The organism is Actinomadura terrae (genome assembly GCF_022751215.1).
In the GTDB taxonomy this organism is placed as follows: domain Bacteria; phylum Actinomycetota; class Actinomycetes; order Streptosporangiales; family Streptosporangiaceae; genus Spirillospora; species Spirillospora terrae.
This window is the reverse complement of the sequence record NZ_JAICDG010000007.1, coordinates 181601-294480: the sequence shown is the minus strand read 5'-3', so window position 1 is coordinate 294480 and position 112880 is coordinate 181601. Positions and strand designations below refer to the sequence as shown.

The 112880-nt window shown below is 75.7% G+C and carries 105 protein-coding genes (2 of these 105 running past the window's edge); 63 read left to right on the top strand and 42 right to left on the bottom strand.

Annotated elements, in window-relative coordinates:
* On the top strand, nt 1–546 hold the 3' portion of the coding sequence (locus K2F47_RS35415; protein WP_242910528.1) for a hemerythrin domain-containing protein. The gene continues 99 nt to the left of window position 1, outside the view; the window shows 546 of its 645 coding nt (coding positions 100–645); its start codon lies off the left edge, out of view; its stop codon occupies nt 544–546.
* Nucleotides 547–554: 8 nt separating this feature from the next.
* Here the strand turns inward: K2F47_RS35415 and erm are convergent, their stop codons facing one another.
* On the bottom strand, nt 555–1352 hold the full coding sequence (gene erm, locus K2F47_RS35410) for an ErmE/ErmH/ErmO/ErmR family 23S rRNA (adenine(2058)-N(6))-methyltransferase (protein ID WP_372490975.1): 798 nt from the start codon (nt 1350–1352) through the stop codon (nt 555–557).
* A 552-nt stretch (nt 1353–1904) separates the two neighbouring features.
* Between erm and K2F47_RS35405 the strand changes: the two genes are divergently transcribed.
* On the top strand, nt 1905–2162 hold the full coding sequence (locus K2F47_RS35405) for a hypothetical protein (RefSeq protein ID WP_242910526.1): 258 nt from the start codon (nt 1905–1907) through the stop codon (nt 2160–2162).
* Between the two features lie 54 nt (nt 2163–2216).
* On the opposite strand, the gene K2F47_RS35400 is transcribed toward K2F47_RS35405, so the two are convergent.
* Both K2F47_RS35400 and K2F47_RS35395 read right to left on the bottom strand, forming a co-directional pair.
* Nucleotides 2217–3674, bottom strand: coding sequence for a benzaldehyde dehydrogenase (locus tag K2F47_RS35400; RefSeq protein WP_242910525.1), 1458 nt, complete (start codon nt 3672–3674; stop codon nt 2217–2219).
* Nucleotides 3675–3753: 79 nt separating this feature from the next.
* On the bottom strand, nt 3754–5163 hold the full coding sequence (locus K2F47_RS35395; RefSeq protein ID WP_242910524.1) for an MFS transporter: 1410 nt from the start codon (nt 5161–5163) through the stop codon (nt 3754–3756).
* Between the two features lie 80 nt (nt 5164–5243).
* On the opposite strand from K2F47_RS35395, the gene K2F47_RS35390 reads away from it, so the two are divergent.
* Complete coding sequence (locus K2F47_RS35390) at nt 5244–5831, top strand: MerR family transcriptional regulator (RefSeq protein WP_242910523.1); 588 nt, start codon at nt 5244–5246, stop codon at nt 5829–5831.
* A gap of 10 nt (nt 5832–5841) precedes the next feature.
* Here K2F47_RS35390 and K2F47_RS35385 read toward each other — a convergent pair whose 3' ends face one another.
* Nucleotides 5842–6690 (bottom strand): NAD(P)H-binding protein, encoded by an 849-nt coding sequence (locus K2F47_RS35385; protein WP_242910522.1) that lies wholly within the window; start codon nt 6688–6690, stop codon nt 5842–5844.
* Between the two features lie 114 nt (nt 6691–6804).
* Between K2F47_RS35385 and K2F47_RS35380 the strand changes: the two genes are divergently transcribed.
* Nucleotides 6805–7782 (top strand): Lrp/AsnC family transcriptional regulator, encoded by a 978-nt coding sequence (locus tag K2F47_RS35380; protein WP_242910521.1) that lies wholly within the window; start codon nt 6805–6807, stop codon nt 7780–7782.
* Here the strand turns inward: K2F47_RS35380 and K2F47_RS35375 are convergent.
* Complete coding sequence (locus tag K2F47_RS35375; protein ID WP_242910520.1) at nt 7768–9012, bottom strand: MFS transporter; 1245 nt, start codon at nt 9010–9012, stop codon at nt 7768–7770. The genes K2F47_RS35380 and K2F47_RS35375 overlap by 15 nt on opposite strands.
* A 122-nt stretch (nt 9013–9134) precedes the next feature.
* Here K2F47_RS35375 and K2F47_RS35370 point away from each other — a divergent pair, with 122 nt between their 5' ends.
* Entirely contained in the window at nt 9135–9503 is a 369-nt protein-coding gene (locus K2F47_RS35370) for an ArsR/SmtB family transcription factor (RefSeq protein ID WP_242910701.1), read from the top strand.
* A gap of 57 nt (nt 9504–9560) precedes the next feature.
* Here the strand turns inward: K2F47_RS35370 and K2F47_RS35365 are convergent, their stop codons facing one another.
* The 3 genes from K2F47_RS35365 to K2F47_RS35355 are packed head-to-tail and all read right to left on the bottom strand — an operon-like array spanning nt 9561 to nt 11780.
* On the bottom strand, nt 9561–11213 hold the full coding sequence (locus tag K2F47_RS35365; RefSeq protein WP_242910519.1) for an MFS transporter: 1653 nt from the start codon (nt 11211–11213) through the stop codon (nt 9561–9563).
* Between the two features lie 40 nt (nt 11214–11253).
* Nucleotides 11254–11598, bottom strand: coding sequence for a VOC family protein (locus K2F47_RS35360; RefSeq protein WP_242910517.1), 345 nt, complete (start codon nt 11596–11598; stop codon nt 11254–11256).
* Nucleotides 11595–11780 (bottom strand): ribbon-helix-helix domain-containing protein, encoded by a 186-nt coding sequence (locus tag K2F47_RS35355; protein WP_242910515.1) that lies wholly within the window; start codon nt 11778–11780, stop codon nt 11595–11597. The genes K2F47_RS35360 and K2F47_RS35355 overlap by 4 nt, the downstream gene beginning before the upstream one ends.
* Before the next feature lie 88 nt (nt 11781–11868).
* Here K2F47_RS35355 and K2F47_RS35350 point away from each other — a divergent pair, with 88 nt between their 5' ends.
* On the top strand, nt 11869–12354 hold the full coding sequence (locus K2F47_RS35350) for a pyridoxamine 5'-phosphate oxidase family protein (protein ID WP_242910514.1): 486 nt from the start codon (nt 11869–11871) through the stop codon (nt 12352–12354).
* Nucleotides 12355–12409: 55 nt separating this feature from the next.
* Here K2F47_RS35350 and K2F47_RS35345 read toward each other — a convergent pair whose 3' ends face one another.
* The gene (locus K2F47_RS35345; RefSeq protein WP_242910513.1) at nt 12410–12886 is read right to left on the bottom strand and encodes a MarR family winged helix-turn-helix transcriptional regulator; all 477 of its coding nucleotides are present in this window, start codon (nt 12884–12886) and stop codon (nt 12410–12412) included.
* A gap of 103 nt (nt 12887–12989) precedes the next feature.
* Here K2F47_RS35345 and K2F47_RS35340 point away from each other — a divergent pair, with 103 nt between their 5' ends.
* Entirely contained in the window at nt 12990–14567 is a 1578-nt protein-coding gene (locus K2F47_RS35340) for an MFS transporter (RefSeq protein ID WP_242910512.1), read from the top strand.
* 48 nt (nt 14568–14615) lie between these two features.
* Here K2F47_RS35340 and K2F47_RS35335 read toward each other — a convergent pair whose 3' ends face one another.
* A complete protein-coding gene (locus K2F47_RS35335) occupies nt 14616–16070 on the bottom strand; it encodes a M1 family metallopeptidase (RefSeq protein WP_242910511.1) in 1455 nt (484 codons plus the stop codon).
* Between the two features lie 181 nt (nt 16071–16251).
* Between K2F47_RS35335 and K2F47_RS35330 the strand changes: the two genes are divergently transcribed.
* The gene (locus K2F47_RS35330; protein WP_242910510.1) at nt 16252–16815 is read left to right on the top strand and encodes a dihydrofolate reductase family protein; all 564 of its coding nucleotides are present in this window, start codon (nt 16252–16254) and stop codon (nt 16813–16815) included.
* On the opposite strand, the gene K2F47_RS35325 is transcribed toward K2F47_RS35330, so the two are convergent.
* Both K2F47_RS35325 and K2F47_RS35320 read right to left on the bottom strand, forming a co-directional pair.
* Nucleotides 16777–18048: an MFS transporter gene (locus tag K2F47_RS35325; protein ID WP_242910509.1), complete on the bottom strand. Its 1272-nt coding sequence runs from the start codon at nt 18046–18048 to the stop codon at nt 16777–16779. The genes K2F47_RS35330 and K2F47_RS35325 overlap by 39 nt on opposite strands.
* 6 nt (nt 18049–18054) lie before the next feature.
* The gene (locus K2F47_RS35320) at nt 18055–18639 is read right to left on the bottom strand and encodes a winged helix-turn-helix domain-containing protein (protein WP_242910508.1); all 585 of its coding nucleotides are present in this window, start codon (nt 18637–18639) and stop codon (nt 18055–18057) included.
* A 342-nt stretch (nt 18640–18981) separates the two neighbouring features.
* Here K2F47_RS35320 and K2F47_RS35315 point away from each other — a divergent pair, with 342 nt between their 5' ends.
* From K2F47_RS35315 to K2F47_RS35295, 5 genes are read left to right on the top strand one after another with little or no spacing between them, the layout of a single operon-like run.
* Nucleotides 18982–20547, top strand: coding sequence for a chitinase (locus K2F47_RS35315; RefSeq protein WP_242910507.1), 1566 nt, complete (start codon nt 18982–18984; stop codon nt 20545–20547).
* Between the two features lie 10 nt (nt 20548–20557).
* Nucleotides 20558–22318 (top strand): chitinase, encoded by a 1761-nt coding sequence (locus tag K2F47_RS35310; RefSeq protein ID WP_242910506.1) that lies wholly within the window; start codon nt 20558–20560, stop codon nt 22316–22318.
* A gap of 49 nt (nt 22319–22367) precedes the next feature.
* The gene (locus tag K2F47_RS35305; RefSeq protein WP_242910505.1) at nt 22368–23246 is read left to right on the top strand and encodes a lytic polysaccharide monooxygenase auxiliary activity family 9 protein; all 879 of its coding nucleotides are present in this window, start codon (nt 22368–22370) and stop codon (nt 23244–23246) included.
* Nucleotides 23247–23256: 10 nt separating this feature from the next.
* Nucleotides 23257–23856 carry a DUF305 domain-containing protein gene (locus K2F47_RS35300; protein WP_242910504.1) on the top strand — a complete coding sequence of 200 codons (600 nt, stop codon included), beginning with the start codon at nt 23257–23259 and terminating at the stop codon, nt 23854–23856.
* Nucleotides 23857–23864: 8 nt separating this feature from the next.
* Nucleotides 23865–26426, top strand: a complete 2562-nt coding sequence (locus K2F47_RS35295; RefSeq protein ID WP_242910503.1) for a glycosyl hydrolase family 18 protein — start codon at nt 23865–23867, stop codon at nt 26424–26426.
* A 149-nt stretch (nt 26427–26575) separates the two neighbouring features.
* Here K2F47_RS35295 and K2F47_RS35290 read toward each other — a convergent pair whose 3' ends face one another.
* The 3 genes from K2F47_RS35290 to K2F47_RS35280 form a co-directional block, all read right to left on the bottom strand.
* The gene (locus K2F47_RS35290) at nt 26576–27493 is read right to left on the bottom strand and encodes a quinone oxidoreductase family protein (protein ID WP_242910502.1); all 918 of its coding nucleotides are present in this window, start codon (nt 27491–27493) and stop codon (nt 26576–26578) included.
* A gap of 98 nt (nt 27494–27591) precedes the next feature.
* Complete coding sequence (locus K2F47_RS35285) at nt 27592–30351, bottom strand: AAA family ATPase (protein ID WP_242910501.1); 2760 nt, start codon at nt 30349–30351, stop codon at nt 27592–27594.
* A 14-nt stretch (nt 30352–30365) separates the two neighbouring features.
* Nucleotides 30366–31088 carry a TetR/AcrR family transcriptional regulator gene (locus K2F47_RS35280; RefSeq protein WP_242910500.1) on the bottom strand — a complete coding sequence of 241 codons (723 nt, stop codon included), beginning with the start codon at nt 31086–31088 and terminating at the stop codon, nt 30366–30368.
* 128 nt (nt 31089–31216) lie between these two features.
* On the opposite strand from K2F47_RS35280, the gene K2F47_RS35275 reads away from it, so the two are divergent.
* Both K2F47_RS35275 and K2F47_RS35270 read left to right on the top strand, forming a co-directional pair.
* Nucleotides 31217–32227, top strand: a complete 1011-nt coding sequence (locus K2F47_RS35275; protein WP_242910499.1) for an ATP-binding cassette domain-containing protein — start codon at nt 31217–31219, stop codon at nt 32225–32227.
* Nucleotides 32224–33060, top strand: coding sequence for an ABC transporter permease (locus K2F47_RS35270; RefSeq protein ID WP_242910498.1), 837 nt, complete (start codon nt 32224–32226; stop codon nt 33058–33060). The genes K2F47_RS35275 and K2F47_RS35270 overlap by 4 nt, the downstream gene beginning before the upstream one ends.
* A 66-nt stretch (nt 33061–33126) precedes the next feature.
* On the opposite strand, the gene rsgA is transcribed toward K2F47_RS35270, so the two are convergent.
* Nucleotides 33127–34230 (bottom strand): ribosome small subunit-dependent GTPase A, encoded by a 1104-nt coding sequence (rsgA, locus tag K2F47_RS35265; protein WP_242910497.1) that lies wholly within the window; start codon nt 34228–34230, stop codon nt 33127–33129.
* 276 nt (nt 34231–34506) lie between these two features.
* Here rsgA and K2F47_RS35260 point away from each other — a divergent pair, with 276 nt between their 5' ends.
* The 8 genes from K2F47_RS35260 to K2F47_RS35225 all read left to right on the top strand — a co-directional run bounded on the left by K2F47_RS35260 (nt 34507) and on the right by K2F47_RS35225 (nt 44915).
* Nucleotides 34507–35532, top strand: a complete 1026-nt coding sequence (locus tag K2F47_RS35260) for a hypothetical protein (RefSeq protein ID WP_242910496.1) — start codon at nt 34507–34509, stop codon at nt 35530–35532.
* A 43-nt stretch (nt 35533–35575) separates the two neighbouring features.
* Nucleotides 35576–36880: a hypothetical protein gene (locus K2F47_RS35255; RefSeq protein WP_242910495.1), complete on the top strand. Its 1305-nt coding sequence runs from the start codon at nt 35576–35578 to the stop codon at nt 36878–36880.
* An 85-nt stretch (nt 36881–36965) separates the two neighbouring features.
* Nucleotides 36966–37688, top strand: a complete 723-nt coding sequence (locus K2F47_RS35250; RefSeq protein ID WP_242910493.1) for a response regulator transcription factor — start codon at nt 36966–36968, stop codon at nt 37686–37688.
* Nucleotides 37685–39157, top strand: coding sequence for a HAMP domain-containing sensor histidine kinase (locus K2F47_RS35245; protein ID WP_242910491.1), 1473 nt, complete (start codon nt 37685–37687; stop codon nt 39155–39157). Before K2F47_RS35250 ends, K2F47_RS35245 begins: the two co-directional genes overlap by 4 nt.
* Before the next feature lie 69 nt (nt 39158–39226).
* Complete coding sequence (locus K2F47_RS35240) at nt 39227–40591, top strand: bifunctional glycosyltransferase family 2/GtrA family protein (protein ID WP_242910490.1); 1365 nt, start codon at nt 39227–39229, stop codon at nt 40589–40591.
* Nucleotides 40588–42627, top strand: a complete 2040-nt coding sequence (locus tag K2F47_RS41105) for a glycosyltransferase family 39 protein (protein WP_272497911.1) — start codon at nt 40588–40590, stop codon at nt 42625–42627. Before K2F47_RS35240 ends, K2F47_RS41105 begins: the two co-directional genes overlap by 4 nt.
* Nucleotides 42624–44576 (top strand): ArnT family glycosyltransferase, encoded by a 1953-nt coding sequence (locus tag K2F47_RS41100; RefSeq protein ID WP_272497910.1) that lies wholly within the window; start codon nt 42624–42626, stop codon nt 44574–44576. The genes K2F47_RS41105 and K2F47_RS41100 overlap by 4 nt, the downstream gene beginning before the upstream one ends.
* Before the next feature lie 39 nt (nt 44577–44615).
* Entirely contained in the window at nt 44616–44915 is a 300-nt protein-coding gene (locus K2F47_RS35225; RefSeq protein WP_242910489.1) for a 4a-hydroxytetrahydrobiopterin dehydratase, read from the top strand.
* 15 nt (nt 44916–44930) lie between these two features.
* Here K2F47_RS35225 and K2F47_RS35220 read toward each other — a convergent pair whose 3' ends face one another.
* Nucleotides 44931–45713, bottom strand: coding sequence for an SDR family NAD(P)-dependent oxidoreductase (locus K2F47_RS35220; RefSeq protein ID WP_242910488.1), 783 nt, complete (start codon nt 45711–45713; stop codon nt 44931–44933).
* 10 nt (nt 45714–45723) lie between these two features.
* Entirely contained in the window at nt 45724–48039 is a 2316-nt protein-coding gene (locus tag K2F47_RS35215) for an ATP-binding cassette domain-containing protein (RefSeq protein WP_242910487.1), read from the bottom strand.
* Between the two features lie 63 nt (nt 48040–48102).
* On the opposite strand from K2F47_RS35215, the gene K2F47_RS35210 reads away from it, so the two are divergent.
* The 8 genes from K2F47_RS35210 (at nt 48103) to K2F47_RS35170 (ending at nt 55274) form a co-directional block, all read left to right on the top strand.
* Complete coding sequence (locus K2F47_RS35210; RefSeq protein WP_242910486.1) at nt 48103–49116, top strand: helix-turn-helix transcriptional regulator; 1014 nt, start codon at nt 48103–48105, stop codon at nt 49114–49116.
* A 67-nt stretch (nt 49117–49183) separates the two neighbouring features.
* Complete coding sequence (locus K2F47_RS35205) at nt 49184–49993, top strand: IclR family transcriptional regulator (protein ID WP_242910485.1); 810 nt, start codon at nt 49184–49186, stop codon at nt 49991–49993.
* A gap of 150 nt (nt 49994–50143) precedes the next feature.
* Nucleotides 50144–51163, top strand: a complete 1020-nt coding sequence (locus tag K2F47_RS35200; protein WP_242910484.1) for an NAD-dependent epimerase/dehydratase family protein — start codon at nt 50144–50146, stop codon at nt 51161–51163.
* A 37-nt stretch (nt 51164–51200) separates the two neighbouring features.
* On the top strand, nt 51201–51869 hold the full coding sequence (locus K2F47_RS35195; protein WP_242910483.1) for a glycosyltransferase family 2 protein: 669 nt from the start codon (nt 51201–51203) through the stop codon (nt 51867–51869).
* Nucleotides 51866–52720: a TIGR04282 family arsenosugar biosynthesis glycosyltransferase gene (locus K2F47_RS41095; protein ID WP_308198521.1), complete on the top strand. Its 855-nt coding sequence runs from the start codon at nt 51866–51868 to the stop codon at nt 52718–52720. Before K2F47_RS35195 ends, K2F47_RS41095 begins: the two co-directional genes overlap by 4 nt.
* Nucleotides 52717–53334: a class I SAM-dependent methyltransferase gene (locus tag K2F47_RS35180; RefSeq protein ID WP_242910482.1), complete on the top strand. Its 618-nt coding sequence runs from the start codon at nt 52717–52719 to the stop codon at nt 53332–53334. The genes K2F47_RS41095 and K2F47_RS35180 overlap by 4 nt, the downstream gene beginning before the upstream one ends.
* On the top strand, nt 53310–54710 hold the full coding sequence (locus K2F47_RS35175) for a hypothetical protein (RefSeq protein WP_242910481.1): 1401 nt from the start codon (nt 53310–53312) through the stop codon (nt 54708–54710). The genes K2F47_RS35180 and K2F47_RS35175 overlap by 25 nt, the downstream gene beginning before the upstream one ends.
* 120 nt (nt 54711–54830) lie before the next feature.
* On the top strand, nt 54831–55274 hold the full coding sequence (locus tag K2F47_RS35170; protein WP_242910480.1) for a DoxX family protein: 444 nt from the start codon (nt 54831–54833) through the stop codon (nt 55272–55274).
* Between the two features lie 55 nt (nt 55275–55329).
* On the opposite strand, the gene K2F47_RS35165 is transcribed toward K2F47_RS35170, so the two are convergent.
* On the bottom strand, nt 55330–56421 hold the full coding sequence (locus tag K2F47_RS35165) for a 3-oxoacyl-ACP synthase III family protein (protein WP_242910479.1): 1092 nt from the start codon (nt 56419–56421) through the stop codon (nt 55330–55332).
* Between the two features lie 156 nt (nt 56422–56577).
* On the opposite strand from K2F47_RS35165, the gene K2F47_RS35160 reads away from it, so the two are divergent.
* From K2F47_RS35160 to K2F47_RS35150, 3 genes are all read left to right on the top strand, one after another.
* Entirely contained in the window at nt 56578–57663 is a 1086-nt protein-coding gene (locus K2F47_RS35160) for an ACP S-malonyltransferase (RefSeq protein WP_242910478.1), read from the top strand.
* On the top strand, nt 57653–59560 hold the full coding sequence (locus tag K2F47_RS41090) for an acyl-CoA dehydrogenase (protein ID WP_272497908.1): 1908 nt from the start codon (nt 57653–57655) through the stop codon (nt 59558–59560). Before K2F47_RS35160 ends, K2F47_RS41090 begins: the two co-directional genes overlap by 11 nt.
* Before the next feature lie 168 nt (nt 59561–59728).
* Nucleotides 59729–60304, top strand: a complete 576-nt coding sequence (locus K2F47_RS35150) for a TerD family protein (RefSeq protein WP_242910477.1) — start codon at nt 59729–59731, stop codon at nt 60302–60304.
* A gap of 107 nt (nt 60305–60411) precedes the next feature.
* On the opposite strand, the gene K2F47_RS35145 is transcribed toward K2F47_RS35150, so the two are convergent.
* Complete coding sequence (locus K2F47_RS35145; RefSeq protein ID WP_242910476.1) at nt 60412–60840, bottom strand: RidA family protein; 429 nt, start codon at nt 60838–60840, stop codon at nt 60412–60414.
* 46 nt (nt 60841–60886) lie between these two features.
* Between K2F47_RS35145 and K2F47_RS35140 the strand changes: the two genes are divergently transcribed.
* The 3 genes from K2F47_RS35140 to K2F47_RS35130 all read left to right on the top strand — a co-directional run bounded on the left by K2F47_RS35140 (nt 60887) and on the right by K2F47_RS35130 (nt 63409).
* Nucleotides 60887–61672, top strand: a complete 786-nt coding sequence (locus tag K2F47_RS35140; RefSeq protein ID WP_242910475.1) for an HAD-IIA family hydrolase — start codon at nt 60887–60889, stop codon at nt 61670–61672.
* Between the two features lie 291 nt (nt 61673–61963).
* Complete coding sequence (locus tag K2F47_RS35135; RefSeq protein ID WP_242910474.1) at nt 61964–62710, top strand: DUF3152 domain-containing protein; 747 nt, start codon at nt 61964–61966, stop codon at nt 62708–62710.
* Nucleotides 62711–62782: 72 nt separating this feature from the next.
* Nucleotides 62783–63409, top strand: coding sequence for an IMPACT family protein (locus K2F47_RS35130; RefSeq protein WP_242910473.1), 627 nt, complete (start codon nt 62783–62785; stop codon nt 63407–63409).
* 11 nt (nt 63410–63420) lie between these two features.
* Here the strand turns inward: K2F47_RS35130 and K2F47_RS35125 are convergent, their stop codons facing one another.
* Both K2F47_RS35125 and K2F47_RS35120 read right to left on the bottom strand, forming a co-directional pair.
* A complete protein-coding gene (locus tag K2F47_RS35125; protein ID WP_242910472.1) occupies nt 63421–64416 on the bottom strand; it encodes a GlxA family transcriptional regulator in 996 nt (331 codons plus the stop codon).
* 12 nt (nt 64417–64428) lie between these two features.
* Nucleotides 64429–65010 carry a cysteine hydrolase family protein gene (locus tag K2F47_RS35120; RefSeq protein WP_242910471.1) on the bottom strand — a complete coding sequence of 194 codons (582 nt, stop codon included), beginning with the start codon at nt 65008–65010 and terminating at the stop codon, nt 64429–64431.
* A 308-nt stretch (nt 65011–65318) separates the two neighbouring features.
* Here K2F47_RS35120 and K2F47_RS35115 point away from each other — a divergent pair, with 308 nt between their 5' ends.
* Both K2F47_RS35115 and K2F47_RS35110 read left to right on the top strand, forming a co-directional pair.
* Complete coding sequence (locus K2F47_RS35115) at nt 65319–66554, top strand: serine hydrolase domain-containing protein (RefSeq protein ID WP_242910470.1); 1236 nt, start codon at nt 65319–65321, stop codon at nt 66552–66554.
* Between the two features lie 136 nt (nt 66555–66690).
* The gene (locus K2F47_RS35110; RefSeq protein WP_272497906.1) at nt 66691–67947 is read left to right on the top strand and encodes a carboxylate-amine ligase; all 1257 of its coding nucleotides are present in this window, start codon (nt 66691–66693) and stop codon (nt 67945–67947) included.
* A gap of 64 nt (nt 67948–68011) precedes the next feature.
* On the opposite strand, the gene K2F47_RS35105 is transcribed toward K2F47_RS35110, so the two are convergent.
* From K2F47_RS35105 to K2F47_RS35080, 6 genes are all read right to left on the bottom strand, one after another.
* The gene (locus K2F47_RS35105; protein ID WP_242910469.1) at nt 68012–68266 is read right to left on the bottom strand and encodes a hypothetical protein; all 255 of its coding nucleotides are present in this window, start codon (nt 68264–68266) and stop codon (nt 68012–68014) included.
* Nucleotides 68267–68392: 126 nt separating this feature from the next.
* Complete coding sequence (locus tag K2F47_RS35100) at nt 68393–69442, bottom strand: NAD-dependent epimerase/dehydratase family protein (protein ID WP_242910468.1); 1050 nt, start codon at nt 69440–69442, stop codon at nt 68393–68395.
* A gap of 186 nt (nt 69443–69628) precedes the next feature.
* Nucleotides 69629–70402: a methylated-DNA--[protein]-cysteine S-methyltransferase gene (locus K2F47_RS35095; protein ID WP_272497905.1), complete on the bottom strand. Its 774-nt coding sequence runs from the start codon at nt 70400–70402 to the stop codon at nt 69629–69631.
* On the bottom strand, nt 70399–71106 hold the full coding sequence (locus K2F47_RS35090; protein WP_242910467.1) for an RNA polymerase sigma factor: 708 nt from the start codon (nt 71104–71106) through the stop codon (nt 70399–70401). Before K2F47_RS35090 ends, K2F47_RS35095 begins: the two co-directional genes overlap by 4 nt.
* A 79-nt stretch (nt 71107–71185) precedes the next feature.
* A complete protein-coding gene (locus K2F47_RS35085; protein ID WP_242910466.1) occupies nt 71186–71851 on the bottom strand; it encodes a response regulator in 666 nt (221 codons plus the stop codon).
* Complete coding sequence (locus K2F47_RS35080; RefSeq protein ID WP_242910465.1) at nt 71848–73356, bottom strand: sensor histidine kinase; 1509 nt, start codon at nt 73354–73356, stop codon at nt 71848–71850. Before K2F47_RS35080 ends, K2F47_RS35085 begins: the two co-directional genes overlap by 4 nt.
* Nucleotides 73357–73487: 131 nt before the next feature.
* On the opposite strand from K2F47_RS35080, the gene K2F47_RS41085 reads away from it, so the two are divergent.
* Together K2F47_RS41085 and K2F47_RS35070 are read left to right on the top strand one after the other, a co-directional pair.
* Nucleotides 73488–75335, top strand: a complete 1848-nt coding sequence (locus K2F47_RS41085) for a sensor histidine kinase (RefSeq protein ID WP_308198520.1) — start codon at nt 73488–73490, stop codon at nt 75333–75335.
* Complete coding sequence (locus K2F47_RS35070; protein WP_242910464.1) at nt 75332–76009, top strand: response regulator; 678 nt, start codon at nt 75332–75334, stop codon at nt 76007–76009. The genes K2F47_RS41085 and K2F47_RS35070 overlap by 4 nt, the downstream gene beginning before the upstream one ends.
* A gap of 73 nt (nt 76010–76082) precedes the next feature.
* On the opposite strand, the gene K2F47_RS35065 is transcribed toward K2F47_RS35070, so the two are convergent.
* The 6 genes from K2F47_RS35065 to K2F47_RS35040 form a co-directional block, all read right to left on the bottom strand.
* Nucleotides 76083–76919 carry an ABC transporter permease gene (locus K2F47_RS35065; RefSeq protein WP_242910463.1) on the bottom strand — a complete coding sequence of 279 codons (837 nt, stop codon included), beginning with the start codon at nt 76917–76919 and terminating at the stop codon, nt 76083–76085.
* Nucleotides 76916–77860, bottom strand: coding sequence for an ABC transporter ATP-binding protein (locus K2F47_RS35060; protein ID WP_242910462.1), 945 nt, complete (start codon nt 77858–77860; stop codon nt 76916–76918). Before K2F47_RS35060 ends, K2F47_RS35065 begins: the two co-directional genes overlap by 4 nt.
* 189 nt (nt 77861–78049) lie before the next feature.
* Nucleotides 78050–78826, bottom strand: coding sequence for a phosphatase PAP2 family protein (locus K2F47_RS35055; RefSeq protein ID WP_242910461.1), 777 nt, complete (start codon nt 78824–78826; stop codon nt 78050–78052).
* A 147-nt stretch (nt 78827–78973) separates the two neighbouring features.
* Nucleotides 78974–79645: a DedA family protein gene (locus K2F47_RS35050; RefSeq protein WP_242910460.1), complete on the bottom strand. Its 672-nt coding sequence runs from the start codon at nt 79643–79645 to the stop codon at nt 78974–78976.
* Nucleotides 79646–80211: 566 nt separating this feature from the next.
* A complete protein-coding gene (locus tag K2F47_RS35045) occupies nt 80212–81279 on the bottom strand; it encodes a tyrosine-type recombinase/integrase (protein ID WP_242910459.1) in 1068 nt (355 codons plus the stop codon).
* Between the two features lie 74 nt (nt 81280–81353).
* Nucleotides 81354–82292 carry an NADP-dependent oxidoreductase gene (locus tag K2F47_RS35040; RefSeq protein WP_242910458.1) on the bottom strand — a complete coding sequence of 313 codons (939 nt, stop codon included), beginning with the start codon at nt 82290–82292 and terminating at the stop codon, nt 81354–81356.
* 138 nt (nt 82293–82430) lie between these two features.
* On the opposite strand from K2F47_RS35040, the gene K2F47_RS35035 reads away from it, so the two are divergent.
* The 5 genes from K2F47_RS35035 (at nt 82431) to K2F47_RS35015 (ending at nt 87227) form a co-directional block, all read left to right on the top strand.
* Nucleotides 82431–82892, top strand: coding sequence for a hypothetical protein (locus K2F47_RS35035; protein WP_242910457.1), 462 nt, complete (start codon nt 82431–82433; stop codon nt 82890–82892).
* Nucleotides 82893–82939: 47 nt separating this feature from the next.
* The gene (locus K2F47_RS35030) at nt 82940–83653 is read left to right on the top strand and encodes a DUF72 domain-containing protein (protein WP_242910456.1); all 714 of its coding nucleotides are present in this window, start codon (nt 82940–82942) and stop codon (nt 83651–83653) included.
* 168 nt (nt 83654–83821) lie between these two features.
* A complete protein-coding gene (locus K2F47_RS35025) occupies nt 83822–84280 on the top strand; it encodes a helix-turn-helix transcriptional regulator (RefSeq protein WP_443611979.1) in 459 nt (152 codons plus the stop codon).
* A 4-nt stretch (nt 84281–84284) separates the two neighbouring features.
* The gene (locus K2F47_RS35020) at nt 84285–84698 is read left to right on the top strand and encodes a VOC family protein (protein WP_242910454.1); all 414 of its coding nucleotides are present in this window, start codon (nt 84285–84287) and stop codon (nt 84696–84698) included.
* Nucleotides 84699–84833: 135 nt separating this feature from the next.
* On the top strand, nt 84834–87227 hold the full coding sequence (locus K2F47_RS35015) for an ATP-binding cassette domain-containing protein (protein ID WP_372490966.1): 2394 nt from the start codon (nt 84834–84836) through the stop codon (nt 87225–87227).
* An 18-nt stretch (nt 87228–87245) separates the two neighbouring features.
* On the opposite strand, the gene K2F47_RS35010 is transcribed toward K2F47_RS35015, so the two are convergent.
* Nucleotides 87246–88568 carry a cytochrome P450 gene (locus K2F47_RS35010; RefSeq protein WP_242910453.1) on the bottom strand — a complete coding sequence of 441 codons (1323 nt, stop codon included), beginning with the start codon at nt 88566–88568 and terminating at the stop codon, nt 87246–87248.
* Nucleotides 88569–88952: 384 nt separating this feature from the next.
* Between K2F47_RS35010 and K2F47_RS35005 the strand changes: the two genes are divergently transcribed.
* Nucleotides 88953–89558 carry a hypothetical protein gene (locus tag K2F47_RS35005; protein ID WP_242910452.1) on the top strand — a complete coding sequence of 202 codons (606 nt, stop codon included), beginning with the start codon at nt 88953–88955 and terminating at the stop codon, nt 89556–89558.
* A gap of 87 nt (nt 89559–89645) precedes the next feature.
* Here K2F47_RS35005 and K2F47_RS35000 read toward each other — a convergent pair whose 3' ends face one another.
* Nucleotides 89646–89924 carry a hypothetical protein gene (locus K2F47_RS35000; RefSeq protein WP_242910451.1) on the bottom strand — a complete coding sequence of 93 codons (279 nt, stop codon included), beginning with the start codon at nt 89922–89924 and terminating at the stop codon, nt 89646–89648.
* Between the two features lie 161 nt (nt 89925–90085).
* Here K2F47_RS35000 and K2F47_RS34995 point away from each other — a divergent pair, with 161 nt between their 5' ends.
* Nucleotides 90086–90952 (top strand): LLM class flavin-dependent oxidoreductase, encoded by an 867-nt coding sequence (locus K2F47_RS34995; protein WP_242910450.1) that lies wholly within the window; start codon nt 90086–90088, stop codon nt 90950–90952.
* Nucleotides 90953–91005: 53 nt separating this feature from the next.
* On the opposite strand, the gene K2F47_RS34990 is transcribed toward K2F47_RS34995, so the two are convergent.
* Entirely contained in the window at nt 91006–92154 is a 1149-nt protein-coding gene (locus K2F47_RS34990; protein ID WP_272497903.1) for an FAD-dependent oxidoreductase, read from the bottom strand.
* A gap of 364 nt (nt 92155–92518) precedes the next feature.
* Here K2F47_RS34990 and K2F47_RS34985 point away from each other — a divergent pair, with 364 nt between their 5' ends.
* From K2F47_RS34985 to cydC, 4 genes are all read left to right on the top strand, one after another.
* Nucleotides 92519–93784: a cytochrome ubiquinol oxidase subunit I gene (locus K2F47_RS34985; protein WP_242910449.1), complete on the top strand. Its 1266-nt coding sequence runs from the start codon at nt 92519–92521 to the stop codon at nt 93782–93784.
* A gap of 91 nt (nt 93785–93875) precedes the next feature.
* Nucleotides 93876–94634 carry a cytochrome d ubiquinol oxidase subunit II gene (locus tag K2F47_RS34980; protein WP_242910448.1) on the top strand — a complete coding sequence of 253 codons (759 nt, stop codon included), beginning with the start codon at nt 93876–93878 and terminating at the stop codon, nt 94632–94634.
* Nucleotides 94631–96373, top strand: coding sequence for a thiol reductant ABC exporter subunit CydD (gene cydD / locus K2F47_RS34975; protein WP_242910447.1), 1743 nt, complete (start codon nt 94631–94633; stop codon nt 96371–96373). The genes K2F47_RS34980 and cydD overlap by 4 nt, the downstream gene beginning before the upstream one ends.
* Before the next feature lie 5 nt (nt 96374–96378).
* Nucleotides 96379–98115: a thiol reductant ABC exporter subunit CydC gene (cydC, locus tag K2F47_RS34970; protein WP_242910446.1), complete on the top strand. Its 1737-nt coding sequence runs from the start codon at nt 96379–96381 to the stop codon at nt 98113–98115.
* Between the two features lie 40 nt (nt 98116–98155).
* Here cydC and pdxR read toward each other — a convergent pair whose 3' ends face one another.
* The gene (gene pdxR, locus K2F47_RS34965) at nt 98156–99865 is read right to left on the bottom strand and encodes a MocR-like pyridoxine biosynthesis transcription factor PdxR (RefSeq protein WP_242910445.1); all 1710 of its coding nucleotides are present in this window, start codon (nt 99863–99865) and stop codon (nt 98156–98158) included.
* Between the two features lie 64 nt (nt 99866–99929).
* Between pdxR and K2F47_RS34960 the strand changes: the two genes are divergently transcribed.
* A complete protein-coding gene (locus K2F47_RS34960) occupies nt 99930–100805 on the top strand; it encodes a methyltransferase domain-containing protein (protein WP_242910444.1) in 876 nt (291 codons plus the stop codon).
* Here K2F47_RS34960 and K2F47_RS34955 read toward each other — a convergent pair.
* From K2F47_RS34955 to K2F47_RS41080, 3 genes are all read right to left on the bottom strand, one after another.
* Complete coding sequence (locus K2F47_RS34955; RefSeq protein ID WP_242910443.1) at nt 100798–102477, bottom strand: DUF885 domain-containing protein; 1680 nt, start codon at nt 102475–102477, stop codon at nt 100798–100800. The two genes, K2F47_RS34960 and K2F47_RS34955, sit on opposite strands and share 8 nt — an antisense overlap.
* A 91-nt stretch (nt 102478–102568) precedes the next feature.
* Complete coding sequence (locus tag K2F47_RS34950) at nt 102569–103252, bottom strand: LysE family translocator (protein ID WP_242910697.1); 684 nt, start codon at nt 103250–103252, stop codon at nt 102569–102571.
* 100 nt (nt 103253–103352) lie between these two features.
* On the bottom strand, nt 103353–104126 hold the full coding sequence (locus tag K2F47_RS41080) for a hypothetical protein (protein ID WP_272497902.1): 774 nt from the start codon (nt 104124–104126) through the stop codon (nt 103353–103355).
* A 241-nt stretch (nt 104127–104367) separates the two neighbouring features.
* On the opposite strand from K2F47_RS41080, the gene K2F47_RS34940 reads away from it, so the two are divergent.
* From K2F47_RS34940 to K2F47_RS34915, 6 genes are all read left to right on the top strand, one after another.
* Nucleotides 104368–105384, top strand: a complete 1017-nt coding sequence (locus K2F47_RS34940) for an AAA family ATPase (RefSeq protein WP_242910442.1) — start codon at nt 104368–104370, stop codon at nt 105382–105384.
* A complete protein-coding gene (locus K2F47_RS34935) occupies nt 105381–106499 on the top strand; it encodes a DUF58 domain-containing protein (protein WP_242910441.1) in 1119 nt (372 codons plus the stop codon). The genes K2F47_RS34940 and K2F47_RS34935 overlap by 4 nt, the downstream gene beginning before the upstream one ends.
* Nucleotides 106496–107443, top strand: a complete 948-nt coding sequence (locus K2F47_RS34930; protein ID WP_242910440.1) for a VWA domain-containing protein — start codon at nt 106496–106498, stop codon at nt 107441–107443. The genes K2F47_RS34935 and K2F47_RS34930 overlap by 4 nt, the downstream gene beginning before the upstream one ends.
* Before the next feature lie 95 nt (nt 107444–107538).
* Complete coding sequence (locus tag K2F47_RS34925; protein WP_242910439.1) at nt 107539–108183, top strand: class I SAM-dependent methyltransferase; 645 nt, start codon at nt 107539–107541, stop codon at nt 108181–108183.
* On the top strand, nt 108180–108737 hold the full coding sequence (locus K2F47_RS34920) for a TrmH family RNA methyltransferase (protein WP_242910438.1): 558 nt from the start codon (nt 108180–108182) through the stop codon (nt 108735–108737). Before K2F47_RS34925 ends, K2F47_RS34920 begins: the two co-directional genes overlap by 4 nt.
* Nucleotides 108738–108873: 136 nt before the next feature.
* Entirely contained in the window at nt 108874–109557 is a 684-nt protein-coding gene (locus tag K2F47_RS34915) for a class I SAM-dependent methyltransferase (RefSeq protein WP_242910437.1), read from the top strand.
* A 23-nt stretch (nt 109558–109580) separates the two neighbouring features.
* Here K2F47_RS34915 and K2F47_RS34910 read toward each other — a convergent pair whose 3' ends face one another.
* Nucleotides 109581–110141 carry a CGNR zinc finger domain-containing protein gene (locus K2F47_RS34910; protein ID WP_242910436.1) on the bottom strand — a complete coding sequence of 187 codons (561 nt, stop codon included), beginning with the start codon at nt 110139–110141 and terminating at the stop codon, nt 109581–109583.
* A gap of 75 nt (nt 110142–110216) precedes the next feature.
* On the opposite strand from K2F47_RS34910, the gene K2F47_RS34905 reads away from it, so the two are divergent.
* The 4 genes from K2F47_RS34905 to K2F47_RS34890 form a co-directional block, all read left to right on the top strand.
* The gene (locus tag K2F47_RS34905; RefSeq protein WP_242910435.1) at nt 110217–110633 is read left to right on the top strand and encodes a carboxymuconolactone decarboxylase family protein; all 417 of its coding nucleotides are present in this window, start codon (nt 110217–110219) and stop codon (nt 110631–110633) included.
* Nucleotides 110630–111580 carry a phosphotriesterase family protein gene (locus K2F47_RS34900; protein ID WP_242910434.1) on the top strand — a complete coding sequence of 317 codons (951 nt, stop codon included), beginning with the start codon at nt 110630–110632 and terminating at the stop codon, nt 111578–111580. Before K2F47_RS34905 ends, K2F47_RS34900 begins: the two co-directional genes overlap by 4 nt.
* Nucleotides 111581–111648: 68 nt before the next feature.
* Entirely contained in the window at nt 111649–112230 is a 582-nt protein-coding gene (locus tag K2F47_RS34895) for a hypothetical protein (RefSeq protein WP_242910433.1), read from the top strand.
* A gap of 112 nt (nt 112231–112342) precedes the next feature.
* Nucleotides 112343–112880: the 5' portion of a DUF4097 family beta strand repeat-containing protein gene (locus tag K2F47_RS34890; protein WP_242910432.1), read on the top strand. Its footprint extends 308 nt past the window's final position; only the first 538 of its 846 coding nucleotides appear in the window; the start codon lies at nt 112343–112345; the stop codon falls past the right edge of the window.

Here is a 112880-nt window from a genome sequence, read left to right as displayed (position 1 = left end):
GTCGTGGCGGCGGGCAAGGCCCGCGCCCCGCACGTCCGCGCGGGCTGGGAGAACCTCAAGGAGCAGCTCCACCTGTACTTCCGGGCGGAGGACGCGCTGCTGTGGCCGCGCGTCGCGCGGGCGGTGCGGGGCAGGCCCGTCGAGCTGGCCGTCCTCACCGACGTGCGGGACGGGCACGCCCGGATCGAGCCGCTCGTGGTCGCGGTCGACGCAGCCCTGGAACAGGACGACCCGTCCGACCGCGCGGACCTGGCGGCGGCGGTCGCGGCGCTGCGGACGGCACTGGACGCCCACCTGCGGCACGAGGAGATGAGCGCGCTGCCGCTGGCGCGCTCGGTGCTCGGCGCTGAGGAGTGGCGGGCGCTGCGCGACGCGCTCCGCCGCGAGTGCGGGACGCGCATGACCCGGGTGATCCCGTGGATCGTGGACGGGATCGCGCCGATCGAGCGGAGCCGCTTCCTGACCGCGCTGCCCCGGGCCGTCCGCGAGGAGAACCGGCTGATGTGGGAGCCGACGTACCGCAAGCGGCGCCTGTGGAGCGTCTGACCCCGGCCTCAGCCATGCAGGACGCCGAACAAGGCGACCCACTGGTCGGGGTGGACGAACGCGACGACCGTGTCGCGGGGGAGCCGGGCGGCGCGGAACGCCGCGTCCAGACGCCGCCTCGGGTGGGCGGCGCGCAGTGAGGCGTGCAGCGTGCCGCCCCTGCCGCCGAACCCGAGGGTGACGCAGCTCCGGTAGCCCTCCATGGCGGAGGCCGGCAGGAGGGGGTGCTCCCGCCGGTCGAGCCGCAGGACCCCCGCGTCCACGCGCGGGACGGGACGGAACCCGCCGCGCGGCACGCGTTCCGCCAGCCGCCAGCGGAACTGCGGCCACGTCTCGACGGTGAGGCGGCTCCAGCGTCCGTAGTCGCCGGTGCGTTTGCGGGCGTACTCCAGCTGCGTGATGAGGGTGGCGGAGGCCAGGCTCGGCGCGTCCAGAGCCCAGCCGACGATCCGGGACGTGGCGGAGTAGGGGATGTTCCCGGCCAGGTGGAACGGCCCTCCGGGCGCCCGCGCCCGGAGGAAGTCGCCCTGCACGCAGGTGACATTGCCGAGGCCGCGGTCGCGGAGCCGCGCCGCCCACACCGGGTCGAGCTCGTAGGCGATGACGCGGTCGGCGCGGGCGGCCAGCGCGGCGGTGACGCGCCCGTCGCCCGCGCCGGCCTCGACGACGAGGCCGCCGGGCCCGTCGCCGACCATGCGCGCGTAGCGGCGGATCAGGTCGCGGTCGGCGAGGAAGTTCTGGGAGAGTTCGCGGCGGGCGCGGTCGCGGGCGGTCCGCCCCTTCGGCGCGCGCCGGTGATGGGAGATGCGTTCGTTCACGGTCGCCGTCCTTGGCGTCCGGCCATGGGCCGGGAGGACGGACGGGCCGCACGGCAGGCGGCGTCAACGCGTCAAGGCGTCAGGCGTCAAGGTGCGCGGGAGTGCCCGGCGGGCCCGTCCGAGATGGTCATGGACTCGGAGGCCCTGGACGGAGTCGGGCGGCGCAGAATGACGGAACGCGCGAGGAAAGCGGCGTTCAGGAGGCGGGGCGTCCCCGCCGGGAGATCAGGCGTCGGCGCGCACGGGGCGGTCCAGGGCGGGACGGCGCACGCGCGGCCGCGTGTACGCGGCGGCATGGGCGGTCCCCTGGGCCGCGATCTTTACGAAACATCCCACGCGGCCACACTAGCGGGACGCGGTCATCTGGCCCAAACGGTTTTTCGGACCGCCCGCCCCGAACCTCCCAGTGGGGCATTCGAGCAGGTCAGGGGCGGCAAAGTCGTTTAAAGGCGCTGTCAAGGGGCTATGACGGTAGGCGTAGGGAGACCGGGACCTCGCCGGGAGCACCGGCACGGGCCCGGGCGGCTGAGGAGGGCCGTCTTGCGGAAAGCGCACGAGATGCAGATGGTCAGGGTCGGGGAGTCGGGCCTGGAGGAGTGGGTGTGCCACGTCTGCGGCCGGCGCCTGATGCTCCGCTGGCCCCCGAACTACGAGAAGGTCGTGATCGAGCCGGGCGACGAGGAGGCCGGTCACGTGGGCGCCCTGGAGACGCCCGCCGTCAACGCCGGGGCCTGCGAGCGCCGGTGGCTCCGCGAGACGGGCAGGGACCACCACACCGGGCACGCCGAGGTGATCTGACCCGCCGGGGTGCGAGGCCGGGCCGCACGGCCCGGGCCCCGCACGCCTTCGGGCCTAGAACGGGTGCGGGGCGATCTCGCCGCGCATCGTCACCCACTGCGACTCGGTGAACGCCTCGATGTTGGCGTCCGGGCCGCCGAACCGGGACCCGTTCCCGGACGCGGCGAGCCCGCCGAACGGCACGACCGGCTCGTCGTTCACGGTCTGGTCGTTGATGTGCACGAGCCCGGTCGGGACGGCGTCAGCGATCTTCATGGCCTGGCCGACGTCGCCGAGGATGCCGAGCGAGAGGCCGTACTCGCTGTCGGCCGCCAGCGCGATCGCGTCGTCGGCCGTCGCGAACGGCACCACGGGTGCGACCGGGCCGAACACCTCCTGCGCGTACGCGGGCATGTCCGGGGTGACCTCCGCGAGCACCGTCGGACGGTAGAACAGCCCCTCGTGGGTGCCGCCCGCCGCGAGCCGCGCGCCCGCCGCGACGGTGCCGCGCACCAGCTCGTCGATGTGCGCGAGCTGCCGCTCGTCGATGATCGGGCCGAGCGCGACCGGCCCGGCCGCCGGGTCGCCGACCGGGAGCTTGTCGGCCTTGTCGGCCAGCGCCGCGACGTACTCCTCCTGCATGCTCTCGTGGACGAGGTGCCGCCCCGTCGTCATGCAGATCTGCCCCTGGTGCAGGAACGAGCCCCACGCGCCCGCCGACACCGCCTTGGACACGTCCGCGCCCGGCAGCACGATCAGCGCGTTGTTGCCGCCCAGCTCCAGGTGGGCGCGCTTGAGCAGCCGCCCGCACACCTCGCCGATCTTGCGTCCGGCGGCGGTGGAGCCGGTGAAGGACACCACCCGCACCTCGGGCGCGGCGACGACCGCCTCGCCCGCCTCCCGGCCGCCGGGCAGCAGGTGCAGCAGGCCCTCGGGCAGCCCCGCCTCCTGGAACACCCGCGCGAGCACCACGCCGCCGCACACCGCCGTGCGCGGGTCGGGCTTCAGCAGCACCGCGTTGCCCAGCGCCAGCGCGGGCGCCACCGACCGCATCGACAGGATCAGCGGGAAGTTGAACGGCGAGATCACGCTCACCACCCCGGCGGGACGGCGCCGCGCGAGGCTCCAGCGCGGCTGCGCCGACGGCAGCACGAGCCCCTGCGGGTGCGAGGCGAGGGCCGCCGACTCGTAGCACAGGTTCGCCGCGAAGTGCACTTCCAGCTCGGCCTTCGGCGGGATCGACCCGGCCTCCCGGACGAGCCAGTCGCGGATCTCCTCGGCGTGGTCCTCGAACAGCCGCCCGGCGCGGCGCAGCACGGCCGCGCGCTCCTCGTAGGAGCGGGCGGCCCAGTCCCGCTGCGCCGCGGCGGCGGACTTCGCGGCGGCGGCGACGTCCGCACCGTCCGCCTGGCCCAGGCTGCCGAGCGTGCCGCCGGTCGCCGGCTCGACGACGTCGTAGACACCGCCCCGGCCGGCGGACCAGCCGCCGTCGAAGATCTTCCCCGTCCACAGGGCGGGATCGAGCAACGTCATCGTTCCTCCTCAGATGCGCACGCGGGGACCACGCAGGTCCCCCTCCCCACCCTGACCATGCCCGACGCGCCGGGAAACATCAGCTTTCCACTGAATGGAACCCCACCGGTGTGATCTTGTGCCGCGCCCGCGCGGTGACCCGCCAGGCCGCCAGGGCCACCAGCGCCGCGCCCAGCGAGATCGCCCCCGCGACCACCGCGACGAGCCGCAGCCCCGCCACGTAGGCCGTGCCGTCCGCTGCGCCGCCGGCCCGGGCCGACAGGATCGCGCCCAGCGCCGCGATGCCCAGCGACGTGCCCGCCTGCCGGGTCGCGTTCACCGTCGCCGCCGCCGCGCCCGACCGCTCGCGGGGCACCGCCGCGAGCGCCGAGGCGTTCAGCGGCGGCAGCACCACGCCGATGCCCGCGCCGACGCCCGCGAGCAGGACCGCCAGCACCGCGTAGGGCGTGTGCTCCCCGAACGCCGCGGCCAGGCCCAGCAGCGCCGCCACCATCAGCGTGAACGCCCCGGCCATCGGGCCGTAGGGGCCGTACCGCGCGGTCAGCCGTCCCGCGGCCGCGCCCAGCAGGCTCATCCCCAGCGCCATCGGCAGCAGCCGCAGCCCCGCCCCGGTCGCCGAGGCGTGCCGGACCTGCTGGAAGTAGGGGGAGAGGTAGAAGAACGTCCCGTAGGCGCCCAGGCCGAGCAGCAGCGCCGCCCCGTTGGACGCGGCGAACCGCGCGTCCCGCAGCAGCCGGATCGGCAGCATCGGCCGCCGCGTCCGCAGCTCCACCGCGACGAACGCCAGCAGCGCGGCCCCGGCGACGCCGAGCGCGACCCGCGGAACCGGCGAACCCCAGCCGTGCTCGCCGCCGTCCACGAGCCCGTAGGTCAGCGCGCCCAGCCACAGCACCCCGAGCAACTGACCGGGCAGGTCCAGCGCCGCGTGCTCCGGATCGCGGCTCTCCTCCAGGCCCGCCGCGCCGAGGACGAGGACCAGCAGGCACAGCGGCACGTCCACCCAGTACACGCTCCGCCATCCCCACGCGTCGACCAGCACGCCGCCCAGCAGCGGCCCGAGCCCCACCGACAGGCTTGCGGTCGTGCTCCACCAGCCGATCATCCGCGCCCGCGCCGCCGCGTCCGGGCACGCCTGCGCGATCAGCGACATCGCCCCCGGAACGAGCACCGCCGACGCCGCGCCCTGGACGACCCGCCCGCCGACCAGCACGTCCGCCGACGGGGCCGTCGCGCACACCACCGCGCCGGCCGCCAGCACGCCCACGGCCGCGAGCCAGGTCCGCCGCCGCCCGTACCGGTCGCCCAGCACGCCGCCCGACAGCAGCAGCGACGACAGCGCCAGCGTGAACGCGTCGACCATCCACCGCACGTCCGCGAGGTCCGCGTCCAGCCCCGCCGCGGTCTCCCGCGCCGCCACCGTGACGACGCTCATGTTCAGCAGCGCCGCGAACGACCCCGTGAAGATCGCCGCCCGTCCGGCCCCCCGCATCCCGTCCCCCTCCGTCCGCCGGTGAACGCGACCTACGATGGGGGCTCCAGTGCGCTTGAGGTCAACCCGGGAGGAAGGCCGTGGAGGAGGAGCTGCTCGGCGTCGGGGAGGTCGCGCGCCGCCTCGGCACGACCGTGTCAGCGATCCGCTACTACGACGAGCGCGGCCTGGTCTCGCCCCGGACGCGCGTCCGGGGGCAGCGCCGGTACCGTCCGGCCGAGGTCCGCCGGCTGGCGTTCGTCCGCATGTGGCAGCAGACCGGCCTGTTCAGCCTGGACGACCTGGACGCCCTCATGAGCCCCGCCGACCGCGCGGACTGGCGCCGCGTCGCCCGCGCCCGCATCGCCGACCTCCGCGAACAGGTGGCCGCCGCCGAGGCCGCCCAGCGCTACATCGAGTGGATGCTGACCTGTAGCCGCCAGGACATCACCGAGTGCCCCGTCTGCCAGGAGGACCTCGACGCCTGGCTCGCGCTCGACCGGCGTCACGAAAAGGCGCCGGAGCCGCGTGACGAAACTCGGCTGTGCGCGGTGTGCCGCGAGCCGCTGCCCCCGCCCGGGCGCGGGCGTCCGCGCCTCTACTGCTCGGGCCGCTGCCGCCAGCGCGCCCACCGCGGCTGCACCTGGCCTTCGCCCCGCGCCTCCGCCCACCCGGAGGAGGAGGCCTGACCAGCGTCCTTCAGCGGAAGGCGTCGCGATGGTCGTTGGCCCACCGCTGGAAGGTGCGCGCCGGCTTCCCGGTGATATCGGCGACGGCCGAGGTGACCAGCGTTGAGGGCGCGCGCAGCTCGACCGCCCTGAGCAGCGCGTCCACCAGGGCCGGCGGGCGTCCGTCGGCCAGCATCCGCTCCCGCGCCCGCTCGACGGGGACCTCCTCGAACCGCAGCTCGCGGCCGATCGCCGCACCGATCGCCCGGACCTGCTCGGGCGGGTCGATCACCCGCGGCCCGGTCAGCCGGTGGGTCGCGCCCCGGTGGGCGTCGCCGGTGAGGACGCGGACGGCGACGGCGGCGATGTCGCGCGGGTCGATCACCGCCGTCGCGGCCATGAGCGGGGCGCGCACCGTCCCGGTGGCGCGGATCTGGTCGGCCCAGCCCAGCGTGTTGCTGGCGATGGTGTCCGCCCGCAGGACGGTGTGGGACGGGCCGGACTCCCCGACCAGCGCCTCCATGGCGGCGTGCAGCCCGAAGATCGGGTCGTCCCGTTCCTCGGGGCGTCCGCCCACGCCGATCGAGGACAGGTAGACCACGTGCCGCGCGTGCCGGGCGATCGCCTCCAGCACCTCGCGCGCGCCCTCGGTGGTCAGCATCGGCCACACCAGGAAGACCGTCTCGACGCCGGTCAGCGCGGCCTCCAGCCCCTGGACGTCCCTCAGGTCGCCGATCGCGACCTCGACGCCGCCGGGGAGGTCGGCGGCGGCCGCCTCGTCCGGGCGCACCAGCGCGCGGACTCCCTGCGCGCCCGCCGCCCTGAGCCGGGCCAGCACATGCCGCCCGACGTTGCCCGGGGCCCCGATCACCAGAATCATCGCCCTACCCCCGTCTCGTCCTGCCGGTCGCTGACGAGGGTGCTGCGGGACGGCGACGCTCGACAACTCGGGCGGCCGACATCGACGGGATTCGACATCCCCTAGGCTGTGGCGGTGAAAACCGACATCGCCGACGCGTTCGACCGGCGGCTCGTCCACGCGCTCCAGCTCGACGCGCGCGCCCCCTTCAGCCGCGTCGCCGACGTGCTGGGGGTGTCGGACCAGACGGTCGCGCGGCGCTACCGGCGGCTGCGCTCGGCCGACCTGCTGCGGGTGGTGGCGGTGCCGCCCGCCAACTTCCACGGCCACGGGCGCTGGATGCTGCGGCTGCGCTGCGCCCCCGGCGCGGCGGGGCTGATCGCCACGGCGCTGGCCCGCAGGGACGACACCGCCTGGGTGCAGCTGGTGTCGGGCGGGACAGAGGTGCAGTGCGTCGTCCGCGCCCGGGGGCCCGGCGAGGGCGAGCACCTGCTCCTGGAACGGCTGCCCCGCACCGGACGGCTGGTGGACGTCGCCGCCTACTCGCTCCTGCACACCTACTACGGTTCCCCCGGCCGCGTCCGGCTGCTCAACGCCCTCACCGAGCAGGAGGCGGAGCGGCTCGGCCCGGGCCCGGAGGCGGTGACCGGCGCCGACCTGGCGGACTGCGACGCCGACGACCTCCGCCTGCTGGGCGCCCTGGCCCGGGACGGCCGCGCGCCGCTCGCCGATCTCGCGGCGGCCACCGGCTGGTCGCAGTCGACCGTCCGGCGGCGGATGGAGGAGCTGCGGGCCGCCGGCGCGCTCCACTTCTACGTCGAGTTCGACACGGCGTACCTGGGCTACCGCGCCGGCGCGCGGCTGTGGGCCTCGACCGCGCCCGCCGAGCTGGAGGCGACGGGCCGGGCCCTGGCCGCCCATCCCGAGATCGTGTTCGCCGCCGCCACCACCGGCCCCACCAACCTGGTCGCGACCATCCTCTGCGCGGACGACCGCGCCATGTACCGCTACCTCACCGGACGCCTCGCCGCGCTGCCCGCCATCACCCGCGTGGAGACGACCTCGATCATCCAGACCCGCAAACGCCTCGGCCGCCCCCTACCGGCGCCCTGAGGCCAGGACGACGAGGGCCCCGGCGACCGCCAGCGCGGCCAGGACGGCGCCGAAGACGGTCGCTCCCCGGGTGAGGCCGACGGCGTCGCTGAGGTAGCCGGCGGAGACGGGCAGCAGCCCGGCGGGCAGGTAGCCGCCCACGTTCAGCGCGGCGTTGGCCTCGGCCAGCCGTGCGGCCGGAACGCCCGAGTTGAGCAGGGACAACCCGCCGAGCTGCCCCATGCCCTGGCCCGCGCCCGCGAGCAGCGCGGCGGCGAGCAGCACCGCCACCGACCCGGTGTGGACGGCGGCGACCAGCGCGGCCATGGCGGCGAGGGTCGCGGTGGCGCCGGCGAGCAGGATCGCGCGGCGGCGCAGCGACCGGACGGCGAACTGCACGGCGGCGGCGGTCAGGAACATCGCGAACGCCATCGCGCCGGCGACGATCCGGCTGGTGGTGCCCAGCAGGCCCGACAGCAGCGAGGGGCCCAGGGACAGCACGAACGACGTCGCGGTGATCCCGGGGGCGAACACGGCGATGCCCAGCACCAGGTGCCGCCGGTTGCCCGCCGGGACGCGCGGCAGGCGGACCCATGACCCGGAACCGGGCGCGGAACCGGGCGCGGACGGCCGGGGCAGGGGCATGCGCAGCACGGTCAGGACGGCGGTGGCCAGCAGGACGGCCTCGACGAGGAAGACGGTGACGGTCGGGCCCGGGACGGTCTCGGACAGGACGCCCGCCAGCAGCGGCCCGAGTCCCGCGCCGAGCACCATCGCGCAGGAGGCCAGCAGGGCGGCGAGGGGCTTGCGGTCGGCCCCACCGGTGACCGTGTCCGTGGCCGTGGCGACGTCGGTGACCGCCGCCATTCCGGCCGAGACCACCGTCCCGACGGCGATCCCGCTGAACAGCCGGGCGACGATCAACGCGGTGACGGAGGGCGCGACGGCGAAGATCGCGCAGGCGGCGAGGGCCAGCCCGAGCGCCGGCAGCAGGACGCGCCTGCGGCCGAGCCGGTCGGAGGCGACGCCGGAGACCAGCAGGGAGCCGAGCAGCCCAACGATGTAGAACGCGAAGATCACCGTCAGCGTGCCCCGGGAGAAGCCGAGGTCGCGCTGCCACAGCACGTACAGCGGGGTCGCGGCGTTGGACAGCACGAACACGGCGGTGACCGGCCAGGCGGCCAGCCAGATCCAGGCGGTGGACCCCCGCTCGCGGGACGCCGGCGCGGGCACGGTCAGGCTCGATGACATGCGTGTTCTCCCAGCACATCGACAGTACGACTTTAGTCGAATTGGTTCGAATGTGTTCGAACTTAGCACGTAGTACGATTGGAGTCGTACAGGAGTCGACGTGGGGGAGGGCCGCCGTGGCCGTGACCGAGGTTCCCGCCGTCCGGGAGCTGCCCGAGCCGGACGGCCTGCCCGAGCCGCTGCCCGAACCCGCCGTGGACGACCTGCGGTTGGAGGCGGTCCTGGGCGTGCTGAGCGATCCGCTGCGGCTGGCGATCGTCCGCAAGCTGCTGCTGGAGCGCGAAAGCTTCGACCACACCTGCGGCTGGTTCGGCCTGGACCGGCCCAAGTCGTCGCTGACCCACCACTTCAAGGCGCTGCGCGAGGCCGGGGTGATCAGGCAGCGGCAGTACGGGCTGGAGCGCCGCAGCCACGTCCGCACCGCCGACCTCGACGCACGCTTCCCCGGCCTGGTGAACCTGGTCGTGGCGTGGACGCCGCCCGACGCCTGATCCCGGGAGCGGGGTCCCGCCCAACACCACCTGAAAACAGACCGTCCGCGCTAACCCTCAACCGCTCGGGCGCGGCTGGGACTGCTGCGGTCGTTCTTTCGGAGATCCCGCCATGGGACGGCCGTCTGCGGCGGCCGGGACCTCGGCAGGGCGGCGCCGCACCAGGGCGCACGACGCGGCGCCGATCACAATGACCGCGATGGGCAGCGCCAGCGTCGGCCGCAGCGCGTGGACGAACCCGTGCTCGAACGTCGCCGCCGCCACCCGCTGGACGTGGTGGACGAGGTCCGGCGGCGTCCCCGGAGGCAGGTCCGGGGTCGCGCCGCCCCGCCCGGCGCCGACCTCCATTCCGCCCTTGGCGGCGTGGTCGAAACCGCTCGCGAACTGCCCGCGGACGCTCGCCGGGAGGGCGGCGGCCCGCGCGGACGCCTCGTCCCGGAGCGAGCCGGCGAGGCGGTTCTGGAGGATCGCGCCCACCGCCGCGCTCCCGGTGATCGTGCCGATCTGCCGGATCGTGTTCAGCACGCCGGATGCGGCCCCGGCCATCCTCGGCTCCACGTTGCGGAGCGCGACCGTGACCATCGGCCCGAACACGCAGCCGATCCCGAGCCCCGCCACGACCAGCGGGGGTTGGAGCGCCTGCCAGCCGCGCCCGACGTCGGCGAGCACCGCCAGCCAGGCCATGCCGGCAGCGAACAGGGCGAGGCCGGACATGAGGATGTACTTGCCGCCGAGCCGGTCCGACGCGCGGCCCGCGAGCGGCGAGGCCAGCGCCGACACCACCATGCCCGGCGCCATCACCAGGCCCGCCTTCCACGCGCTGAACCCGAGGACCGCCTGCAAGTAGATCATCACCGGCAGGAACAGGCCGATCATCCCGACCTGGACGGCCGCCGACACCCCGCTCATGACCGCGAAGTCGCGGTCGCGGAAGAGGACGAAGGGCAGCAGCGGCTCGTCGCCCTGCCGGGTGCGCTGGTGGGCCAGGAACACCGCGAGCAGCAGCGCCGCCCCGGCCAGCAGCGCCCAGATCCCGGCGTTCCAGCCGTACCGCTGCCCTTCGGTCAGCCCGAAGGTCAGGCACAGCAGCGCCGCCGTCGCGAGCAGGACGCCCGGCACGTCCAGCCGGTGCGGGCGGCCGTGCCGGACGTCCGGGATCAGCGTGAGCGCCATCACCAGCACGGCCGCGCCGATGGGGACGTTCACGAAGAAGATCCAGCGCCACCCGGCGGCGCTGACCAGCAGCCCGCCGAGCGTCGGCCCGGCGATCGTGGCCACGCCCGCGACCGCGCCCCACACGCCGAGCGCCGTGCCCCGGCGCTCGGCCGGGAACGTGGCGATGATGATCGTCATCGTCTGCGGCATCAGCGCCGCCGCGCCGAGGCCCTGGACGGCGCGGGCGGCGATGAGCTGGGCCGGGTCCTGCGCCAGGCCGCACAGGACGGACGCGACCGTGAACACCGCCACCCCCGTCACGAACATGGCGCGCGGCCCGCGCAGGTCGCCCAGCCGTCCGGAGGTGATCAGCAGCGCGGCGAGCACGAGGATGTAGACGTTGATCACCCACAGCACCGCGTCGAGTGAGGCGTCCAGCTTGTCGATCATGCTGGGGATCGCGACGTTGACGGCCGTCAGGTCCAGCAGCGTCATGAAGAACCCCAGGCTGAGCGTCACCAGCACCGCCCAGGGATCGCCGCGCCACCTGCTCATGCGTGTCCCTCTCCTTGTTCCCATCCGGATCGGTGGGGCCTCAGCCCTTGCCCGGCGCCTGGAGGCTCCAGAGCCGCCCGTCGGGGTCGCGGACGGTCATCTCCCGCGTCCCGAAATGGGTGTCCTCGAACGCCGTGACCACCTCGACCGCCGGGGCGGGACGGAACGCGTCCGCGTCGGGCACCCGCAGCGCCAGCTGGAGGCGGGGCTCCCGGTCCTCGGGGACCTCGGCGATGAAGACGTAGGGGCCGTCGCCGTTGCGGAGCTGGCCGGAGGCGTGGCCGGTCTCGAACTCCAGCTCGAAGCCCAGCGCCTGGAAGAACCTGGCCGCCTTGCCCCAGTTGTGGGTCTCCAGGAACACGGCCTCGAAGCCCTGGGTGCTCATTTCGTATCTCCTTCTTCCGACGATGTCCGGCTCTGTCCGTGGGGGTCGCCGAGATAGGCGCGCAACGCCTCGGCGACGAGCGCCGACAGGGACAGACCCGACTCGACCGAGTGATGTTTGACCTGCTTGATCAGTCCGATCGGCAGGTACACGTTGAACTGTTTGACATCCTCATCTCCCACGGACTGGATGCTAGCATCCTAGCCAGCACGAATGCTAGCAACCTAGCCCGCCGGGCAAGGCGCCCCGCACCGCGTAGGATCACGAGCAGTGCGAGCAACGAGGGGGCTCACGGTGGAAGGCCTGAACAGCGGACTCGATCGCTTCGCCCAGCTCGTCCCGGGCGACCACGGCCTGTGCGTGGTCTCGACCCTGCGGCCGGACGGGACGATCCAGTCGTCGGTGGTCAACGCGGGAGTCCTCGCGCACCCGGTGACCGGGGCGCGGGTGGTCGGCCTGGTCGCCGTCGGCGGCGCCCGCAAGATCGACAACCTGCGCGCGCGGCCGCGCGCGAACGTGGTGGTACGGGCCGGCTGGCAGTGGGCGTCCGCCGAGGGCCCGGTGGAGCTCGCCGGCCCCGACGACCCGCTGCCCGGCGTGGACGCCGAACGCCTCCGGGTGCTGCTGCGCGAGATCTTCACCGCCGCCGGCGGCACCCACGACGACTGGCCGACCTACGACCGGACGATGGCCGAGGAACGCCGCGTCGCCGTCCTGCTCACCCCCGAACGCGTCGCCGGCACCCCCGCGAGCTAGACCGGTTCGAAGGTCTCGGCGGCCGACGCGGCCGACGCGGCCGCCGAGGAGACGTCTACTGTTTCGGCGGGTCGGCGTCGGGGCCCGCCGAAGGCGACAGCAGGCGGCAGGCGGTGGCGACGCCGTCGAGCCAGTCCCGGGCCGCCGACCGCTGCTCGGAGGTGAAGGCCGCCTCCAGTTCGGCCTCGCGGCGGGCCACGGCCACCCGCGCCTCGGCCAGGCGCTCCCGGCCGGAGTCGGTGATGTGGATCTGGTGCGAGCGCCGGTCGGACGGGTTCGGGTGGCGCTCGACCAGGCCCTGAGCCTCAAGGCCGGCGAGCATCTCGTTGGCGGCCTGCCGGGTGCTCGCCACGTGCCGGGCGATGTCGGCGACGGACATGCCCGGGTGCGCCTGGGTCATCATCAGCGTCGCGTACTGCGCGGTCGAGAGCCCGAAGGCCTTGAGCTCCTCGCCGATCGCCGCCCGCATGTGGAACCAGACCGTGCGGACCGCGAAGGCCAGTGTCCCGGCGTCGTGGCGCTGGAAACCCAAGGTTCGCCCTTTCAAAGATTGACAGGTCAAAGATTGACAGGTTCCTGACGATCGGGCCATCATGCGATCCGTCAGGTTCTTGACTATCGTATCGAAGGATCCCATGACGAGTCCCCCCGAGTTGCCGGCGTCCAGGCAACGGATGATCCTTATCGTGCTGCTGTCGTCCTCGCTGCTGATCTGGCTGGACAACACGATCCTGTCCACCGCCTTCGAGACCCTCGCCGACCCCGGGCGGGGGATCGGCGCCAGCCCCGCCGAGCTCCAGTGGGTCACCGGCTCCTACACGCTGGTGTTCGCCACGCTGATGTTCACCGCCGGCGCGCTCGGCGACCGCTTCGGCCACCGCACCGTACTCGCGACCGGGATCGCGGTCTTCGGCGCCGCCTCGGTGTTGGCCGCCTACGCCGGCGGCGCGGGCGGGCTGATCGCCGCGCGCGCCGCGATGGGCGTGGGCGGCGCGCTGATCATGCCCGCGACCATGGCGATCATGATGTGGACGTTCAGCGGCGCCGCGCGGGCGACCGCGATCGGGCTGTTCTCCTCCTCGGCCGGGGTCGGGATCGCGGCCGGGCCGCTGCTGGCCGGGCTGCTGCTCGAACGGTTCTGGTGGGGCTCGGTCTTCCTGGTCAACGTGCCGGTCACGGTGCTGGCGCTGGTGGGCATCATCGCGCTCGTCCCGAACTTCCGCAGCCCCGAGCGGCGCCCGCTGGACCTGGCCGGGCTGGCGCTGTCGATCAGCGGCCTGGCCTTCCTGGCCTACGGGCTGATCCGCGCGGGGCAGGTGGCGTCCTGGACCCCCGCGGACGTGTGGGCGCCGATCCTCGCGGGCCTGGTCCTGCTGGCCGCCTTCGTGGTCGTCGAGCTGCGGGCCCGCCAGCCCGGGTTCGACCCCCGGCTGCTGGCCAAGCGCGTGTTCGGCGGCGGCAACGCCGCGCTCGGCATGCTCATGTTCGCCATGACCGCCGCCGGCTTCTACGGTGCGTTCTACCTGCAAGGGGCGCGCGGCTTCACGCCGCTGGAGGCGGGCCTCGCGATCTGCCCGGTGGCGGCAGGCCTGATGGTCGGCGCGCCGCTCGCGGTCCGGCTGGTCGGCCGCTACTCGCTGCGGCCGGTCGCCGTGCCCGCGCTGGCCGTATCGGCGCTGGCGATGGGCTCGGCCGCCCTCTTCGGGCTGCACACCCCCCTGGTCTGGATCGAGCTGGTCTACCTGGTCCAGGGGCTCGCGATCGGGATGGTGATCGGCCCGGTGACGACGGAGCTGATGAGCACGCTGCCGTTGGAGCGTGCCGGCGCCGGGTCGGCGGTCACCAACACCGTCCGGCAGACCGGCAGCGTGCTCGGCATCGCGGCCGGCGGCACGATCATGTCGATCGCCTACCGGGGCGCGATCGAACCGTCGCTGCGGGACGTGCCGGGCCCGGCGGGCGAGCAGGCGCGGGTCTCCGCCGAGCAAGCGCGGCACGTCGCGGCCGCGATCGATCGTCCCGACCTGGTGGGCAAGGCCAACGACGCGTTCGTCCACGCCATGCACGTCGGCTCGGGCTGGACGATGCTGATCGCGTTCTCGGGGGTGGTGCTGCTGATGGTCGCGCTGCGTCCCGTCCGCGCGACCGCGGAGCCGGACGCGGCCGACGTCGGGGAGACGGCCGCGCCTGTGACCACGCCCGCCGGGGGGTGAGTCCGCGTCGTCCGGGACCGGCGGCGGACGCCGGTCCCGGACGGCCGGTCACCAGGCCGCGGGCTTGCCCGGGGTGTGGATCCACACGTCGAAGAAGCGGCGCAGGTCCTGCCCGGAGACCTTCTCGGCGAGCGCCTCGAACTCCTCGGTGGTGGCGTCGCCGTACTTGTGGTCGGCGACCCACGTGCGCACCAGCCGCAGGAACAGCTCGTCGCCGATCCGCTCGCGGAGCGCCTGGAGGGCCATCCCGCCGCGGAAGTAGACGGCGCGGTGGAACAGCTGGTCGTGGGTCGGATCGGCCACCACGACGTTCCAGAAGGGGGGCCGGTGGGGCGGGATGGGCGGCGGGTTGTCGTAGTCGCGCCTGAACACGTCGTGGGCGGACGGCCCGCCGTGCCGCTCGGCCCAGTAGCGCTCCGTCCAGAGCGCGAAGCCCTCGTTCAGCCAGACGTCCTTCCAGCGGGCGGCGCTGACGCTGTTGCCGAACCACTGGTGGCTCATCTCGTGCACGACGCCCTTCTCGACGGGCTGCTTCTGGTAGGTGGGCCGGGTCTGGGTCTCCAGCGCGTTGTCGACGTTGAGCGGCGGGACGGCGTTGTTCTCGATGATCGAGCCGGTGGAGGTGAACGGGTAGGCGCCGAAGTAGCCCGCCAGCTCGTCGGTGGCCCGGGTGGTGCGGGCCGGGGTGGCCAGCGAGTCGGGGGCGTCGGCGACCTCCGGGTCGACCGCGTCGAGCTGCGGCACCCCCGTCCGGGTGGTGGTCGTGGACACGTTGAACCGTCCGATCGAGGCCGTCGCCAGGTAGGTCGCCATCGGCCGGTCCTCGCGCCACACGAACGTGTCCTTGCCCCGGGCGCTCCACCGCTTCACCAGGTGCCCGTTGCCGATCACCTGGAGGCCGCCCGGCACGGTCGTCTCGGTCGTGAAGTAGGCCTTGTCGCGCGGACTGTCGTTGGACGGGAACCAGGTGGACGCGGCGTCGGGCTCGCTGACGATCGTGGCGCCGTCCTTGGTGTGCAGGAACCCGTACGCCAGGTCGAACACGCCCGATCTGCCGAGCGTCACGGGGACGCCGTCGTAGCGGACGACCACCGTGAACGTGCGGTGCTCGCGCAGCCCCCGGCGCGGGGTGATCTCCAGCTCGCGCTCGCCGGTGCGCGCGAACGCGGCCTCGGCGCCGTTCACCCGCACCGACCGCACGTTCAGCTTGTACAGGTCGAGGTTGAAGCGCGACAGGTTCTGGGTGGCGACCGCCGTGATCGTGGTCGTGCCGGTCAGATGGTCGGTGTCCGGGTCGTAGCCGGTCTTCAGGTGGTAGCGCTGGACGTCGTAGCCGCCGTTGCCGAGGTCGGGGAAGTAGGGGTCGCCGAGCCCGGGCGCGCCGGGCGTGTAGCGGACGTCGGCGGATGCGGCGGGCGCGAGCGGCCCGAGCGCCACGGCACCGGCCGCCGAGGCCGCGGCGACGGCGAGCGGGAGCCGGTGGGTGAACCTGGGAAACGCCATCGGGTGTCCTTACCGGTCGGGGTGGAACGCACTGCTCAATCAAGATCATTACCGCCCCGGCGGCGATTGTCGATCATGGAGCCGGAAAAGGCGGAGCGCCGAAATGATCCCGTGATCCGCGATGAGTTCCGCGGCGTCCGAGGGTCCAACCGTCAAAGCCCGTGACCGAGGAGGACCTCCGATGCGCGATGTCACCTACTCGATGAACGTCTCCCTGGACGGCTACATCGCCGGGCCGGACGGCGGCTTCGACTGGGGAGCGCCCAGCGCGGAGGTCTTCCGCTCCTGGATCGACGAGATCCGCGGGGTCGGCGTCCACCTGCTGGGGCGGCGCCTGTACGAGACGATGCTGTACTGGGAGACCGCCGAGCAGGAGGAGTCGCTCGACGAGGCACAGCTGGAGTGGGCCGCGCTCTGGAACCCGCTGCCCAAGGTGGTGTTCTCGACCACCCTGTCGGAGGTGCGGGGCAACGCCCGCCTGGCCTCCGGCGGGCCGGCCGAGGAGATCGCGCGGTTGCGGGCCGAGCCGGGGGAGGGCGACATCGCGATCGGCGGCGCCACCCTCGCCGCCGCCGCGGCCGCGGCGGACCTGATCGACGAGTACCGGGTCAGGGTCTACCCGGTACTGGTCGGCGGCGGCGTCCCGTTCTTCCCGCAGGGCGGGCGCCAGGTGGACCTCGAACTCGTCGAGACCCGCACCTTCGGCTCAAGGGTCGTCCACCACCGCTACCGCGTGGTCCGCTGAGCGCGCGAGGTCGGTCGGACTCTCGGCCTCACCGCCGCGCACCACGCCGCACGACGCGGCGAGGTGCCGGTGGGGCCACAGGTGCAGGCCCGCGCCCACCATGCCCGCCGCCATGACGGCCAGGAGGAACCGGTAGTCGACGGCCGAGATGAGCGCGGCGCCGACCACGATGGAGATCGTCTGGGGTCCGCTGGTGAAGGTCTCGGCGGCGGTGGAGACGCGGCCGAGCAGGGACGCGGGGGTCCGTCTCTGCAGGAGGGTGACGAACCCGACCATGCCGACGGCGAAGCCCGCGCCGGCGACCATCCGTCCCGTGAGGACGGTGGGGAGCGCCGTGACCAGGCACAGGGCCGTGCCCGCACCGAAGGCGCACAGGCCGCCCGCGAGCGCCGCCAACTCGCCCGCCCGCCGGACGATCCGCGCGGACGCCATGCCCCCGGCGACCGCGCCGGTACCTTGCGCGCAGGCCAGCACGCCGAGGAACTCGGGCGGCCGGTGCAGTCCCCGCTCGACGATGGCGAAGGACACCGACTCGCCCAGGCCGAGGACGAGCCAGGCGATCGCGGACGCGGTCATCGTGCGCCGCAGGGCCGGGTCGTCCATCAGATGCCGGACCCCGGCCGCCAACTCGCCGCGCCAAGGCGAACCCCCCTGCCGAACCTCGGGTAGCGGCGGACGGATCGCCGCGATGCTCCCGGCGGCGACGAGGAACGTGGCGGCGTCGAGCAACGCGACCGCCGCGCCGCCCAGAACCGCGAACAGGGCCGCGCCGGTCAGTGGGCCCACTACCCGCAGCCCCTCCTTGATCCCTTGCAGCGTCCCGTTGACGGTGACGAGGAGGTCGTCGTCCAGCAGCTCCTTGAGCAGACCGTTGAGAGCGGCGGCGGTGGCGACGAACAACGTCCCGTAGAGGGCGGCGACCACGTAGACGATCCAGACGTCGCCCCGGTCGTCGACGGCCAGGAGGGGGAGCAGGATCACCGCCGACGCCAGGTTGGCGTGGACGAGGAAGCGCCGCTTGCACACCCGGTCGAGCAGCCAGCCGCCCAGGGGGGCCAGCGCGGACGGGCCCGCCAGGCACGGCATCACCAGCGCCGCGGCGCCGGTGGAGCCGGTGAGGGCCTTGACCCACACCGCGAAGGTCAGCAGCATCATCGAATCGCCCGCCATCCCCGTGGTGAGGCCGATGGTCAGCAGGCGCAGCTCGCGGTGCCGCCACAGCGCCCCCGGCATCCCCTCTCACCGCGCGGGGTCGGTGGGGACGGCGGAGGTGAACACCGAGACGCGGCGGCTGCCGGGCGGGCGCTTGGACGGGTCGTCCCGGCGTTCGCGGTGGCGCAGCACGACCTCCCTGAGCGCCGCGTTGATCTCGGCGAGTTCGGCGGCGGTGACCCAGAGCGTGCTCTCGGCGAAGCCCCCCGCGTCCTGCCAGGGGGCCGGGTCGGTGCGCCGCCACGCCTGCCAGGCGCGGATCTGGTCGAACTTCTGCTCCATGAACACGGCGCTGAGGGCGTCGCTCGCGGCGGCCACGGGGCCGGCCTCGTCACTGCCGCCCCACTCCAGCGAACGGCCGGCGGGCCGCCAGGGGCGCTGGCGGCCGTGGCCCTCGCCGGTCTCCTCCGCGAAGCCGTGCCTGCCGAGCTGCCGCAGATGCCAGGAGCAGTTGGCCGGGCTCTCGTCGACGTGGTCGGCCATTTCCGTGGCGGTCGCCGACCCCAGCTCGTAGAGGGCCTGCAAGATTCGCAGTCGGGTCGGATGGGCCAGGACGCGCAGCTCGTGCGGGTCGGTCAGCTTCCTGCGCTCGTTCCCCACGCCGTCGCTCATACCCCGAGGCTAGCCTTCGAAAGGCCCTTTTGAAAGGGTCTTTCGACGGCGTGTGCGCTGGTCCTGATCGGCGCGGGAGGGGGGATTGTGGATCTCTGTGCCCGGTGCGGCCGTGCTTTGTCGATTCGTGCCAAGAATTCGTGGTCGCCCTGGGTGGTTCGGTGTTCAACCTGCGGTGGTTGCCGAAGGGTGCGCGGAGGTTGTGCGCGGGGGCTTGCCGGGCGCGGAGCCGCTGGTTAACGTGCTCTCAAATTTATAGGAAACCTTACTGTTGATTACGCGCCTGACTCGGGGTTCGGGGGAATTCCGTCATGTTTCCCTACCGTGCCGTTGGAGTGAGTCTTGCGTCCGCGCACCGTTCTCAGCATCTTCGCCGCTCTCCTGATCGTCGTCCTCGTCCCGCTCACCGCCCGCGCCGAGGCGCCGAGCGCGACGTTCTCCAAGCCGTCCGACTGGGGGGCGGGCTGGGAGGGCAGGTACACCCTCGCCAACGGGTCCGGATCGGCCGTCGACGGATGGACGGTCGAGTTCGACCTCCCGTCCGGGACGGCCGTCGGGGCCTACTGGGACGCCCTCATGACCAAGGACGGGGCGTCCCACTATGTCTTCCGCAACCGCGAGTACAACGGCGCGATCGCGCCGGGCAAGTCGGTGGTCTTCGGATTCACCGGGACGGGGCCGGGTGCCCCGGAGAACTGCAAGTTCAACGGCCAGCCCTGCACCGGGGGGTCCGGTGAGCCGGGCGGCCTCGGCGCCCCGGGCGCGCCGAGCGTCAGCGGACGGAGCGACACCTCGCTAACGCTGACCTGGGCGGCCGGCAGCGGCAAGCCGACCGGATACCGCGTCTACGAGGGCTCGGACCTGCGCGCCACCGTCACCGGCACGACCGCGACGCTGAGCGGCCTGGAGAAGTGCTCCATGCACAGCTACACCGTCAAGGCCTACGACGAGAAGGGCGAGTCGCCGGCGAGCGCCGCCACCACCGGGACGACGACGGGCTGCGCGACCGCGCCGCTGCCCAAGCACGTCCTGACCGGGTACTGGCACGACTTCGTGAATTCCGCGAGGCCGCTGAAGCTCTCCCAGGTGCCCGACGAGTACGACATCATCGCGGTCGCCTTCGGCGAGGCGACGAGCAACTTCGGAGAGGTCAGCTTCAAGGTCGACCCGGGCCTGGCCAGCAAGGTCGGCGGCTACACCGACGCCCAGTTCAAGGCGGACGTGAAGGCGCTCCAGGCCAAGGGCAAGAAGGTCATCCTGTCGGTCGGCGGTGAGAAGGGCGCGGTCTGGGTCGGCAACTCCAGTGCCGCGACGCTGTTCACGAACTCCGTCTCCCAGCTGATGGCCGAATGGGGCTTCGACGGTGTCGACATCGACCTGGAGAACGGCATCAGCCCGCAGTACATGGGGCAGGCGCTGCGGGCGCTGCGCGCCAAGGCCGGCAACGGCATGATCCTGACGATGGCGCCCCAGACGGTCGACATGCAGTCCACCGGCGCGGCCTACTTCCAGCTCGCGCTGAACGTCAAGGACATCCTCACCGTCGTCAACATGCAGTACTACAACTCCGGCACCATGCTCGGCTGCGACCAGGGCGTCTACAGCCAGGGGACGGTCGACTTCATGACCGCGCTCGCCTGCATCCAGCTCCAGGGAGGGCTGCGCGCCGACCAGGTCGGCCTCGGCCTGCCAGCCGGTCCGGGCGCGGCGGGCGGCGGCGTCGTCCAGCCGGGGCTGGTCAACAACGCGCTGGACTGCCTGGCCAAGGGCACCGGGTGCGGCAAGTTCAAGCCGTCGACCACCTACCCCGACATCCGCGGCGCGATGACCTGGTCCATCAACTGGGACGTCACCAACGGCGGCGGGTTCGCGCGGACCGTCGGTTCGCACCTGAAGACGCTGCCGTAGAGGGGCCGACATGAGGAAGATCTGGGTCCTGGCGGTCATGCTCGCCGGGCTGCTGGTGGCGGCGGGTCCCGCGCACGCCGAGAACGTCCTGTCCAACGCCGGGTTCGAGAGCGGCTCGCTGAGCGGCTGGACGTGCTCGGGCGGCGGCTCGGTGGTGACCACGCCGGTGCGGACGGGCAAGTACGCGCTGGCCGGCGGCGTCAGCGCCGGCGACAACGGCCAGTGCACGCAGACGGTGGGCGTGCAGCCGAGCACCGCCTACACGCTGAGCGCCTGGGTACGCGGCACGTACGTGTACCTGGGCGTGACGGGCGGCGCGTCCACCTGGACGCCGTCGGCCTCGGACTACACGAAGCTGACGCTGACGTTCACCACGGCGGCCGACCAGAAGTCGGCGCAGATCTTCCTGCACGGGTGGTTCGGCGCCGGAACGTACCACGCGGACGACGTGGCGCTGGACGGCCCCGGCAACCCCCAGCCGGGGACGCCGGGCCGTCCGGACACGCCGCGGCTCGGGTCGGTCACCGACGACTCGATCGCCCTGTCGTGGAGCGCCGCGCCCGGCACGGTCACCGGCTACCGCGTCTACGAGGGCTCGGACGTGAAGGCGACCGTCACCGGCACGTCCGCCACGATCGGCGGGCTGGCCAAGTGCACCACGCACGCCCTCACCGTCGCCGCCTACAACGAGGTGGGGGAGTCGCCCAAGTCCGACCCCGTCTCCGGGACCACCGGCGGCTGCGTCGACACCGGCCTGCCCAAGCACGCGCTGATCGGGTACCTGCACGCGAGCTTCGCCAACGGGTCGGGCTACATGAAGATGGCCGACGTCCCGGACGCCTGGGACATCATCAACCTGTCCTTCGGCGAGCCCACGTCGGTGACCTCCGGCGACATCCGCTTCAACCGCTGCCCGGCGAGCGAGTGCCCGAGCGTGGAGAGCGACGCCGAGTTCATCGCGGCGATCCGCGCCAAGCAGGCCAAGGGCAAGAAGGTGCTGATCTCGATCGGCGGCCAGAACGGGCAGGTGCAGCTCACCACGACGGCGGCGCGGGACACCTTCGTCCGGTCGGTGTCGGAGATCATCGACAGGTACGGGCTGGACGGGCTGGACGTCGACTTCGAGGGCCACTCGCTCTACCTGAACTCCGGCGACACCGACTTCCGCAACCCGAAGACCCCCGTGATCGTCAACCTGATCTCGGCGCTGAAGTCGCTGAAGGCCAAGTACGGCGAGAAGTTCGTGCTGACGATGGCGCCGGAGACGTTCTTCGTGCAGGTCGGCCACCAGTTCTACGGCGGATCGGGCGGCGGCGACGGCCGCACCGGCTCCTACCTGCCGGTGATCCACGCGATGCGGGACGCGCTGACCGTGCTGCACGTCCAGGACTACAACTCCGGCCCGGTCATGGGGCTGGACGGCCAGTACCACACGATGGGCGGCGCCGAGTTCCACATCGCGATGACCGACATGGTGAAGGCCGGGTTCACGGTCGCGGGCACCGGCCAGACCTTCCCGGGGCTGCGTCCCGAGCAGATCGGGTTCGGGACGCCCGCCGCCGTCCCCGCGGGCAACGGCCACACCTCGCCCGCGCAGGTGCAGCAGGCGTTCACCTGCCTCGCCAAGGGCCAGGGATGCGGCTCCTACACGCTGCGCGGCGGGCCGTCGCCGGCGCTGCGCGGGCTGATGACCTGGTCGATCAACTGGGACCGCTACTTCAACTGGGAGTTCATGAACGCCCACGAGCCGTTCCTCAACTCACTTCCGTGAGAACTCCGGGCCACGCCGCGGAGTCCCCACCCCAACCGGAAGGAAAGCGATGAGATCCACCCGAGCGAAGGTCGCCATGGCCGCGGCCGCGGTCCCGGCGGCGTCGGCGGTCGCCGTGCTGGCGCCCGCGGCCCCCGCCAGCGCGCACGGCACGATGTCGGACCCGCCGAGCCGCGTGTACGTCTGCAAGAACGAGGGCCCCGAGCACCCGCAGTCGGAGGCGTGCAAGGCGGCCGTCGCGGTCGCCGGCACCCAGGCGTTCTACGACTGGAACGGGGTGTCGATCCTGGACGCCGGCGGGCGGCATCGGGAGCTCATCCCGGACGGGCAGCTGTGCAGCGCCGGGCGCGCCAAGTACCGGGGCCTGGACCTCCAGCGCACCGACTGGCCCGCCAAGCACGTCGCGCCCGGCCCGCTGACGATCACCTACCACGCGACCGCGCCGCACGCGGCCAGCAACTTCGAGTACTACATCACCCGCGACGGCTGGGACCCCTCGCAGCCGCTGCGCTGGGCCGACCTGGTGCACCTCCAGACGTTCACCAAGCAGAACCCGACCACGTTCACGCAGTGGACGCTGAACCTCCCGCAGCGCACCGGCCGGCACCTGATCTACTCGATCTGGCAGCGCGTCTGGGGCAGCAACGAGGCGTTCTACACCTGCTCGGACGTGGACTTCGGCGGCTCCAACGGCCCGACGACGCCGCCCACCACGCCCCCCACCACGCCGCCGACGAACCCGCCGACCGACCCGCCGACGACGCCGCCCACCACCCCGCCCCAGAGCGGCACCTGGGCCGCCGGGACCGCCTACAAGACCGGCGACAAGGTCACCTACAACGGCGTGACCTACGAGTGCGTCCAGCCGCACACGGCGATCGCCGGGTGGGAGCCCGCGACCACCTCCGCCCTCTGGCGGACGGCCTGAGCGCGGCGCCATGAGGTACGGCGCACTGGCTCTGCTCGCCGCCTGCGTCCTGCTGCTGGTCGTCCAGTGCGGGGCCACCGGCGGTTCGTCGTCGACCGCGCCCGCCGCCGAGCGCGGCGGGCCCGGGTTCAACGCCACCGACGTGATGTTCCTGCAAATGATGGTCCCCCATCAGGGGCAGGGCGTGCGGCTGGTGCGGCTGGTGCGCCGCCATCCGGTCCGCCCGGAGGTGGCGACGCTCGCGGCGGCGATCGAGTCGACCCAGCTCACCGAGGTCAAGGACATGGCGGGACGGTTGCGCGGGTGGCGGCGTCCGCCCACCGCGCCGCCGCACTCGCACGCCGCGCACGGCGGCATGCCCGAGACCACGCAGTCCGAGCTGGACGCGCTCGACCGGACGCCCCCCGACCGGTTCGAGCGCGCCTTCCTCAACCTCCTCATCGCCCATCAGGACGACACGGTCCAGATGGCGCGCATGGAGACCGGCGGCGGCCAGGACGCCTGGACCCGCCGACTGGCCGAGAACGCCGACCGCTCCCGGTCCGCCCAGATCACGCGGATGCTGGCGATTCTCGGCTCCCGCTCCCCGCACAACCCATCCCAGAAGTAGGTGTAGGCATGCGCCGATTGATCAGTGCCCTGCTCACCCTCGTCGTGGTCTCAGCGTTGGCCGTCGCGCCGGCGCGGGCGGCCGATCGACTGACGGCGGTGTTCAGCCTCTCGGGCACCACCGGCAAGTACGTTGTGAGCAACCCCGGTTCGTCCTCGATCAGCAACTGGTCGCTGACCTTTGAGCTCCCCTCGGGGGTGAAGGCCAGCAGCCCCCAGAACGCCACCCTCACCCAGAACGGGACGAAGGTGACGCTCACCCCGGCCCACTACATCAACACCATTCGCGGGGGTGGAAGCACCGAGCCTTACAGCCCCACCTTCTCGCTCAGCTCCGCCGCGAACCCGACCTCGTGCACGTTGAACGGAGCGAACTGCGACGGTTCCGGTGAGGGTCCGCAGCCCTCGGCGGGCGTCACCGCGACGTATTCGGTCGAGGGGACGCGCGCCAAGTTCATCGTCGCGAACAACACCTCCGCGACGATCACCAACTGGTCCGTGGTGTTCGACCTGCCCGCGGGCGTCACCGCGAGCAGCGCCGACAACGGCACCATCGCCCAGAGCGGGAAGACCGTCACCCTCAGCCCGGCCTACTTCAACGCCACGATCGGCGCGGGCCGCACGACCGAGCCCTACAGCCCGACGTTCACCGTCAGCCAGTCCGGCGCGCAGCCGACGACCTGCCGCGTGAACGACGTCAACTGCGACGGGACCGGCGACGCCCTGCCGAGCGCGCCCGGCGGCCTGAAGTCGCCGGTGAAGACGACCAAGACGGTCTCGCTGGCCTGGGACGCCGCCAAGCCCGGCAGCCTGCCGGTCACCGCCTACGAGGTGTACAACGGCTCGGCGCTGGCGACGACGGTCGCCGAGACCAACGCCACCGTCACCGGCCTCACCCCGAACACCGAGTACACGTTCACGGTGAAGGCCAGGGACCGCAAGGGCGGCCTGTCGCCCGCCAGCGAGCCGGTCACGGTCAAGACCAACAACCCGGCCGACGACACCAAGGCGCCGTCGGTGCCGAGCGGTCTGCGCAGCACCGGCAAGGACTCCGCCAGCGTCAAGCTCGCGTGGAACGCCTCGACCGACGACCACGGCGTGGCCAACTACGACGTGCTGGTGGACGGGAAGGTCGCCACGACGGTGACCGGGACGTCGGCGACCGTGGCGGGGCTGTCCCCCTCCACCGCCTACAACTTCACCGTCCAGGCGCGCGACATGTACGACAACGTGTCCGAGGCCAGCGCGGCGGTGAAGGTCACCACCGACGACATGGTCTCCAACGGGTACGCCCGCGTCGGCTACTTCGTCCAGTGGGGCATCTACGGCCGCCAGTACTTCGTGAAGAACCTCGACACGACCGGCAACGCCGCCAAGCTGACCCACATCAACTACGCGTTCGCCAACATCGACTCCAAGAACCTGACCTGCCTCCAGGGCGTCACCAAGGGCACCACGTCCGACCCGCAGGACCCGAACCAGGGTGACGGCGCGGGCGACGCCGAGGCCGACTACGGGCGTCCGTTCAGCGCCGCCCAGTCGGTGGACGGCCAGGCCGACTCCGGCTGGGAGAAGCTGCGCGGCAACTACAACCAGCTCAAGAAGCTCAAGGCCAAGTACCCCAAGCTGCGCGTGCTGATCTCGATCGGCGGCTGGACGTACTCCAAGTACTTCTCCGACGTCGCCGCGACCGACGCCAGCCGTAAGAAGTTCGTCTCGTCCTGCATCGACACCTACATCAAGGGCAACCTGCCGGACTACAACGGCGCGGGCGGGCCGGGCACGGCCGCCGGGATCTTCGACGGCATCGACCTCGACTGGGAGTGGCCGGGCGCCGAGGGGCACCCGGGCAACCACATCGGCAAGGACGACAAGGCCAACAACACGCTGCTGATCGCCGAGTTCCGCCGCCAGCTCGACGCGATGACCAAGGAGACCGGCAAGCGCTACGACCTGACCGCGTTCACCCCCGCCGACCCCGCCAAGATCCAGGCCGGCTGGGACCTGCCGGAGGTCGCCAAGAGCCTGGACATCTTCAACGTCCAGGGCTATGACTTCCACGGCTCGGGCAGCGACAACTCGTGGGAGCCGAACCGGACCGGCCACGCGGGCAACCTCTACACCGACACCGACGACCCGTACTCGTTCCACTTCAGCGACGAGGCCGCCATCAAGGCCTACCTCGACGCGGGCGTCAACCCGCGCAAGCTCACGATCGGTCTCGCGTACTACGGCCGCGGCTGGCAGAACGTGACCGACGGCGGCAAGAAGGGCGAGTGGCAGGACGCCAAGGGCGCGGCCCCCGGCCAGTTCGCGGAGGAGGCCGGGACACGCGGCTACAGCAACCTGATCGCCAGCGTGCCCAACTGCCAGATCACCCATGACGAGCAGGCGGTCGCGACGTACTGCTACACCGGCAACAACGGCCAGTGGTGGTCCTTCGACGACGCGTGGTCGATCAGCAAGAAGATGGCGTGGCTGAAGAGCAAGAACCTGCTCGGCGCCATGATCTGGGAGATGTCGGGCGACCCCGGCGTCCTCACCAAGGCGGTGGACGACGGTCTGCGCTGACCGCGCCGCCCCCCACCTGAAGTAACCCCCTGAGCTCAGGGCCGGTGCCGACCTCGCAGTCAGGCGGCACCGGCCCTGACACCATTTCCGGGCCCGTTCTCCCGCCCCGTTCCCCCGGGCCCGTCTTCCGGGCTCGGCCGCTGGGACGCTCAGTCCACGGTCAGGACGATCTTGCCGCGGATGCCGCCCGCCTTGTAGGAGCGGTGCGCGTCGGCGGCGCGCTCCAGCGGGAACGTCTCCCGGACGTGCCACTTCAGGTCGCCCCGCGCGTACAGCTCGGCCATCTCGGCGAGCCGCGCGGCGGTGCGGCGCGCGGGGGACAGCCGGACGCCGAGCGCCGCCGCCCGGTCGTGGTCGTACAGGGTGATGATGCGGGCGCGGTCCTCGACCAGCTCCAGCGTCGCGTCCAGGGCGGCGCCGCCGACGCCGTCCAGCGCGGCGGTGACCTTCCCGTCCGGCGCGAGTTCCCGGACCCGCTCGACGAACCTGTCGCCGTAGTCGACGGGTTCGGCGCCGAGCGACCGGACGTAGTCGTGCTGGGCCTCGCGGGCGGCGCCGATCACGCCGGCGCCCCACAGCCGTCCGAGCTGGACGGCGACGGTGCCGACCGCGCCCGCCGCGCCGTGCACGAGGAGGGTGTCGCCCGGGCCGACGCCCAGCTCCTCCAGCGAGTTGTAGGCGGTCTGCGCCGGGGCGGTGAACCCGCCCGCGACCTCCCACGGCATCTGCGGCGGCTTGCGGGTGACCTGCTCGGCGGGGATCACGAGGTGCTCGCGGTAGGCGCTCGCCAGGGTGAAGCCGAGCACCTCCTCGCCGGGGGCGACCTCCGTCACCCCCTCGCCGACCCGGTCGACGACACCGGCGAACTCGTTGCCGACCGTGCGGGGGTAGGAGGCGTCGGCGCCGACGGGCACCCAGCCCTCGACGACCGCGACGTCGAACGGCTGCACCCCGGCGGCCTTCACCCGGACCCGCACCTGGCCGGGCCCGGGGGACGGCTCGGGCACCTCCGCCACCCGCAGGACCTCCGGCCCGCCCGGCTCATCAAAGACGATCACTCTGCTCATCCGCGCTCCCTGATCGGTCGTGCCAACGGTCCCGACGCTAGGAGGCGGGGGCCCGGGCCCGAATCCGTGGCGTCACCGTAGTCACGACGGCGCGGGGGTCAGGCGAAGCGGTGCAGCTCCGTGCGCGAGGTGACGCCGAGCTTGGGATAGGCCTTGTAGAGGTGGTACTCCACGGTCCGGTGGCTGAGGAACAGCTGCGCGGCGATGTCGCGGTTGCCCGCCCCGGACGCGGCGAGCCGGACGATCTGGAGCTCCTGCGGGGTGAGGCGGGCCAGCGGGTCCCCGCCCGTCTCCGGCCCGCCCGTCGCCCGCCCGCCGGGGGCGGTCTCGCCGGTGGCGCGCAGCTCGGCGCGGGCCCGGTCGGCCCAGGGCGCGGCGCCGAGCCGTTCGAAGGTCGCGAGCGCGGCGCGGAGCGGGGCGCGCGCGTCCGAGCGGCGCCGTTCGCGGCGCAGCCACTCGCCGTGGAGCAGGGCGGTGCGGGCCTGCTCGAAGGGCCGGCCGCCGCGCTCGTGCAGCCGGGTCGCGGCCTCGAACGTCGCGTCGGACGGGTCGAGGAGCGCCCGGCAGCGCAGCGCCACCGCCGACGCCCAGGGCTGGTCGGCGGCGTCCGCCCAGGCGGTGAAGTGCGCGCGGGCGTCCTCGGCGCGCGCGAGGTCGCCGGCCCGCGCGGCGGCCTCGGAGAGGTCGGCCGCCGCGAACACGACGGCGGCGGTGCGGCGGGCGGGCCCGGTCGCGGCGCCGGCCAGGACGCGGAGCGCCTCCTCGTGCCGGCCCAGGCCGAGGTGCAGCAGCCCGAGCGCGCAGGCGCCGGCCGCGTCCGCCTCGGCGACCGCCGCGGCGGCCTCGGCGGCCAGCTCGCGGCACCGCTCCCGGTCGCCCTCGATCGCGGCGATCCGGGCGGCGACGGCGGCGAGCCGTCCCTCGCGGTGCCGCTGGCCGGTCTCGCGGGCGAACCGGCGCGCCTCGTCGAGGGTCGCGGCGGCGTCCCGGTGCAGGCCCGCGTCCGCCTGGGTCTGCGCGAGGGCCTGGAGTGTCGCGGGCAGCGCACCGGCCAGGCCGTGCCGCCGGACGTGCGCGGCCTCGGCGGCGGCCAGCTCGCCCGCCGCCCGGTCGTCGCCGGTCAGCCGCGCCACCGCGAGCACGAGCAGCCGCGCGATGAGGCTGCCGGGCGGGTCGGCGCGCGCGTCCGCCACGACCTGCCGCAGCAGCGGGACCCCGGACCCGGCGTCCCCGGCGTCTCCTGCTGCCGCGCGGCCGAGCCCGACGAGCGCGGCGGCGACCGAGGCGGTGTGGCCGCTCGCCAGCGTGACGCAGGTCCCGACCGCGGCGGCGCCGAGCTCGGCGGCCAGCGCGGCGGCCCGGCGGACCTCGCCGTCCTCGCCCGCCGACCACGCGTTGCCCGCCGCCATCACCAGCAGCGTCAGCGCCAGGTCGGGGTCCTCGGCGGCGACCGGGACGGCGCTGTCGGCCAGGTACCGCGCGGCCCCGGCGGGCGTGCCGCGCTCGACGTCGACGGTGGCGCGGACCATCGCGAGTTCGGCGCGCCGCCGCGCGCCGGGCGGGGGCCCGCCGGCGCGCAGGGCCTGGTCGGTGAGGGCGGCGGCGCGGTCGGTGCGGCCCCCGGTGATCGCCGACTGCGCGGCGCGGACCAGGCGCCGCGTCCGGTCGCCGGCGGCGGGGCTGAGCCGGGCGGCGTGCTCGTAGAGGGACGCGGCGGCGGCGGGCGCGCCGCGTCCCCCGGCGCCGTCGGCGGAGCGTTCCAGCTCGGCGGCGACGTCCTCGTCGGGCTCGGGCGCGGCGGCGGCGCGGTGCAGGGCGCGGCGGGCGCCCTCGGAGGCCCCGGCGAGCGCGCCGTGCACGGCGAGCCGGGTGGTCAGCGGCATGCGCTGGTAGGCGGCGGCGCGGACGAGCGGGTGCCGGAACGCGACGCGGCCGGTGGTGACGCGCAGCAGCCCGGCGCGTTCGGCGGCGTCGAGGTCGGCGGGGCCCGCGCCGAGCGTCCGCGCGGCGCGCAGCACCGTCGCCAGCTCGCCGGTGCCCTCGGCGGCGGCGATCGACAGCACCAGCCGCGCCCGCTCGGGCAGCTCCTCGATCCGGGCGCCGAACGCGGCGCGGACGCGGCCGGTGAGCGGCAGCGCGGGCGGGGGAGCGGCGCGTCCGGCGCGCTCGCCCGCGCTGAGCCCGGCGGGCAGCTCCAGCAGCGCGAGCGGGTTACCCGCCGCCTCCTCGACGACCCGGTCGCGGACGTCGGCGGCCAGGTCGGGGGCGTGGTCGGCGAGGAGCGCGGCGGCGTCCGCGCGGTCCAGGCCCGCCAGGGCGAGCTCGGGCAGGCCCGGTGCCGCGAAGCCGTCGCGGGCGGCGAACACCAGCGCCACGGCCTCGGTGCCGAGGCGGCGGGCGGTGAAGGCCAGCGCGTCCGCGGACGCCGGGTCGAGCCAGTGCGCGTCGTCGACCAGGCACAGCACCGGACGCGCCGCCGCGAGCTCCGCCAGGAGGGTCAGCACCGCGAGCCCGGTCAGGAACCGGTCGGCCCCGTCCGCGCCGCCCGGGTCGGCGAGGCCCAGCGCGGCCCGCAACGCCCGTGCCTGCGCGTCCGGGAGCGCGTCCACCTCTGGCAAGACGGGGCGCAGCAGCATCTGCAACCCGGCGAACGGCAGCGCCGCCTCGGCCTCGACGCCGGTCGCCCGGAGGACGCGCAGGCCGTGCGGGCCGTGCGGGTCGGCCGCCGCCTCGTCCAGCAGCGCGGTCTTGCCGATGCCCGCCTCGCCGCGCAGCACCAGTGCGCCGCCGCGCCCCTCGCGCGCCCCGGCGACCAGCCGGGCGATCGCGGCCCGCTGCTCCCCGCGCCCCCGCAGCATGACGTCCCCCGCGGTCAGGCCCGGCCGGACAGGGCCGCGCCGATGCAGTCCAGGACGCGGTCGAGCCCGTACCGGAAGGCCTCCTCGGAGGTCATGTGCGGGAGCTTCGCGTCGACGACGACGCGGCCGAACATCGGGTAGTCGCCGCTCTCGATCAACGGCAGTACGTACGGGACGTTCTTGATCATCCATTCGTCGTTGGTCACACCGCTGCGCTCGACGTCCCGCTGCTGCTCCAGCTCGCCGCGCACGGTCACCTCGACCCAGCCGTTCAGCATCGTGACCAGCGTGAGGATCTCGTCGACCGGGACGCCGACGTCGAGGGCGCCGAGGCCGAACTCCAGCAGCCGCAGCTGGTTCGGGCCGGGGACGCCGCGCGCCCGGCGCGCCGTGAGCACCCAGGGGTGGCGCAGCAGCATCGCGCGGGCGTTCTGCGCGACGAGGGCCAGGTCGGCGCGCCAGTCGCCGGTGGGGCGCGCGGGGAACTCCTGCTCGCCGAGGACGTGGTCGTACATCAGCTCGACGAGGCCGTCGCGGCTCGGCACGTACCGGTACAGCGACATCGCGCCAGTGCCGAGGTCGGCGGCGATGCGGCGCATGGACGCGGCGTCCAGGCCCTCGGCGTCGGCGATCCGCACGGCGGCCTCGGTGATCTGGGCGCGGCTGTAGGCGGGGCGCGGGCCCCGGCCCTGCCGCTCCGGCGCCAACCAGATGCTGACGTGCTCACCGCCCGACACGGGCACCCCCCTCGCTCCGCCGCGGCCGCACGGCCCGTCCCTCCAGAGAAGTCTAGTTGCGTACATCGTACTCATCCGCGTAGCCTGGGCCGTCCAAGATGCGTACGTCGTACCCAATGGAGGCTCGGATGGCGGACGAACCGATGGTGGTGGCCGAGGCGCTGCGCAAGCGCTTCGGCGCCACCCAGGCACTGGACGGCCTCGACCTCGCCGTCCCCGCCGGCACCGTGTGCGGGGTGCTCGGCCCCAACGGCGCGGGCAAGACAACGGCCGTGCGCATCCTCGCGACGCTCGCCGACGCCGACTCCGGCCGCGCCCGCATCGCCGGGCACGACGTCGCCGCCGAACCCGACCTGGTCCGCGCCCGGATCGGGCTGGCGGGCCAGCACGCCGCCGTCGACGAGAAGCTCACCGGACGCGGCAACCTGCGGATGTTCGGGCGGCTCTACCACCTGTCCCGCCGCGACGCCCGCGCCCGCGCGGACGAGCTGCTGGAGCGGTTCGGGCTGCTGGAGGCGGCCGACCGGCAGGTGGCCGGCTACTCCGGCGGCATGCGGCGCCGCCTCGACCTGATCACCAGCCTGATCCTGCGTCCGGAGGTGCTGTTCCTGGACGAGCCGACCACCGGCCTGGACCCGCGCAGCCGGGGCGAGATCTGGGACGCGGTCCGGGGGCTGGTGGCCGACGGCACCACCGTCCTGCTGACCACCCAGTACCTGGACGAGGCCGACCGCCTCGCCGACGACATCGCGGTCGTCGACCACGGGCGGGTCATCGCCACCGGCACCCCCGACGAGCTGAAGTCCTCGATCGGCGACCGCCTGGACGTCGTGCTGGAGGACCCGGCGGCGGCGCCCGGGGCCGCCGCCGTCCTGCACCGCATGGCGGGCGCCTACCCCGAGCTGGCGGGCGGCCACCTGTCGGTCGCCCTCACCCGCGGGACGGTCCGGCTCGCCGACGCCGTCCGCGAGCTGGACCGCGCGGGCGTCGCCGTCGGGGACGTCGCGCTGCGCCGCCCCACCCTCGACGAGGTGTTCCTGCGCCTCACCGGCCGCCCCGCCGAGAAGGCCGCGGAAGAGGACAAAGAGAACACCGACGAGACCGCCGCCGGCGCGCGGCGGAAGGAGGCCCTCCGATGACCGCTCCCGTCCTTCCCGCACCCGCGCCGTCGTGGTCGGGACGGCTGCGCTGGACGCTCGCCGACGGGCTGACGCTGGTCGGCCGGGAGGTGAGCCGCATCCGCCAGGAGCCCGGCGAGCTCGTCGCCGCGCTGGTCTTCCCCGCGGTCATGGTGGTGCTGTTCGGCTACGTGTTCGGCAGCGCGATCAGCGTCCCCGGCGGGGGCAACTACCGCGAGTACCTGATGCCGGGCCTGTTCGCGATGGTGACCTTCACCACGACCGTCGCGGTCACGCTGCGGGTCGCCACCGACGCCTCCCGCGGCGTGATGGACCGGTTCCGCTCGATGCCGATGGCGCGGTCGGCGGTGCCGTTCGGGCACACCGGCGCGGAGATCCTGAGCGGCGTCCTCGGCCTGGCGATCATGACGGCGGCGGGGGTGCTGGTCGGCTGGCGCGCGCACCGCGGGGTGCTGCCCACGGCCGAGGCGTTCCTGCTGCTGGCGCTGATGCGCTACGCGCTGGCCTGGGCGGGCTGCTACCTCGGGCTCGTGGTCCGCAACGAGCAGACCGCCGACCAGCTGCTCCCGCTGGTGTTCCCGGTCACGATGCTGTCCAACGCGTTCGTGCCGACCGGCGGGATGCCGGCCGTGCTCCAGACGATCGCCGACTGGAACCCGGTCAGCGCCCTCACCGCCGCGTGCCGGCAGCTGTTCGGCAACCCCGGCGCGCCGGCCGGCGACCTGCCGTGGCCGCTCGCGCACCCGGTCGCGGCGTCGGTCCTGTGGTCGGTGGCGCTGCTGGCGGTGTTCATGCCGCTGTCGGTCCGCACCTACCGGCGGCGAGGCCGGTAGGTGCGGACCGAATCTGGAGCGAATCCGAGTCAGCCCCGGATCGGGCTCGGGGTCAGTCCGTCGCGGTCACCGGTCCCTCCCGCGCTCCTTGTACATCTGCCGCTGCGCCTTCATCCTCGTCTTCCACAGGTCGCGCTGCTCGGCGCGGAGGCGGGCGTCGCTGCGCGCGGCGATCCAGGCGTTCTCGCGCATCAGCTTGCGGTAGCTGTCCAGGCGGCGGGAGGGCAGCGTGCCGTCCTCGACGGCGGCCAGGACCGCGCAGCCCGGTTCGCTCTCGTGGGCGCAGTCGCCGAACCGGCAGCCCGCGGCGAGCTCCTCGATCTCGGCGAAGGCCTGCTGGATGCCCTCGGCGGCGTCCCACAGCCCGACGCGCCGCAGGCCGGGGGTGTCGATGAGCACGCCGCCGCCCGGCATCGGCAGCAGGTCGCGGCGGACGGTGGTGTGGCGGCCCTTGCCGTCCCGCTCCCGGACGGCGCCGGTCTCCAGCGCGCCGGTCTCGGGGTCGGCGCCCAGCAGGGCGTTGCCGAGCGTGGACTTGCCCGCGCCGGACGGGCCGAGCAGCACGACCGTGCCGCTCAGCACCGCCGCGACCACGTCCACGCCGTCGCCGGTGGTGGCGCTGCACGCGACGACGTCGACGCCGGGCGCGGCGGCCGCCACCGCGGCCTCCTGCTCGGCGGTGCCGCCGGGCACGGCGTCGGCCTTGGTGAGCACGACGACCGGCCGGGCGCCGCTCTCCCAGGCCAGGGCCAGCAGCCGCTCGACGCGGCCGAGGGCGAGGTGGTCGGTGAGCGACACGGCGATCGCGACGGTGTCGACGTTGGCGGCCAGGACCTGCCCGCGCGCCTCGCGCGACACCGTGGACCGGACGATCGCGGTCCGGCGGGGCAGCAGGTGCGCCAGTTCCGGCTGGTCGCCGGGGCGCAGCGCGGCCCAGTCGCCGGTGCACGGCCCGGCCGCGGGGTCGGCCGAGGCGACCGGCCGCGTCCCGGCGCGCAGCGGCCCGGACTCGGTGACCACGTCGCAGCGGCCGCGGTCGACGGCGACGACGCGCGCGGGCCGGAGCCCGGCGGCGCGGTGCGGGGTGAAATCGGCTTCCAGAGCCTCGTCCCAGCCGTAGGCGGCGAGAGGGGACGGCTCAGCGGTGTGATCGGTGGTGTGGAAGGACAACGGATCGGAACCCTTGCGTGAAGGGGGCCCCGGCGGGAGACGCCGCGACGGTGAGGGCGGCGGGGATCAGCCGGTGGCCCGGAAGATGGGGACGGGCTGGGTGCTGCGGGCAGCAGCGACCGCGTTGACGGCCATGGACCCCACCTCCGATCTCGTTCCGCCGCCAGGGTAACCGGTGGCGCGCCGCGTGGCCACCGGTTATCTCCCCCGGGCGGGGGAGGGGACCGGCCCGCGGTGGGGAGGCCCGTCCCAGGTCCGGGGGCCAGGATCGGGTCCATGGTCATCACCTTCGGCCGCCGGGCCGCGCCGTCCGCGCGGACGCGCGCGGCGTGGCGCCGCCGCCTGCCGGCCATCGCCCTCGGCTGGGTCGCCGGCTACGGCGCCCTGCGGATCTACTGGGAGTCGGGGCACATGCCCGCCCGCCACCGGTTGTCGCCGGTCGAGACCGACCTGGTCGCCTTCACCGGCTGGGCGAGCGTCGCGCTGTGCGGCGCGGCGGCGCTGGTCCTGGCGGTGTTCCTGGCGCCGGGGGCCGGGCGGCTGCCGCGCGTACCGCGCCGGATGCTGCTGGTCGCGGCGTCGGCGGTCGCGGTCGCGCTGGTCGCCTCGGGCGCGCTGCTGCTGCTGGACGTGATCGGCGGCGTCCTGCCCGGTCTCGGCATCCGCCTCTATCCGCTGGGCGCGCTGAGCCGGGCCGCGTGCGTGGGCGGCGGGCTGATGGTCGGCGCGGTCGCCCGCTCCTACGCGCGGCGGACCCGTTCGGGCTGCGGATCCTGCGGGCGGGCCGCCACGGCTCCGGGGCCGCTCGCGCGCACGCCCGCGTGGGCGTACTGGGCCGCATACCTGGGCGTCGCCGGATGCCTGGTGCGGATCGCCGCGCAGGCCGCCGTGGGGTTCGGGGACTCCCCGATGAGCTCCGGGCCGTCGGCGCTGCTGTTCGAGGCCGGGTTCGTGCTCGGCGGGACGCTGCTGCCGCTGTCGCTCGTCCACCGGTTCGGGCGGGTGTGGCCGCGGTGGGTGCCGGGCCTGGCCGGACGCGGCGTCCCGCGCCGCCTGGTGCTGTGGCCGGGCACCGCGATCTCCGGCGGCATCGTCGTGTACTTCGGGCTGATGCTGCTCCAGATGGTCTGGGAGCGGCTGCACGGCCGCAACCCCTTCCCGCCGGAGGGCGGCCTGGACCTGCCCGAGGCGTTCTTCTGGGTCGCCGTCCCCGCCTACGCGCTCTGGGGCGCCGGGATGGCGGTCGCCGCGCTCGCCTACGCGCGCCGGACCCGGTCCGCCTGCCGCGCCTGCGGGCACTGATCCGCGTGATGGGCGGTTATGGTGATTTGAGGGAGCGGACCGTGTGAGGGGCGTGGTCGTGGACGAGAAGGCCGAACGGACGGGCGGAAACGCCCCGGCCGAGCCCGGCGGGCCCGGCGGGCCGGGCGGGCCGGGCGGGCCGGGCGCGGCCGCCAGGATCGACCGGGCGGCGGCCGAGCGCATGGAGGAGATATTCGAGGGTCTCGCTCCGGCGGCGGCGGGCGCCGCGCGGGTGGCGGGGAGCGTGAGCGAGCCCGTCCGGCGGGCCGCGCGCGACGCCGCCGCGCTGGCCGCGACGCGGTTCGTCGAGCAGCTGGCCGGCACGCCCGCGATGCGGGCGGTCGAGCGGGCCGCCCGGGACGCCGCCGTGAAGATCGCGTCGTCGGCGGCGGAGCGGGCCGTGCTGGAGGCCCGCGCGGCCGCCGGGTCCAACCCGGTCACCGGCACCGCGTTCGAGGTCACCGCCACCGCGATGACGCTGGCCGAGCAGGCCGTGCAGCACCCGATGGCGGCCTCGATGGCGACGGCGGCGCGCCGGCTGGCCGTCCGCAGCCCGTTCGCCCGCGCCGCCACCGCCACCGCGCGGGACGTGGCGGGACGCACCGTGTCCGCGCCGGTCGTGCAGGCCGCCACCAGGATCGTCGCCGACACCGCCGTGGACGCGGTCGCCGACGTCGCGGTCGAGGTCGCGCTCGACGTGGGCCGCGATGTGATCGTCCGGGTCGTCCGGCAGGCGGCGGCGGAGGCCGCGCGGGACCTGGGCGCGGCGCTGCGCGACCGGGCCCGCGACGCCGCCGAGGCCGCCGAGCTGACGCCGCTGACCTCGACCGTCGCCGACCTCGCCGCGCGCGCCGCCGGGAGCGAGGTCGCGCGGTCGGCCGGCGACCTGGTCGCCGCCGCCGCGGGCAGCGCCGTCGCCCGCACCGCCGGGGGGCTGGCGCTGCGGCTGGCCACCCGCACCGCGGCCGCCACCATCGAGGCGGTGATGGCCGAGCTGATGCGCGAGGCGCTGCGGCTGGCGATGAAGGACGCGCTGCGCGACCTGATGTTCGACGTCGCGCGGGAGGTGGTCGTGGACGTCATGAAGACCACGTGGACCACCGCGACCCGTCCGGTGCCCGGCGCGCCGGTCCCGCCGGTCCCGCCGGAGGCCGCCGCCACGGGGACGACCGCGAAGGTCGTGCCGGGGACGCTCGTCCCGGACCCGGGCGTGACCGACGCCGTCGCCGACCTGTTCGCGCGCGCCGCCCGCGCCACCGTCACGCTCATGAACGCGCCCGCCCCCGGACGCGCCGCGCTCCCCCCGCCGGATTCCGAGGACGAGGGCCGGGCGGAGCGCGCCGGCTGAGGCCAGGCTCAGCGGCCCTTGAGGGAGGCTTGAGTAACGCCGCCGGGCGGCCGTTCTGGCCTTCGGCGGCGTTTACCGTGAGTTCATGGAGCCCGGCTCGAAGATCGACGCCCCGCGGATACTGGTGGTGGACGACGAGTCGGCGGTGCGGGAGTCGCTGTCGCACAGCCTGGCGTTCGAGGGGTACGCGGTCGCCGAGGCCGCCGACGGCGCCGCGGCGCTGGAGCGGGCCGGGAGCGAGCACCTCGACCTGATCGTCCTGGACGTGCTGATGCCCCGGCTGGACGGGCTGACCACGTGCCGGCGGCTGCGCGCGCAAGGCGCCACGACGCCGGTGCTGATGCTGACGGCCCGCGACATGATCGGCGACCGCGTCACCGGCCTGGACGCGGGAGCCGACGACTACCTCGCCAAGCCCTTCGAGCTGGACGAGCTGCTGGCGCGCGTCCGGGCGCTGCTGCGCCGCGGCACGATGGCCCCCGCCGCGCCACGCCGCGACAGCGTCCTGACCTTCGACGACCTGCGCATGGACACCCTGACCCGCGAGGTCGTCCGCGCGGGCCGGGCGCTGGAGCTGACCCGCACCGAGCACATGCTGCTGGAGCTGTTCCTGTCGCACCCGAGGCAGGTCCTGACCCGCGAGCAGATCCTGGAAGCGGTGTGGGGGTTCGACTTCGAGCCCTCCTCCAACTCGCTGGAGGTGTACGTGATGTACCTGCGGCGCAAGACCGAGGCGGGCGGGATGCCGCGGCTCGTCCACACCGTCCGGGGCGTCGGGTACGTGCTGCGTTCGGCGGCGGCCCCTTGATCCGGCGGCCGCCGTGGGCGGGCCGGGTGACGCTGCGGGCGCGGATGGCGCTGCTGACCTCGCTCGCGGTGGCGCTGGCCGTCGCCGCGTGCGCGACCGCGAGCTGGTACCTGGCCCGCGACCAGCTCTACCAGGAGATGGACCACCGGCTCGGCGCGATGGCCGGGCCGCCGACCCCCCAGCGCGACGTGCCGCCGCGCCGGCAGCGGTTCCGGAAGCTGCTCCAGCAGGACCTCGCCGAGGCGCTGAAGTCCTGCCGCCCGGAGGCGCAGGACGCGGGCGCCCAGTCCCGGCTGCCCGGCACGCTGGCGATGACGCAGGTGGTGAACGCGCGCGGGCAGGGGTGCACGCTGCCCGGCGCGGGGTCCCTCGGGGTCACCCGCGCCGACACCGAGGTCGCCCGGGGCGAGCGGGACCGCGTCGTCCACGACGGGGCGGGCGTGGCCGCCTCCGGGGGCCGGGCGCACGTGCGGGTGCTGACCCGGTCGATGCGCATGGGCGACGGGGAGACCTTCGCGGTGTCGTTCGCGCTGTCGCTGGACGAGGTGGAGGAGCCGCTCAACGACCTCGCGGTGCTGCTGGTGGCGGTGACGGCGCTCGGGGTGCTGGTGTCGGCGGGGGCGGGGCTTTTGACGGCGCGCACGGCGCTGCGTCCGGTGGAGGAGCTGACCGGCGCGGCCGAGTACATCGCCCGCACCGAGGACCTCGGCACCCGCATCCCCGTGACCGGCACGGACGAGATCGCGCGGCTCGGCCTCTCGTTCAACAGCATGACCGGCGCGCTCGCCGCGTCCCGCGAGCGGCAGTCGCGGCTGATCGCCGACGCCGGGCACGAGCTGCGCACGCCGCTGACGAGCCTGCGCACCAACATCGACCTGCTGCTGCGCTCGGACGCCGCGGGCCGCACGCTGCCCGCCGGCACCCGCCGCGCGATGCTGGCGAGCGTGAAGGCGCAGATGGTGGAGCTGTCCAGCCTGGTCGGCGACCTGCTGGAGCTGGCCCGTCCCGACGAGCGGGAGCCGGTGCGCACGGCGGTCGCGCTGCACGAGGTCGTCGACCGCGCGGTGGAGCGCGCCCGCCCGCGCGGCCCCGGCCTGACCGTGGAGGCCGGCACCGCGCCCTGGCACGTGTCCGGTGATCCCGGTTCGCTGGAGCGCGCCGTGGTCAACCTGCTCGACAACGCCATCAAGTTCAGCCCGCCGGGCGCGACGGTGACGGTGCGGCTGCGGGACGGCGAGCTGACCGTCCGCGACCGGGGGCCCGGCATCCCCGCCGAGGACCTCCCGCACGTGTTCGAGCGGTTCTGGCGGTCGCCGTCGGCGCGGAGCCTGCCCGGATCGGGGCTGGGCCTGTCGATCGTCGCGCGGGTGGTGGGCGAGTGCGGCGGGCGGATCACGCTGGAACCGGCCGCCGGCGGCGGGACCCTCGCCCGCGTCCGGCTGCCGGGCAGGGCCGCCCCGCCCGCCTGACGGGATTTCTCATCGGGCCCTCATGAACGGCTCAGGGGGTTCCCACACCGGCCGGTGAGCCTCGGTCGCATGAATCACGTCGTCACCGAACGGGGCACGCCCGCCGGGCCGCCGCCCCCGCCTCCGCTGAACGGCGGCAGGCGGGGCCGCCTGGTCGAGATCGTGATCCCCGTCTACAACGAGGAGCGCGTGCTGGCGGCCAGCGTCGAGCGCCTGCACGCCTATCTGGCCGCCACGTTCCCCTACCCGTTCCGGATCACGATCGCCGACAACGCCAGCACCGACGCGACGTGGCGGGTCGCCGTGGACCTGGCGGCGCGGCTCCCGCACGTCCACGCGGCGCGGCTGGAGCGCAAGGGACGCGGCCGCGCGCTGCGGCACGTGTGGAGCACCAGCGACGCCGACGTCGTCGCCTACATGGACGTGGACCTGTCCACCGACCTGGACGCGTTCCTGCCGCTGGTCGCGCCGCTGCTGTCGGGGCACAGCGACCTGGCGATCGGCAGCCGCCTCACCCGCGGCTCGGCGGTCGTGCGCGGGCCCCGCCGCGAGGTGATCTCCCGCGGCTACAACCTGCTGCTGCGGACGGCGCTCGCCGCGCGGTTCAGCGACGCGCAGTGCGGCTTCAAGGCGGGCCGCGCGGAGGTCGTCCAGGCGCTGCTGCCGGCGGTCGAGGACGAGGAGTGGTTCTTCGACACCGAACTGCTGCTGCTCGCCGAGCGCAACGGGCTGCGCATCCACGAGGTGCCGGTCGACTGGGTGGACGACCCCGACAGCCGCGTCGACGTCCTGCGCACCGCCCGCGACGACCTTCGCGGCATGGCTCGGGTCGCGCGGCGGATGCTGACCGGCGCGTTCCGCGTCCCGGTCCGCGGGCGCGCCCGGCCCGGCGGCGCCCGTGCGGACGGCACTCGTGCGGACGGTGCCTGTCTGGACGGCGTCCGCGCCGAGCTGCCCGCCGGGATGGCGCGGCAGCTCCCCGCGTTCGCCGTGATCGGAGTGATCAGCACCGCCGCGCAGCTCGTCCTGTTCGTGCTGCTCCGGACGGTGCTGGGGCCGCTGTGGGCGAACGCGCTGTCGCTGGTGGTCACCACGGTCGGCAACACCGCCGCCAACCGCCGCTTCACGTTCGGGGTCACCGGCCCCGCGCGGGCGTTCCGGCAGCAGCTGGAGGGCGGGCTGGCGTTCCTGCTGGGGCTGGTGCTGAGCACGGGCGGGCTGGCGGCGCTGCACGCGGCCGCGCCCGGCGCGTCCCGCGCCGTCGAGGTCGCCGCGCTGGTCGCCGCCAACGGGGTGGCGACGCTGGTGCGGTACCTGCTCATGCGTGCGTGGATCTTCCACCCGCGCCGCGTGCGCCCGGACGGCGCACACTCGCATGGCCCGTCCGAGGTTCACGCGACCGCCGTCGAGGAGTCCGGGGGGACACCGTCATGACCGCCACGCAGAGTACCGGCACGCAGAGTCCCGCCGTCACGTCCGGGCCGGCCCGCCGGGAGGGCGCGCGCCACGTCCGAAGGCTGGTGCTCGGGCCGCCGGACGATCCGCGGTGGGCGCGTCCGGCGTTGTGGGCGCTGCTCGTCGCGGCGGCCGTCCTGTACGGGTGGGGGCTGTCGGAGTCGGGGTACGCCAACTCCTACTACTCGGCGGCCGTCCGGAGTGGCACGCAGAGCTGGAAGGCGTTCTTCTTCGGCTCGCTGGACGCCGGGTCGTTCATCACCGTCGACAAGCCGCCGATGGCGCTGTGGGTGATGGGCCTGTTCGCGCGGGTCATGGGCTTCGGGACGTGGAGCCTGCTGCTCCCGCAGGTCATCGAGGGCGTCGCGGCGGTTGCCGTCCTGTACGCGGCGGTGCGGCGGGCGTTCGGCCCGGCGGCGGCGGTGCTGGCGGCGGCGGCGCTGACGCTGACGCCGATCACCGTCGCCATCAACCGCGACAACAACCCCGACACGCTGCTGGTGCTGCTGCTGGTGTCGGCGGCGTGGGCGTGCCAGCGCGCGGTCGAGGGCGGCCGCGTCCGGTTCCTGCTGCTGGCGGCGTTCCTGGTCGGCTGCGGGTTCAACACGAAGATGCTCCAGGCTTTCCTGGTCGTGCCCGCGTTCGCGCTGGCGTACCTGGTGGCGGGGCGGGCGGGGGCGCTGCGCCGGGCCGTCCACCTGGGGGCGGCGGGCGCGGTGCTGGCGGTGGCGAGCCTGTGGTGGACGCTGGTCGTGGACGCGCTCCCGGCGGACCGCCGCCCGTTCGTGGGCGGCAGCGGCGACGGCACCATGTGGGACCTGATCGTCGGCTACAACGGCCTGGGCCGGGTCTTCGGCGTCGACGGCGAGCGGGCCGGCGGCCGGGCCGGGGCGGGCGCGGCGTTCGGCGGCGAGCCCGGCGCGGGACGGCTGTTCGGGGACCTGACCGGCGGGCAGATCTCGTGGCTGGTCCCGCTGGCGGTGCTGGCGTGCGCGGCGGGGCTGGTGCTGCTGCGCGGGCGGCCCCGCACGGACCCCGAGCGGGCCGCGCTGCTGCTGTGGGGCGGCTGGCTGGCCGTCCACTGCGTCGTGTTCTCCTTCGCGAAGGGGTTGTTCCATCCGTACTACTCGACGGCGATGGCCCCGGCGATCGCGGCCCTGGTCGGCGGTGGCGGCGTCCTGCTCGTCCGGGCGTACCGGAGGTCGGCGGCGTGGGCGTGGGTGCTCCCGGCGGGGGTCGCGGCCACCGGGGCGTGGGCGTTCGTGCTGCTGGACCGGACGCCGTCGTGGCATCCGTGGCTGCGGTGGACGGTGGCGGCGGCGACGGTCCTCGCGGTCGCGGGCCTGGCGGCGGGGCGTGCGAGCCGCCGCGCGGGCCTCCCGGCGATCGTCGCGGGACTGGTGCTCGCGCTGGCGGCGGGCCTGTCGGGGCCGGGCGCGTTCGCGGTGTCGACCGCGTCGGGCAGGACGAACGGCAGCGACCCGATGGCCGGGCCGGCGCGGAAGGGCCGCGGCGGCCTGCCTGCGGCCCTCCCGACCAGGCGCGGCGCGCCGGGCGGCGTGCCGCCGGGGCGGGCTCCCGAGGGTTTCCCGCGTCCTCCGGGAGGGATGCTCCCTGGTGGGGCTGGCGGGCCTGGTGGGCCCGGTGGGGGTGTCTCTCCGGAGATGACCGGTTATCTGATGCGGAACCAGGGCTCGGCGACGTGGCTGGTCGCGGTGCCGAGCGGGCTGGAGGCGTCCGCGCTCATCCTGCGGACGGGGCGTCCGGTCATGGCGATGGGCGGCTTCACCGGACGCGACCCCGCGATCACCGTCGCGAAGCTGCGGCGCCACGTGGAGGAGGGGAGGCTGCGGTACGTGCTCGTCGGCGGCGGTGGCGTGCTGCCCGATCTGGGCTCCGCCGAGGTCACCGCGTGGGTCGAGCGGAACGGGACGCCGGTCGGCCCGCGCGAGTACGGCGGCGCGGCGGCGTCCGGGATGCCAGGCGGGCGGCTCTACCGGCTGGGGGCGTCATGACGGTGCTGCGGCGGGTGCCGCCGTCGCTGGTGGTGCTGCTGGCGGGGACGGGCGTGCTCTACCTGTGGGGGCTGGGCGCGTCCGGGTGGGCGAACCCGTTCTACTCGGCGGCGGTGCAGGCGGGCGCGACGAGCTGGGAGGCGTTCTTCTTCGGCTCGTCGGACGCGGCTGGGGCGATCACGGTCGACAAGGCGCCGGGGGCGCTGTGGCCGATGGCGCTGTCCGCGCGGATCTTCGGGTTGAGTTCGTGGAGCGTCCTGGTCCCGCAGGCGCTGATGGGGGTGGCGACGGTCGGGACGGTGTACGCGGCCGTCCGGCGCCGGTTCCCCGAGTGGGCGGCGCTGCTGGCCGGGACGGCGCTGGCGCTCACGCCGGTGGCGGCGCTGATGTTCCGCTTCAACAATCCGGACGCGCTGCTGGTGCTGCTGCTGACGCTCGGCGCGTACGGGATGCTCCGCGCGCAGGAGGGCGCGGACACGCGGTGGCTGGTGTTCGCGGCGTGGTGCGTGGGGACGGGGTTCCTGGCCAAGATGATGCAGGCGTTCCTGGTGGTGCCGGTGTTCGCGCTGGTCTACGCGGTGACCGCACCGGCGCCGGTGCGGCGGCGGGTGTGGCAGGTGCTGCTGGCCGGCGCCGCGCTGCTGGTGTCGGCGGGGTGGTGGGTGGCGGCGGTCGCGCTGGTGCCCGCCTCGTCGCGGCCCTATGTGGGCGGGACGCAGCACAACTCGGTGCTGGAGCTCACGCTCGGCTACAACGGGCTGGGGCGGCTGAACGGCACCGAGACGGGCGGGCTCGGCAACCTCGACCAGGACGCCGGGTGGGACCGGATGTTCGGGCCGGTGATCGGCGGGCAGGTGTCCTGGCTGCTGCCGGCGGCGCTGGTCCTGCTGGCGGCGGGCCTGTGGGCGACGCGCCGGGCCCCGCGGACCGACCCGGCGCGGGCCGCGTTCGCGCTGTGGGGCGGGTGGCTGCTGGTGACCGCCGCGGTCTTCAGCGCCATGCGGGGGATCTTCCACGAGTACTACACGGTGGCGCTGGCCCCGGCGATCGCGGCGCTGGTGGGCATGGGCGCGGCGGTGGTGTGGGAGCGGCGCCGGGCGGTGGGCGGCGCGGCGACGCTGGCGGCGGTGGTCGCGGTGACGTCGGTGTGGTCGTCGGTGCTGCTCGGACGCGCGCAGGGGTGGAATCCGTGGCTCGGCCCGGCCGTGCTGGTCTGCGGGCTGGTCGCGGCGGCCGGTGCGGCGGCGGGGGCGGTGGGGGTGCGGCTGCTGCGGGAGCGCGTCCTGACGGGCGTGGTGGTCCTGGGCGTCGCGGCGTGCCTGGCGGGCCCGGCCGCGTACGCGGCCGACACCGTCCGCACCCCGCACACCGGCGTGGTCGTGACCGCCGGGCCTCGGACCTCGGGCGGGTCCGGCCCGGGGCACGGCGCCGGACCGCGCGGGCCCGGCGGGCCCGGCGGACCCGGCGGGCCCGGCGGTCAGGCCGTCCCGCCGCCGCGGGACGGGCGCGCCGGGCCGCCGCCCGACCCGCGCGGCGGCCCGAAAGGCGGCCCGGGGGGCGGGAGGCCGAGCCTGCCGCCCGGCGCGGGGAAGCCGAGTGCGGCGGTGACCGCCGCGCTCACCGCGGACGCCGCGTCCTACACCTGGGTCGCGGCGACGGTCGGGTCCTATCCCGCCGCCGGCTACCAGCTCGCCGCGCGCAGGCCGGTGATGGCGGTCGGCGGCTTCAACGGGACCGATCCGGCGCCGACGCTGGCGGGGTTCCAGCGGCTCGTCCGCGAGAGGCGGATCCACTATTTCGTCGTGGACACGCGGCTCGGCGTCATGGGCGCCCGGGCGAGCAGCGGCAGCGCCGAGGGGCGGCGGATCTCGGCGTGGGTCGCGGCGCGGTTCACGGCGGTCACCGTCGGCGGCGTGGCCCTGTACGACCTGTCGTCGGGGGCGGCGTGATGTACTCGAGGGGAGTCGCCGACGACACGGGAGTGACCGATGGCCGACACGCTCGACGGCGCCGCCGTCGCCGACCGGTTGCGCGCGCTGCCCGCCTGGACGCGGGACGGCGAGGAGATCGTCAGGGAGGTGCGGGCGCCCTCGTTCCCGGCCGGGATCGACCTGGTCGGCGCGGTGGCCCGCGCCGCCGAGGACGCGGACCACCATCCCGACATCGACATCCGGTGGCGGACGCTGCGGTTCGCGCTCACCACGCACAGCGCGGGCGGCCTGACCGCGCTGGACTTCGACCTCGCCGCCGTGATCGACCGGCTGGTGGACGAGCACGGCGCGCAGTGATCGCGGAGGCGGGGGCTAGTGGGCGGAGAAGCCGCCGTCCACGAAGATCGCCTGCCCGGTGACGTAGCCGGAGGAGGGGCCGGCGAGGAACACCGCCGCGCCGGCGAAGTCCTCAGCGAGGCCGTTGCGGCCGGTCAGGGTGCGCGCGGCGAGTTCCTCGACGCGGGCGGGGTCGTCGGAGAGGCGGCGGTTCAGCGGCGTCATCACGAACCCGGGGACGAGGGTGTTGGCGGTGACGCCGCGTCCCGACCACGCCTCGGCCTGGGAGCGGGCGAGCGCGACGAGGCCGGCCTTGGAGACGCCGTAGGCGCCGCTGGTGAAGGACGCGCGGAACGCCTGCTGGGAGGCGATGTGGATGAGCCGCCCGTAGCCGCGTTCGGCCATGCCGGCGGCGAAGCGCTGGCCGAGCAGGAACGGGGCGTCGAGGTTGACGGCCATGGTGGTGTCCCAGTCGGCGGGGGTGAGCTCGTCCATCGGAGGCCGCAGGTTGATCGCGGCGGCGTTGACGAGGATGTCGGGCTCGCCGAACGCGGCGGCGGCCTCGTCGGCGGCGCGGTGGACGGCGGCGCGGGAGGCCAGGTCGGCGCTGACCCAGGCGGCGCGGCAGCCGTGGGCCTCCAGGGCGGCGGCGGTGGCGGCCAGTTCGCCCTCGCGGCGCGCGACGAGCACGACGGCCGCGCCGGACCGGGCGAGGCCCTCGGCGATCGCGCGTCCGATGCCCGAGCTGCCGCCGGTCACGACCGCGACCCGGCCCTCCAGCGAGAACAGCCCGGCCAGGTAGCCGTTTTCATGATCCATGCCGGTGAGCCTACGGCGCGGGCCGCCCGGGCCGCGCCGGCCGGGGAGCGCGTTCGGCGAGGTCGCGGCGCAGGAACGCGGCGGTGACCGAGGACGGGTGCTCCAGCAGCGCGGCGGGGGTGCCGGCGAACACGATCCGGCCGCCGTGCCGGCCGCCGCCGGGGCCGAGGTCCAGGACCCAGTCGGCGTGTTTGACGACGTCCAGGTCGTGTTCGACGACGATGACGGTGTTGCCGGCGTCCACGAGCCGGTCCAGCAGGGCCAGCAGCGTGCCGGTGTCGGCGGGGTGCAGGCCGGTGGTGGGCTCGTCCAGGATGTAGACGGCGCCGGTGCGGTGCAGGTGGGCGGCGAGTTTGAGGCGCTGCCGCTCGCCGCCGGACAGGGTGGTGAGGGGCCGTCCGAGCGCGAGGTAGGGCAGCCCGACGTCGGCGAGGGCCCGCAGCCGCGCGGTGATCCCCCGCGCCGCGCCGTCCCCGGCGAAGAAGTCGAGGGCCTGGCCGGCGGTCATCGCGAGGACGTCGACGATCGTCGCGCCGCGCAGCGTGTGGGCGAGGACCTCGGGCCGGTAGCGGGTGCCGTGGCAGGTCTCGCAGGTGGTGGTGACGGGGTCCATGAACGCCAGGTCGGTGACGATGACGCCGTTGCCGTCGCAGGCGGGGCAGGCGCCCGTGGAGTTGTGGCTGAACAGGCCCGGGTCCGCGCCGGTGGCCTTGGCGAACAGGCGGCGGACGGTGTCCATGGCGCCGAGGAAGGTGAGGGGGCTGGAGCGGCGGGACGCGGCGATCGCGGACTGGTCGACGACGACGGCGCCGTCGTGGCGGGCGGCGAACTCCTGCATGACCAGGGTGCTCTTGCCCGAGCCCGCGACGCCGGTCACGGCGGTGAGCACGCCGGTGGGGAACCGGGCGGTGACGTCCCGCAGGTTGTGGGCGCGGGCGCCCTCGACCTCCAGCCATCCGGCGGGGTCCCGGAACGCGTCCTTGACGGGCGCGGCGGCGCGCAGGTGCCGCCCGGTGGCGGTGTCGGCGGCGCGCAGGGCGGCGACGGTGCCGGTGAAGACGACCTCGCCGCCGTGCGCGCCCGCGCCGGGCCCCATGTCGACGACGTGGTCGGCGACGCGGATGACGCCCGGGTCGTGCTCGACGACCAGCACCGTGTTGCCCTTGTCGCGCAGCCGGACCAGCAGCCCGTTGAGGCGGTCGACGTCGCGCGGGTGCATGCCGGCGCTGGGCTCGTCGAAGATGTAGGTCAGGCCGGTGAGGCTGGAGCCCAGGTGCCGGACGACCTTGAGCCGCTGCGCCTCGCCGCCCGACAGCGTGCGGGTCTGCCGGTCGAGGGTGAGGTAGCCGAGGCCGATGTCGTCCAGCCGCCGCAGCCGTGTGACGGCCGCGTCGGCGATCCGCGCGGCGACCGGGTCGGTGATCTCGGTGAGCGCGTCCACCAGGTCGGCGACCTCCATGCGGCCGAGGTCGGCGATGGTGCGCCCGCCGATCTCGGACGCGAGCGCGGCGGGGTTGAGCCGCGCGCCGCCGCACGCGGGGCAGGGCAGCGTGCGGGTGACCCGGCGGGCGGCGTCGCGGGTGCGGCCGTTCAGGGAGTTGACGTCCCGCCGGATGTAGAGGCGCTCGAAGCGTTCGGCCATGCCCTCGTAGGCGTTGTGGCCGAGGGACCCGGTGCGGTTGAGGCGGCGGACGCGGAACCCCTTGCCGTGCAGGAGCGTGTCCCATTCCTCGGGGGTGAACTCGCGCAGCGGCTTGTCGGGGTCGAACAGCCCGGACTCGGCGTACAGCTGCCACACGAACGTCCCCACGCCGAACGGCGGGAAGTTCACCGCGCCCTCGTTCAGGCTCTTGGAGGTGTCGAGGAAGGCGTCCAGGTCGAGGCGGACGACCTCGCCGAGGCCCTCGCACTCGGGGCACATGCCCTGCGGGTCGTTGAAGGAGTAGGCGGCGGCCTCTCCGGCGGAGGGGGTGCCGTGCCGGGAGAACAGCACCCGCAGGACGGCGTGGATCTCGGTGATGGTGCCGACGGTGGAGCGGGCGTTGCCGCCGATGGGCCGCTGGTCGACGATGACGGCCGGGGCGAGGTGCTCGATGGCGTCGGCGTCGGGCCGCTCGTGCTTGGGCAGCCGGTCGCGGACGAACCAGGTGTAGGTCTCGTTGAGCTGCCGCTGCGCCTCCACGGCGACGGTGCCGAACACCATCGAGGACTTGCCGGACCCGGACACGCCGGTGAACACGACGATCCGCTCCTTGGGGATGCGCAGCGAGACGTCCTTGAGGTTGTGCTGCCTGGCTCCGGTGATCACGATGCTGCCTGCGCTCATGCGGGCCAGGCTAGGAGGCAATGAGGTCAGGTTCTGGCCGCATTGCGCGGCATACTGGGGAGCGTGACCGAGACCACCGTTGAGACCACCACTGGGACCGCCGTTGAGACCGCGTCGGGCACCACGTCGGGCCGGCTGCTGCACCTGCTGTCGCTGCTCCAGGCGCGGCGGGAGTGGACGGGCCCGGAGCTGCGGGAGCGGCTCGGGGTGAGCGCCCGTACCGTCCGCCGGGACGTGGAGCGGCTGCGCGCGCTCGGCTACCCGGTGCTGGCCACGCTCGGCGCGGCGGGCGGGTACCGGCTGGAGGCGGGGACCGCGATGCCGCCGCTGCTGCTGGACGACGAGGAGGCGCTGGCGATCGCGGTGGGGCTGCGGGGCGCGGCGGGCGGCGCGGTGGCGGGGATCGAGGAGTCCTCCGTCCGGGCGCTGGCGAAGCTGGAGCAGGTGCTGCCCGAGCGGCTGCGGCGCCGGGTGAACGCGCTGCACGCGGCGACGACGCCGCTGACCGGCCCGCCCGCCGGGCCGGTGGTGGAGCCCGCGGCGCTGACGGTGCTGGCCGCCGCGTGCCGGGACCGGGAGCGGCTGCGGTTCGGGTACCGGGACCGCGACGACACCGAGTCCGGCCGGCTGGTGGAGCCGTACGGGCTGGTGTCGGCGGGGCGCCGCTGGTACCTGGTCGCGTGGGACACCGGGCGGAGCGGCTGGCGGACGTTCCGCGTCGACCGGATGCGCGATCCGCGCGGGACGGGGGTGCGGTGCGCGCCGCGGGAGCTGCCCGCGCCCGACGCCGCCGCGTTCGTGACGCGGTCGCGGGCGGGGGACCGTCCCGTCCGGCGCGCGGTGCTGGTCGTGCACGCCTCGGCCGAGGAGCTGGCGGACCGGTTCCGGGTGACGGGCGCGGAGGTCGAGCCCGTCGACGAGCGGACCTGCCTGCTGCGCACCGAGCCCGACTCCCTGGAGTGGACGGCGCTGCGCATCGCGTTCCTGGACCTGGAGTTCGAGGTGCGCGAGCCGCCCGAGCTGGCCGCGCGCCTCGCCGACCTGGGCCGCCGCCTGCTGCGCGCGTCCGGAGAGTGAGCGCCGGGGCGCCCGGGGCGCGGCCCCTGCGGTGGGGGTGGCGCGTTCCGGTGCGAGGATGGGAGCCGTGACCGAGGAGAGCGACGGGCGCGGGGCGGCGGGGCGGCCCACGCCGGGAACGCAGTCGGTGGACCGTGCCGTCGCGGTGCTGCGGTCCTTCGAGGGAGCGGCGCGGCAGACGCCGACGGAGGTCGCGCACCGGCTGGGGCTGTCGGTCAGCACCGCGCACCGGATCGTCCGGGCCCTGCACGACACGGGGATGCTGGGCCGGGACGCGCTGACCGAGCGGTACTTCCTCGGCCCGACCACCGCGATCCTCGGGCGGCTGGCGCTGGAGCGGATGGGGACCACGCTGCTCCAGCCGGAGCTGACCGCGCTGCGGGACGGGACGGGGGAGGCGGTCAGCCTCGGGGTGCGGGTGGGCGACGAGGTCGCCGTCCTGCTGCATCTGCCCTCGGCGCATCCGCTGCGCTACGACCAGCCGCCCGGGGCGCGCAACCCGATCCACGGGTGCGCGATGGGCAAGGCGCTGCTGGCCTTCGCCGACATCGACGGCGACGGCGCCGACGCGGCGGTCGCGATGGCGGAGCCGTACCGCCGCTACACCCCGGCGACCCTCACCACCCGCGCGGCGCTGGAGGCCGATCTGGCCCGCGTGCGCGAGCGCGGCTACGCGCTCAACGAGGAGGAGCGCATCATCGGGGTCCGCGCGGTCGCGGCGCCGGTGCGCGACGGGTCGGGGCGGGTGTTCGCGGCGGTGGCGTTGCAGGGCCCGGCGGTGCGGTTCGGCCCGGACCGGATGCCCGGCCTGACCGAGGCGGTGCTGGCGGCGGCGGGCCGCCTGACCGCTCTGCACCGGCATCTGCCCGGCGCCTGAGGCGCGCCCGAGGCCGGCCCGAAGGGTGCCTGGGGGGCGTGCCGCTCGCGTGCCATCGCGGGGGCGGAGTTCTTACAAGGTTCGAACAAGGAGCGGCGGCGGGCCGTTGCGGGCCGCCGCGCGGGGGCGCCGCGTCCTAGTTTCGTCGGCATGGACGTACTGCTCACCGGGTCGGCCGGTTTCATCGGTTCGCACATCGCCGAGGCGCTGACCGCCTCGGGACATCGGGTCCGGGGCCTGGACACGCGGCCCGACGGGCTCGGGGACGGGCCGGGCGACGTCCGCGACGCCGCGGTGGTCGCGCGGCGGCTGGCGGGCGTGGACGCGGTGTGCCACCAGGCGGCGATGGTGGGGCTCGGCGTGGACGCCTCCGACCTGCCCGCCTACGCGTCGGTGAACGTGCAGGGGACGGCGGTGCTGCTGGCGGAGATGGCCCGCGCGGGGGTGGGCGCGCTGGTGCTGGCGTCCTCGATGGTGGTGTACGGGGAGGGCGCCTACTCCTGCGGGCGGCACGGGCGGGTCCGGCCCGGGCCGAGGACGGAGGAGGCGTTGCGGGCGGGCCGGTTCGAGCCGCCGTGCCCGGTGTGCGGGAGCCCCCTGGAGCCGGGGGCGGTCGGTGAGGAGGCGGCGCCCGATCCCCGCAACGTCTACGCCGACACCAAGCTCGCGCAGGAGCATCTGGCGGCGTCGTGGGCGCGGATGGCGGGCGGGTCGGTGGCGGCGCTGCGGTACCACAACGTGTACGGGCCGCGGATGCCGCGCGACACCCCCTACGCGGGGGTGGCGGCGCTGTTCCGGTCGCGGCTGCTGGCGGGGGAGGCGCCGCTGGTGTTCGAGGACGGGGCGCAGCGCCGCGACTTCGTGCACGTCCGCGACGTCGCCCGCGCGAACGTGCTGGCGCTGGAGCGGCTCGCGGACGCGCCGCCGGGCGGGGCGCGCGCCTACAACGTCGCCAGCGGCGAGCCCCGCACGGTCGGGGAGATGGCGGCGGCGCTGGCGGGCGCGCTGGGCGGCCCGGCGCCGCGGGTGACCGGCGGTTACCGGCTGGGGGACGTGCGGCACATCGTGGCGCGCTCCGACCGGGCGCGCGAGGAGCTGGGGTTCCGCGCGGCGGTGGCGTTCGCGGACGGGGTCGCGGAGTTCGCGCGGCAGCCCGTCACGAGTTCGTAAGGGTCGTTCCGGTGTCACCGAAAGTAGCGTCGGGCTCGTGATCGATGTGGTGCTTCCCTGCCTCGACGAGGCCGAGGCGTTGCCCTGGGTGCTGGCGCGGATGCCGGACGGCTTCCGGGCGCTGGTGGTCGACAACGCCTCCACCGACGACTCCGCGCGCGTGGCCGCGGACCTTGGCGCGCGGGTGATCCCCGCCCCGGTGCGCGGGTTCGGCGCGGCCTGCCACGCGGGGCTGGCGGCGGCGACCGCGGAGGTGGTGTGCGTGATGGACGCCGACGCGTCGCTGGACCCGGCGGATCTGCCCCGGCTGGTGGCCGCGCTCACGGAGGTGGAGGCGGCGGGCGCGCCGGGGCTGGTGCTGGGGCGGCGGCGTCCGGTGGGGCGCGGCGCGTGGCCGCCGCACGCGCGGCTCGGCAACGCCGTGCTGGCGCGGTCGCTGAACCGGCGGGCCGGGACGCGGCTGCGCGACCTCGGGCCGATGCGGGCGGCGCGCCGCGCGGACCTGCTGGCGCTGGGGCTGGCCGACCGCCGGTTCGGATACCCGCTGGAGATGGTGCTGCGCGCGGCCCGCGCGGGCTGGCGGATCGCCGAGCTGGACGTGCCCTACCGGCCGCGGACGGGGGCGTCGAAGGTGACCGGGACGGTCGGCGGGACGGTGCGCGCCGTCCGCGACATGCGGCGGGTGCTGGCCGAGGCGGCCTCGTGAGCGCGCCGACCATGGGAACCGCCGACCTGCTGGTGATCGCCAAGGAGCCCGTGGCGGGCCGGGTCAAGACGCGCCTCACCCCCGCCTACACGGCCGCCGAGGCGGCGGCGCTGGCGGAGGCGGCGCTGCGGGACACCCTCGCGGCGGTCGCCGCGGCGCGGGCGGGACGGCGGACGCTGGTGCTGGACGGGGCGCCGGGGCCGTGGCTGCCGGAGGGCTTCGCGGTGTGCGCGCAGCGCGGCGGCGGGCTGGACGAGCGGCTCGCGCACGCGTTCGCCGACGTGTACGCGGGCCGTCCGCTGGTGCTGGTGGGGATGGACACCCCGCAGGTGACCCCCGCACTGCTGGAGCGGGCATGCGCCGCGCTAACACCGGCCGGGGCGGGGTCGGGCCATACGGCGGTGTCAGATTACGAGGCGGTGTCGGGACACCGGGCGGAGCCAAGACACAAGGCGCAGCCAAGACACGGGGCGGAGCCGGGACACGGGGCGGAGCCGGGACACGAGGCGGAGCCGGGACACGAGGCGGAGCCGGGACACGAGGCGGAGCCGGGTTGCGGGGCGGTGTCGGGGTGCGAGGCGGTGTTCGGGGGGGCGGCCGACGGCGGGTTCTGGCTGTTGGGGTTGCGCCGACCGGACGCCGCGCTGCTGCGCGGGGTGCCGATGTCGCGCGCCGACACCGGCGCGGCGGTGCTGGGCCGGTTGCGCGCGGCGGGCCTGCGGGTGGCGGAGCTGCCGGTGCTGAGGGACGTGGACACCCCCGCCGACGCCGCGGCGGTCGCGGCGGACGCGCCGGACGGGGAGTTCGCGGCGGCGGTGCGGGCGCTCGGGGCCAGGACCGTCCCGGCATGATCGGGGAGCTGTACGAGGAGGCGCTGCGGGGCGGGGCGCGGGTGGAGATCGAGCACGCCGACGGTCGGCGCCGTCCGCTGCCGGTGTGGGAGTGGCTGGCGCCGCGTCCGGGCGACGCCGGGCTGCTGCGGCGGTGCGCGGGTGCGACGCTGGACGTGGGGTCGGGGCCGGGGCGGCTGACGGTGGCGCTGGCCCGCCGGGGCGTCCCGGTGCTGGGCATCGACGTCGCGCCCGCGGCGGTGGCGCTGACGGTGGCGGCGGGCGGTCCGGCGCTGGTGCGGGACGTGTTCGGGCGGGTGCCGGGCGCCGGGCGCTGGGAGAGCGTGCTGCTGGCCGATGGGAACGTGGGGATCGGGGGTGACGCCGAGGCGCTGCTGCGCCGCATCGCGATGCTGCTGGCGCCCGGCGGGCGGGTGCTGGTGGAGGTGGACCCGCCGGGCGGCGGCGCGCGCGTGGAGCCGTTGCGGCTGCGGTCGGGCCGGGCGGTCGGCGAGTGGTTCGCGTGGGCGCGCGTCCCGGTGGACGCGGTCGCGGGGCCGGCGGCGGCGTGCGCGCTGCGGGTGGCGGAGGTCTGGGAGGAGGCGGGCCGGTGGTTCGCCACGTTGACCCGCTGACCGGGCGCGGCTCCTCGGCGGCGCGGCGCCGCCTGGGGCGTCCGGGGCGGCGCGCCGTGCGGGTGGGGGCGGTGGCGGTGTGGGCGGCGGGGATCGCGGCGGCGTTCGCCGTCGGCTGGTGGCTGCGGCGCGCGGGGCTGGCCACCGAGGACGCGCTGCCGCCGCTGCACGCGCGGCTGCGGGGGCATCCGCTGACGTGGCGGATGCTGCCCGCGCTGGCGGTGGCGGCGGCCGGGGTGGCCGTGCTGCCCGCGCTGGCGTCGCGGCTGGGGTGGCGGGCGCTGCCGTGGGTCGCGTGGGCGGGGGCGGCGCTGTGGGCGGCGGCGCTGGCGGTGAGCGACGGGCCGGGCGCGCTGGCGGGGCCGCTGGAGGCGCCGACGGAGTATCCGGCGGGACTGGCGCAGGTGCGTCCCGACCCGGCGGAGTGGCTGCGGACCTTCACCGAGCGGCTCGGCGGCTACACCACGCACGTGCGGGGGCATCCGCCGCTGCCGGTGCTGGTGCTGTGGCTGCTGGAGCGGGCGGGCCTCGCCGGGACGGGCTGGGCGGCGGCGCTGGTGGTCGCGGCGGGGTCGTCGGCGGCGGCGGCGATCGCGGTGACGGTGCGGGAGCTGGCGGGCGAGCGGGCGGCGCGCGCGGCGGTCCCGTTCCTGGTGCTCGCTCCGCTGGGGGTGTGGGTCGCGACGTCGATGGACGCGCTGTTCCTGGGCGTGGGCGCGTGGGGGACGGCGCTGGCGGCGCTGTCGGCGCGGCGCCGTCCGGCGCGTCCGGCGGCGCGGGTGGCGGCGGCGGTGGGCGCGGGGGTGCTGCTGGGGTGCCTGCCGTATCTGAGCTACGGGCTGCTGCCGCTGTTCGCGGTGCCGCTGGCGGTGCTGGCGCTGGCGCGTCCCCGCCCGGTGGCGCTGGCGGGGCTGTGCGCGGGGCTGGTGGTGGTGCCGGCCGCGTTGACGGCGGGGGGTTTCTGGTGGCCCGAGGGGGTCCGCGCGACGCTGGACACCTACCTGGTCAGCCGGGGGTCGGCGCAGCGCTCCTACGGCTACTTCCTGTTCGCGGACCTGGCGGTGCTGGGGCTGCTGGTGGGCCCGGCGGTCGCCCGCGCGGTGCCGGACGCGGTCGCGGCGGTGTACCGGACGGCGCGGACGCGGGCCAGGCTGCCGGGGCTGGGGGTGGCGCTGCCGGTGTGCGCGGCGCTGGCGGGGATGCTCGCACTGGACCTGTCGGGCGTCACCAAGGGGGAGGTGGAGCGGATCTGGCTGCCGTTCGCGGCGTGGCTGCTGCCCGCCGCGTCGCTGCCCGGGCCGCCGTCGCGGTGGTGGCTGGCGGCGCAGGCGGCGACGGCGCTGGCCGTCCAGGCGCTGGTGTTGTCGCCCTGGTGACGCGCGGCGAAGACGTCCGCGGAAAAAGTTCGGCGGGGATGTCGAACGGGGCCGGGCCCGTGCGACGCGTCGGTGAGAGCCGATGAGACGCATCGCGCACCGCACGAAGGGACCACGATCATGGCCGCCATCCCCTCCACCGCCCCCGCCCTCTCGCAGGACGCCCCGCAAGGCGCGCGCCGCACGCTCCGGAAGGTGCTGTGGGGGGCGCAGATCCTGCTCGCGGTGTTCCTGTTCGCCGGGTCGGCGCTGCCGAAGTTCGCCGGGCAGGCCGATGCCGTCCGGACGTTCGAGGAGATCGGGTGGGGCCAGTGGTTCCGGTACGTGACGGGCGCGGTCGAGGCGGCGGGCGCGGTCGGGCTGGTGGTGCCCCGGCTCGCGGGCCTCGCGGCGGCGGGGCTGGTCGGGCTGATGGCGGGGGCGGTGGCGACGCAGCTGCTGGTGCTGGACGCGCCGTGGGCGGCGCTGCCGGCCGCGTTCGCGGTGCTGTTCGCCGTGATCGCGTGGGACCGCCGCGCCGGGTCCCGCGACCTGCTGCGGTCGCTGGTTTCGCCGCGCCGCTGATCCCCGCCCGGGCGGCCCGGGCGGGTGGCTCCGGGCCGCCGGTGGGCGTCCGGGGTCAGGCGGGGGGCCAGGTGATGAGGGCGCGGCCCCAGGTCACGCCCGCGCCGAACCCGGTGAGCAGGACGAGGTCGCCGCCCTTGAGGCCGCGGGCGCGGACGGCGGCGTCCAGGGCGTGGGGGAGGCTCGCGGCGCCGATGTTGCCGGCGTCGCGTCCGGCGATGGCGAGCTGGCCGGGCTCCAGCCCCGCCTGGGCGGCCAGCGAGGCGACCAGCCGCGGGTTGGGCTGGTGGGGGACGACCAGCGCGAGGTCGGCGGGTTTGATCCCGGCGTCCTCGCACGCCTCGGCGACCAGGCGGGGGAAGACGCCGGAGATGAAGTCGCGGACGGCGCGCGCGTCCATGCGGATGGTGTGGCCGAGCGCGGCGAGGGTCTCGGGCGCGGCGGGGGCGCGGCTGCCGCCGGCGGGGATGAGGACGTCGCCGGCGCGGGTGCCGTCCGACCCGAGGGTGATCGGCCCGATCCCGTACGGGGCGGGCGCGGGGCCGATCACGGCGGCGGCGGCGCCGTCGCCGAACAGCGCGCAGGTGGCGCGGTCGGCGGGGTCCAGGAACCGCGAGTAGACCTCGGCGCCGACGACCAGGGCGTACGGGGCGGCGCCGCGCTGGGTGGCCAGCCATCCCACGGCGGCCTGGAGCCCGTACAGGAACCCGGTGCAGGCGGCGGAGACGTCGAACGCGGCGGCGTTCCGGGCGCCCAGCAGCGCCTGGACGCGGCAGGCGGTGGAGGGGCCGAGCTCGTCGGGGGTGGAGGTGCCGAGGACGATGAGGCCGAGGTCGCCGGGGGCGAGCCCGGCCCGCTCCAGCGCGCGGCGGGCGGCGGGCGCGGCCAGGTCGGAGGCGGCCTGCGCGGGGTCGGCGACGTGCCGGGAGCGGATGCCGGTGCGGCTCTCGATCCAGTCGGCGGGCAGGCCCAGCGCGCGGGCGATGCCGTCGCTGGGCACGCGGCGGGACGGCAGGTAGGAGCCGGTGCCCCGGATCGTCCATCCCGGGGAGGGCTTTTCGGTCTCCGGCACGGCGATCCCCGGTACGGCCGTCTTCGGAGCGGCGGTGCGGGTTCGCGGCCGCGGGTCGGTCTGCCGCCAGGTCATGCGTCGCTCCCCTCCACCGGCGCGGGGCCGACGGTTGCCAGACTGATCCCACCTGTGAATAATCCCATTTCAGGGTTTTTGTTCCATATCAAAATTGCCCAGCGGCCTTTATCCGAAAAGAAAAGCAAGTCTTCCTTTCAGGTAAGGAGACCCCGCGTGTCGCTGTCCTTCCGTCCGGCCGAGGAGCTCAAGCCCGACGACGTCTGCGCCTTCCTCTTCGCCGGGACCGGCTCGGCGGGCGTACCCGACCTGGTCTCACCCGCGCGATGGTCGCCCGCCGCCGCGTGCGCGGTCGAGGACGTCGTGGACGCGGTGCAGGAGGGGCTGCCCCGTACGGGGTGGCCGTCGCTGCGCGCGATCCTGCTGGAGGACCCGGGCGGCTACCGGGCGGCGGCCCGCGCGCCGGGCGTCGCGCAGCTGTGCGGGTACGCCGCCTCGGTCGCGGTCGACCGGGCGCTGCGGGCGAGCGGGGTCCAGCCCGTCTACGCCGTCGGGCAGAGCTTCGGGGAGATCGCCGCGCTGGTGTGCGCGGGGGCGTTCGCGGTCGCCGACGGCGCGCGGATGGCCGTCGCGCTGGTGGAGGTGCTGGCGCGGCACGGCGCGGGCGGCGGCATGGTGATGCTGGAGGCCGGCGAGGACGCCGCCCGCGTGCTCATCGCGGCGGCGGACGCGCCGGAGGTGGTGGTGGCGTGCCTGAACGCGCCGGAGGCGACGGTGGTCAGCGGCCCCCGCGGCCCGCTGGAGGCGGTGCTGTCGGCGGCGGCGCGGCGGGGCGTGCGGGCTGCCCCGCTCGCGGTGCCCTACCTGTCGCACCACCCGGCGCTGGCGGGCGCCGAGGCGGAGTGGTACGCGTCAATCCGCGCGTTCCCGCAGCGGCCGCTGCGGGTGCGGGTGCACTCCCCGGTGCGGGGCCGCGCCTACACCGACGCCGACGACCTGCACCGGGCGCTGGCGGACTGCATCGTCCGGCCGGTGCGGCTGCCGGAGACCCTGCGCGCCGTCCACGCGGCGGGCGCGACGCTGTTCACCGAGGCGGGGCCGGGCGGTGCGCTGTGCCGGTGCGCGCGGCTGTCGGTGCCGGAGGCGCGGACCCTGGCGCCGCTGCGCGACCGGCGCTCCACCGGGGAACCGGCGGGCCCGCCCCCGGGCGGCGCGGCGGCCGGGGCCCCGGCCGAGGGCAAGGCGGCGGCGGGAATCTCCCCGCCGTCCGGGCGCGAGGGGGACCTCCACGATGGCCGCTGACATCGCCGCCGGCATCGCGAGCGACCCGGCCGACGGCTTCGGCGGCGGGCTCGACGCCGACCCCGATCCGGAGCTGCTGGAGTTCGTGCGCGGCACGGCGTCGCTGGACGCGGGGGCGCGGGCGTGGCTGGCCGAGGCCGTCCCGCCGGACTGCTTCGGGTACCCGCCCGGGCTGACCGCCGACGACCGGCTCGCGCTCACCTACGCGCGGCTGCGCCGCGCCGGGCGGGCCGCGCCGCCGGCGGCCGACCTGCTCGCCGACCCGCCGGCGCTGTGCGGGCTGCTGGAGCGCGCCGCGATCGCCGACCCGGCGCTGTTCCACGTCATGCTGCTGCACTACACGCTGGCGCTGGGCCCGATCCTGCGGTTCGGCGCGGGCCGGGAGGGGCCGGACGAACCGGGCGGACCGGGCGGCCCGGTCGGCCTGGGCGGTCTGGGGGCGGCGCGCGCGGCGCTGGAGTCGATGGAGGCGTTCGGGACGCTGCTGATGACCGAGGTGGGGCGCAGCAACAGCCACCTGTCGCCGCGCACGATCGCCCGGCACGACCCGGCGACGGGCGGGTTCGTGCTGAGCACCCCGGACGCGGCGGCGGCGAAGTTCCCCACCAGCGCGGGGCATCCCGGCGTCCCCAAGGTCGCGGCGGTGTACGCGACGCTGGTGCACGGGGGGACCGAGCGCGGGGTGTTCGTGTTCGTGGTGCCGGTGCGGGGTCCGGGCGGCGAGGTCCCCGCCGGGGTCCGGGTGGTCGCGGCGCCCGAGACCAGCGGGTTGCGGGTCGACTACGCGGCGGTGCTGCTGGACGACCTGCCCGTCCCCTACGAGGCGTGGCTGCGGGACGGCGCCCGCATCGGCCCCGACGGCGCGTTCCACGATCCGGCGGGGTCGGCGGCGGCGCGGCTGACGCGGTCGATGGGCGTCGCGCCGCCGGTGTGGCGGGCGGTAATCTCGGCGTCGGCGGCGGTGGCGCGCGCGTCGGCGGGGACGCTGCTGGCGCACTCGGCGGGGCGGGGGACGCTGGGGCGGCTCGGGCCGCGCCGTCCGTTGACCGACTACCGCAACCAGCGGGAGGCGGTGCTGGGCGCGCTGGCGTCGGCGTACGCGCTGACCGCCGTCGCCGGGCACGTCAAGGCGCGTCCGGCGCCCCCGCAGGGCGGGCCGGGTGGGCCGGGTACGGCGTGGGCGCCGTGGTCGGCGGTGGACCGGGACCTGGCGCTGCTGAAGGTCGCGGCGACCGTCCAGGCGCAGGAGACGGTGTCGCGGTGCCGGGTGCGCAGCGGCGCGCCGGGGTTCGCGGCGGTGGAGCGCCTCAACGCCTACCGGGGCCTCACGCACGCCTACCTGAACGCGGGCGGCGACAACGAGCTGATCCTCTACGACACGGCGCGGGCGATGGCGGACCTGGACCGCTACGTCCCGCCCGCCGCCGAGGAGGGCCCGCCCGACGGCGGGGACCTGGAGTCCCCGCGGGTGTGGCCGTACCTGGCGCGCCAGGCCGAGCGGCGGCTGCGCGACCGCCTCGCGCGCCGGGTGCAGGACGCGCGCCGCGCCGGACGCGACGACTTCACCGCCTGGAACGACAACCTGGCGTTGGCCGCGCGGACGGCGCGGGCGTGCGCGGACCGGACGGTGCTGGAGATCGTCGCGGGCGCCGCGGCGGCGGGCCCGCCGGTGCTGGCGCGGACGCTGGCCCTGTACGCGCTGGACTGGCTGGACGGCCGCGCCGGCGACCTGCTGAACGAGGGGGTCGTCCGGCCGGGGGTGCTGGAGGGGGTGGCGGCGGCGCGGCGGCGGGTGTGCGACGCGCTGGCGCCGGACGCGGCGGCGCTGGCGGCGGCGCTGGAGCTGCCCGCCGAGGTGTGCGCGCCGCCCGCGTCCTTCACCGGCGCGCACCGTTGACGCGGAGCATCGGCGCGGGCGGTCGCGGGCGGCTGACAGGGGGAAACGTCGACGCCACGCCGCGAGTTCGGAAAGGATGCGGGGGAACCCGCGCGAGGTGACTACCGTTCTCGTTACAGAGCGCGCGGGTGAAGGGCATCCGCGACGCGCGATACGGAGGTAGGCACAGTGGGAGTCAGTCTGAGCAAGGGCGGCAACGTTTCGTTGACGAAGGAGGCTCCCGGACTGACCGCCGTCGTGGTGGGTCTGGGCTGGGACGTGCGCACCACGACCGGGACCGACTTCGACCTCGACGCGAGCGCCCTGCTGTGCTCGGCGGAGAACAAGGTCCTGTCGGACCAGCACTTCGTGTTCTTCAACAACCTCAAGAGCCCCGACGGTTCGGTCGAGCACACCGGCGACAACCTGACCGGTGAGGGCGAGGGCGACGACGAGCAGATCAAGGTGGGGTTGAGCAGCGTCCCGGCCGAGGTGGCCAAGATCGTGTTCCCGGTCTCCATCTACGACGCCGACGGCCGCCAGCAGAGCTTCGGGCAGGTCCGCAACGCGTTCATCCGGGTGGTGAACCAGGCCGACGGCAACGAGATCGCGCGCTATGACCTGTCGGAGGACGCCTCGACCGAGACCGCGATGGTGTTCGGCGAGCTGTACCGCAACGGCGCGGAGTGGAAGTTCCGCGCGGTGGGCCAGGGGTACGCGGCTGGTCTGGCGGGGATCGCCTCCGACTTCGGCGTGAACGTCTGAGGACCGCCGGGACGGGATGAGCGCCGGGGCGCCGGGTTCCTTCGGAAACCCGGCGCCCCGGCGTTATCGGGCCGGGCCGGGCTGTGCCAGGGGCGGTGTCCGGGGCTTCAGCGGGGGACGACGGCCATGGCCTCGATCTCGACGAGGAACTCGTCGCGGACGAGGCGGGGCACTTCGACGAGCGAGGCGGCGGGCGACAGCCCCGGCGGGAGCAGTTCGGTGCGGACGGCGCGGACGACGCCGACCTGGCGGGCGTCGCGCAGGAAGTAGCCGAGCCGCACGACGTGCTCCCATCCGGCGCCCGCGGCGGTGAGCGCGGCGTGCAGGTTGGCGAACACCTGCCGGGTCTGGGCCTCCAGGTCGCCGGGGCCGACGAGGTCGCCGGCGGCGTCCACGGGGATCTGGCCGCTCAGCACGACCAGCCGGGCGGGCAGGTCGGCGGACACGGCGTGGCTGTAGCCGGGGCCGGGCGGCAGGTCGGGGCTGTCGATGTCGCGGATTCCGGTCCCGGCGCGGGGGCCGCTGTCGTCGTTCACCCGATCACGGTATCCGGTGGTGATCGTCACCTGCGACAATGGCCGCATGACCGAGCGCGGGCCGATCGACTACTGGCTGACGGACATGGACGGGGTGCTGGTGCACGAGGGGCGGCCCGTCCCGGGCGCCGACGAGTTCGTGCGGCGGCTGGCGGCCTCGGGCAAGCCGTTCCTGGTGCTGACCAACAACTCGATCTACACCCGGCGGGACCTGTCGGCGCGGCTGGCGGCGCTGGGGTTGGAGGTGCCGGCCGGGTCGATCTGGACGTCGGCGCTGGCCACGGCGCGGTTTCTGGCCGACCAGCGGCCGCAGGGGTCGGCGTATGTGATCGGTGAGGCGGGGTTGACGACGGCGCTGCACGAGGCCGACTTCGTGCTCACCGACATCGATCCCGACTATGTGGTGCTGGGCGAGACCCGCACCTACAGCTTCTCGCAGATCACGCGGGCGATCCGGTTGATCGAGGGCGGCGCGCGGTTCGTGGCGACCAACCCCGACCCGGTCGGCCCGTCGCCGGAGGGGTCGCTGCCGGCGTGCGGCGCGGTCGCCGCGATGATCACGCGGGCGACGGGGGTGGACCCCTACTTCGTGGGCAAGCCGAACCCGCTGATGATGCGGACGGCGTTGAACGTGGTGGGCGGGCACAGCGAGCGCACGGCGATGGTCGGCGACCGGATGGACACCGACATCGTGGCGGGCGTGGAGGCGGGGCTGGAGACGATCCTGGTGCTGACGGGGGTGACCCGCAAGGACGAGATCGAGCGGTTCCCGTTCCGTCCGTCGCGGGTGGTGCCGTCGATCGCGGACGTGATCGGCCTGGTCGGGGACTGACGGCGGCTGGGGACTGACGGCCGTCCTGTCCCTGCTCGGTCGGCTTTTCCGGTCCGTGGCGGGAGGTGCCCGTCCCGGGTGGTTTGGGCGGCGCGCGGTGGGCTAGGTTCCGGCGTGATCCATCGATTCGCGCCGGTGTCCCTTTTTCGGGTGGTTCTCCGGTGCCCGACGCCGTTGCGGGGGGCCGTGCGGAGGCCGAGCGATCCATCCGAACCGTCCGAACCGCGCCGTGGCCGGTGGCGGGGGTGGTGGCGTGCGCGCGGGTCTGCGGCGGGGCGGGCGGGGTGGCTGGTGTCGGGCGCCGTGGTGGTGACGCTGGGCGGGGACGCGGCGGTGACGCTGCCCGACGGCGGTGCGGCCGGTGTCCGGCCTGCCGATCCTTCGGAGCGGGGGCCGGGCGGTGCGGTGTCGGCGTTGGCTGCGGGCCCGGACGCGGCGGACCCCTCGGCGGGTCTCGCGGTGGGTCCGGTGGTGAACGGGCGGCGGCAGCCGGTGCGGGTGTGGGTGCCGGAGTCGGCGTCCGGCCGGTACGCGCGGGTGCCGGGGACGGCGGCGCCGCCGTCGGGGGCGCGGGGGATGCTCGTCCGGTACGGGGTGGAGGTGGAGGAGGGCCTGCCGGTGGACGGCGCGGAGTTCGCGGCGGAGGTGCACCGGGTGCTGAACGATCCGCGGGGGTGGGGGCATGGCGGGGTGCTGCGGTTCGAGCGGGTGGCGGGCGGTCCGGTGCGGTTCCGGGTGGCGCTGTCGAGTCCGGCGCTGACCGACCGGATGTGCGCGCCGCTGGTGACGGGCGGGGAGCTGTCATGCCTCAGCGGGGACCGCTCGGTGATCAACGCGCGCCGGTACGGGGAGGGCGCGGTGTCCTACGGCGCGGATCTGGCGTCCTACCGGGAGTATGTGATCGGCCATGAGGTGGGGCACGCGCTGGGGCACGGGCACGCGGGGTGCCCGGGGCGGGGGCGGCGGGCGCCGGTGATGGTGCAGCAGAGCAAGTCGCTGTACGGGTGCCGCGCGAACCCGTGGCCGTTCCCGGACTGACCGCGCGCGGGCGCGGCACCGCGCGGCGGGGCGCGGGCGGGGAGGCGGGCGGGGCCTAGACTCGGTGCGACCATGCGCATGATCAAGAGTGCGGGCTCGCGTGAGCTGGAGGTCCGCAGGTCCCGGTTCGTCTGCACGCTGGCGCGGGTGGGCGGTGAGGCGGAGGCGGTGGAGTTCCTGTCGGCGCACCGGCGGGCGCACCGGGACGCGACGCACAACTGCACCGCGTACGTGGTGGGGGAACGCGGGGAGATCGCCAAGAGCAGCGACGACGGCGAGCCGGCGGGGACGGCGGGGATCCCGATGCTGGAGGTGCTGGTGCGGCGGGGGCTGACCGGCACGGCGGCGGTGGTGACGCGGTACTTCGGCGGGGTGAAGCTGGGCGCGGGCGGGTTGGCGCGCGCCTACGGGCAGGCGGTCGCGGACGCGGTCGACGCGGTGGGGGTGGTGGAGCTGCGGCCGGTGGTGACGGTGACGGTGGGGGTGGAGCACGCGTTGGCGGGGCGTTTCCTGGGTGATCTGCATGGGCGGGGGCTGCGTCCGGGGGACGTCCGCTACGGGGCGGGGGTGGAGGCGGACGTGGTGGTGCCGGTGGAGGAGCTGGGGGTGTTCGAGGCGTGGGCGGCGGAAGCGACGGCGGGGCGGGCGCGGGTCCGGCGGGGCGCGGCGGGGTTCGTGGAGGTGCCGGTCACCGGTTGACGCGCCGCCGGTCAGGCGTTCGCGCGCGGGCCGGCGCCGACCGGGGTCGCGGCCGGGGTCGCGGCCGGGGTCGCGGCGGAAGTTGCGGGCGGGGCGGTGGGGTGGGCGGCGCGGAGGCGGCGGAGCATGCGGGCGTCGGCGAATCCGACGGCGTGGGCGGCGGCTTCGGTGGTGGCGCCCTGGGCGATGAGGTGTTCGGCGTGTTCCAGGCGTAGTTCCTGCTGGTAGCGCAGGGGGGTGCGGCCGGTGGCGGCGGTGAAGCGGCGGGTGAGGGTGCGTTCGCTGACGCCGGAGGCGGCGGCGAGGTCGGCGAGGGGCAGCGGGCGGGTGTAGCCGGTGTCGATGAGGTCCTGGGCGTGGTGGACGGCGTCGTTGAGGTGGGCGCGGTGCCGGAGCATGGCGCTGGCCTGGGGCTCGTCGCCGTTGCGGCGGGCGTAGACGACCATGGCGCGGGCGATGCGGGCGGCGGTGCCGGGGCCGTGCCGGGTGGCGGCCAGGTGCAGGGCGAGGTCGATGCCGCTGGCGATGCCGGCGGAGGTGACGACGCGGCCGTCGGTGACGTAGAGGACGTCGCGGACGACGGTGGCGCGGGGGTGGCGGCGGGCCAGGACGTCCTGGAGGCCGTGGTGGGTGGTACAGCGGCGGCCGTCCAGGAGCCCGGCGTGGCCGAGGGCGAACGCGCCGGCGCAGACGCTGGCGACCAGGCCGCCGGCGGCGTGGTGGGCGGCCAGGCGCGCGGCGGTGTCCGCGCCGATGGGCGGGGCGAGGGGGGCGGCGGGGTCCTGCCGCCAGCCGGGGACCAGAACGATGTCGTCGGCGGTGAGGCGGGGCCAGGCGGTGGTGGTCTGGACGGTGAGGCCCTGGGCGGTGGTGACGCCTTCCCGCTCGGCGACGTAGGCGAACCGGTAGGGGTGGCCGAGCTGGGCGGCGGTGGAGAACACCTGCGCGGGTCCGGCGAGGTCGAGCAGGTGCAGTCCGGGGACGAGCAGGAAGGCGATCTGGGTCACGATCCGGTCAGCCTACCCGGTGAGGGAGGCGAGGGTGGCGATCGTGGCGAACCGGCCGGCGAGGGCGTACTCGGTGCGGGCGATGATCTGGTCGGTGGGCAGGGTGGCGGGGTCGGCGAGCACCTCGGGCAGGGGCCGTCCGGCGGGGGCGTCGCGGTGGGGGATGGGGAAGGTGGCGGTGGCGTCGGTGACGAAGGTGACGGTGTAGCCGAGGTCGGCGGCCAGGCGGGCGGTGGTCTCGCAGCACTGCTCGGTCTGGATGCCGCAGATGACGACCTCGCGGATGCCGTGGGCGGTGAGGAGCCGCTGGAGTTCGGTGGTGGTGAAGGCGTTGCGGGAGGTCTTGGTGAGGACGGGTTCGCCCTCGCGCGGCTCCAGGCCCTCGATGGGGCGGACGTGGCCGGAGGCGGGGTCGAAGGGGCCGCCGGTGCCGGGCTCGGCGTGCAGGATCCACACGACCAGGTCGCCGGCGGCGCGGGCGGCGTCGGTGAGGCGGGCGGTGCGCGCGGCGATGTCGGGGGCGGACACGGCCTGCCACAACTCGCGCTGGCGGAAGGACTCCTGGACGTCGATGACGAGAAGCGCTCGGTTCATGCCGGTCATCCTGCCGGTCGGGCGGGTGCGGGGGCAGGCACCATCACGGCGCGATCCGGAACGATCTGGTCACCGGACTCCACACGGCGGGCCGGCCGGGGGGCGCCGTCCCGGCACGCCATCCGCCTCGCCCGCCGCGTCCCTCGATGCCGGAAATGCCCGGAGGGTCGGGGTTTTCGCGGGTGTATCGAAAGCCCCATACGCCGCCGCAACAGGTGTCCGTCTTGGGTGGGGGCGCGGGCCAGGGCGGCCCGCGCCGGGGGTAGGACGCCTCGGCTGCGGATGGTGATGTCGAGAGGGAGCGCGTTGTGGCATACGGGAACGTTCGTCCGCTGAGGAGGGCGGGTCTGGCCGCCGGTGTCGCCCTGGTGATGCTGGTGCCCGCCGGGCTCGCGTCCGCCGCGACCCCGGCCCGGACCAAGGCGCGCACCGGGACCGGGGCGGGGACCGGGATCGGGAACGTGCAGGAGGCGATGGAGGAGGCGGCGCGGACCCCCGGGGTGGTGGGCGTCGTCGGCGCCGCCTACGTCGACGGGAGGCTGGCCGGGCAGGGCAGCGGGGGCTCGCGGCTGCTGGGCGGGAAGGGCGGGCGGATCCCGCCCGGCGCCCGGTTCCGCGTCGGGTCGCAGACCAAGGAGATGGTGGCCACGGTCGTGCTCCAGCTGGTGCGGGACGGCCGGCTGGGGGTGGACGACAAGCTCGCCGACCTGCTGCCGGTGGTGGTGGAGAAGGACCTGGTGGCGCGGGCCGGCGAGGTCACGGTGCGGCAGATGATCCGGCACACCTCCGGCATCCCCGACTGGTACGCGGCCAAGCCGAACCCGGACGGGAGCGAGGGGGAGGAGCCGTCCTTCGACGTGTTCGACTTCACGACGACCTACTCCCCGCTCGACATCGTGGGGTGGAGCCGGGGGCGGCCGCGGACCGGGGAGCCGGGCGAGCGGTACTCCTACTCCAACACCAACTACACCCTCCTCGGGATGATCATCGAGCGGGTGACGGGGCGCGACCTGGCGACCGTGATGCACGAGCACCTGTTCGGCCCGCTGGGGATGACCGGAACGTACCTGCCGATGCGTCCGCCGGAGGGCATCCGGGGGCCGCACGGGCACGGCTACTACCCCGACGCCGAGGGCCGGCTGCGGGACGTGGACCGGTTCAACGCCAGCATCGCGGGGGCGGCCGGCGGGGTGGTGTCCACCGCGCACGACATGAGCGCCTACAAGCGCGCGTTCGTCCAGGGCAGGCTGCTGCCGCCGGAGCTCCAGCGGATTCTGACCGACCGCCTGCCCGGCGCCGCGCCCGCCCCGGGCGCCGTGGCCGCCGCGCCTGCCGTGCGTGCGGCGCGGGCGGCGGGCGGGGACCTGTGCGGGACGTTCATGGTGATGGGCGGGACCACCGCCGGCTACCTGGCGATGACCTTCTACTCCGAGGACGGCCGCCGCCAGTTCGCGGTGTCGGTGACCGTGAGCGGCAAGGACGTGAGCAAGGCGGGTGAGGCGGCGGGCAGGGCGATGGAGCGGGTGTTCTGCCCCGCCTCCTAGCGGCGGCCCCGGCGGGGCCGGGAGGCGCCGCCCCTCCCACCCCCCACCGGAAAGATCTTGGTAGGGGGTGGGAGGGGCGGTTTTGTTCGGGCATGTCCCGGGGTGACGGGGAGTGGTCGAACTGGGGGGAACCGGTATGGGTGATGCGGTGGTGGAGGCCTGCGCTCCGGGGGTGAGCCTGGGGGTGGAGGAGGAGTTCCTGCTGGTCGACGAGGTGACGGGCGAGTGCGTCCCGGGGGCGGAGGGGGTGCTGGCGCGGGCGCGCGGGCACCGCTGGGCGCGGGCGGGCGGCTCGTTCCAGACGGAGTTGCTGGCCTCGCAGGTCGAGGCGGCGACGGGGGTGTGCCTGGACGTGCCGGGGGTGGCGGCGCAGTTGCGGTTCGGGCGGGCGCGGCTGGCGGAGGCGGCGCGGGCGGGCGGGATGCGGCTGGTGTCCTCGGGCGGGCCGGTGCTGGGCGGGACTCCGCCGCCGCCGTCGCCGGGGGAGCGGTTCGCGCGGATCGCCACCGCCTACGGCACGGTGGTCGCCGACTACCAGGCGTGCGGCTGCCATGTGCACGTGGGGGTCGCGGACCGGGAGACGGCGGTGGCGGTGGTGAACCATCTGCGTCCGTGGCTGGCGGCGCTGCTGGCGTTGTCGGTGAACTCCCCGTTCGAGCACGGCCGCGACTCCGGTTACGCCAGCCACCGGATGGTGGAGCTGGTGCGGTTCCCGGGTGCGGGGACGCCGCCGTGGTCGGCGTCGGCGGCCGACTACGACCGGCGGGTGGAGGTGCTGGTGGAGTCGGGGGTGCTGGTGGACCCGGCGATGACGTTCTGGCTGGCGCGGCCGTCGCCGCGGTGGCCGACGGTGGAGGTGCGGGCGGCCGACGCGGCGGCGACCGCGGACGAGGCGGTGTTGCAGGCGGCGCTGACGCGGGGGCTGGTGGGCGCGGCGCTGGCCGACCTCGCGGCGGGGCGGGAGGCGCCGCGGCTGGACGAGCAGGTGTGCGCGGCGGCGCTGTGGGGCGCGGCGCGGCACGGGATGGACGGCCCGGCGCTGGACCCGCGCACCGGGCGGTCGGTTCCGGCGTGGCGGCTGGTGGGGGACCTGGTGGAGCGGGCGGCGCCGTCGCTGGCGCGGTCCGGGGACCTGGCGGGGGTGCGGGTGCTGGTGGAGGCGGTGCGGCGGGTGGGGACGGGGGCGCGGCGGCAGCGGCGGGCGGCGGCGCGGGGGAGGCGGGCGCTGCTGGAGGAGCTGGCGCGCGCCACCGAGTCGGGTGTGCTGCCGTCCGGGGCGTCCGGGGTGGGGGAGGAGCGGGGCGGCCTGGAGGCGGCGGTGGCTGTTCCCGGCGCCGGTGGCGGGCGGGGGCGGGTGGAGGACGCGGCGGAGGGCCCGGGCGGCCGGGCCTGACCACGCCGCTGGCCGCGTCCGCGCGGGCGCTGCGGGCGGCGGGTGCTGCGGGTGTTGCGGGTGGTCAGCCGCCGAGGATGTCGAGGCTGTCCAGGGCGGTGTCGAGGCGCTGGGCGAGGCGTTCGAGCTGCTCGTCGTTGGCGCCGGTGTCGAGTTCGGCGATGACGGCGTCCCGGGTGGTGATCACCATGACGTCGTCCGCGTCGGCGGCGGTGGCGGAGGGGACGACGGCGGGCCGTCCGGAGAGCAGGACCAGGGCGGCGCCGCGGTCGGTGGAGGCGAGCAGGGCGTGCAGGTGGGCGGGTGTGATCATGGGCATCGGGCGGCCTCCTCGTGCTGCGCGGGTGCGGGTTGCCGGGTTCGTGGAGTCGCGGGCGTCGTCATGGCTGTCCTGGTCGCCGGGGGTCGTCTGATGTCGTCTGATGTCGTCAGGGGCCGGGGGGTGTCAGGGTCGTTGGCGGAGGGTGGTGGAGACCTCGTGGGAGCGGGCGGGTCCGCTGGTGTCGGGGGACAGCGGCGGGGTGTCGCGTCCGGCGCCGGCGCGCAGGCCGTCCAGGAACTCGGTGATGGCGTCGCGGGCGGTGTGCCGGGGCGTCCAGCCGAGTTCCTCGCGGGCGCGGGTGGTGTCCATGAGCGGGACGCGCAGCGCGAGGTCGAGCAGGCCGGGGGAGGCGGGGACCAGCCGCAGGCCCCAGGCGGCGGCGAGCACCGCGCGGACGCCGCGGGCGGGGAGCCGGACGGGGCGGGCGTCCAGCAGCCCGGCGAGTTCGGTGGCGTCCAGGACGGGGTCGGCGGCGATGTTGAAGGCGCCGTGGGCGTCGCCGAGCGCGGCGAGCGCGAACGCCGCGCCCGCGTCGGCGGAGTGCAGGGCCTGGAGGCGCAGGCCGGGCAGGTCGGGCACGACGGGGATGAGGCCGGGCCGGACGAGGCGGCCGGGCAGCAGCGGCCCGGCGAACAGGCGGCGCTGCTGGGTGGCGGTCTGGCGTTCGAAGATGAACCCGGGGCGGATCCGCACGACGCGGCGTTCGGGGTGGCGGGCCTGGTGGGCGTCCAGGAGCCGTTCGACGTAGGCCTTCTCGCGGCTGTAGGCGGCGCCGGGCCAGCCGTGGGTGGGCCAGGACTCGTCGACGGCGCGGTCCTTGGGGCCGGGGGAGTAGGCGCCGATGGAGGAGGAGTAGACCAGGGCGGGGACGTCGGCGGCCGCGGCGGCGTCGAACACGCGGGCGCTGCCGACGGCGTTGGCGTCCCAGGTGACGGCGGGCCGGTGGGTGGGCTGGAACAGCCACGCCAGGTGGATCAGGACGTCGGCGCCGCGGAGCAGGGGGACCAGGTCGGTGTCGGTGATGTCGGCGGCCTCCCAGGTGGTCTTGGGGGCCTCGCCGTGGGGGCGGCGGCGCGCGATGCCGGTGATGGAGGTGACGCGCGGGTCCGCGGCGAGCGCGCGGAGCGTGTTGGTCCCGATGTTGCCGGTGGCGCCGGTGACGACGACCCGCATGGTGAACTCCCCCGTTTCGGCCCGGTGATCTGGTCGTCCGGTGGTCAGGTGGACGGGTCGGGCCCATTCCCGCCTGGCGGCGTTGTATGCGCCGGGTGCGCGCCGGGGTGCGCGCCGCGTTGGGCGGGTGGGTGAGGACCGGTGCGGGCGCCGTTCCCGCCCCCCGGCGGTCGCGGGGGGCGGGGGTCAGGCGGGTTGGGGTTCGCCGGGGCGGCAGTGCAGGCAGGGCCGGTATCCGGCGGCGAGCGCGGCCGTGAGGCCGGGGAACCCGTGCCGGTGGGCGGGGGTGATGCGGCGGGCGTCGGCGCAGGTGGGGTAGCAGACGATGCCGGTGGTGTCGCTGCCGATGAGGCGGATGCCGCGGGCGGCGAGGGCGGCGACCTCGTCGAGGTCGACGTTCTCGGCGCGCAGCAGCCGCGCCTTGGCCTCGGCGCCGAACACGTAGTCGCCGACGGCGCCGTCGGAGCGGGTGACGCGGTGGCAGGGGATCAGCAGCGGGACGGGGTTGCGGCCGAGCGCGGACCCGGCGGCGCGGACGGCGCGGGGGCTCCCGGCCTGCCGCGCGACCCAGGCGTAGGGGCGGGTCTGGCCGCGGGGGATGGTGGCGGTGGCGCGCAGCACGGCGGCCTCGAAGTCGGTGAGGCCGCGCAGGTCCAGCGGGAGCCCGGCGAGGCGTCCGGTGCGCAGGGCGGGGACGAGCCCGGCGGGGGGCCGGTCGGCGGGCAGCAGCGGGCGGGCGAACCGGGCGCGGAACGCGGCGGCGAAGGCGGGTTCGTCCATGCCGGCGCGCAGGAACGCGACGCCGTGGTCGGTGAAGGCGACCTGGAGGTCCTCCAGGGGGCCGGGGACGTGGACGCGGCGGGCGGCGATGCGGTCCAGCAGCCCGGCGGGCGCGTCGGCGGCCAGTCCGGCGAGGTCGGCGGCCAGCGGATCGGCGCCGGTGGTGGGGTGGTGGTTCATGGGGTGCCCCCTTGCGTGTGGTGGCGCGGGTGGTGGTGGGCTGCGGGATCGTGGGGTGCGGGCTCGTGGGCGGCGGGGCCGGTGCGGGCGGCGTGGAGGGCGCGCAGGCGGGCCAGGCCGCGGGAGATGTGGGATTTGACGGTGCCCTCGGGGAGGTCGAGGACGGTGGCGATCTCGGCGACGGGCAGGTCGGTGACGTGCCGCAGGACGACGGCGGCGCGTTGCGCGGCGGGCAGGCCCTCCAGCAGCGCGGCGAGTTCGCGGCGGGTCTCGTGGCGGGCGGCGGCGGCCTCGACGGGTTCGGCGGGGTCGGGCGGGTCGGGGGCGTCCTCCAGCGGGCCGGGCGGGGGGCGGCGGGCGGCGGTGCGCAGCCCGTTGCGCCACAGGTTCGTCAGGATCGTCAGCAGCCAGGCGCGGGGCCGCAGTTCGGTGATCCGTTCGGTGCCGTAGCCGCACAGGGCGCGGTAGGCGCGCAGGAACGCCTCGGCGGCCAGGTCCTCGGCCTCGGCCCAGCGGCCGGTGAGCCGCAGGGCGGTGGAGAACACCGCCCCCCGGTACGCCTCGTACAGGGCGGCGAACCCGGCGTCGAGGTCGCGGGCGAGCGCCGCGGTGACCTGCGCGGCCGTGGCCTCGGCGGCCGTCGCGCCGCCGCCGGTGCCGGGGTGCGGCGCGTCCGCGCGTGCCTGGTGGGTGGTTTCGTCCATGACCGTCACATCTGTTCGAACACCGCCGTGACCTGTCCGGTTGCACCGGCTGGGCCCCGGTCCGCGGCGGCGGGCGGTGTCAGCCGAGCCAGCCGGGGCGGATCATGCCGGTCTCGTAGGCCAGGACGACGAGTTGGGCGCGGTCCCTGGCCCCCAGTTTGGCCAGGATACGGCTGACGTGGGTCTTGGCGGTGGCGGGGGACAGGACGAGCCGTCCGGCGATCTCCTCGTTGGACAGGCCGGTGGCGACGAGCCCGAGGACCTCGCGTTCGCGGTCGGTGAGCGCCGACAGTTCGGCGGCGGGCGGCGGTTCGGTGATGCGGGAGGCGAACTCGGCGATGAGGCGGCGGGTGACGGTGGGGGCCAGCAGCGCGTCGCCGCGCGCGACGACCCGGACGCCGTGGATGAGTTCGGGGGGTTCGGTGTCCTTGACGAGGAATCCGCTGGCGCCGGCCTTGATCGCGCCGTAGACGTAGTCGTCGAGGTCGAAGGTGGTGAGGATGACGACGCGGACGGTCTCCAGCCGCGGGTCGGCCATGATGCGGCGGGTGGCCTCTAGGCCGTCCAGGACGGGCATGCGGATGTCCATGAGGACGACGTCGGGGCGGAGGTCGCCGGCGAGGCGGACGGCCTGGTCGCCGTCCCCGGCCTCGGCGACGATCTCGATGTCGTCCTCGCCCTCCAGGATCGACCGGAACCCGGCCCGTACCAGGGTCTGGTCGTCGGCCAGCAGCACCCGGATCACGTGTTCTCCTCGGTTGTCTCGTGCGGGCCGCCGAGCGGCAGCCGTGCCCATACCCGGAACCCGCCGCCGGGGCGGGGTCCGGCGGTCAGTTCGCCGCCGACGGCGGCGGCGCGTTCGCGCATGCCGCGCAGCCCGTTCCCGCGCGCGCCCTCGTCGCCGATCGCGTCGCCGGTGCCGTCGCTGGTGCGGGGGGTGGTGGCGGTGCCGTCGTCGTCGATCTGCACGATCACCGTGTCGGCGGTGCGGAAGACGCGGACGGTGGCGGTGGCGGCTCCGGCGTGGCGGACGGTGTTGGTGAGCGCCTCCTGCACGATGCGGTAGGCGGCGAGCCCGACGGGCGGGGGGAGGTCGGCCAGCCGCGCGCCGACGCCGCCCGGGCCGCCGCCGGTGTCGGCGGCGGTGTCGTCGCTGGTGGGGGCGAGGTCGCCGGCGCGGTGGACGGTCAGCCCGGCCGCGGCGGTCTGGCGGAGCAGGTCGTCGATGCGGGCGAGGGTCGGTGCGGGCTCGACGGGGCTGCCCCCGCGCCCGGGCCCGCCCGGGGTGTCGGGGGCGTCGTCGTCGACCTGGCGGAGGACGCCGAGGACGCCGCGGAGTTCCCGCAGCGTCTCCTTGCTCGCGGCTTTGATCGCCTCGAGGGCGGCGTAGGCGCGGTCGGTGTCGTCGCGGCGGTGCAGGGCCGCGCCGGCCTGGACGTTGATGAGGGAGATCTGGTGGGCGAGGACGTCGTGGAGTTCGCGGGCGATCCGCAGCCGTTCCTGGGTGGCGCGGCGGCGGGCCTCCTCCTCGCGGCTCCGTTCGGCCTCGGCGGCGCGGCGTTCGGCGGCCTCGGCGCGGTCGCGGCGGCTGCGGACGTACTGCCCGAGCCCGATGGTGATCAGCAGGCCGAGGGTGAGGGAGGTCACGCCGCGGGCGTCGACGATGGCCTGGGGGTCGTCGCCGCCGTCGTGCCCGCGGCCCAGGGACGCGGCGAGGAACCCGGCGTTGACGACGATGACGGCGCCCAGCGACACCGCGAGGCGGCATTCGACGGCGGCGTTGAACAGCGCGACCAGGAACACGAACGCCAGCGGCCCGTCGGGGTAGCCGAGCGGGTAGTACAGCGGGGGCCCGAGGGTCGCGGCGACCAGCAGCAGGAGGGGGTGGCGGCGGCGCAGCGCGAGGGGGACGGTGGTGAGGACGATCAGGACGAGGCCGCCGGGCCACAGGGGCCGGTCCTCGGGGCCGGTGGCGACGGCGCTCATCACGACGGTGACCAGCAGCGCGCCGACGGCCAGGGCGATGTCGGCGTCGCGGACGTGCGGCGGGGAGGGCGGGCGCCGCGCGGGCAGCAGCCCCGCGAGCGGCCGCACCACCCGCCGCACCCGCCCTGGGGCGCGCGTCGGTTCGGCGCTGTGGGGCCCGGGGGTGTCGGTGCCGGGGGTGTCGGGGGGTCCGGCCGTGGTTCCCGCCGGTCGGGGGGCGGGTCCGGCCGCCGGTTCCGGCCGGGGCGGTCGGGTGTCGGTCACGGGCCCCAACCTAGTTCAGAGCGGGGTGCGGCGAGGCCGGGACGCCCGCGCGGGCGGCCGCGGAAGTGGGGGCGGCGATCCTTGACTTTCGTCGGTGTCGGCGCTGTTCACCGGCTTGTAGCGTGGGTCGGGTGAGCGAGTGGGGTGCCGGTGTCCGGGCCGGTGTGGTGCGGGGGGCGCCGGCGCGGGTGGCCGCGTGGGTGGCCGCGCGGGTGCCGCCGCCGGGGGAGGTGCGGGCGCGGCTGCGGCGTCCGACGCGGGCGGCGCGGGTCAGGGACGCGTTGCTGTTCGCGGTGCCGGCGCTGCCGGTGGTGGGCGGGCCGATGCTGCCGGTCACCGGGGACGCGGGCTGGTGGGTGCAGGCGGGCGGGCTCGCGGTGTGGGCGGCGGCGGTGGTGCTGTCGCGGGTGTGGCCGCTGGCGGCGGTGTGGGCGGTGCTGGGGTTGCTGCTGGTGAGCGGCAACTACGTGTTCGGGGTGCCGGTGGCGTCGTATCTGGCGGGGCGGCGGATGCGGGGGTCGCGTCCGGTGCTGTGGACGTTCTCGGGCGTGTTCGTCGGGTGGACGCTGTTCCAGCTGGTGCGGGGCGTGCAGGTGACGACCTGGTTCCCGTTGACGATCTGGCTGGTGCTGCTGGGCGTCCTGCCGTGGCTGGTGGGCCGGTACTGGCAGCAGTACCAGGAGCTGCTGCGGGCGGGGTGGGAGCGCGCGGACCGGCTGGAGCGCGAGCAGCGGATCATCGCCGACCGGGAGCGGCTGCGCGAGCGCGCCCGGATCGCGCAGGACATGCACGACTCGCTGGGGCACGAGCTGGCGTTGATCGCGGTGCGGGCGGGGGCGTTGCAGGTCTCGGCGGGGCTGGACGAGCGGCACCGGCGCGCGGCGGCGGAGCTGCGGGCGGGCGCGGCGGAGGCGACCGAGCACCTGCGGGAGATCATCGGTGTGCTGCGGGAGGACGGCGGTGCCGCGCCCGCCGCGGACGCGGCCGGCGGGGAGGCCGGTGCGGGGGAGGTGGAGGGCGGGCCGCGGATCCGCCCGGCCCGGGAGGGCATCGGCGACCTGGTGGAGCGGGCGCGGGCGTCGGGCGTCCCGATCCGCCTGGCCCCCACCGGCGACGGTGACGGCCAGGAGAGCGGTGGCGGGGGCGGTGTGACGGCGGTGGAGGCCGGGGAGGTCGCGGGGCTGGTGCGGCTGGCGGCGCACCGGGTCGTCCAGGAGGGCATCACCAACGCGGCCAAGCACGCGCCGGGCGCTGCGGTGACGGTGTCGGTGACCCGCCGCGCGGACGCGGACGGGCACGGGGTGATCTGTGTGCGGGTGGTGAACGAGCCGCCGGAGCGGCCGCCGCTGCTGCCCTCGGGCGGCGGGCGCGGGCTGACGGGGCTGGCCGAGCGGGTCCGGGTGGCGGGCGGGACGCTGCGGGCGGGCCCCTCGCGCGGCGGCGGGTTCGAGGTCGTCGCGGAGATGCCCGAGGCGCCCACGGCGCCCGCCGCGCCGCACGACCCCGCCGGCTCCACCACCGACGGGGACGGCCCGGCCAGTGAGGGGGGCCGGGGGGAGTGGGCGTCGGAGTCGGCGCGGCATCTGGCGCGCGAGCGCCGCCAGGTGCGGCGCGGGCTGGTCACGGCGATCGCGGTCCCGGCCGGGTTGATCATGGTGCTGTCGACGGTGATGGTCGGCTACTACGTCCGCGCGACCTACACCTCGGAGCTGAGACCGGCCGACTACGACGCGCTGCGCGTGGGGGACCCGCAGGCGCGGGTGGAGCGGGTGCTTCCCGAGCGGGAGGCGATGGGGGTGAGCGAGGTCCGCGAGCGGGTGCCCGAGCCGGTGGGCGCGGACTGCCGCTACTACCGTCCCAACACCAACCTGCTGGGCCTGGCGCACGTGTACCGGCTGTGCTTCGCGGGCGGCACACTGATCGGGAAGGACACCTACCGGACCGGGCAGGGCGCGACGATCGGGGAGGACGAGGGGTGATCAGGGTTCTGCTCGCCGACGACGAGGCGATGATCCGCGCGGGGGTGCGGGCGATCCTGTCGGCCGACGCGGGGATCGAGGTGGTCGCGGAGGCCGCCGACGGGCGCGAGGCGGTGGAGTCGGCGCTGGCGCACCGCCCGGACGTGGCGCTGCTGGACATCCGCATGCCGCGGCTGGACGGGCTGGCCGCCGCCGCCGAGCTGAACCGGCTGGCCCCGGCCACCGGCGTGATCATGTTGACGACGTTCGGTGAGGACGAGTACATCGCGCGGGCCCTGTCGGGCGGCGCGAGCGGGTTCCTGCTGAAGTCGGGGGACCCGCGGGAGCTGATCGCGGGGGTCCGCGCGGTCGCGGGCGGCGCCGCGTACCTGTCGCCGCAGGTCGCCCACCGGGTGATCACCGAGCTCGGCGGGGGGCGGATGGCGGGCGGGGCGCGGGCGCGGGAGCGCACCGACGGGCTGACGCCGCGGGAGCGGCAGGTGCTGGCGCTGCTGGGCGCGGGCCTGTCCAACGCGGAGATCGCGCGGCGGCTGCACGTGGTGGAGGGGACGGTGAAGGCGTACGTGAGCGCGATCCTGACGCGCCTGGACGTCCGCAACCGGGTGCAGGCGGCGGTGCTGGCGTACGAGGCGGGCCTGGTCGACGGCATCGACGAGACCCCGCGTCCCGCCTGACCCCCTTGAGGGACGCGGCGCGCCCGCGCCCCGGGAAGGCCCGGGGCGCGGCGTCCGCTCCCCCGAGGGCGGGTCAGGCGTCGCGGCGGCGCAGGACGGTGATCCCGCCGGCGAGCGCGGCGGCGGTCCAGGCGGTGAGGATCGCCAGCCCGGCGGCCGCGGGGTAGGGGGCGTCCTCGCCGCTGAGGAAGTGGCGGCCGGCGCTGCTGGGCAGCGCGTCCGCGACGTGCACCAGCACCCTCGAGCCGCTGTTGGCCAGCGTCAGCGGCAGCACCATCAGGAACAGGAACGCGGTGGTGAGGGTCGCGGCGGTGCTGCGCAGCATCGCCCCCACGCCCAGGATCATGAGGCTGACCAGCGCCAGGTAGACGCCGGTGGCGGGCGCGTCGCGGGCGAGGCCGGCGGCGCTCAGCCGCCCCCACTCGCCGAGGAGGGGGTAGGCGGTGGCGGTCCCGGCGAGGGCCAGCACGGTCCCGGTCGGGAGCACCACGGCCGCGACGACGGCGCCCTTGGCCAGCAGCATCCGCGCGCGGACGGGCACCCACTGGAGGGTCGCGCGGACGGCGCCGGTCGCGTACTCGCCGGTGATGACCAGGATCGCGAGGGTCAGCACGACGAACTGCACCATGTCCACCGACCCGGTCGCGACGCCGCTGGCCGACACCACCCCGGGCGGGTCCTCGGCGGCGGGGTCGGTGTTGGCGCCGACCGTCGCCGTCGCCATGATCACGCACATCAGGACCATCATGAGCAGCGACCCGGCCAGGCCCCACCAGGTGGAGCGGACCGACCACAGCTTGGTCCACTCGGCGGCGACCGCGCCGCGCGTCCCGCCGCCCCTCACGTGCGCCGCGCGCGTCGCGTGCGGCGCGTCCTGGACGTCGGCGGTCAGGGGGGCGTCGGTGGTCATCGGGTGGTCTCCGCTCGGGGGGTGGTCGCGCCGTACTCGACGCTGGTGCCGGTCAGTTCCATGTACGCCTCCTCCAGGGACGCCTTGACCTCGGTGAGCTCCAGGACGGGCGCGCCGATGGCGTGGGCGGCCAGCCCGACCTCCTCCAGGGGCAGCCCGGTCACCAGCAGCTCCCCGTCGGCGACGCGGGCGACCTCGGCGGCCCCCGCGCTCCCCGGGGTCTGGTCGGTCAGGCGGGCGGCCAGACCCCGGGCGTCGGGGCTGCGGACCCGGACGGCGTTGCGGGAGCTGCCCGCGATGACCTCGGCGACCGGCGCGTCGGCGATCAGCCGGCCCTTCCCGATCACCACGAGCCGGTCGGCGGTGAGCTGCATCTCGCTCATGAGGTGGCTGGAGACGAACACGGTGCGCCCCTCGGCGGCCAGCGACCGCATCAGGCCCCGCACCCACCGGACGCCGTCGGGGTCCAGGCCGTTGACGGGCTCGTCGAACATCAGCACCGCCGGGTCGCCCAGCAGCGCCCCGGCGATGCCGAGCCGCTGCCCCATGCCGAGGGAGTAGGACCCGGCCCGCTTCCCGGCGACGCGCTCGAGCCCGACCGTGGCGAGGACCTCCTCGACGCGGCGGGCGGGGATGCCGTTGCTGCGCGCCATGGCCAGCAGGTGCCGCCGCGCGGACCGCCCGGGGTGGACGGCGCCGGCGTCCAGCAGCGCCCCCACCTCCCGGAGCGGGTGCCGCAGCGCGCCGTAGGGGCGCCCGCCGACCAGGGCGTGCCCGGCGGTGGGACGGTCCAGGCCGAGGATCATCCGCATCGTCGTGGATTTTCCTGCGCCGTTGGGTCCGAGGAACCCGGTGACGCGCCCCGGCGCGATGTCCAGGGTGAGGTCCCGCACGGCGGTGGTGTCCCCGTAGCGTTTCGTCAGCCGCCGCAATGTGATCATCAAGCCTCCCGGCCGCGGTGTCGTCGTGGCACCGACGCTAGGAGGCGGGGCGGGCCCCGCGCAGTGCGCGATCGTCGCCCCGCCCCCCTGACTTTCGTCAGGCCCTCCCGGTCACGGCGGGGAGGCAGGGCGGCGCGGGCCGGTCATGGGAAACGGGCCGGGCCCGGGCCCGGCCTCTCCGGGGTGGCGTCAGGGCAGCGGGGGCCGCCCGGGGGCGCCGCGCACCGCGCCCCCCACGTCGGGCATCGTGACCGCCGCGTCACCGCCCGCCGCGCCGGAGGCCGCGCCCACCGGGACGGCCGGACGCGGCACCCCCGGCTCGCCCACATCACCGTGATCGACGGGGGACACGGGGGAGGGGCCGGCGGGGGAGGGGCCGAGCAGGACCGCGCCCGCCGGAACGTTCCGCAGCCGCACCACCAGCGGCGCCGCGGCCCGCACCAGCAGCACCGCCGTCACCGGCGCGACCAGGCACCCCACCGCGAACCCGGCGGCGACGTCGTGGGGGTAGTGCACTCCGACGAACACGCGGGAGAGGGCCATCAGCGCCGCCAGCGGCAGCACCAGCGGCGCCGTCGCCCGCCAGGCCACCACGAGCGCCGCCGCCGAGCCCGCCGCGATCGTCGCGTGGTTGCTCGGGAACGACCAGTCGCCCGGCGCCGGACACGCCGCGATGTGCACCGCGCCCGCCACCGCCCGGCAGGGCCGCTCCTCCCGCAGGTACCCCTTGGACACCTCACTGACCAGGTACGCGGCGACCATCGCGACCGGCGCCGCCAGCGCCAGGCCCATCGCCCGGGCGTCCGCGCCGCGCGCCCGCCACCAGCCGGCCGCGAACAGCACGACGAACAGCAGCAGCCCCGCGTCCGTCCCGACCTCGGCGAAGGTGTGCGCCCACGGCGGTGTGCCGTAGGCGAACCCGGTGATGTCCCGGTACAGGTCGACGCTGACGTCGGGCGCTCGCATGCTCTCCCTCACGGTCGCGGGTGGTCCCCCCGGAGAAATGCGACCCCGGAAGAACCACCAAAGTTCATCTTTTGTTCACCTTTCGCCAAGACTGTCATGGCCCGGCGGCCGCCCGCCGAGGTTTCGCCCCGGTTCACACCGAACGCTTCACACGGACGCGCGACGCGTCCCCGACGCCTCTCCCGCCCCCTCCGGGGCATCCGGCGTGTCCGGCGCGTCGCGCCGGGCGCGGCGGTACCGCAGGAAACGGACCCCCTCGACGACCCCCGTCACCGCCAGCGCCAACCCGAGCCCCACCGCGACGCCCTTGATCGGGTCGTCCTCGAACGCGACACCGCCGAGGTAGCCCAGCAGCGTCCCGTACACCGCCCACGACACCGCCGCGATCGCCGCGAACGGGGTGAAGGACCGCAGCGGATACCGGATCACGCCCATCGTCATCGTCACCGCCGTCCGCCCGCCCGGCACGTACCGCGCCACGACCAGGATCAGCCCCCCGCGCTCGTCCATCGTCCGCCGCGCCCACGCGAACGCGGTATGCCGCCGCGTCCCCGGCCGCAGCGCCCGGGTCAGCCGCGCCCCCGACCCGCGCCCGATGAAGTAGGCGACATGGTCGCCGACGAACGCGCCCGCCGCCGCCAGCACGACCACCAGCACCGGCTCGGGCCGCCCCGACGCCGCGTACACCCCCGCGGTGATCACCATGCTCTCGCTGGGCACCACGGGGAAGAACCCGTCGAGCGCGGCGACCGCGAACAACGCCAGGTAGAACCAGGGCGAGGTCACCGCCGTGTGCAGGAAGTCCACAACACCGTCCATGCCACGACCGTAGGAAACGGGCACCCCCGCCGGCATCGGACGGAAGACCGGAACCACCCCCGACTTTCGGCAGTACACGACCCGCCCCCGGCACATCCCTGAGGGGGAGACCCCCGCCGCTCCACCGCCCACCCTGGTCCGGGACCGGCGCTGGCTCTCCCGAGTGACGCGCCGCGCCCCCGGTCTCTACCGTTCCACCCCGGCGGCCCGGACGTCGCGGCGGCCCGGCGACGACTCGTCCCGACCCCCGACGACCCCCGGCGCCATCGCGGGCCGGTGGCCGACTGGGGCTCCGACGGTGTCGACGTCGCCCTGGAGAACCGCGTCAGCCCGAAGCGCAGGGGGCAGCGCGGGCGCCGGCCCGGCGAAGCGAGGTTCCCGCCGATCGCGGAGATCCCATGGCGGGACGGGACGGGCGCGTACATCAGGCCGTGGGCGCGCGCCACGCGGTCGAGACCGGTCGCGGGCCGGTGCCCCCACCGCGCCGCCTCGGCCGCGCCGCACCGGCCGCGCCGCGCCGCGGTCGATCGGTGTGGCCGCCCGTCCAGGCGCCACTCGGGCTCTGTTCAGCCGCCGCGCTGGGCGCGGCCCTCCACCGGGCCCAGGAGCGGGTGGACGCGCATCGCCGCCTCCAGTTCGCCCGGCAGCTCGTCCCGGTAGCGGCCCAGCGTCGACAGGTCGGCGTGGCCCAGCACCCGCCGCACCGCGTCCATGTCCGTCGCCGCCGCCAGCAGGTGCGTCGCCGTCGTGTGCCGCAGCCCGTGCGGCGTCACCCCCCGCCGCCGGCCCGGCTCCACCCGCGCCAGCACCCGGTCGATGACCGCCTGCACGTCCCCGCGCGCCAACCGCCGCCCCCGCCACGACAGCAGCAGCGCCTTGGGCTCGCGGCCCCGGTCCAGCAGCCGCCGCCCCTGCTCCAGGTAGGCGTCCAGGACCTCCGCCACCGGCGCCGGCAGCGGCACGTCCCGCGTCCGCCCGCCCTTGCCGAAGATCCGCCAGTACCGCGTCCCGGCGTTGACGAAGAAGTCCTCGGCGTTGGCGCGCGTCAGCTCCGACACCCGCGGGCCCACCGCCGCCAGCAGCAGCACGATCAGCCCGTCCCGCAGCTCCGTCCGCTGGTCGTGGCGGCCCCGCGCCGCCGGCGCCGTCTCCACCAGGTCGTGGGCCGCGCCCAGCAGCCCCTCCGCCTGCTCGACGGTCAGCGCCCTGCGCTCGGCCCGCAACCCGCCCCGGTGCCGCGGCCGCAGCGTCACCGCCCCCATCGGATCGAGCTGCACCCACCCCGCCACCAGCGCGTGCCGGAAGAACGCCGACACCGAACGCCGGAACCGCGCCTGCGACGCCGCGCTCTGCGACGGCCTCCCGTCCGCGGGCAGGGGGACCGCCGCGGCGGGGGAGCGGCGCCCGTCGGGTTTGCGCGCGAACCGCAGCAGCACCGCGTCGACGTCCTCACCCGTCAGATCGTCCAGCACCCGCTCGCGCCCCGCCAGCTCCGCGAACGTCACCACGTCACGCGCGTACACCTCCGCCGTCCCGGACGCCAGCGCGCCCGTGGACCTCTTCGCCCGGACCATCTCCACATACCGGTCGGCCGTCTCGCCCACCGTCAGCCGCTGAACATCACTCGGACGCACCCGCCGCACGCTACCGGCCCCCACCGACAGAACCCACCGGGACGCCGCACCCCGCCCCCCACGCGCCGAGCCCCTCAGGACGCGCCGGAACGCCCCGACTCCGACCCGACCAGCAACACGATCTTCCCGCGCACCCCGCCCGCCTCCCCGACCCGATGCGCCTCCGCCACCTCCGCCAGCGGAAACACCCGCCCCACCGGAACTGTGAACCGGCCCGACTCCACCAGCCCACCGACCTCGGAGATCACATACAGCGCACGACCCCCCTCACCCCCGCTGAACCGCACCCCGTGCCGCCGCGCCCCCTCCACGTCAGCGACCGTCACCACCCGCCCGGCACCCCCCGCCAGCTCGACCAGCTCCGGCAGCACACCGCTGCCCGCCACGTCCAACGCCGCATCCACCCCGCCCGGAGCGACCGCCCGCACCCGCTCCGCCATCCCCGGCCCGTAGGCGACGGGCTCGGCGCCCCACGCCCGCAACCGCCCATGACCGGCCGGCCCCCCGACCCCGATCACCCGCGCGCCCCGCGCCACCGCCAGCTGCACGGCCGCGCTACCGACCGACCCCGTCGCGCCGTTGACCAGCACCGTCCCACCCGCCCCACCCGCACCGACACCCAACGCGTCAAGGCCGCGCGCCGCCGTCTCCGCCGCCACCGGCAACGCGGCCGCCTCGGCGAACCCCAGCGACGGCGGCACCGGCGCGAACCACGACAGCACCGCCAGCTCCGCCTGCGCACCGCCCACCGACGAGAACCCGAACACCCGGTCACCCACCGCGACACCGGCGACGCCCGCGCCGACCTCGTCGACCACCCCCGCCGCCTCATACCCCAACCGCTGCGGAAGCCCCCGCTCCATCAGACCCCGCCGCTTCCGCCAGTCACTCGCGTTCACCCCCGCGGCCCGCACCGCGACCCGCACCTCCCCGGGCCCCGGACGCGGCGCCGCGACCTCCACGACCTCCAGCACCTCCGGCCCCCCGAACCGCTCGAACACGACCGCCCTCATCCCGCACTCCCTCCACCCGAGCCGCCCACCGGCCACCTCCGCAGCCTGACGCGCGCCGCTGCCAGACCACGCACACGACGCTGGCACACCCCTGACACCCCGCACCCCGACCTACCCGCCCCCTCTAGGATCACCACCGTGACCGACCGGCATCTCTTCGAGCAGGCCGCCGAGGTCGTCCGGGGAGCGGCCCCACCCGACCTCGGCCCCCCGCACCTGCACGTCCGCCACAACGGCCTCAAGGTCTGGTTCGGCGACCCCGCACCCCAACGCGAGCACTACGAGGCCCAGATCATCCCCGCCGACCTCGCCCCCGGCGCCCGCACCCGCGCCCTGGAGATCGGCTTCCACGCCGAACACCCCGCCGAACCCGACAACACCGCCGCCCTCGACCGCCTCCTCACCGCCGAACCCGCCTGGCGCCGCGCCCTCGGCGACGACCCCGCCGCCGGCGCCTTCCTCGGCCGCGCCACCTGGCGCCGCGTCTCGGAGACCTGGCCCGACCCCGACCTGGACGCCCCCGACGTCCCCTTCGAGATCGGCGTCCGCCTCCTCGACTACATCCGCGCCCTGGAACCCCACCGCCCCGCATCCCCCTGACCCGACCGCCGTGACCGAAAGGCCGCGTCCGGGGTAGGGGAGGGGCCGTGATACTCGTCGGCACCTCCGGATGGCAGTACACCGACTGGCGGGACGTCCTCTACCCGCCGGGCCTCCCGCAACGACGCTGGCTCCCGCGCTACGCCGAGGAGTTCGGCACCGTGGAGAACAACAACGCCTTCTACCGGCTGCCCGGCCGCGCGACGTTCCAGCGCTGGCACGACGCCGTCCCGCCCGGGTTCGTCATGGCGGTCAAGGCCAGCCGGTTCCTCACCCACATGAAGCGGCTGCGCGACCCCGCCGAGCCCGTCGCCCGGCTGATGGAGGCGGCCGGGGGACTGGGCGGCACGCTCGGGCCCGTCCTGCTGCAACTCCCGCCGACGCTGCGCAGCGAGCCCGACCGCCTCGACGCGTGCCTGCGCCGCTTCCCGGGCGGCGTCCGCGTGGCGGTCGAGCCCCGGCACCCGTCCTGGTGGACGCCGCGGGTCCGGCGCGTGCTGGAGGACAACGGCGCCGCGCTGTGCTGGGCCGACCGGCGCGGCAGGCCCGTCACGCCGCTGTGGCGGACGGCCGACTGGGTCTACCTGCGCCTGCACGAGGGCGCCGCGTCCCCGCGGCCGCAGTACGGGGACCGGGCGCTGGCGTCGTGGGCGCGGCGCCTGCCGCCGGGGGAGGACGCCTACGTCTACTTCAACAACGACCCGGGCGGCGCGGCCGTCCGCAACGCCCGGCGGTTCCTCGAACTGGCGTCCGCGACATGACCCGCGCGACGCCCGCCCAAGAACCGACAAATCGCCCAAATAGGAATAATCTACGCAAAGCAGACAGAACCCATATTCTGTTCGGTTACCGGACACGCCAGAACGACCACCCCCGACAGCGGGGAAGGGGCGCACCCGGCGTGACATGACACCGCGTGACATGGCACGATTCCGCAGGTGACCAGCACCCCCGACGACACCCGCCACCTGCGCGACCTCGCGCTGCTGCGCCGCGTCCGCGACCGCATCGACCGGGAGTACGCGCGGCCGCTGGACGTCGAGGCGCTCGCCCGGGGCGTGAACATGTCGGCGGGGCACCTCAGCCGCCAGTTCCGCCGCGCCTACGGAGAGTCGCCCTACGGGTACCTCATGACGCGGCGCATCGAACGCGCGATGGCGCTGCTGCGCCGCGGCGACCTCAGCGTCACCGACGTGTGCTTCGCGGTGGGCTGCTCGTCCCTGGGCACCTTCAGCACGCGTTTCACCGAACTGGTGGGCGTGCCGCCCAGCGTCTACCGGCGGCGGTCGGCGCGCGCGACGGCGGGCATGCCCTCCTGCGTGGCGCAGCGGGTGACCCGACCGATCAGGAATCGAGAAGCGCGGCCCGCCGGGCGCCGCCTAGCGTGACGGCATGGACATCACCATTCACGCCAGCTTCCTCCCGCACGACGACCCGGACGCCTCGCTGGCCTTCTACCGCGACGTCCTCGGGTTCGAGGTCCGCGACGACGTCGGCTACGACGGGATGCGGTGGATCACGGTCGGGCCGCCCGGGCAGCCGGGCACCTCGATCGTGCTCCAGCCGCCGGTGGTCCCGGGCTGCGGCGTCACCGACGAGGAGAGCCGGGTGATCGTGGAGATGATGGCGAAGGGCACCTACGCCGGGGTCAACCTGGCCACCCGCGACCTGGACGGGACGTTCGCGCGGGTCCAGGCCGGTGCGGCGGAGGTCGTGCAGGAGCCGACCGAGCAGCCCTACGGGGTGCGGGACTGCGCGTTCCGGGACCCGGCGGGGAACCTGGTCCGCATCCAGGAGGTGCGCTGAGGCGCCGCCCGCCCCGGCACGCTCCCCGGAGCCGGGGTGGTGCCGGGTGGTGCCGCCGGTCGGGTAGACAGGGCGTCCGGCCAGGGGAAACGGGACGCGGACGTCCCTGCGACGCAGACCAGTGAGGGAGACTCGATGAGCATGGCCACGGGACCGGACGGGCGGCCGGCGGACGCGCCGCACGTCGCCGACGGCCACGACATGATCCGCGTGCACGGCGCGCGGGAGAACAACCTGAAGGACGTCAGCGTCGAGATCCCCAAGCGGCGGCTGACGGTGTTCACCGGCGTGTCGGGGTCGGGGAAGAGCTCGCTGGTGTTCGACACGATCGCCGCGGAGTCCCAGCGGATGATCAACGAGACCTACAGCGCGTTCGTGCAGGGGTTCATGCCGTCGCTGGGGCGCCCGGAGGTCGACGTCCTGGAGGGCCTGACGACGGCGATCATCGTGGACCAGCAGCGGCTGGGCGCCGATCCGCGGTCGACGGTGGGGACGGCGACCGACGCGAACGCGATGCTGCGGATCCTGTTCAGCCGGCTCGGGACGCCGCACGCGGGGTCGCCGAACGCGTTCTCCTTCAACGTCCCGTCGGTGCGGGCGAGCGGCGCGATCACGGTGGAGCGCGGCGGCGGGAAGACGGTGCGGCAGACGTTCACGCGGACCGGGGGGATGTGCCCGGCGTGCGAGGGGCGCGGGACGGTGTCCGACATCGACCTGACGCAGCTGTTCGACGAGTCCAAATCGCTGCTCGAGGGCGCGATCACCGTGCCCGGCTACAAGGTGGACGGCTGGTGGACGGTGGGGGTGTTCACCGAGTCTGGGTTCCTGGACCCACACAAGCCGATCCGCGAGTACGGCGCCGCCGAGCTGCACGACTTCCTGTACCGCGAGCCGACCAAGGTGAAGATCAAGGGCGTCAACCTCACCTACGAGGGCCTGGTCCCGAAGGTGCGCAAGTCGCTGCTGTCCAAGGACCGGGAGGCGATGCAGCCGCACGTGCGGGCGTTCGTGGACCGGGCGGTGACGTTCACGGCGTGCCCCGAGTGCGGGGGGACGCGGTTGAGCGAGGCGGCGCGGTCGTCGCGGATCGGCGGGGTGAGCATCGCCGACGCGTGCGCGATGCAGATCAGCGACCTGGCGGAGTGGGTCGGGGGGCTGGCGGAGCCGTCGGTGGCGCCGCTGCTGGGGACGCTGCGGCGGACGCTGGAGTCGTTCGTGGAGATCGGGCTGGGGTACCTGTCGCTGGACCGGCCGTCGGGGACGCTGTCGGGCGGTGAGGCGCAGCGGGTGAAGATGATCCGGCACCTGGGGTCGTCGCTGACCGACACGACGTATGTGTTCGACGAGCCGACGATCGGGTTGCACCCGCACGACGTCCAGCGGATGAACGCGCTGCTGCTGCGGTTGCGGGACAAGGGCAACACGGTGCTGGTGGTGGAGCACAAGCCGGAGACGATCGCGATCGCCGACCACGTGGTGGACCTGGGGCCGGGCGCGGGAGCGGCGGGCGGGACGGTGTGCTTCGAGGGGAGCGTGGCGGGGCTGCGGTCGGCGGGGACGTTGACGGGCCGGCATCTGGACGACCGGGCGGCGGTGAAGGAGCGGGTGCGGGCGCCGTCGGGGACGCTGGAGATCCGGGGCGCGTCGGCGAACAACCTGCGGGACGTGGACGTGGACGTCCCGCTGGGGGTGCTGGTGGTGGTGACCGGGGTGGCGGGGTCGGGGAAGAGCTCGCTGGTGTACGGGTCGATGCCGGCGGGGGCGGGCGTGGTGTCGGTGGACCAGGAGCCGATCCGCGGGTCGCGGCGCAGCAACCCGGCGACCTACACCAAGCTCCTGGACCCGATCCGCAAGGCGTTCGCGAGGGCCAACGGGGTGAAGCCGGCGCTGTTCAGCGCGAACTCCGAGGGCGCGTGCCCGGCGTGCAAGGGCGCGGGTGTGCTGTACATGGACCTGGCGATGATGGCGGGGGTCGCGACGCCGTGCGAGGAGTGCGAGGGGCGCCGGTTCGAGGCGTCGGTGCTGGAGCACCGGCTGGGCGGCCGGGACATCAGCGAGGTCCTGGCGATGTCGGTGGAGGAGGCGGAGGGGTTCTTCGGCGCCGGTGAGGCGCGGACGCCGGCGGCGCACGCGATCCTGCGGCGGCTATCGGAGGTGGGGCTGGGGTATCTAAGCCTGGGTCAGCCGTTGACGACGCTGTCGGGCGGTGAGCGGCAGCGCCTGAAGCTGGCCACGCACATGGCGGACCGGGGCGGGGTGTATGTGCTGGACGAGCCGACGACGGGTCTGCACCTGGCGGATGTGGAGCAGCTGCTGGGGCTGCTGGACCGGCTGGTGGACGCGGGCAAGTCGGTGATCGTGGTGGAGCACCACCAGGCGGTGATGGCGCACGCGGACTGGATCATCGATCTGGGTCCGGGTGCCGGTCATGACGGGGGGCGGGTGGTGTTCGAGGGGACGCCCGCGGACCTGGTGGCGGCGCGGTCGACGGTGACGGGCGAGCACCTGGCGGCCTACGTCGGCGCGTGACCGAGGTGCCCGGCCCGGTCACCGCCGCGTGAGGACGAAGCGCGCGTTCTCCCGGGGCCGGAGCGTGAGCCCGAGGGTGGGGCGCGCGGACGGCGACCCCTGCACCTCCAGGCGGAACCGGCTCAGGACCGCGGCGAGGATCATCTGGACCTCGGCGAGGAAGAAGGGCTTGCCCACGCACGCGTGCGGGCCGCCGCCGAAGGTGAGGTAGGCGAAGGTGGGCCGCCGCGCGCCGCGCCCGTGCCGGGTCTCGTGCCGGGCGGGGTCGAACTCCAGCGGCCGGTCCCACACGTGCGGGAGCCGGTTGGTGAGGTAGGGGCTCATCACGATCAGCCCGCCGCCCCTCACCGGGACGCCGCCGACGACGTCGTCGGCGACGATGGTGCGGGGGAGCATCCAGCCCGGGGGATACAGGCGCAGCAGCTCCAACGCGGTGTTGCGGGCGTAGGCCAGTTCGGCCAGGTGCGCGCCGGTGAGCGGGCCGTCGCCGACGACGCGGTCGATCTCGTCCTGGAGCGCCTCCCGGACCTGCGGGTTGTGGTCGAGGATCGTCCACAGGAACGTCATCGCGATCGTGGTGGTCTCGGTGCCCGCGACGAACAGCGACACCATCCCGTCGCGGAGTTCGCGGAGGGTGAAGGCCCGCCCGTCGGGCATCCGGGCCTCCAGCAGCCGGGACACGATGTCGGGGCCGTCGGGTCCGGCGGCGCGGGCCGCGCGGACGATGGGGAACACCAGCTCGTCGACGCCGCGCCGCGCGCGGCGGAACGCGGCGTCGCCGAGGAACGGCACCCGGTTGGGGACGAAGGGGAACATCAGTCGGGGGCGGACCGACGCGGACGCGGCCATCAGGCGCGCGCCGAGCAGGTCCGCCTCCGCGTTGCTGATCTTGTCGCCGATCAGGACGCGGGTGATGATGCGGCAGACGAGGCGGGCCATCTCGGCGCCCGCGTCCAGGGGGCGGCCCGCGGCGCCGCGGGCGGCCATCTCCTCGACGGCGGCGGTGACGGCGGCGGCCATCTCGTCGGCGAAGTCCCGGATGCTCGGCCCGGACACCAGCCGCGCGAACACCTCCCGTTTGGTCCACCACCGGTCGTCGCTGGAGTCGCCGATCAGCCGGGCGAGGGGCCGCCACAGCCATCCCTCGCGGACGTAGTTGTCGCGGTTGTGGATGAGGACGTGTTCGAGGTCGGCGGGTGCGGTCACCAGCCAGGGGCGCATGCCGCCGAGGTTGAGCCGCACCGGGTCGCCTCCGGACACGACGCCGATCCGGTCGACCGCCCCCAGCGGGTCGCGCAGCAGTGCCGGGGCGAGCACGCGGAAGGGGATCGTTCGTGTCAAGGGAGAGCCTCCTCGTCCCGGGCCGTCCGGGCCGCACGGCGCGCGAACCGGAAACAACGGACGTTCGGTGTGGACAGCTCAAATATCCCTGGGCGCGTGTCCGGCGAGGAGTTCCCGAACGGTGAGGTTGATCCTTCCCGCCCGACCCCGCGCCGAGCCCACCGCACCGGACTCACCGCCGACCGGCCCGCCGAGTGACCTGGCGCCGGTCGCGGCGCGCGCTCGACGGCGCGGATCGCACGGAAGGTCGATGTCCGGCCGTTTCGCCGCCCCTGTCCTGGGCCGATCGAGATGGTCGATAATGTACATTATGTAAAGTAGACCGTGTCGAGGGGCTCGGCCGCACGGCATGCTCCCCCCGGAGCGGATGGCTACGATTCCCGGGTGACCTGCGGTGAAGGATCGGCGCTCGGCGCGCGGGCGGCGCGCCGTCTCGCCGCGACGGGGCTCTGGCGGATCGAGCCCGGGCTGACCGGCGCCGAGTTCTCCCGCGTCGAGCGGGAGTTCGGCTTCGAGTTCTCCGATGATCATCGGGCGTTCCTCGCGGCGGGGCTGCCGGCCGGTTCTCCCCCGCCCGAGCCCGGGGTGTCCCAGAGCGCGGCGCCCTGGCCCGACTGGCGCGGCGGCGACCCCGACGAGCTGCGCGCGAGGCTGGACTGGCCGGTGGACGGCGTCCTCTTCGACGTCGGGCACGGCTACTGGGATGACGGCTGGGGCGACCGGCCGGACGACGAGGCCGAGGCGCTGGTTCGAGCGCGCCGGGGCCTCGCCGTGGTTCCGCGCATGGTCCCCGTCTTCGGCCACCGGTACCTGCCGGCCGGACGCGGAACCTCCGGGCACCCGGTCCTGTCGATGCACCAGACGGACATCATCTACTACGGCACCGACCTCGACGACTACATCCGGCGCGAGTTCGACGACTCGGATCCGGGCATCGATGCGGACTGGGTGCCGACGGCCGTGGTCCCCTTCTGGCGTGACTTCCTCTGAGATATCAGGGGTCCCCGTCGCTGGTTCGGCGGCGCCTCTCCCCCGGTTCTGGTTTCTTTTCTCGGCGCGGGTGGCGCTTGTCGGCGTTTATGTCCAGTAGACCCACAGGTCCCAGGTTCCCCCGTTGGGCCGGCAGTCGAATTCCAGGCCGAGGTAGACCTCGTATGCGCGGCCGCCTTTGTTGCATTCGGACAGGTTGAGGTAGTTGGCCATCTTCTTCCACTTCCCCGGGGTGGAGATCAGGCCAGGTCCGTTCGCGGTGGCCGGTGTGGGCGCCTGGTAAGCGGCGGCCTCGGTGACGGTTCCGGCCGTTAACAGGGTGGCGCCGATCAGGACCGAAATTATTCCCCGCCGTATCGTGTTCATGGTGGTTCCTTTCTCATCGCCGTGTTCTTTTGATTCGTCCCAGAATGGCCGTCGGGTCGGGGTGGCGCAACCGTGGGCGCGGGGCGGCGGGGGCGTGTTCCGGGTGGGGCGGGGGGCGTGGGGTGATTGCTGCGCGGGGCGGGGTGAAGCAGGATGCGGGTATGCGCTTTTCGATCAACATCCCGAACTTCGGAGACTTCGCCGACGCGCGGACGGTCGCGCGGGTGGCGGCGGCCGCGGAGGAGGCGGGGTGGGACGGCCTGTTCGTGTGGGACCACGTGGTGCACGACAAGGCGCTGCGGCGGACGTTCGGGGACCCGTGGATGCTGTTGACGGCGGCGGCGCTGGCGACGTCGAGGGTGCGGCTGGGGACGATGGTGACGCCGGTGGCGCGGCGCCGTCCGCAGCAGGTGGCGCGGCAGGTGGCGACGCTGGACGGGCTGAGCGGCGGCCGGGTGGTGTTCGGTGCGGGGCTGGGCGGGCCGATCGAGGACGAGTTCGGGAGTTTCGGGGAGCCGGTCGACCCGGTGGTGCTGGCGGGGATGCTGGACGAGGGGCTGGGGCTGCTGGAGCGGTACTGGTCGGGTGAGCCGGTGGAGCATGAGGGGCGGTTCTACCGGGTGCGGGACGTGGCGCTGCTGCCGGCGACGGTGCAGCGGCCGCGGCCGCCGGTGTGGGTGGCGGGGATCTGGCCGCATCGGCGGCCGATGCGGCGGGCGGCGCGGTGGGACGGGGCGATCCCGTTGTTCGCCTCGTCCGGGCATGGGCGGGCGCCGGCCGTCGAGGAGGTGCGGGAGGTGGTGGAGTTCGTCGAGCGGGAGCGGGAGCGGGGCGGGCGGCGGGAGGAGCCGTTCGAGTTCGTGGTGGGCGGGACCAGTCCGGGGGGCGCGGCGGCGCGGGACGTGGTGGGGCCGCTGGTGGAGGCGGGGGCGACGTGGTGGGACGAGCGGCTGCCGCTGTCGAGTGAGGATCTGGCGCGGGCCGATGTGGTGTTGCGGCGGGTGGAGCAGGGCCCCCCGATGCTGTAGGGGCTCACGGCCCGCGGCCCCGGGGTCCGCGGGCCCGGCGCCTCTCCCCGGGGTCAGATGCGGTCGCTGAGGGCGGCGAGGAGGCGTCCGAACGCGCGGGTGGTCAGGCGGGGCGGGAGGGCGGCGTTGAGGCGGAGGAGGTGTTCGCTCTGGAGGAGGGTGCGGGGGCCGGACACGGCGAGGGTGCGGGTGGCGAGGGCGGAGGCCAGGGCGGCGCGGCGGCGCCGGCGGGCGGTGTAGGCGCGGGCGGTCGCGGCCGGGTCGGCGCCGGGGGTGAGGCAGTCGATGAGGGCGGCGACGTCCTCCAGGGCCTGGTTGGCGCCGTGGGCCATGATGGGCGGCATGCCGTGGGCGGCGTCGCCGAGCAGGAGGCAGCGGCCGCGGCCCCAGTGGCGGGGGACGGTGTGGCGGGTGTGGGGGTACAGGCCGGTGCCGGTGGGGGTGAGGGTGTCCAGGATGCGGCGGGCGGGGTCGCCCCAGGCGGCGTAGCGGCGGCGCAGGAGGCGGAGGGCTTCTTGGGGCGGGAGGGGCTGGGGCGGGGTGTGGCGGGGCCAGGGGATGTCGAAGAAGCACTGCATGAGGCCGTCGCCGGCGCCGGTGTAGCCGAGTTCGCCGTGGCGGCCGATCATCATGGTCGTGGTGGTTCCGGGGTCGAAGGGGGCGGGGGTGAGGCCCTGCCAGGTCGCGACGCCGGTGAGGGCGGGGCGGGTGTCGCCGAGGAGGGCGGCGCGGACGCGGGAGTGGACGCCGTCGGCGCCGATGAGGAGGTCGGCGGTGTGGTGGCGGCCGTCGCGGGTGTGGACGTGGACGGCGTCGGGGTCGGTGCGGAGGCGGGTGACGGGGGCGTCGTAGGTGACGGTGCCGGCGGGGAGGGCGTGGTGCAGGAGGGTGATGAGGGCGCCGCGGGGGACGACGCGGGCGGGTGAGCCGAAGCGGCGGGTGAGGGCGTCGAGGTCGACGTGGGCGATGGTGCGGCCGGTGGCGGTGCGCAGGGCGAGGGTGGTGAGGCGCTGCCCGGTGGTGTGGAGGGGGACGCCGAGGTCGTCGAGGATGGCGGTGCCGTTGTGCCAGAGGGTGATGGCTCCTCCCCCGAGGCGGGGGGCGCGCGCCTGTTCGAGGACGGTGACGTGGTGTCCGGCGCGGGTGAGGGCGCGGGCGGCGGTGAGGCCGCTGATGCCGGCTCCGGCGACGAGGACCCGCATGACCCGCACCCCCGTCAACTACAGCCTGTAGTACTACTTTACATAGTGGACGGTGGCGGCGTCCACCAGGTACCGGCGGTCCCCCACCCGGACGGCCGTGTACGCCGCGAGGTGTAGCGGCGGGCCGTCCACTACGCCAAACGCGCAGTGCCGTTGACGGCTCGGGCCCGATTCGCTCGCGCGGCGCGCAGGCCCAGCATGGGACGGCCGGGATCGGGCCCGGTCCGGGTCCGCGACGGTCGCGGCCGGGGCCGCGGGCCGACGCGGGCCGCCCGAGCGGCGCGCCGGAGGGTCCCAGGCCGGGTGTGCAGGAGGGGTGTGCAGGAGGGGTGTGCAGGAGGGGTGTGCAGAGGGGTGGGAGCGCATGTCGGGTGACGCGCTGATGCTGGCGCGGGTGCAGTTCGCGTTGACGGCCGGGTCGCATTTCCTGTTCGTGGCGTTGACGCTGGGGTTGGCGACGTTGGTGGCGTTGACGCAGACGCGCGCGACGCTGTCGGGGGGCGCGGGCGGGTCGGGGGCGGCGGTGCACGCGCGGATGACCAGGTTCTGGGGGCAGCTGTATGTCGTGAACTACGCGGTGGGGATCGTGACGGGGCTGGTGATGGAGTTCCAGTTCGGGTTGAACTGGGCGGGGATGTCGCGGACGGTCGGCGGGGTGTTCGGGGCGCCGCTGGCGCTGGAGACCATCGCGGCGTTCTTCGTGGAGTCCACCTTCCTCGGTTTGTGGATCTTCGGGTGGGACCGGTTGAACCGGTGGGTGCACCTGGCGCTGATCTGGGTGGTGACGGTGACGGCGTACCTGTCGGCGTACTTCGTGCTGGTCGCCAACGGGTGGCTGCAACGTCCCGTGGGATATGAGATGCGGGACGGGCGGGCGCGGCTGACCGACCTGGGGGCGCTGTTGGGGAACCCGCCGGCGGTGCTGGCGTTCGGGCACGTGCTGTTCGGGGGGCTGCTGACGGCGGGGTTCTTCGTGGCGGGGGTGTCGGCGTTCCACCTGCGGCGCCGGGGCGGCGACACCGACTTCTTCCGCCGGTCGATGCGGATGGGGCTGGTGGCGGTCGTCGTCTCGATCGTGCCGGTGGTGGTGCTGGGCGGCGCGCAGTTCGACGGCCTCCAGCCGACGAAGCTGGGCGGGGCCGAGGCGGACGCGGCGGTCGCCGGTTTCACGGCGCGGTTCGGGCCGGACGACTACCGTCCGCCGGGCCTGGCGGGGGCGGGTGAGGCGGTGATGATGTCGATGTGGTCGCTGATGGCGGTGCTGGCGGTGGCGGCGCTGGTGAAGCTGCCGTTCGGGCGGTGGCTGGAGCGGGGCCGGGTGTTCCACACGGTGATGATGCTGGCGGTCCCGCTGCCGTATGTCGCGATGCTGGCGGGGTGGGTGTTCCGTGAGGTGGGGCGGCAGCCGTGGATGGTGTACGGGGTGCTGAAGACGCGGGACGCGGTGTCGGACACGGGCCCGGGGGCGGCGACGGTGTCGTTCGTGGTGTTCGGGGTGCTGTTCGCGGCGCTGGTGGTCGTGAACGTGTGGCTGCTGGCGCGGTTCGCGCGGCGCGGCCCGGGCGGCGCGGGCCTGGGGGCGCCGGCGGGCGCCGCTCCCCCGTCCCCGGCGTCCGTCCCGACGCTGTGAGCGCCGAGGCGGGCAGGGCCGCCGCGGCACGCGCCGCGGGGAGACGGGTGACGGCACAGGTGACGGACGGGTTCGGGACGGGAGCGGAGTGATGGAGTTCCTCGCTGTGGTGATGCTGGCGGTGTTCACGGCCGGGTACCTGGTGCTGGCGGGCGGTGACGTCGGGGTGGGGATGGCGCTGCCGTGGCTGGGCCGCGGTCAGGACGAGCGGCGGCTGGTGATCGCCTCGTTCGCGCCGTTCTTCCTGGGCAACGAGGTGTGGCTGGTCGCGGCGGTGGGGATCCTCGCGGGCGCGTTCCCCTCGCTGGAGCACCAGCTGCTGGAGGACCTGTACCCGCTGGTGGTGGTGCTGCTGGTGGGGTGGGTCGTGCGGGACATGGGGCTGTGGCTGCGCGGCCGGGTCGACGCCGCCCGGTGGCGCGGCGGCTGCGACGCGGCGGTGGTGGCGGGCAGCTGGGCGCTGGCGCTGGGGTGGGCGTCGCTGCTGGGGTCGCTGGCGGTGTCGGGTGCCGGCGGCGGGGACGGGGTGAACGCCGGGTCGGTGCTGGGGCTGCCGCTGGCGGCGCTGTTCGCCTGGCACGGGGCGGGGTTCGCGCGGTGGCGGCTGCCCGAGGGGATGGCGGCGCGGGTGCGGGGCGTCCCGTCCCGGTACGGGGTGTCGGCGGTGGTGCTGGCGGCGCTGCCGGTGGCGGCGGGCGCGGGGCTGCCGTGGTCGCGGGCCGCGGCGGAGGGGTCGGGCCTGGCGGTGACGGCGGTCGCGGCGGCGGTGATGCTGCCGCTGCTGGCGGCGGTGCAGGGGCTGGTGTGGTGGACGTTCCGCGGCCGCGTCCAGGCCCCCTCCTACCTGTGACCGGGCGCGGGGAGGGCGGCGCGGTGGCCGGGCGGGGCGGAGCGGAGACGGTGGAGCGGCGGCTGATGGCGCTGGTGCCGCGGCGGGTGCTGCTGTGGCTGGGGGTGGCGGCGGCCGGGCAGGGCGTGCTGCTGGTGGTGCAGGCGGACCTGCTGGCGGGGGCGGTCGCGGCGCTGGACGCGGCCCGGCTGCCGTGGCTGGTCGCGGCGGTCGCGGGCCGCGCGGCGCTGGCGTGGCTGGCGGCGCGGCTCGCGGGCGGGACGGCGGCGCGCGTCAAGGGCGACCTGCGCGGCGCGCTCCTCACCAGCCCGCTCAACGGCCCCCTCACCGGTGGGGGCGCGGGCGGGCGGGTGACGTTGCTGACACGCGGCCTGGACGCCCTGGACCCCTTCTTCACCGGTTACCTGCCGCAGCTGCTGGCGGCGTGCGTGGTGCCGGTGGTGGTGCTGGCGCGGCTGGCGGCGGCGGACTGGGCGTCGACGCTGGTGGTGGCGGTGACGGTGCCGCTGGTGCCGGTGTTCGGGGCGCTGGTGGGGGCGCGGACGGCGGCGCTGACGGCCCGGCAGTGGGGGCTGCTGCACCGGCTCGGCGGGCATTTCCGGGACGTGCTGGCGGGTGCGGCGACGCTGCGGGCGTTCGGGCGGGTGGAGCACCAGTCGGGGGTGGTGCGGGCGCTGGCCGCCGAGCACCGCCGCGCGACGGTGCGGGCGCTGCGGGTGGCGTTCCTGTCGTCGCTGGTGCTGGAGTGGGTGTGCGCGCTGTCGGTGGCGCTGGTGGCGGTGCCGGTGGGGCTGCGGCTGCTGGACGGGGAGATGGCGCTGCGGACAGGGCTGCTGGTGCTGCTGCTGACCCCGGAGGTGTATCTGCCGCTGCGGGCGCTGGGCGCGCGGTTCCACGCGAGCGCGGAGGGCGTCGCGGCGGCGCGGGAGGCGTTCACGACCCTCGACGAGCGGCACGCGCAGACCGATGGGCGGGACGCGCCGCCCCGGGCGGGGGGCGCGACGGTGCCGGAGCGGGTGCCGGAGATCGTGCTGGAGGAGGTGACGGTCCGGTACCCGGGCGCGGACTCCGCGGCGCTGGACCGGGTGTCGCTGCGGGTCGCGGCGGGTGAGCGGGTGGCGGTGACGGGCCCGTCGGGTGCGGGCAAGTCGACGCTGCTGCTGGTGCTGGCGGGGCTGGTGTCCCCCACGTCGGGGCGGGTGCTGGTCGACGGAGCCGACCTGGCGGGCCTGGACGCGGCGGCGTGGCGGGAGCGGCTGGGGTGGGTGCCGCAGCGCCCGCACCTGTTCGCCGCGTCCGTCGCCGACAACCTGCGGCTGGGTGACCCGGGCGCGCCGATGGAGCGGGTGCGGGCGGCGGCGCGCGCCGCGTGCGCGGAGGAGTTCGTCGAGGCCCTCCCCCACGGGTACGGGACGCTGCTGGGCGAGGGCGGCGGCGGGGTGTCGGCGGGGCAGCGGCAGCGGCTGGCGCTGGCGCGGGCGTTCCTGTCGGGCGGGCCGGTGATGCTGCTGGACGAGCCGACGGCGCGGCTGGACCTGGCGAGCGAGCGGGCGCTGGTGGAGGCGGCGGGGCGGCTGCTGGAGGGGCGGACGGCGGTGCTGGTGGCGCACCGTCCGGCGCTGCTGCGGGCCGTGGACCGGGTGGTGCGGCTGGAGTCCGGCCGGATCACCTCCCCCGCCGCGGCCACCACGGCCGCCGCGGCCCCCGCTGGCCGGGCTTCGGGCGGGGCGGGGGTGTGAGGGCGGTGCGCAGAGTGATGGGTGGCGCGGTGCGCCCGCACGCGGCGCGGCTGGTGCTGGCGGCGGCCGTGGGGACGGCGGCGGAGCTGTGCGGGCTGGGGCTGGTCGCGGCGGCGGCGTGGCTGATCGCGCGGGCGTCGCAGCGGCCGGAGCTGGCGGCGCTGTCGGTGGCGATCGTGGCGGTGCGGGGGTTCGCGCTGGCCAAGGGCGCGCTGCGCTACGCCGAGCGGCTCACCGGGCATGACGCGGCGTTGCGGGCGCTGGCGGAGCTGCGGGGCCGGGTGTTCGACGCGCTCGCCGCCGCACCCCGCCGGTCCGGCGCCGGAGGGCCCGGCGCGGCGGCGCGGAGGCGGGACGGGGAGGCGTTGACGCGGCTGGTGTCGGACGTCGACGCCGTCCAGGACCTGCTGCTGCGGTGCCTGCTGCCGGCGGTCGCGGCGGTGGTGTGCGGGGCGGCGGGGGTGGTGGTGTGCTGGCTGGTGCTGCCGGCCGCGGGCGCGGTGCTGGCGGGCGGCCTGTTCGTGGCGGGGGTGGTGGTGCCGGGGGCGGCGGCGGTGCTGGGCGGGCGGGCGTCGCGGCGCGCGGCGGCGGCGCGGGACGCGCTGGCGGTGCGGGCGCTGGACGTCCTGGAGGGCGCGGCGGACCTGGCGGTGTTCGGCGCGGCGGACCGGTTCACCGGGCGGGCGCGGGAGGCGGCGGAGCGGCTGGAGCGCGCGGAGCGGGCGGCGGCGCGGCTGGGCGCGGCGGTGACGGCGGCGGGGTTCGCCGTGCAGGGGGTGACGGCGGCGCTGGTGGTGGGGGCCGCGACGCGTCCGGCCGCCGCGGGGCGCGGGGTGGACGAGGTGGGGGTGGCGGTGCTGGCGCTGACGGCGCTGGTGGCGGTGGAGTCGGTGCTGCCGCTGAGCGAGGCGGCGCGGCGGCTGCGGGAGGTGTGGCCCGCGGCGCGCCACACCGGCGACCTCCTCCGCACTCCCCCGCCCCAGCAAACCGAGCCTGCGGGGAGGGTGGCGGTGGGGGGCGCGGCGGTGGAGTTGGAGGGCGTGACCCTCACCTACCCGGGCGGGACGGCCCCGGCGCTGGACGGCGTGGACCTGCGCGTGGCGCCGGGCCGCCGCGTCGCGGTCGTGGGCGCCAGCGGCGCGGGCAAGAGCACGCTGCTCGCGGTGGTGTCGGGTGAGGCGGCGGCGACGTCCGGGACGGTGCGGGTCGGCGGCCGCGCGGCGCGGCCCGGCGGGACGGGCGGGCTGGTGCGGGGGCTGGCGCAGGACGCGCACGTGTTCGCCGCGACTCTCGGGGCGAACCTGCGGCTGGCCCGCCCGGGCGCCACCGACGCGCAGGTGCGGGCGGCGGCGGAGCGGGCGGGGTTCTGGCCGGTGGTGCGGGACCTCCCGGACGGGTGGGACACCGCCGTCGGCGCGGGCGGGCGGGGCCTGTCGGGCGGGCAGCGGCAGCGGCTGCTGCTGGCGCGGGCGCTGCTGGCCGACCCGCCGGTGCTGGTGCTGGACGAGCCCGCCGAGGCGCTGGACCCCGCGATGGCCGACCGGATCGTCGCGGACCTGCTGAGGGCGCCGGGCGGGGCGACGGTGCTGCTGGTCACGCACCGCCTCGCGGCGCTGGAGGCCGCCGACGAGGTGCTGGTGATGGACCGGGGGCGGATCGTGCAGCGCGGCCCGCACGCGGTCCTGCTGGCGGGCGGCGGCGCCTACCGCGACCTGTGGGACGCCGAACTCCTCACCACCTGACCCGCAGGCGCGGTCACGCGCGTGCGGGCAAGGGGGGCGGTCAGGTGAGGTCGCGGAGCGCGGCGGCGATGGCCGCGACGCCCTCCTCGATCGCCGAGGGCGCCACCGCGGCGTACCCGAGGACCAGCCCGGGGCGGTGGCGGCGCTGCCCGTGCCACGACAGCGGGTGCGTCTTCACCCCGCGCGCCAGCGCCGCCGCCGCCAGCGCCGTGTCCGGCACCGCCCGGCCCGGGGCCGCCCTGCTCATCGTCCTGCCCGCCGTCCCGCCTGCCGTTCGGGGCGCCGCGCCGCCCGGCCGCGCCGCCCCGGGGGAACGGCCGGGGAAGGTGACGGTGAGGTGCAGCCCGGCGGCGGCGCCGTGCACGACCGCGCCGGGCAGGTGCTCCCGCAGCGCGGCGATCATGGCGTCGCGGCGGCGGCGGTGCCGGCGGCGCAGCAGCCGCAGGTGCCGCTCCATCTCCCCGGAGTCCATCAGCCGCGCCAGGACCAGCTGGGGCAGCGCGGCGCCGCCGAGGTCGGCGAACCGCTTGGCCTCCACCAGCGCGTCGCGGTGGCCGGGCGGCGCGAGCACCCACCCGATCCGCAGCGCGGGCGCCAGCAGCTTGGACACGCTCCCGGCGTAGAAGACGCGGTCGGCGAGCATGGACCGCAGCGCCGCGACGGGCGGCCGGTCGTAGCGGTGCTCGGCGTCGTAGTCGTCCTCGATGACGACGCCGCCCGCCGCGACCCAGCGCATCAGGTCGCGGCGCCGCGCGCCGTCCAGCACGACGCCGGTGGGGAACTGGTGCGCGGGGGTGAGCAGCACGGCGGGCGCGCCGGACGCGCGGAGCCGGTCGACGCGGACGCCGCCCGCGTCGACCGGGACCGGCGGGGTCCGCATCCCCCAGTGCCGCAGGTGCTGGCGGGTGCCCAGCGACCCCGGGTCCTCCACCGCGACCTCCGCGACGCCCTCGGCGGTCAGGACGCGGGCCAGCAGCGCGAGGCCCTGCGCGGTCCCGGTGGTGACGACGACGTCGCCGGGGTCGGCGCGGACGCCCCGGTTGCGGGCCAGCCACGCCGCGACCGCCGCGCGCAGCGCCGGGGTGCCGCGCGGGTCGCCGTAGCCGAGGGCGGGCGCCGACAGCTCCGCCAGGACGGACCGTTCGGCGCGCAGCCACGCCGCGCGCGGGAACGCCGCCAGGTCCGGGACGCCGGGCGACAGGTCGATCCGGGCGGGCGCGGCGCGCAGCACGTCGAACACCTCCGGGCCCGGCTCGCGGAGGAACACCGCCTCCTCCCCCGCCGCCGTCGCGGACGCGCCGCCCGCCCGCTCGACCGGCCCCGTCTCTGGCCCGGGCCCTGTTACCGGCGCGGCGGGGGGCGCGGTCCGCGGGGCGAGGGGCGCGGCGACCACGACGGTGCCGCCGCGGCCGCGCCCGGCGACGTGCCCGTCGTCGACGAGCCGCTGGTAGGCCTCGGTGACCACGCCGCGGGACACGCCCAGCTCGGCGGCCAGGACGCGGCTGGCGGGCAGCCGCCCCCCGACCGGGAGGCGCCCGTCGCCGATCGCGTCGCGCAGCCGTCCCGCCAGCCACTCCGACAGCCCGCCGGGCGGCGCGTCGGCGGGATCGAGTTGCAGGAAGTCCGCACCTCGCGCCTCCTCCGCGGCCGCCTCCGCCTGCGCCTGCGCGCCCGCCTGCGCGCCCGGGGACGGGCCGGGGGACGCGCCGGTTATGGTTCGGTCTTCCGCCACGTCATTGGACCTGTCCATGAGGCCATTGTGGCGGCACCGTGGACGCATGGGAACACCGCTGGACACACCCCCGGGAACACCTTTGAGGACGCCTTCGAAAAGACCGTCGCGGGCACCGCGTGCGGGTTCGCCGTGCACCTATATCCACGGCTACTCCGACGAGGAGACGCGGCGGCTGGGCGACCAGGCCGACACCCTCGCCGCGCTGCTGCACGACGGCACCGGCTACCCGCCCGGCAGCCGGGTCCTGGAGGCGGGCTGCGGCGTCGGCGCGCAGACCGTCCACCTGGCCGCCGCCAGCCCCGGCGCGGACCTGGTCGCCGTGGACGTCTCGCAGGCGTCCCTGGCGCGGGCCCGCGCGCACGTCGCCGCGCGCCTCGCGGCCCGGCCCCCCGGCGGGGCGCCCGCGGCGCGGGTGGAGTGGGTGCGCGCCGACCTGCACGCCCTGCCCTTCCCCGACGGGCACTTCGACCACGTGTTCGTGTGCTTCGTCCTGGAGCACCTCCCCGACCCGGTGCGGGCGCTGGCCGCGCTGCGGCGCGTCCTGGCGCCGGGCGGGACGATCACCGTGATCGAGGGCGACCACGGGTCGGCGTTCTTCCACCCCGACAGCGCCGCGGCGCGCGCCGTGATCGACCACCAGGTCGCGTTGCAGGCGGCGGCCGGCGGCGACGCGCTCATCGGGCGGCGCGTGCGGCCGCTGCTGACCGCCGCCGGATACCGGGAGGTCCGCGTGGCGCCCCGCACCGTCTACGCCGACGCGTCCCGGCCCGCGCTCGTCGAGGGGTTCACCCGCGCGACGTTCACGGCGATGGTCCGCGCCGTCCGCGACGACGCCGTCGCCGCCGGGCTCGCCGACCCCCTCACCTTCGACCGGGGCGTCGCCGACCTCGACCGCGCCGCCGAGGACGGCGGGACCTTCCACTACACCTTCTTCAAGGGCACCGCCCTCAAATGAGCCCGGCGGCGGGCGAGGGGGCGGTGAGTTCGGCGCGCATCAGGTCCAGGCCCATCGGGCCGAGGTCCAGCGCCCGCCGGTGGAAGGCGCGCAGGTCGAACGCGGCGCCCTCGCGCGCCCGCGCCGCCTCCCGCGCCTCCAGCCACACCCGCTCCCCCACCTTGTAGGCGATGGCCTGCGCCGGGTGCCCCAGGTACCGGTCGATCTCGAACGCGATGTCCCCGTCGGGCAGCGGCCCCGCGTGCGCCTTCAGGAACTCCCGGCCCAGCGCCGCCGTCCACCGCTCGCCGTCGTGGAACCCCGCCCCGGCGGGGATCTCCAGCTCCAGGTGCAGGCCGATGTCCAGGACGATCCGCGCCGCGCGGAACTGCTGCCCGCCCTCCAGCATCCCCAGCTTGTGCGCCGGGTCGCGGTAGTAGCCCAGCTCGTCCATCAGCCGCTCGGCGTACAGGCCCCACCCCTCGCAGTACCCGGGGTACAGCTCGCCGGACAGCCGCCGGTACCGGTTCAGGCCCGTGTTCAGCACGCACACGCCGAGCTGGAGGTGGTGGCCGGGGACGCCCTCGTGGAACATCTTGCCCGGCACCGTCCAGGTCACGATGTCCTCGCCGGGGTCCTGCACCGTCCACCACACCGTGCCCGGGCGGGACAGGTCCTCGGCGGGCGCCAGGTAATAGATCCCCGAGTCCACCGCCGGGATGCGGCAGTCGATCCGCCGCAGCGGCGCCGGGATGTCGAAGTGGACGCCGTCCAGGTCCTCGATCGCCTGGTCGGCCAGCGCCTGGATCCAGTCGCGGAACGCCTCGGCGCCGCCGATGCGGTGGGCGGGGTCGGCGTCCAGCGCGGCGCGGACCCGCGGCAGCGGCTCGCCGGGCAGGATCCGCTCGCCCGCCGCGTCCATCTCGGCCTCGATCCGCGCGAGCTCCTCCCACCCCCACGCGTAGGTCTCCTCCAGGTCCAACGCGGTGCCGAGGAAGTCGCGGACCCCCAGCCGGTACCGGTCGGCGCCCAGCGCGTCCCGCTCCGGGGCGTGCGGTGCCAGGTCGCGCGCCAGGAACTCGGCGAACCCGCCCAGCGCCCGCGACGCCGCCGCCACCGCCGCGTCCAGCTCCCCGCGCAGCGGCCCGTCCCCGTACCCGGCGGCCAGGCCCTCCAGGTAGGCGGGGGTGTCGCGGCACTCCCGCTCGTTCCGGGCGACCTGCCGCAGCGCCGCGACCCGGCCCCGCTGCCGCGCCCGGTCCAGGCTCGTCCGAAGCCCCTCCAGCGCGCCCGGCAGCGCCCGCACCCGGTCGCGGACGGCGTCCCAGTCGGTGCCCGGGCCCTGGTCCAGCAGGTCGATCGCCATCCGCAGCCGTTGCAGCGGCCCGTCGAGGGTCTCCAGATGCCCCTCGTGCGCCCCGGCGTCGAACAGCGCCAGGTCGGTCTCCAGCCGCTCCCGCAGCACCGCCGCGGAGATCCGGTCGGAGCGGGCGGCCGGGCCGGACGCGGCGGGCGTGCGGTCCAGGCGGGCGAGGGTGGCGCGGGCGAGGTCGGCGCGCGCCGCCGGACCGTCGGGGCCGAAGTCGGTCAGCCGGGAGTCCTGCCCGGCGATCCCCATGATCGCCGCCTGGCAGGGGTCCAGGGCGGCGAGCTCGTCAATGTAGCGGTCGGCGAGGTCATCCAGTGCGGTCATTCGCCCAAGGCTAGAGCCCGCCCGCCCCCTTCCGCGATCATGAATTGCGGGGAGGGGGCCGCCCCCGCCGGACGGCCGGGCGGCCAGGGGGTCAGCGGGTCTCGGCGGCCAGCCGCAGTCCCAGCGCCACCAGCACCGCGCCCGACACCTGCTCCAGCCGGCGCCGCACCGCCGGGCGCCCCACCACCCGCCGCGCCGAGGCCACCAGCCACACCACCCCCGTGTACCAGACCAGGTCGATCACCACCCACAGCACCGAGAACACCGCCAGCGCCACCGGCACCGGCCACCCCTCCGGGACGAACTGCGGCAGGAACGACACCGCGAACACCCCCGCCTTCGGGTTCGCGGCGTTGGTGACCAGCCCCATCCGGAAGCACCGCCACCCCACGCCCCCACCGGGTCCCGCGACCGGTCCGGCGTCCAAGCCAGCGTCGGGGCCCGCGCCGGGGCCCGCGGCCGAGTCGGCGTCCAAGCCGGCGTCGGGGTCGGCGGGTTCCGGCCCGGACGCGCCGCGCCGCGCCCGCCACAGCGCCCGCACCCCGAACCACACCAGCACGCCCGCGCCGACGACCCGCAGCCCGTCATAGGCCAGCCGCGACGCCACCAGCAGCGCCGACAGCCCCGCCGCGGCCGCCAGCCCCCACACCAGCACCCCCGCCTCGTTGCCCAGCACCGTCGCCATCCCGGCGCGCCGCCCCGACCGCGCCGACTCGCGCATGATCACGACCGTGCTCGGGCCGGGCGCCAACGCGATCAGCACCGCCGCACCCATGAAAGCCACCAGACTCCCCACCATCACCCCATGCTGCCCACCCCCACCCCACCGCGCAACGCATAAACCCCACGCCAAGAACAGGGGCGCGCGCAGGGGGTCAGACGGGGCCGCCGCCGTCGTCGCCGCCCCCACCCGGGGACGTCGGCGGCGCGGTCGGCGGGACCGTCGGCGAGGGCTGCGGCGGGCTCACCGGCGGCGGGGTCGTCGGCGTCCCCGGCCCCGGGGAGGGCACCCGCACCGTCGGCGTCGGCTCCGGCGGCAGCGGCGGCGGCTCCTTCACCTTCGGCTGGCACGCGAACAGCACCCCCATCAGCACCGCCAGCACCAGCAGCGCCGCCGCCAGACCCAGCACCGCCCGCACCATGCTCCGCTCCGGCGGCCGCTCCCCCACCAGCCCCGCCCCCGCCGGCGCCAGGTCCGGCGGGGGCGCGGGACGGTCCAGCGCCGGCTCCCCCGACCCGAGCCAGTGCGGCTGGAACCCCGGACCCCGCCGGCGCCCCCACCGCCCCCGCGACGCCCCCAGCAGCACCGGCTCCAGGAAACGCTCCGCGCCCGCCCGCTCCGCCTCGTACACCGTCGCCACCCACGGCGCCGGACCCTCCGGCTGCGCCGCCACCACCGGCGCCGGACCCCCGGGCACCGGCCGCACCGGCCCGCCCGGCCCCGGCACCGCCGCGTTGATCGCCGCCCGGAACCGGTCCCGCGCCGCCGCGTCGCCCGCCGCGCCCCGGTTCAGCACCGCCACACTCGCCCGCCGCCCCTGCCCGTCCACCCCCAGGAACACGATCCCCGCCGCCGTCTCCGACAGGCGCGCCGACAGGCGGTAGGGGCCAAGCTGAGCGGGATCACCCGGGGGCAACGGCCTCGACATGCCGCAACACTAACAACCACCCCCGCACCCGGCCCCCGACCCGCCGCCCGCCCCACCGGGAACCGATCACCCGCAACACGCAGTTATCCCTCACGAACGGGTACAAGTGATCGCGTAGGGTCGGAAGGCGCCCGCCCCGCACCCGCGAACACCCGCAAGACCACGCGCAGCACCACCCGCTGGACCACCGCACCGCCGCACCGCCCCAGGACCACTCCGAGGACACCGAGGGACACCTGAGATGACCATCGCCGCCCACGATGTCGACGAGGCCGCGGCCCAGTTGCAGACCACCGTCACCGAGGTCAAGAAGGTCATCGTCGGCCAGGAGCACATGGTCGAACGGATGGTCGTCGCCCTCCTCGCCCGCGGCCACTGCCTCATCGAGGGCGTCCCCGGCGTCGCCAAGACCCTCGCCGTCGGCACCCTCGCCCGCGTCGTCGGCGGCACCTTCGCCCGCCTCCAGTTCACCCCCGACCTCGTCCCCTCCGACATCGTCGGCACCCGCATCTACCACCCCTCCACCGAGCAGTTCGACGTCGAACTCGGGCCCGTCTTCGTCAACTTCGTCCTCGCCGACGAGATCAACCGCGCCCCCGCCAAGGTCCAGTCCGCGCTCCTGGAGGTCATGGCCGAACGGCAGGTGTCCCTGGGCGGCAACACCTACCCCCTCCCCCGCCCCTTCATCGTCCTGGCCACCCAGAACCCCATCGAGTCCGAAGGCGTCTACCCCCTCCCCGAGGCGCAGCGCGACCGGTTCCTCATGAAGATCGACGTGCACCACCCCGCCGCCCACGAGGAACTCCAGATCCTCCAGCGGATGAGCGTCGACCCGCCCGAGGCCGCCCCGATCCTCGACACCGCCCGCCTCGCCGGCCTCCAGCGCGCCGCCGAGGAGGTCGCCGTCCACGAACTGGTCGCCGACTACATCGTCCGGCTCGTCATGGCCACCCGCGAACCCGACCAGTACCGCCTCCCCGACCTGCGCACCGTCATCGAGATCGGCGCCAGCCCCCGCGCCACCCTCGGCCTGGTCGCCGCCGCCCGCGCCCTGGCGCTGCTGTCGGGCCGCGACTACGTCCTGCCCGACGACGTCCGCGCCGTCGCCGTCGACGTCATCGCCCACCGCCTCGTCCTCACCTTCGACGCCCTCGCCGACGGCGTCCACCCCGCCGACGTCGTCGCGCAGATCCTCGCCGCCGTCCCCCCGCCCCGCGTCGTGTGGAACCACGGCGCCGCGGCGGTGACCACCGCATGAACCCCCGCGGGCGGCACACACCCGGAACCGGCCGGCGCGCGACGCGCCGGGGGGACCGGGGCACAGGACGCGGCGCCGACATCGCCCGCCTCGCCCCCGAACGCACCCTACGCCGCCTCGAACTCCAGGTCACCCGCCGCCTGGACGGCCTCCTCAACGGCGAACACCTCGGCCTGCTCCCCGGCCCCGGCACCGAACTCGCCGAAGCCCGCCTCTACCAGCCCGGCGAGGACGACGTCCGCTTCATGGACTGGGCCGTCACCGCCCGCACCACCACCCCCCACGTCCGCGACCTCATCGCCGACCACGAACTCGAAGCGTGGGCCCTGGTCGACCTCACCCCCAGCATGGACTTCGGCACCACCACCCTCGTCAAACGCGACCTCGCCGTCGCCGCGCTCGCCGCCGTCGGGTACCTCACCGTCCGCCTCGGCGACCGCGCCGGCGCCTACCTCCTGCACCGCGACGGCCTGCGCCGCCACCCCGCCCGCACCGGCAAGGCCGCCCTCTACGCCCTCCTCCAGGCCGTCCTGGACGCCCCCACCAGCGCCCCCGGCGCCACCGAGACCTCCCTCACCACCGCCATGACCGGCGCCCGCTCCGGCCTCGGCCCCGGCACCACCCCCGGCGCCGCCCGGCACGGCGACCTCGCCGCCGCCATCACCGCCCTGGACCGCGGCCAGACCCGCCGCGGCCTGCGCGTCCTCATCTCCGACTTCCTCGCCCCCCTCCCCGGCCACCCCGGTGTCGGCGCCGACACCGGCCCGCCGCCCTGGGAGCGGCCCCTGCGCCGCCTCGCCGCCCGCCACCAGGTCCTCGCCATCGAGATCATCGACCCCCGCGAACTCGACCTCCCCGACGTCGGCGTCGTCGAGATGACCGACCCCGAGACCGGCACCGTCCACGAGATCGTCCTCAACCGCCGCGTCCGCGAACGCTACGCCGCCGCCGCGGCCGCCCAACGCGACCGCACCCGCGCCGCCCTGCGCCGCGGCGGCGCCCACCACCTCGTCCTGCGCACCGACCGCGACTGGATCACCGACATCGCCCGCTTCGCCCTCCGCCAGCGCCGCGCCGCCGGACGCCCCGTCACCCCCACGGGAGCGCGCCCATGACCTTCCTGTCACCCGAACGCCTCTGGCTGCTGTCCCTCGCGCCGCTGCTCGCCGCCGCCTACGTCCTGGCGCAGCTACGACGCCGGCAGCACACCGTCCGCTTCACCAACCTCGCCCTGCTCGCCCAGGTCGCCCCCCGCCGCCCCGGCTGGCGCCGCCACGTCGCCGCCGCCCTGTTCCTCATCATGATCGTGCTCATGATGGTCGGGTTCGCGCGGCCCGCCAGCTCCGTCAAGGTCCCCCGCGACCGCGCCACCATCATGGTCGCCGTCGACGTGTCCCTGTCCATGATGGCCCGCGACGTCGCCCCCTCCCGCTTCGACGCCGCCAAGAACGCCGCCAAGACCTTCATCCGCGAACTCCCCGCCCGCTTCAACGTCGGCGTCGTGTCCTTCGCCGGCAACGCCAACCTCGTCGCCGCCCCCACCGCCGACCGCGACGCCGCCATCGCCTCCCTCGACCAGCTCGTCCTCGCCAAGCGCACCGCCATCGGCGAGGCCGTCTTCACCTCCCTGCAAGGTGTGCGGACCTTCGACGCCCAGGCCAGCCAGGACCCCCCGCCCGCCCACATCGTCCTGCTCTCCGACGGCGACAACACCACCGGACGCACCGTCCAGGAGGCCATCGACGCCAGCCGCGCCGCGCACGTCCCCGTCTCCACCATCGCCTTCGGCACCCCCTACGGCACCGTCGACATCGAGGGCGAGACCACCAGCGTCTCGGTCAACAAGGAGACCCTCAAGACCCTCGCCGACAGCACCCAGGGCAAGGCCTACGAGGCCGCCGACGCCGGCCAGCTCGACGAGGTCTACGCCCACATCGGCAGCTCCCTCGGCTTCACCACCGAGCACCGCGACATCGCCGCCCGCTACACCGGCCTCGCGCTGCTGTTCGCCCTCGCCGCCGGCGGCGCGTCCCTCGCCTGGTTCTCCCGCCTCCCCTGACCCGCGACCCGGCGCGGCACGGCCCGTAGCCCGGGCCGGTCACGCGAGCCGATCATGGCGCGGGGACGCCCGCGGCGCTGATACGGTCGGCCGACGTGGGGGAACACTACTTCGCCGAGCGGCCCGGCGCCGCCGCCCGCCGCCGCACCGTCGACCTGGTCCTGCCCGACCTGCACCTGCGGCTCGCCACCGACAGCGGCATGTTCTCCCCCGACCGCGTCGACCCCGGCACCCGCGTCCTGCTGGAGACCGTCCCCCCTCCCCCATCTGCCGGCAACCTGCTGGACCTCGGCTGCGGATACGGGCCCATCGCCCTCACCATGGCCAGCCGCTCGCCGCAGGCGAGCGTATGGGGCGTGGACGTCAATCAACGAGCAGTGCGGATCGCAGAGGAGAATGCCAACGCCGCCGGGCTTGACAATGTAAGGTTCAGGGTGGCGGACGACATCGACCCCGGCCTGCGCTTCGCCGCGATCTGGTCCAACCCCCCGATCCGCATCGGCAAGGCCGCCCTCCACGACCTCCTGCTCACCTGGCTCCCGCGCCTCTCCCCCGGCGGCGCCGCCCACCTCGTCGTCCAGAAGCACCTCGGCTCGGACTCCCTGCAACGCTGGCTGGACGCCCAGGGCCACCCCACCACGCGGATCGCCTCCCGCTCCGCCTACCGCGTCCTGCGCGTCGACCCGAACACCGCGCCCCCCGCGTCCCCGGCGTCCCCCATGGAAGGCCCCGCCCGATGACCGCCCCCGTCCCCGACCCCGCCCAGCCGCGCCGCCAGCTGCGCCCCACCGACGTCAAACGCCTCAACCGCGATTGGCGCCGCCGCGCCGGCGCCCGCCTCGACCTGCTCGTGGAGTCGGTCACCCAGCCGTTCAACATCGGCTCCATCGTCCGCAGCGCCGCCGTGTTCGGCGTCGAGCACCTCTGGCTCGCCGGGAACGCCACACCCCCCACCCACCGCAACGCCGCCAAGACCGCGCTCGGCACCGAACGCCTGGTCGCCTGGGAGCACGCCGGCACCGCCGCCGAGGCCGCCGCCGCCGTCCGCGCCCAGGGCCTGCGGCTGGTCGCCGTCGAACTCACCGGCGACGCCGTCCCCCTGCACGAGGCGCCCCTGGACGGCGACGTCTGCCTCGCCGTCGGCGGCGAGGACCACGGCTGCTCCCCCGCCCTGCTCGCCGCCGCCGACGCCGTCGCCTACATCCCCCAGCCCGGACGCGTCGGCTCCCTCAACGTCGCCGTCGCCGCCGCCGTCGCCCTCGCCGAGGCCCGCCGCCGCGAATGGACCCGCTGACCCGGCGACCCCTCGCGTCCACCCCGCGAGTTGCTGAAACGGCAACGAAAATTGCCGGAAAGCCGGTGCGGCCGCGACCATCGCAGGAGAGGGGGCCCGCCACCGCGGGCCCGCGACCTCACGCGAAGGAGACACCGTGACCCACACCCGCACCGCCGACGGCGACGCCACCCCGGCGGAGTTCTGGGACGCCCGCTACGCCGAACGCGACCAGATCTGGAGCGGCGAGCCCAACACCATCCTCGTCCGCGAGACGACCGCGCTGCCGCCCGGGACCGCCCTCGACCTCGGCTGCGGCGAGGGCGCCGACGCCGTCTGGCTCGCCGGGCGCGGCTGGCGCGTCACCGCCACCGACGTCTCCCGCGTCGCGCTGGAGCGCGCCGCCCGGCACGCCGCCGACGCCGGGGTCGCCGACCGCGTCGACCTCCAGCGGCACGACCTCGCCGCCTCCTTCCCCGCCGGGGCCTACGACCTGGTCTCCGCGCAGTTCCTGCACTCCCCCGCCCCGCTGCCCCGCGAGGAGGTCCTGCGCGCCGCCGCGGCCGCCGTCGCGCCCGGCGGCACGCTGCTGATCACCGGGCACGCCGGCCCGCCGCCCTGGGAACACGACCACGATGACGAGCACGCCCAGCACGACCAGCACGACCACCACGACGTGGACCTGCCCACCCCCGAGGAGGTGCTGGCGTCCCTGCGCCTCCCGGACGGGGAGTGGGAGGTCCAGCTCAGCGAGGAGCACCCGCGCGTCCAGAACGGGCCCGACGGGCGGCCCGTCACCCGCACCGACAACGTCCTCAAGCTCCGCCGCCTCCCCGCCTGACCGCCGCGGCCGGCGGGCCCGGTTCAGTCGGTGGCGGCGGCGCCCCGGCGGGCGCGCAGCGCGCGGACCCGGCCCCGGGACGCGCAGGCCGGCGAGGGACACCAGCGGCGGCGCCCCGGCGGGTCGGCGAACACCCCCCGGCAGTCGGGCTCCGGGCACACCTTGAGCGCGCGCCGGTCCGCGCCGGTGAGGTGCTCGGCGGCCTGCCGGGCGATCCGCGCCAGGGCGTCCAGGGTGGTCGCGGGCGCCTCGCGCCGCAGCGGCCCGCCGGGGACGAACCGGACCGGGTCCTCGTGGTCGGCGAGGAAGCCCGCCAGCGCGGCGACGGCGTCCCGGGGCGGCGGCTCCTCCCCCACGGCCGCCAGCGCCAGCACCCGCAGCATCTCCCGGACGGCCACCGCCGCCTCCAGGTCCGCGGCGGTGGGCGGCGCCGTCGGGGCGAGGTCGCAGCGCTCCAGCCAGGCCGCCAGCCGCCCGGGGTCGCCGAGCCGCTCCACCGGCGCCGCGCTGAAACTGCGTCCCCGGGTGGCGAGCAGGTCCAGCCACACGGCGCCGCAGTCGAAGCGGAACTCCTCCGTCTCCATCCCCGAAGTGTAACGCTCTGCCCGTTACAGCTGATACCGTTCACGTAACGACTCAACCGTTACGGAGGTTCGGCGATGGACCTGGAACACGCCCGGCTGGACCGCGCCGCCGGATACCGCACGCTCGACCTCCTCCAGGACGAGGCCACCCGCCAGGCCACCCTGCCCGGCCTGGACGCCACCGTCCCCGGCTTCGCCGACTGGCTCGTCACCGCCCTATTCGGCGGCACCTACCAGCGCCCCGGGCTGTCCCTGCGCGACCGGCAACTGCTCAACCTGGCCGCGCTCGCCGCCCTCGGCGGCGTGGACCCCCAGCTCACCGGGCACGTGCGCACCTGCCTGCGGATCGGCATGACCCGCCAGGAGATCACCGAGACCTTCGTCCACCTCGCCCCCTACATCGGCGTCCCCAAGACGCTCGCCGGGCTGCGGGTCGCCACGGCCGCGCTGCAAGACGCGACGGAGCCGCAGGACGAGGGGGAGGCGCCGTGACCGCCCCCAGCGGAGACGGCCCCAGCGGGGGCGCGCCCGCCGGGGACGCGGCCGTCCGCACCGTCCTGGGCGACATCCCGCCCGGCCGCCTCGGCGTCTGCGACGCCCACGACCACCTGTTCCTCACCTCCCCCGTGCTCCCCGGCCAGGAACTGGACGACCCGCGCGCCGCCCGCGCCGAACTCGCCGCCTTCGCCGCGCACGGCGGGCGGGCCGTCGTCCAGTGGACGCCCTGGGGCATGGGCCGCCGCCTCGCCGACCTGCCCGCCCTGTCCCGCGACTGCGGCGTCCACATCGTCGCGGCCACCGGCCTCCACCAGGCCCGCCACTACCGGCACATCCCCGACGGCCTCGCCGAGCTGTTCGTCGCGGAGCTGACCGCCGGCGCCGGACTGATCAAGGTCGCCGGGGCCTTCCACCACCTGGACGCCCACGCCCGCGACGTCATGACCGCCGCCGCGCACGCCCACCACGCCACCGGCGCCCCGATCGGCGTGCACCTGGAGGGCGGCACCGCCGCCCTGGACACCCTCGACCACCTGTGCGGGACGCACGGCGTCGCGCCCGAGCGGGTCGTCCTCGGCCACCTGCACCGCTTCCCCGACACCCGCCTGCACCTCCAGGCCGCGCAGGCGGGCGCCTACCTGGCCTTCGACGGCCCCTCCCGCGCCCACCACGCCGCCGACGCCCACCTCCTCGACGCGCTCGTCGCGCTCGCCGAGGCCGGCCACACCGACCAGATCCTCCTCGGCGGCGACACCGTGACCGCCGCCGCGCGCTCCACCGCCGACGGCCCCGGCATGCCCTACCTGCTCACCACCCTGCGCCCCCGCGTCGCCTACGAGCTCGGCGACGCCGCCGCCGAGGCGATCTTCGTGCGGAACCCCGCCCGCGCGTTCGCCGCGTCCTGGACGCGCCCCCGCCTTCCCGCCCCTGACGCCACCTGACGTCAACGACGACAGCATGACGTCATGTGCGGCTTGACATGACGTCGCGACGACGTCATAGTGGTGGCATGGATCTGCTGCCGTACGTCGAGAACCTCCGCCGCGAACTCGCCGCCGCCGCCGAGGCGGGCGGCCCGGACGCCCGCGCGCTCGCCGAGCGCCTCACCGGCACCCTGGACTCGGCCGCCCGGCTCACACTCCTGGAGGCCCTGGCGGCCGCCGCCGACGAGATCACCACCGACCTCGCGCCCGGCTCGGTCGAGGTGCGGCTGCGCGGCGGCGACCCCGCGTTCGTCGTGACGCCACCCTCGACGTCACCCCACGCGGAAAACGCAGCCGGGCACACGGCAGGGCACGTTGCGGGCGGCGCCGAACCCGCCCGGGACGCCGCGGCACCCCCCGCCCCCACCGCCGCCGCGCCCCCCGGCATCCCGCCCGCCGACGAGGGCGGCACCGCCCGCATGACGCTGCGGCTGCCCGAACACCTCAAGACCCGCGTCGAGGACGCGGCGGGCCGCCAGGGGACCTCCGTCAACGCCTGGCTCGTCCGCGCCGTCACCGCCGCACTCGACCCCACCACCGCTGCCGCGCCCGCCGACCGGACGCCGCCGCCCCAGACCGGACGCGACTACACCGGCTGGGTGCGCTGACCCGGCCCCACCACCACGCCGCACCCCCGGCGCCATCACCGTCACCCATCACCGTCACCCATCGCCCGGCCCCGCACGCCGGGACGCTCCAACCCACGAGGACGGCTCCGCCATGCCCGCCTTCGCCACGCCCGAACCGATCACCGCCGACATCCAGGTCTACCTCGGCCACGTCCAGATCAACGCCGCCGACCGCGCCGACACCGTCGTCCAGGTCCGCCCCAGCGACCCCGCCGCCGAGGCGAGCGTCCAGGCCGCCGAACGCACGACCGTCGAGTTCTCCGGCGGACGGCTCCTCGTCAGGACCCCCCGCCCCAAGGCCCTCGGCTACCTGCGGCCCTGGCGCGGCTCCGTCGAGGTCGTCATCGACCTCCCCACCGGCTCCCACGTCACCACCGAGGGCACCGCCGACGTCATCACCACCGGCACCCTCGGCCGCACCGCCCTGCGCAGCTCCAACGGCGACCTGCGCGTGGAGGCCGCCGGCCCCCTGGAGATCAAGACCTCCAACGGCGACATCACCATCGACCGCGCCACCGGCCCCACCGAGGCCACCACCGCCAACGGCGCCATCCGCATCGGCGCCCTCGACGGCCCCGGCACCGCCAAGACCTCCACCGGCACCATCACCGTCGGCGAGGCCGCCGGCG

Bases quoted from the DNA above. Each gene is read 5' to 3' on its own strand.
- K2F47_RS35400 (WP_242910525.1), bottom strand. From the start codon at position 3,674: ATGACGTTGCTCGATCCCGCCCTGTGGACGGGGAAGATCTTCGACGGC.
- K2F47_RS35395 (WP_242910524.1), bottom strand. From the start codon at position 5,163: ATGCGGGGGGCCGGACGGGCGGCGATCTTCACGGGGTCGTTCGCGGCG.
- K2F47_RS35385 (WP_242910522.1), bottom strand. From the start codon at position 6,690: ATGATTCTGGTGATCGGGGCCCCGGGCAACGTCGGGCGGCATGTGCTG.
- K2F47_RS35375 (WP_242910520.1), bottom strand. From the start codon at position 9,012: ATGTCATCGAGCCTGACCGTGCCCGCGCCGGCGTCCCGCGAGCGGGGG.
- K2F47_RS35365 (WP_242910519.1), bottom strand. From the start codon at position 11,213: ATGAGCAGGTGGCGCGGCGATCCCTGGGCGGTGCTGGTGACGCTCAGC.
- K2F47_RS35360 (WP_242910517.1), bottom strand. From the start codon at position 11,598: ATGAGCACCCAGGGCTTCGAGGCCGTGTTCCTGGAGACCCACAACTGG.
- K2F47_RS35340 (WP_242910512.1), top strand. From the start codon at position 12,990: ATGACGAGTCCCCCCGAGTTGCCGGCGTCCAGGCAACGGATGATCCTT.
- K2F47_RS35335 (WP_242910511.1), bottom strand. From the start codon at position 16,070: ATGGCGTTTCCCAGGTTCACCCACCGGCTCCCGCTCGCCGTCGCCGCG.
- K2F47_RS35330 (WP_242910510.1), top strand. From the start codon at position 16,252: ATGCGCGATGTCACCTACTCGATGAACGTCTCCCTGGACGGCTACATC.
- K2F47_RS35325 (WP_242910509.1), bottom strand. From the start codon at position 18,048: ATGCCGGGGGCGCTGTGGCGGCACCGCGAGCTGCGCCTGCTGACCATC.
- K2F47_RS35320 (WP_242910508.1), bottom strand. From the start codon at position 18,639: ATGAGCGACGGCGTGGGGAACGAGCGCAGGAAGCTGACCGACCCGCAC.
- K2F47_RS35310 (WP_242910506.1), top strand. From the start codon at position 20,558: ATGAGGAAGATCTGGGTCCTGGCGGTCATGCTCGCCGGGCTGCTGGTG.
- K2F47_RS35305 (WP_242910505.1), top strand. From the start codon at position 22,368: ATGAGATCCACCCGAGCGAAGGTCGCCATGGCCGCGGCCGCGGTCCCG.
- K2F47_RS35300 (WP_242910504.1), top strand. From the start codon at position 23,257: ATGAGGTACGGCGCACTGGCTCTGCTCGCCGCCTGCGTCCTGCTGCTG.
- K2F47_RS35295 (WP_242910503.1), top strand. From the start codon at position 23,865: ATGCGCCGATTGATCAGTGCCCTGCTCACCCTCGTCGTGGTCTCAGCG.
- K2F47_RS35290 (WP_242910502.1), bottom strand. From the start codon at position 27,493: ATGAGCAGAGTGATCGTCTTTGATGAGCCGGGCGGGCCGGAGGTCCTG.
- K2F47_RS35285 (WP_242910501.1), bottom strand. From the start codon at position 30,351: ATGCTGCGGGGGCGCGGGGAGCAGCGGGCCGCGATCGCCCGGCTGGTC.
- K2F47_RS35275 (WP_242910499.1), top strand. From the start codon at position 31,217: ATGGCGGACGAACCGATGGTGGTGGCCGAGGCGCTGCGCAAGCGCTTC.
- K2F47_RS35270 (WP_242910498.1), top strand. From the start codon at position 32,224: ATGACCGCTCCCGTCCTTCCCGCACCCGCGCCGTCGTGGTCGGGACGG.
- K2F47_RS35260 (WP_242910496.1), top strand. From the start codon at position 34,507: ATGGTCATCACCTTCGGCCGCCGGGCCGCGCCGTCCGCGCGGACGCGC.
- K2F47_RS35250 (WP_242910493.1), top strand. From the start codon at position 36,966: ATGGAGCCCGGCTCGAAGATCGACGCCCCGCGGATACTGGTGGTGGAC.
- K2F47_RS35240 (WP_242910490.1), top strand. From the start codon at position 39,227: ATGAATCACGTCGTCACCGAACGGGGCACGCCCGCCGGGCCGCCGCCC.
- K2F47_RS41105 (WP_272497911.1), top strand. From the start codon at position 40,588: ATGACCGCCACGCAGAGTACCGGCACGCAGAGTCCCGCCGTCACGTCC.
- K2F47_RS41100 (WP_272497910.1), top strand. From the start codon at position 42,624: ATGACGGTGCTGCGGCGGGTGCCGCCGTCGCTGGTGGTGCTGCTGGCG.
- K2F47_RS35225 (WP_242910489.1), top strand. From the start codon at position 44,616: ATGGCCGACACGCTCGACGGCGCCGCCGTCGCCGACCGGTTGCGCGCG.
- K2F47_RS35220 (WP_242910488.1), bottom strand. From the start codon at position 45,713: ATGGATCATGAAAACGGCTACCTGGCCGGGCTGTTCTCGCTGGAGGGC.
- K2F47_RS35215 (WP_242910487.1), bottom strand. From the start codon at position 48,039: ATGAGCGCAGGCAGCATCGTGATCACCGGAGCCAGGCAGCACAACCTC.
- K2F47_RS35200 (WP_242910484.1), top strand. From the start codon at position 50,144: ATGGACGTACTGCTCACCGGGTCGGCCGGTTTCATCGGTTCGCACATC.
- K2F47_RS35180 (WP_242910482.1), top strand. From the start codon at position 52,717: ATGATCGGGGAGCTGTACGAGGAGGCGCTGCGGGGCGGGGCGCGGGTG.
- K2F47_RS35170 (WP_242910480.1), top strand. From the start codon at position 54,831: ATGGCCGCCATCCCCTCCACCGCCCCCGCCCTCTCGCAGGACGCCCCG.
- K2F47_RS35165 (WP_242910479.1), bottom strand. From the start codon at position 56,421: ATGACCTGGCGGCAGACCGACCCGCGGCCGCGAACCCGCACCGCCGCT.
- K2F47_RS41090 (WP_272497908.1), top strand. From the start codon at position 57,653: ATGGCCGCTGACATCGCCGCCGGCATCGCGAGCGACCCGGCCGACGGC.
- K2F47_RS35140 (WP_242910475.1), top strand. From the start codon at position 60,887: ATGACCGAGCGCGGGCCGATCGACTACTGGCTGACGGACATGGACGGG.
- K2F47_RS35130 (WP_242910473.1), top strand. From the start codon at position 62,783: ATGCGCATGATCAAGAGTGCGGGCTCGCGTGAGCTGGAGGTCCGCAGG.
- K2F47_RS35120 (WP_242910471.1), bottom strand. From the start codon at position 65,010: ATGAACCGAGCGCTTCTCGTCATCGACGTCCAGGAGTCCTTCCGCCAG.
- K2F47_RS35110 (WP_272497906.1), top strand. From the start codon at position 66,691: ATGGGTGATGCGGTGGTGGAGGCCTGCGCTCCGGGGGTGAGCCTGGGG.
- K2F47_RS35105 (WP_242910469.1), bottom strand. From the start codon at position 68,266: ATGCCCATGATCACACCCGCCCACCTGCACGCCCTGCTCGCCTCCACC.
- K2F47_RS35100 (WP_242910468.1), bottom strand. From the start codon at position 69,442: ATGCGGGTCGTCGTCACCGGCGCCACCGGCAACATCGGGACCAACACG.
- K2F47_RS35095 (WP_272497905.1), bottom strand. From the start codon at position 70,402: ATGAACCACCACCCCACCACCGGCGCCGATCCGCTGGCCGCCGACCTC.
- K2F47_RS35090 (WP_242910467.1), bottom strand. From the start codon at position 71,106: ATGGACGAAACCACCCACCAGGCACGCGCGGACGCGCCGCACCCCGGC.
- K2F47_RS35065 (WP_242910463.1), bottom strand. From the start codon at position 76,919: ATGACCACCGACGCCCCCCTGACCGCCGACGTCCAGGACGCGCCGCAC.
- K2F47_RS35060 (WP_242910462.1), bottom strand. From the start codon at position 77,860: ATGATCACATTGCGGCGGCTGACGAAACGCTACGGGGACACCACCGCC.
- K2F47_RS35055 (WP_242910461.1), bottom strand. From the start codon at position 78,826: ATGCGAGCGCCCGACGTCAGCGTCGACCTGTACCGGGACATCACCGGG.
- K2F47_RS35050 (WP_242910460.1), bottom strand. From the start codon at position 79,645: ATGGACGGTGTTGTGGACTTCCTGCACACGGCGGTGACCTCGCCCTGG.
- K2F47_RS35040 (WP_242910458.1), bottom strand. From the start codon at position 82,292: ATGAGGGCGGTCGTGTTCGAGCGGTTCGGGGGGCCGGAGGTGCTGGAG.
- K2F47_RS35020 (WP_242910454.1), top strand. From the start codon at position 84,285: ATGGACATCACCATTCACGCCAGCTTCCTCCCGCACGACGACCCGGAC.
- K2F47_RS35015 (WP_372490966.1), top strand. From the start codon at position 84,834: ATGAGCATGGCCACGGGACCGGACGGGCGGCCGGCGGACGCGCCGCAC.
- K2F47_RS35000 (WP_242910451.1), bottom strand. From the start codon at position 89,924: ATGAACACGATACGGCGGGGAATAATTTCGGTCCTGATCGGCGCCACC.
- K2F47_RS34995 (WP_242910450.1), top strand. From the start codon at position 90,086: ATGCGCTTTTCGATCAACATCCCGAACTTCGGAGACTTCGCCGACGCG.
- K2F47_RS34990 (WP_272497903.1), bottom strand. From the start codon at position 92,154: ATGCGGGTCCTCGTCGCCGGAGCCGGCATCAGCGGCCTCACCGCCGCC.
- K2F47_RS34985 (WP_242910449.1), top strand. From the start codon at position 92,519: ATGTCGGGTGACGCGCTGATGCTGGCGCGGGTGCAGTTCGCGTTGACG.
- K2F47_RS34980 (WP_242910448.1), top strand. From the start codon at position 93,876: ATGGAGTTCCTCGCTGTGGTGATGCTGGCGGTGTTCACGGCCGGGTAC.
- pdxR (WP_242910445.1), bottom strand. From the start codon at position 99,865: ATGGACAGGTCCAATGACGTGGCGGAAGACCGAACCATAACCGGCGCG.
- K2F47_RS34955 (WP_242910443.1), bottom strand. From the start codon at position 102,477: ATGACCGCACTGGATGACCTCGCCGACCGCTACATTGACGAGCTCGCC.
- K2F47_RS34950 (WP_242910697.1), bottom strand. From the start codon at position 103,252: ATGGGTGCGGCGGTGCTGATCGCGTTGGCGCCCGGCCCGAGCACGGTC.
- K2F47_RS41080 (WP_272497902.1), bottom strand. From the start codon at position 104,126: ATGTCGAGGCCGTTGCCCCCGGGTGATCCCGCTCAGCTTGGCCCCTAC.
- K2F47_RS34940 (WP_242910442.1), top strand. From the start codon at position 104,368: ATGACCATCGCCGCCCACGATGTCGACGAGGCCGCGGCCCAGTTGCAG.
- K2F47_RS34935 (WP_242910441.1), top strand. From the start codon at position 105,381: ATGAACCCCCGCGGGCGGCACACACCCGGAACCGGCCGGCGCGCGACG.
- K2F47_RS34930 (WP_242910440.1), top strand. From the start codon at position 106,496: ATGACCTTCCTGTCACCCGAACGCCTCTGGCTGCTGTCCCTCGCGCCG.
- K2F47_RS34920 (WP_242910438.1), top strand. From the start codon at position 108,180: ATGACCGCCCCCGTCCCCGACCCCGCCCAGCCGCGCCGCCAGCTGCGC.
- K2F47_RS34910 (WP_242910436.1), bottom strand. From the start codon at position 110,141: ATGGAGACGGAGGAGTTCCGCTTCGACTGCGGCGCCGTGTGGCTGGAC.
- K2F47_RS34905 (WP_242910435.1), top strand. From the start codon at position 110,217: ATGGACCTGGAACACGCCCGGCTGGACCGCGCCGCCGGATACCGCACG.
- K2F47_RS34895 (WP_242910433.1), top strand. From the start codon at position 111,649: ATGGATCTGCTGCCGTACGTCGAGAACCTCCGCCGCGAACTCGCCGCC.